The sequence below is a fragment of the Ruegeria sp. AL3 genome, assembly GCF_056536065.1.
Genome location: NZ_JBQFJG010000001.1, coordinates 1,952,490 through 2,063,845, shown reverse-complemented (window position 1 = coordinate 2,063,845; position 111,356 = coordinate 1,952,490). Strand labels below are relative to the sequence as shown.

The following is a 111,356-nucleotide window of genomic DNA, read 5'->3' as shown; positions in this document are numbered from 1 at the left end:
GGGACGAGGTCTTGCCATGTTATTTCCCCTCAACCGTAAAAGACCCCGAGGCCGTGGCCACCGGCAGGTCTTTGTCGTCGTCCATAGCCGTCGCTCGTACAAAAGCCACGTTCCGCGTGATGTGATAGCAGACGGCGTGCGCCGTAACCGTCTGACCCGGTGTCGCCGCGCGCATGTAGTCAATTCGCAGGTCGATCGTGGCTGTCCCGCCGGGGGCCGAGGGGTGGCTCATCACGGCAGCACCGCAGCAAGTGTCCAGAATTGTGGAAATCGCCCCACCGTGAATCACCCCTGTGCGCGGATCACCGATCAGATCCTCATTGTAGGGCAACGTGATCTCTGCCTCGCCCTCGCCGATCTGCGTGAGCTTGAGGTTCAATGCCCGCGCGTGGGGGATCGCCTCGATAAACTGGCGGGCTAAAACTGTCTTGTCGACCATAGGTTTGCGTCCTGTTCTCTGCCCGTCCTTTATGAGCCGCTGTTTCCGCAAAGGGCAAGCCCACCTGTTGCGCTTGGGATCGGGACCGCCTAGGTTGCTGACAAGGAGATCGGGAATGTCCAACAACCGTTTGTCATTCAAAGAGATGTGCGCCGAGTTCGACGTGACCCCGCGCACTCTGCGCTATTACGAATACATCGAGCTTTTGCAACCGGACCGTGAAGGTCGGTCTCGGTTTTACGGCCCGCGCGAATGCGCGCGGATGAAGCTGATCATGCGCGGCCGCAAGTTCGGATTCCCCCTGGAAGAGATCCGCCAATGGCTTTTGATCTACGAAAATCAGGGTAATGAGGCGCAAATGGCCACCTTCGTCGAGATGGCGGATCGCCAGATGAGCGAGCTTCAGCAGCAGCGCCAGCAACTGGACGAAGCCATGGACGAGCTCAAGCGTCTGCGCGACCAGACGGCCAAGTCCTTGGGATAGCCGCCCCCAATCCGAAAATTCGAATTGATCACCCTGAATCTGCGCAAGCAGATGCGCGGTGTTTCCGCAATTGCGACAGCTTTGGCGGGAAATTCCGCTTGACGCTACGGAAAGAAAATTGCGTCAGACCGTGCTTACGTGACCGGATGTTACGTCAACTTTGAAATGACGCAGCGTCTGGATTACGTAAACGTCACTCTCGTGTTGTAAAGCGCGTACCAACTGCGCAACTCATATCTCATGACGCCAGTGACGAGAGTATGACGAATGACCGAAGATGTGATGACCATCCGTGAGATGTGCGAGACCTATGATGTCACGCCACGCACCTTGCGGTTCTATGAGGCCAAGGAACTTCTGTTCCCGATCCGTGAAGGCCAGAAACGTCTGTTCACCAAGCGTGATCGGGCGCGGCTCAAACTGATCCTGCGCGGCAAACGATTTGGGTTCAGCCTGGAAGAAATTCGGCAATTGCTGGATTTGTACCATGTCGGCGACCAGCAGGTCACACAGATGACCCGCACCTATGAAATCGCGTGCGAGCGTCTGGAGGACATGGAAGCGCGCCGCGAAGAGCTGACGCAGGCCATCGACGATCTGAAAGAGCAGTTGCGCTGGGGCGAGAAAGTCATCGCCTCGATGAAACAGGAAAAGAAGGCAGCCGAGTAACCTCGACCTGTCATCCGGACATATGAATTAAGGGAGCTTCACATGCCCGTTTACAACGCGCCAACCAAAGACATGCAGTTCATCCTGCACGACGTACTGCATGTCTCGCAGTCGGACATACCCGGCTATAACGAACTGGAAGCCGAGTTTACCGGCGCGGTTCTGGAAGAAGCTGGCAAAGTTGCCACCAATGTTCTGCATCCGCTGAACGTGGTTGGCGACACCGAAGGGTGCCGGTTGGAAAACGGTATTGTGTACACCCCGACCGGGTTCAAGGAAGCCTTCGAGCAGATGAAGGAAGGCGGCTGGACTGGCCTCGACATGCCGGAAGAGTATGGCGGCCAAAACATGCCCTATGTGCTGGGCACTGCTGTGGGTGAGATGTTCTCGGGCTCTAACCAGGCCTTCACCATGTACCAGGGCCTGACGCACGGCGCGGCCTCGGCGATTCTGGCGCACGGAACGGACGAGCAGAAGAACAAGTACCTGCCCAAAATGGTCAGCTGTGAATGGACCGGTACCATGAACCTGACCGAACCGCATTGCGGCACCGATCTGGGCCTGATGCGCACCAAAGCGGAACCGCAGGGCGACGGCAGCTACAAAATCTCGGGCCAGAAGATCTTTATCTCGGCTGGCGATCACGACATGGCCGACAACATCATCCATCTGGTGTTGGCGAAGATTCCGGGCGGCCCCGAGGGTATCAAAGGCGTATCGCTGTTCATCGTCCCCAAGTTCATCGTCAACGAAGACGGCTCTTTGGGCGAACGCAACGGCGTCTCGGTCGGCAAGATCGAAGAGAAAATGGGCATCCACGGCAACTCGACCTGCGTCATGAACTATGACGAAGCCACCGGCTGGCTGCTGGGCGAAGAGCACAAGGGCATGCGCGCCATGTTCACCATGATGAACGAAGCGCGTCTGGGTGTGGGTATGCAGGGCCTGTCGCAGGCCGAAGCGGCGTACCAGAACGCTCTGGAATATGCCAAGGATCGTTTGCAGGGGCGCGATGTGACCGGTGTCAAAAATCCGGATGGTCCGGCCGATCCTCTGATCGTGCATCCTGATATCCGTCGCAACCTGATGGATCAGAAAAGCTTTACCGAAGGCGCGCGCGCGTTCATCCTTTGGGGCGCGACCATGATCGACAAGGCGCACCGTGCAGGAGACAAGGATGCGGACGGGCTCATCTCGCTGCTGACCCCGGTCATCAAAGGCTTCCTAACCGACGAAGGCTACGACATGACCGTTCAGGCGCAGCAGGTCTATGGGGGCCATGGTTACATCGAAGAATGGGGCATGTCGCAATACACCCGCGATGCCCGGATCGCCATGATCTATGAAGGCGCCAACGGCGTACAGGCGTTGGACCTTGTTGGCCGCAAACTGGCGCAGGATGGCGGTAAGCACGTCATGGCCTTCTTCGACATGGTCAAAACCTTCTGCAAGGAAAACTCAGGCCAGAACGAGGCTTATGACAAAGCCTTCATCGAACCGCTGAAGGCTGCGTCCAAGGATCTGCAGGCGGCTGGTATGTATTTCATGCAGGAAGGCATGAAAAATCCGAACAACGCGCTGTCCGGTTCCTATGACTTCATGCACATGTTCGGTCATGTCTGCCTGGGCCTGATGTGGGCCCGTATGGCCAAGGCCGCACAAGAAGCGCTGGACAGTGGCACGTCGGACAAAGAGTTCTACGAGACCAAGATCGACACCGGCCGCTTCTACATGGCCCGCCGTCTGCCCGCCACGGCGTTGCATCTGTCGCGCATTCAAACTGGCGCAGATACGGTCATGGCGCTGGAGGCTGCAAACTTCTGATCTTTCTCCGGTTCCGGGGCCCCGCCCCGGAGCCGGTTTTCGGAGGAGATACAATGCCAAAACGATTTCGCCTGACCCGCCGATTCCCGGTCGCCATGACCGAGGACGGCTATCGAAAGCTCAGGGCTTTTGCCCGTGAGGCAGGATTAGATGAAGGCGAAGCGCTGTCTTTTCTGTTCGAAAATTTCAACAGCGTCATTGATGAAGACAACCTTACCCATCGATTGCGTCTTTTCAATTCCGAGTTGGAGGCGCGCAAGCGCTAGGCACCAGAACCGCCAAGCTAGGATGAAAGATGCACTAAACGCCACGGGAGGGGCGATTGCATGACCATAAAACTGCACTGCTTCGGAGAAAGCGGCAATTCCTACAAGGCCGCTCTGGCGCTGGAAATGTCTGGCCTCGATTGGGAACCGGTCTTTGTCGATTTCTTCAACGGCGTCACCCGAAGCCCCGAGTTCCGTTCGGAAATCAACGTGATGGGCGAAGCGCCCTTCATGGTCGATGACGATTTCCAAACCTCCCAATCCGGTGCCATTCAGGCCTATGTGACTGAAAAATCAGGCAAGTTCGGAGGCAAAAACCGGGAAGAGAACTATGACATCCTGCGCTGGGTGCTGTGGGACAATCACAAGCTTAGCTCGATGGCGGGCCTGACCCGGTTCCTGATCAACTTTCTGCCCGAACAGCATCGCAACCCGGATGTGATCGCTTTCAACCAGGGCCGCCTGAAGGCCGCTTATCAGGTGCTGAACGCGCATCTGGAAGGCCGTGACTGGATCGTCGGCGACGGCGTGACCAACGCCGATCTCAGCTGCTGCGGCTATCTGTATTACCCCGAACCATTCGGCTTTGACCGTGCCGACTGGCCCAACATCGACGCCTGGCTGACTCGCCTGTCCGAACAGCCCGGCTGGAAACACCCCTATGACCTGATGCCCGGCAACCCGTCGGATCGAGCTTGAGGAGAAGACCCATGACCGAAGCTTATATTTATGACGCCCTGCGCACCCCGCGCGGCAAGGGCCGCAAGGATGGCAGCCTGCACGAGGTAACCTCGGTACGCCTGTCCGCCCTGACCCTGAACGCGATGAAGGAACGCAACAACCTGGAAGGCCACGCCGTCGAGGACGTGATCTGGGGCAACGTCACGCAAGTGATGGAGCAAGGCGGCTGTCTGGCACGTTCGGCGGTTCTGGCCTCGGATCTGGACCAGTCGATCCCCGGCCTGGCGATCAACCGCTTCTGCGCGAGCGGGATGGAAGCCGTGAACCTGGCCGCAAACCAGGTCAAGGGCGGCGCGGGCGACGCTTATATCGCCGGTGGCGTCGAGATGATGGGCCGTGTTCCCATGGGCAGCGACGGGGCGGCGATTGCCGTTGACCCCTCTCTGGCGATGGAGACCTACTTTGTGCCGCAGGGCATCTCGGCCGACATCATTGCCACAGAATACGGGTTCAGCCGCGATGACGCAGACGCTCTGGCGGTTGAATCGCAAAAGCGCGCGGCCGAAGCTTGGGCCGACAACCGGTTCGAAAAGTCGATCATCACAGTGAAAGACCAGAACGGCCTGCCCATTCTGGACCGCGACGAGTACATGCGCCCAGGCACCGACATGCAAAGCCTTGGCGCGCTGAACCCGTCCTTCCAGATGATGGGCGAGCAGATGCCTGGCTTCGACAAGGTGGCGATGCTGAAATACCCACATCTTGAGCGGATCAATCACATCCACCATGCGGGCAACAGCTCGGGCATCGTGGATGGCGCTGCGGCCGTGCTGATCGGCAACAAGGAATTCGGCGAGAAATACGGCCTGAAACCGCGCGCCCGCATCAAGGCCACCGCCAAAATCGGTACCGACCCGACCATCATGCTGACCGGCCCAGTTCCAGTGACCGAGAAAATTCTGGCCGACAACGGCATGAAGATCAGCGATCTGGACCTGTTCGAAGTGAACGAAGCCTTCGCCTCGGTCGTACTGCGGTTCCAACAGGCGTTTGATGTCGACCCGGCGTTGGTGAACGTCAACGGCGGGTCAATCGCGATGGGTCACCCGCTGGGCGCAACCGGTGCGATCATCATCGGCACCTTGCTGGATGAACTGGAGCGTCAGGACAAGGAAACCGGTCTGGCCACGCTTTGCATTGCGTCCGGCATGGGTGCGGCAACGATTATCGAGCGGGTCTGATGCCCAAGCTGGATCTCTCTCAGATCCCGTTCAAGGGGGGCTCGTCCTATCCGGGCAAGCTGGCCGAGGCGACCGCTGGTCGTTTCGTGCAGCGCGTCGGGGATGCGGGCGGGTTGACCCAATACGGGGTCAACATCGTGCGGCTGGAGCCTCAGGGCCTCTCGTCGCTGCGCCACTACCATATGGAGCAGGACGAGTTTGCCATCATGCTCAGCGGCAAATGCGTGCTGATCGATGACGATGGTGAGCATGAGATGCTGCCCGGTGACTGCGCCGCTTGGCCCGCTGGTGAGGCCAATGGCCACCACCTTGTGAACAAGACCGATGCGCCCGCGACCTTTCTGGTGGTGGGCACACGGACCCCGACCGAGACTGGCTATTACAGCGACATAGACATGATGGTGAAGGATGATGAAAACGGATTCTCTTTCACCCGGAAAGACGGCAGCCCGCTGACGGCTGACCAGATTGGAGATGACAATGACTGATTTCACTCTGACCAAAGACGCGGACGGCGTCGCCTTTGTGACCTGGGACGCCCAGGGAAAATCCATGAACGTGCTGACCCGCGAGGCTTTTCAAGAAGTCAGCCAACTGATTGATCAGGCCCTGAGCGACGACGAGATCAAAGGTGTTGTCATTACCTCGGGCAAGGAAGGCTCGTTTGCCGGCGGAATGGACCTGAACACATTGGCCACTATCCGTCAGGAAGCGGGGGACGAACCTGCGCAGGCGTTGTTTGATTTCGTCATGGGCGGGCATCACATCCTGCGCAAACTGGAATTGGCGGGCATGGACCCCAAGACCAAGAAAGGTGGCAAGCCCATCGCCTGCGCGATCAACGGAACCTGCGCCGGGATCGGGACCGAGATCGCACTGGCATGTCATCACCGCGTCATGACAAGCAACCCAAAATCCAAAATCGGGCTGCCCGAAATCCTGCTGGGCATCTTCCCCGGCGGCGGCGGCACCATCCGTTACAGCCGCATGGTGGGCGCCATGGCGGCGGCCCCGGTACTGCTTGAAGGCAAGATGATGGACCCGGCCAAGGCCAAGGGCGCGCAGTTGATCGACGCAGTTGCCGACGATCCGGTCGCTGCGGCCAAGGAATGGGTTCTGAATGCCAAGGACGCCGACCTGGTGAAACCCTGGGACGCGAAGGGCTACAAGATGCCCGGTGGTGCGCCCTACCACCCTGCCGGTTTCATGACCTTCGTGGGCGCGAGCGCCATGGTTCATGGGAAAACGCAAGGCGCCTTCCCTGCGGCCAAAGCCCTTCTGAGCGCAATCTATGAAGGCGCGCTGGTCGACTTTGACACCGCTTTGAAAATTGAAGCCCGCTGGTTCACCAACGTTCTGATGAACCCGTCCTCGTCGGCGATGATCCGGTCACTGTTCCTCAACAAGGAAGCGCTTGAAAAAGGCGCGGTCCGTCCGAAAGGTGTGCCCGATCAGCGTGTTAAGAAGATCGGCGTTCTGGGCGCTGGGATGATGGGGGCCGGTATCGCGCTGGTTTCGGCCCAAGCTGGCATGGAAGTCGTTCTGGTCGACCGCGATCAAGAGGCGGCCGACAAAGGCAAAGCTTACACCGAAACCTATCTGGACAAGGGTATCAAGCGCGGCAAGGTCACGGCCGAAAAGAAAGAGGCCATGCTGGCCCGCATCACGTCGACACCGGATCTGGACCATCTGAAAGGGTGTGACCTGATCGTCGAAGCCGTGTTTGAAGACATGGGCGTAAAGGCCGAGATGACCAAAAAGGTCGAGGCAATCATCCCCGAGGACTGCATCTTTGCCTCGAACACCTCGACCCTGCCGATCACCGATCTGGCCAAGGCAAGCGTGCGTCCCGACCAATTCATCGGCATCCACTTCTTCTCACCGGTCGAGAAGATGTTGCTGGTCGAGATCATAAAGGGCAAGGAAACCGGTGATCGCGCCGTTGCCAAGGCGCTAGACTACGTGCGCCAGATCCGCAAGACGCCGATCGTGGTCAACGATGCGCGCTTCTTCTACGCCAATCGCTGCATCATTCCGTACATCAACGAAGGCGCACGGATGATCACCGAAGGCGTGAGCCCCGTGCTGATCGACAACGCTGCGCGTCAGTTGGGCTTTCCGGTTGGTCCGATCCAACTGACCGATGAAACCTCGATTGATCTGGGGGCCAAGATCGCTCGGGCGACCAAGGCAGCCATGGGCAATGCCTATCCGGAAAGCCCCTCGGACGATCTGATCTTCTGGATGGAAGAACAGGGCCGCCTGGGCCGCAAGGCGAATGCCGGTTTCTTCGACTATGACGAGAAGGGCAAGCGCGTCGAATACTGGAAGGGCCTGCAAGACAAGTATCCGCTTGCCGATGACCAGCCTGACCTGATCGAAGTGCAGGAACGTCTGATGTTTGCTCAGGTTCTGGAAGCTGTCCGCGCGCTGGAAGAGGGTGTTCTGGAAGACATCCGTGAAGGCGACGTGGGCGCCATTCTGGGCTGGGGCTTTGCGCCGTGGTCCGGTGGTCCGCTCAGCTGGCTCGACATAATCGGTACGCCCTACGCAGCCGAAAGATGTGATCAGCTGGCCGAGAAATATGGCGAACGCTTTGCCTGCCCGCCGCTGCTGCGTGAGATGGCAGAAAAGGGTCAAACCTTCTACGGGCGTTTCAACCCCGAAGCAAAGGCTGCCTGAATCAGTGACGCAGGCGCGTGAGATCACGCGCCTGCATCGTTTTTGTCAGTGTTTGGTTAGATCTGCCATTCGGGCCGCAGAAACAGCACCGGCGCGTTTGGACGCCCCGGTCGACCCGGCCGCCTGACCCCAGAGGGCGGACGGATCGGAAATATCGGTTCCTGCGGAATGGGTGCAGGCAGGGCACCCAATGGGTTGGCAAGGGCTGACATATCTCCCCTGCTTGCAATCAGGTTGACCAGCTTTGGGCCGGTCTCTTCATCGGCGACATCGTAACCAGCCCCGCTGACCCTGCCGCGCATGTTAAACAGACCGGAAGGGCAGTAAGCTTGCAGGCCGCCCTCGATAAAGATCACCTGATCTTCGTCGAAAAACAGGGAACGGACCTCGAACGACGATCCCGGTGCCTGCGACATAAGCCGACCCACGCCATTCAGCAGTCTTGCGGATACGACGGAACATCCGCTGACATTGGCATCAAACTGCGACAGGTTCAGAGCGATGCCCTGCTCGGGCATCAGCCAAACGGGGCGCCCGTTATACGCGGCGCGTGCCGGCACGAAAACCGGCAAATACTCGGAACGGCGCTCTTCGGCAGGAATGACCACGACGCTGGTCGAGATGCGGCGCACCTCTTTGAACCCGTGATCCAGAGTTCGGACGAGATCGCCGACTGCAATGCGCTCAACCGGTTTCCATCCGCTGGTTGTCGCAACCTTCGTGTCGCTCAAAAAACCACCACGGCGCGCGTTCACGGCATGGTTCAAACTGGTTGGATCAGTGTCGGACGACTGATCAAGATAAACAGAAATACTCGTAACTTCAGACACGTGCCTAACCCCCTTTGGCACAAACTCACTATGCCAAACAGCTAACATCAAAAGTCGGGGCTGTCTTATTTCAGACATATTTTTGCCCATTTTGGGCCGTCACAGCGCATTTCCGGGGCGATTTGGTAAACACTTGCAAGACATAAACAGGCTTTTGTGCAATTTCCGAAACGGTCAGCATGAATGGATCTTACGAATCCATTTGCACCTGTTCCGTTGAAATGAACCTGCTTGTTGAGGTTGCAGCGTGCAAAAAACGTTGGCAGAGCGCTATTGTACGTGTCAGGCAAAATCTTGCTGGGTGGATGACCGCCTGGCCCGCCAGCCCAGCAAAACCCCTGCCGTCGCGATCAGGACAATCCCGGACACTTGCATCAAATCGAGGGTCTGACCCAGTGCGACGAATGCAAAGAGCGGCCCGAAAATCATCACCGAGTACTCGAACACGGCCACGTAAGAGGTCTCGCCTATCTGATAGGCTTTGATGAGCATGAAGACCGCAATCGTCGACCCGACCGCCTGAATAACAATCCATTGCAGCGCGGGCCCCACTTCCCAGACCCAACCCCGTGTAACAAAGCCGTCCGGCCCGTCCAGCGTGGCAACGGGTGCAAGCGTGAACAAGGCGGCGCCCACGGCCCCCGACAGCCCAAGGGTAATGACCATCGCTGCCAGCATCGCAACCGTGCTTTCACGCGCGCAATATGTCCGCGTCATGATCGAACTCAAGGCATAGAAAAAACCTGCCGCAACTGGAAAAACCGAACGCATGTCAAATTCGACAGGGTTTGGCTGCAAAACCAGAAGAGTGCCCGAAAAACCGACCAACACAGCCAGAATGCGCCACGGCCCGATCTTTTGCCCAAGCGCAATGGACGAAATCAACAGCACGAAAATCGGCGAGGTGAACAACCCTGCCAGAGCTTGCGCAATCGGCATCATCGACAGCGATGCAAAATAGAAAAACATGGCCGTCGTAATCAGAAGACTGCGTAAGATGACCGCCCTCCACCGTTGCGGCCTCAGCCCGCCCAGCCCCAATAGGGACAGCCCGACAATCAGCGGCAGCATCAGCAATGCCCGCATAAAATGGAACTGCCACAGCCCGACCGTCTCGGCCAGCAGGATCACAACATTGTCGATCACGCCGATAATTGCCATTGCTGCTACCATAAGGGCTGAAGCCAGCACCGGAGAGGTGGTCGTATCTGCCTGCATGTTCGCGCCCTTGTTGCGATCAAAGATCGGCGATCTTTTTCCTGACGGGTATCCAGCACAAATCGGAATACCTGCGCAACAGGTTTGCGCACGGCGTTTTCACCATGCTAAGCTGCGGCAAAACAATTTCGAGCAGACCCCAACCAGATGACGGCCCTGAAACAGTACCAGCGGATCGAAGCCACCGGTCTGTGGCGCCCTTCGCCCGATGAACAGCGGCGCGAAGTTGTGGTATCGATTGGCAAGGCGACCCTGACCATCTCCGATTTCAATGACAGGGCTTTGACGCATTGGTCTTTGGCGGCGCTTGAAAGACAGAACCCCGGTGTCTTTCCGGCTGTTTTTTGCCCCGACGGTGATCCGGATGAGACACTGGAACTGGGAGAATCCGAAACCACGATGCTTGAAGCGATCGATCGGCTGCAACATGCCATCGAACGTTCGCGCCCCCATCCCGGCCGTTTGCGCTGGATGAGCGTCGGAGGCGTTGTGGCCGCGGTTCTGGCCGTATTGTTGTTTTGGCTGCCCGGTGCGTTGCAAAACCATGTTGTCTCGGTCGTGCCCGAAATCAAACGACAGGAAATCGGAGACACGATACTGCGTCGGATCGAGCGCGTCTCGGGACAGGCCTGCTCGTCTGTGGATGCGCAGGCGTCACTGGATCGGTTGGCCAGTCGTACGGGCGTACGGCAAATCATTATTCTGCCCGCCGGCGTTCAGGACAGTCTCAGCTTGCCGGGTGGCACCGTTCTGTTGAACCGGGCGCTGGTTGAAGACCACGAAGACCCTGCTGTCGCAGCAGGCTATGTTATTGCAGAACGCGCGCGGGCGGCGCTCAACGACCCGCTGGATGATCTGCTGGACAGAACCGGAGCGGCCTCGGCCTTTCGGCTGTTGACGACCGGGGAACTGACACCTGAGATCATCGACACCTATACCGAACAGGTCCTTTCGCAGCCCCGACCTTCCCTTCCGGACGATGACTTGCTGGCGATGTTCTCGCAAAGCGCCCTGCCCTCTACCCCTTACGCCTATGCTCAGGACATTACCGGTGAATCAGTACTGGGTCTGATCGAGGCCGATCCCATGGCCGGCCGGACACTGGAGCAGGTGTTGCCGGACCGTGATTGGGTCCGGCTACAAAACATATGCGGTGAATAAGCCGGGTTACTTGGTTCCGAACATCCGGTCGCCCGCGTCACCCAGACCCGGCATGATATAGCCTTTCGAGTTCAGCTCGCGGTCCAATGCGGCAGTGACGATGTGCACATCCGGGTGCGCCTCTTTCATACGCGCCACACCTTCCGGCGCGGCCAACAGGCACAGAAACCGGATATCCGTCGCCCCCGCCTCTTTCAGCAGGTCAATCGCCGCGGCCGAGCTGTTGCCGGTGGCCAGCATCGGATCCACCGCGATAACCAAACGGTCTTTCAGGCTCTCGGGTGCCTTGAAGTAATACTGCACGGGCTTCAGCGTTTCTTCGTCGCGATACAGACCGACAAAGCCGACACGCGCAGAGGGAACAAGCTCCAGCACTCCATCCAGCATTCCGTTTCCGGCACGCAGGATCGACACCAGCGCCATTTTCTTGCCCGCCAGTATGGGAGCGTCCATCTCTTCCATCGGCGTTTCGATATTACGCGTGGTCAGGGGAATGTCGCGCGTGACCTCATAGGCCAGCAGCAGCGTTATTTCGCGCAGCAACTGCCGGAACACGGCGGTCGAAGTGCCCTTGTCCCGCATGAGCGTCAGTTTGTGTTGCACCAGAGGGTGATCGACGATGGTCAGATGTTCGCTCATGTTTTCTCCAGTCTCTTCTTGACCCGCGCACGGGTGGCGTCATCGCAAAAGGCCGCATTCAGGGCGGTCTCGTTCAGGGCCGCAAAATCTTCGGCCTCCCAGCCGAAAGCTGCGTTCAGCATTTCATATTCCCGCCGCATGGTCGTGTGAAAAAATGGCGGGTCATCCGTTGAGACGGTGACCTTCACGCCCGCATCACGCAGGGCCGCGATTGGATGTGTCGCAAAATCCGGGAAAAGCCCCAGAACCACATTCGATCCCGGACAGACCTCAAGAGTGATGTCCCGGTCGACCAATTCGCGAACAAGGTCCGGATCCTCGATGGCGCGAACACCGTGCCCGATGCGCTCGACCCCCAGATCGCGGACGGCATCGCGCACGCTTTGAGGGCCTCCAAACTCACCGGCATGTGTCGTCAGCCGCAGGCCGGCCTCGCGCGCGCAGTCAAACGCCCATTTGAAATCGCCCTGAGTGCCAACGGATTCATTGCCACCCATGCCAAAACCGGTGATCCAGTCGCCCGCAGTCTCTGCCGCGCAATAGGCGCTGCGCTTGGCTTGATCGGGGCCGAAATGGCGCACACAGGTAATGACGCCGCGCAGGGTGATGTCAAACTTGCGCTCGGCCTCGTCCGCCGCGTCCTGAATGGCGTTCAGATAGTCCCGCCAGGCGTGCAGGTCGCCGCCGCCACAAAAATCGGGGCTCAGAAAAGTCTCAGAATAGACGACACCGTTTTTGGCGCTTTCTTCAAGAATGGCCAATGTCAGCCGCCGGAAGTCTTCGGGCGTCTTCAGGACTTCGCAAGCAGCTTCATACACATTCAGGAAATGCGCGAAATCGCGGAAATCATAGGATCCGTCCGGCTTGAAGATACCGCTCAGATCCACTCGTTTTTCATGCGCAAGCTGACGTATGAATGCCGGTGGCGCGGCGCCTTCGTGATGCAGGTGCAGTTCTATTTTCGGCAGATCGGCGACGCTCATAGAAAGTTCCTTCCCGGCCCTTGCGCCGGAATGTTCAGGTGATGGGCGATGCTGGCGGCAATATCGGCAAAGTCCACTTGGCCGATCTGCCCCGTGCCCGACCCGGAAATCAGAACCGGCACTTGTTCACGTGTGTGATCTGTCCCGGTCCAGCTGGGATCATTGCCATGATCGGCGGTCAACAACAACAGGTCGTCGGGGCGCAGCCTGGCCAGAATCTTGCCGATCTCGTGATCGAACCATTCCAACGCTCGGGCATAGCCGCTGATATCGCGGCGGTGGCCGTAAAGACTGTCGAATTCAACAAAGTTGGCAAAAGTCAGGCTGCCCTGTTCGGCGTCATCCACCAGCTCTGAAAGGTGCCGCATGAGTTCAGCGTCCGACCCTTTGCGCAGCGTGTCGATACCCTGCATGGAAAAGATGTCGCCGATCTTGCCCACCGCGTGCACCTTCCGCCCGGCATCCTGCACCCAATTGGTCAGAACCTGTGCGGGAGGCAGAATGGCGAAATCCTTGCGGTTGGCAGTCCGTTCGAATCCCGCCTCTGGCGAGCCGACAAAGGGGCGCGCAATGACACGGCCCACTTTCATCTTGTGCAAGCGCGGTGCAAGTGCGCGGCACATACCCAGCAAACGGTCCAGTCCGAAACTCTCTTCATGGGCTGCGATCTGAAACACACTGTCGGCTGAGGTGTAGCAGATCGGCCAGCCGGTTCGCATATGCTCGGCACCCAGTTCGGCGATGATCGCCGTGCCCGAGGCATGGCAATCGCCAAGGATGCCTTCGGTCCCGGCGGCCTGGGCCGCTGCGCGGCTCAGGCCCGCGGGAAAAGCCGGAACAGTATCGGGGAAATAGTGCCAATCCCACGGCACCGGCAGACCTGCCAGTTCCCAGTGGCCCGACGGCGTGTCTTTGCCGGGCGAATGCTCGCGCGCGCAGCCCCACAGCCCATTGGGTTTCGCGTTCAATCCGGGGGTTGCGTCCCCAGACGCCAGCCGCGCAGCCGCACCCAAACCCAGCGCATCGAGGGTCGGTAGGATCAAAGGGCCCGAGCGCCCGTCTTCGGCCCGCCCTAAGGCACAGGCCTGCGCGATATGGGCCAGCGTATTTGCCCCACTATCCGGGACGTCGCCATTGAAAAAACGATCGGCATCAGGCGCACCGCCTATTCCAACGGAGTCCATGACGACGAGAAATGCACGGCTCATACGCTGATCCTTTCGTGGATCAGATCCGGAAACGTCGGAGCCATATCGCTGATCTCAATCGCGCTCAGCACGGTTTCAGCTGCTCGGCGCGCGGCATCTTCCCGAGCAGCATGGATCACTGCAATCGGCGCGCCTTTTGACACGCGATCCCCAAGCCGAAGAACACTGGATATTCCGACGGCGGGGTCGATCTCATCACTTTCGACCTGACGGCCACCGCCCAGCGCAACCACGGCAAGACCCAGAGCTTCTCCGTCAACGGCCGAGATGAAGCCGTCCTGCGGGGCCGGAACCTCTTGGATGACATTCGCCTCAGGCAGGAAGCGGGCCCAGGTATCGACAAACTGAACCGGGCCACCAACCGCTGCCATCATACGCCCGAACCGTTCGGCAGCGCGGCCGTCACGGATGGTTTCAAAGATCTTCTCACGCCCTTCCTCAACCGTTCCGCACATTCCTGCATCGGTCAGCAGGACCCCCCCCAGCTCGGCGGAAATGTCTGCCAAAGGGGACGCATTCGACGTGGTCAGCACCTTCATCACTTCCGCGATTTCCAAGGCATTCCCCAACGCCGGGGCCAATGGTTGGTTCATATCCGTGATCACCGCCGACGTGCGGCAGCCTGCTGCGTTTGCTGTCTCGGTCAATGCGGTGGCCAATTTGCGGGCATCTTCCATCGTTTTCATGAAAGCACCGCTGCCGGTTTTGACATCCAGAACCAGCGCGTCCGGGCTGGCGGCCAGTTTCTTGGACAGGATCGACGCCGTGATCAGATCCAGGCTCTCGACCGTCGCGGTCACATCCCGCACCGCATAAAGGCGCTTGTCTGCCGGCGCGATCTGGCCGGTCGCCCCGACGATGGCCGCGCCGGTATCGCGTAAAATCTGCGCAAGGCGGTCTTGCCCGATCTGAGTGCTGACTCCCGGTATCGCCTCTAGCTTGTCCAGCGTTCCGCCGGTATGCCCAAGACCCCGGCCCGAGATCATTGGGACATACGCCCCACATTCCGCCAGCGCCGGAGCAAGAACCAGACTGACGCTATCCCCGACCCCTCCGGTCGAGTGCTTGTCGATCACTGGCCCGTCCACGTCCCACGTCAGAACGTCACCGCTGTCGCGCATCGCAATCGTCAGATCCGCACGCCCCCGAGGGCCCAATCCGCCCATGCAGACAGCCATGGCGAATGCCCCGGCCTGCGCGTCGCTGACGCTTCCATCCGCAAGCCCCTGCGCAAACCAGGTCAGCTCCTCGCGACCGGGCACCTCCTGCCTGCGCAGTTTTGCTATGATCGAGCGGGCATCCATGCGTTCAGACATCCTCCATATGAGACGCGTCGAATGCGCCCGGCAACAAATCCCCGATGGTTGTCTTAAATTCAGCACCGTCCACGGTTGCCAGAGTAACCTCAACGTCGCGCTTGCCAAACTCGACCAGTTTCTGGCGACACCCACCGCAAGGCGGCACAGGCTGAGGGCTGGAGGCGACCACATAGACCTCGGTCAGTTCCTGCTCACCTGCGGCGACCATCGCGGCAATTGCGCCGGCCTCGGCACAAGTGCCTTCGGGATAGGCCACGTTTTCAACGTTGCACCCGGAAAAGATCTGACCCGTCGAAGTCCGAAGCGCTGCGCCAACCTTGAAATTCGAATAAGGCGCATAGGCGTTTTCGCGGACTGACAAGGCAGCGTCTTTGAGCGACATGGCGATTCCCCGTTTTTTGATCATCTGGTCAGAAATTTGGATCGTTACGTAAAAAGGCCGAGGAATTGAAGCCCCCAGCCAGTGTTTTTCAGTCAGCCCAGTGTTGTCGTGAACGTACCGGGCAAGGTTACTTCCAGCAACTCGATGTTGTCCGAGGGCGAGGACAAGCGCGTGCGCATCCCGGGCGGGATGACAAAGGCATCTCCTTGCTCCAGCCGGTAGGGCTCGCGCCCCTCGCCTTCCAGTGTTACCGCCCCGTCCATCACGAAGGTAAAGTGAATGTCCGTATCGTGACTGGCCCATTCGGTATCGCCCTGCCCTTTGCGGACGACCTGGACGCCAGCGACCCCTTTGGTGTTCTCGGCAATTGTCGTATCGCGGCAGATGTAACCTGGAAGACGGAATGGCACCCATTCAGCATCCTTGGCCTGGTTGTAGACAAAGCGCTGCCCCTGCCATTCACGGTCCGGGCGAAAATGCGGCGTAGGAAGCTGCATGTCATGGTCGATTTCCGTGACATGCTCCGCTGGCACACCTATCTCGATGACCTGAACATTGTCTGACGCCTCGAGCACGCGGTGACGAATTTCCGGCGGCTGGATAAAGCAATCCCCTGCGGTCAGGCGCATTTTCTCTCCCTGATCCTCGTAGACGACATCCACCCAGCCATGAATGCAGAATATCAGCTGGAACCCGACTTTGTGAAAATGCACCATATCGGGCACCGGGCCCCCGTCCGGGATGCGGATATGGCTGGCGATGATCGATCCACCCAGACGATCCGGCACCAGATCGCGATAGTGCATCCCCGCCCGACCGATGATCCATGGCGCCTGATCCTTGAGCCTGCGCACCACGAAGGAATGAACTGTTTCAGGCATCACCAGCGGCGGATTACGCTCTTCGATTTCGATCCGGGTCCCATTCGGCGCGACAAGAACGCGTTGGCCATCTGCAAAGCTTTCCGGGTCATCTGTCAGGATGCGCAATGTTCCCGGAGCTTCGGGCGCGTCTTTTTCAATCCGCAGCCGCAGACCGTGCCCCGAAAACACTGCGACGCGCGGATCGTCCGCGGGATAGATCATGTCCATCTGCATCCCCAACACCTTGGTATAAAAGGGGATGTCGTTTCGAATTTCCTGGGTAGGCAACCGGAATTCAGCTTGGGTCCGGGAAGGCGCGTATGTCTTTGTCATGAGATGTCTCGTCAGAATTCGATTTTGACCATCCGATCAGAACAGAGGCCAAAATGCCAATCGAAAAGAACATCTCGAGCGTTTCTTCCATCACAAAAAGGCGCGTCTTCACAACTGACGACAAAGCTTGGCCGTGCAGACCGGTGAATTCTTCAAGAAGCTGAGCGATGACGGCAAGACAGCCGGCCGCAATGAACACGATCAGAAAAGACGCGCGCTGTTTGACAGCACACCATCCCGTCGGGATCCCATGCCAGATGACACCGCCCAGAACAACGCAGGCCAGAACGACCCTGACCAGAGTGACGTCCAGCACCACATCCAGACCGTCAAGGATCAGGAACGGCAAACTGCTTTCAGGATAAACGCCTGCTTCCAGCTCACGCTCGGCCAACAACAGGAATGTCAGCCCGATATACAGCCGGGTGACACCTGGATATCGCCACAAAGCCGCCACACCTGCTGCAAACAAACACGCGGCGGAAATTGTTTCAAACAACCCGCCTTCCTGATTGAAAACCAGTGCCTGTTCTGGCCAGATGCCAACAGCACCAAGAAGCACAACACCTGACAGCACCGCAAACCAAAGGATTAGCCGCACAACTCCGGTATCCGACACAGAACCGGAAAACAGGCCATCGACCTGATCATTTGCCTTGAAAGTCATTACTGCTTCGTCTTGCCTGAGTGTTTGTTCGTTTCGCAAAGTTGCCTAGATGTAAAAAAAATATGTCAAAATTCAACCCATTTCGGGTGTGCAACTGCGCCACGTCGGCAAAATTACGCAACGTAGCCAAGCTTGGACGAATAGTTTAATGTTAAATCAAATTCTAAGAGGGAACTGAAACTTCAATGTCTGACACCCCCAGCCTGCGACAGGCCGCGCTTGACTATCACGCCCATCCGAAACCCGGAAAACTTGAGATCAAGGCCACGAAACCGATGGCCAACGGTCGCGATCTGGCGCGCGCCTATTCGCCCGGCGTGGCCGAGGCCAGCCTTGAAATCAAAGCCGACGCCGCAAACGCGGAAAAGTACACGGCGCGCGGCAACCTTGTCGCCGTGGTATCCAACGGCACCGCGGTTCTTGGTCTGGGCAATATCGGGGCGCTGGCCTCGAAACCAGTGATGGAGGGCAAAGCCGTCCTGTTCAAAAAATTCGCTGGTATTGACTGTTTTGATATCGAAGTAGACCAGCCTGATCCGGAAAAGCTGGCGGATATCGTCTGCGCACTGGAACCGACATTCGGGGCCATCAACCTGGAAGACATCAAGGCACCGGATTGTTTCATTGTCGAAAAGCTGTGCCGCGAGCGCATGAACATTCCCGTTTTCCACGACGATCAGCACGGAACCGCCATTGTCGTCGGGGCCGCGGCCAAGAACGCTTTGCATGTGGCGGGGAAATCCTTTGCGGACATCAAAGTCGTATCAACCGGCGGCGGGGCTGCTGGGATTGCCTGCCTGAACATGCTGGTGAAACTGGGCGTGAAACAGGAAAACATCTGGCTGTGCGATATTCACGGGCTCGTCTACGAGGGGCGCGCCGAGGATATGAACCCGCACAAGTCGCAGTTTGCTCAGAAAACGGAATTGCGGACTCTGGATGATGTAATCGGCGATGCGGATCTGTTTCTGGGCCTGAGTGGCCCGAATGTCCTGAAGCCTGAAATGGTTCAGAAAATGGCCGATCGTCCGATCATCTTCGCACTGGCCAACCCAACGCCAGAAATTCTGCCTCAGGCCGCGCGTGAGGTTGCACCGGACGCGATCATCGCCACGGGGCGCAGCGATTTTCCCAATCAGGTCAACAACGTATTGTGCTTTCCGTTTATCTTCCGGGGCGCTCTGGATGTGGGCGCGACCGAGATCAATGACGCAATGCAGATCGCCTGCGTTGACGGCATTGCGGAAATGGCCCGCGCGACGACAAGCGCCGAGGCCGCAGCCGCCTACAAGGGCGAGCAACTGACCTTTGGGCCGGATTACCTGATTCCGAAACCTTTTGATCCGCGTTTGGTGGGTGTCGTCTCGTCTTCCGTTGCCAAGGCAGCCATGGAAAGCGGCGTCGCAAAGCGCCCCATCAAGGATCTTGAGGCCTATAAGGAAAAACTCAACCAGTCTGTTTTCAAGTCGGCGCTTTTGATGCGCCCCGTATTCGAGGCCGCGGCCGTCGCATCCCGTCGCATCGTATTTGCCGAAGGCGAAGATGAAAGGGTGCTGCGGGCTGCACAGGCCATTCTTGAGGAAACAACGGAAACACCGATCCTGATCGGACGCCCCGAAGTCATCGAATCCCGATGCGAAAAACTGGGCCTGACCATTCGCCCGGGCACAGACTGCCAGATCGTGAACCCGGAAAACGATCCGCGTTATTACGATTACTGGAACTCGTATCATCAGATCATGCAGCGCCGAGGTGTGACCCCGGATCTGGCCAAGGCGATCATGCGCACAAATACAACCGCCATCGGCGCGATCATGGTGCATCGTGGCGAGGCTGACAGCCTGATCTGCGGCACGTTCGGCGAGTATCGCTGGCATCTGAATTATGTTGAACAGGTGCTTGACGATGGAAACCTGCGTCCGCACGGCGCGTTGTCGCTGATGATTTTGGAAGACGGCCCCCTGTTCATCGCCGATACGCATGTCCGGCAATTGCCGACACCCGAAGAACTGGCGGAATCCACCATTGGCGCCGCGCGGCATGTTCGCCGATTTGGGATCGAACCCAAGATCGCATTCTGTTCGCAATCACAATTCGGCAATCAGGCAGAAGGATCGGGAAAACGCCTGCGCGCAGCATTGGACATCCTGGACCAGAAACCGCGCGACTTTGTCTATGAAGGCGAAATGAACCTGGATGCGGCCCTTGATGCGGATCTTCGGGCACGAATTTTTCCGGGTTCTCGCCTACAGGGCGCGGCAAATGTGCTGATCTTTGCTCATGCGGATGCGGCCAGCGGTGTGCGCAATATCCTGAAAATGAAAGCGGACGGTATCGAAGTTGGCCCTATTCTGATGGGAATGGGCAACAAGGCGCACATCGTCACCCCGTCCATTACCGCACGCGGATTGCTGAACATGGCTGCCATCGCGGGGACCCCGGTGGCGCATTACGGGTGAGCCGACCGCCCGACGCCCAAAACCGCATCCCCTACGGGGGTGCGGTTAACACAATTCTCACCTTTTGACTGCTATATGTCGTTGCATCTCCGTGGAAGCCGTGGGGTACGCGGAAGAAGGACGAATAGGCCTCGCGCCGAGTCGCCTCGGACGTGATCTTTTGCACAGTCGAATTTGCAAGTTTGCAAAATGGCCTCTTTGGCGCAGAAAATCCAATGCTGGAAAAGATGTTTGCAAAAATTTGCAAGCTGTTGCGCGAATTACTGCAAATATTTTGCGATAAACTGACGCGTCGTCATTTGACGCGCTTGCCCGATAGTTTTCTGGGTCCTAACACAAAGACCAAGTCGTTGTGAGGAGGACGAGATGGCGTATCAGGACGTTTATGACAGTTGGAAGAAAGACCCCGAGGCGTTCTGGATGGACGCCGCCAAGGGGATCGATTGGGTCAAAGAACCCAGCAAAGCTCTGTTCGACGACAACGCGCCTTTGTACGAATGGTTCAGCGACGCACGGGTCAATACCTGCTGGAACGCCGTGGACCGCCACGTGGAAAACGGGCGCGGCGAGCAGACCGCCATCATCTATGACAGCCCGATCACCCATACCAAGCGCGAGATTTCCTATGTCGAGCTGCGCAACCGCGTGGCCAATCTTGCCGGCGCGCTGCGGGCGAAAGGTATCGAGAAAGGTGACCGCGTCATCATCTACATGCCGATGATCCCCGAGGCGCTTGAGGCGATGCTGGCCTGCGCACGTCTGGGCGCTGTGCATTCCGTTGTGTTCGGCGGATTTGCCAGCAACGAACTGGCAGTTCGCATCGACGACGCCAAACCCAAAGCCGTCATTGCCGCGTCCTGTGGTATGGAACCTGGCCGGGTCGTGCACTACAAGCCGCTTCTGGACGGTGCCATCGAACTTGCCGAGCACAAGCCGGATTTCTGCGTCATCTTTCAGCGCGAACAGGAAGTTGCGCAGTTGATCGAAGGGCGCGACTACAACTGGCACGGGTTCCAGTACGGTGTCGAACCGGCGGAATGTGTTCCCGTCGACGGCAATGATCCGGCCTACATCCTGTACACATCGGGCACCACGGGGGCACCCAAGGGTGTCGTGCGTCCCACTGCCGGACATCTGGTGGCACTGAACTGGACCATGAAGAACATTTATGACGTTGATCCCGGTGATGTATTCTGGGCGGCATCCGATGTGGGTTGGGTCGTTGGACATTCCTATATCTGCTATGCCCCCCTGATCCACGGCAACACGACGATTGTGTTCGAAGGCAAACCGGTCGGCACCCCTGATGCGGGAACCTTCTGGCGCGTGATCTCGGAACACAAGGTTAAAAGCTTCTTCACCGCCCCTACGGCGATCCGTGCCGTGAAACGAGAAGACCCCAAAGGCGAATTGATCGCCAAGTACGATCTGTCTCATCTACGGGCACTGTATCTTGCGGGGGAACGGGCTGACCCCGACACCATCATCTGGGCGCAGGATGCGCTGAAGGTTCCGGTGATCGACCATTGGTGGCAGACCGAAACCGGATGGTCCATCGCCGGAAATCCGCTGGGTATCGAAGAGCTTCCGATTAAGCTGGGTTCGCCCGCGAAACCGATGCCCGGCTATGATGTGCAAATTCTCGACGAAGGCGGCCACCCAATGAAAGCCGGCGAACTGGGGGCCATCGCGGTCAAACTGCCATTGCCTCCGGGCACCCTGCCGACCTTGTGGAACGCCGAAGAACGGTTCCGGAAGTCATATCTGGAGCATTTCCCCGGGTATTATGAAACCGGCGATGCCGGCATGATCGACGAGGACGGATATCTTTACATCATGGCCCGCACCGATGACGTCATCAACGTCGCGGGTCACCGCCTGTCGACCGGGGGGATGGAGGAAGTGCTTGCCGCTCACCCGGACGTCGCGGAATGCGCGGTGATCGGCGTATCGGATCAGCTTAAAGGTCAGATGCCCGTTGGGTTCCTGTGCCTGAATGCCGGCGCTGATCGGGATCATGGCGACGTGGTTCAGGAGGTCGTCAAGATGGTGCGGGAAAAGATCGGCCCGGTGGCGGCCTTTAAACTGGCCGTCGTCGTCGACAGGTTGCCCAAGACACGTTCGGGTAAAATCCTGCGGGGTACGATGGTGTCGATTGCAGACGGTCAGGATTACAAAATGCCTGCAACGATCGATGATCCAGCCATTCTTGACGAGATCAAAGAGGCCTTGCAGACAATCGGTTACGCCAAGTAACCCGAGGGGCGGCATTAGCCGCCCATTTTTTGTCTTCTCTTGCAACCGGAAGCAGCCCCTCTACTGTCACGTTAAGACAGTGAGGACCCATGACACAAACCGATATCTGGCGTCTCAGCGCCACAGACCTGACCACCCTGACAAGACGCGGCGACCTGAGTGCAACCGAGGCGGTTCGGGCCTCGATCGAGCGAATGGATGAGGTCAACCCCGGTTTGAATGCGGTGGTGGAAGACCTGCGCGAGCAAGCGTTGGAACGTGCCGAAGCGCTGGACAATGCGCGGGCTGGCGGCAAACCCACGGGTCCGCTGCATGGCGTGCCGGTCACGATCAAGGTGAACGTTGACCAAAAAGGCCATGCCACAACCAACGGTGTCGTCGCATTGAAAGATGTGATTGCACCGGATGACGCCCCGGTTGTGAGCAATCTGCTAAAGGCAGGGGCTGTTGTTGTCGGGCGAACCAACACGCCCGAGTTCTCTTTCCGCGCCGACACGGACAATCCGCTGTATGGGCGTACGCACAACCCCTGGGGGCGGCATATCTCGCCCGGCGGCTCTTCCGGTGGGGCTGGCGTCGCGGTCATGGCCGGAATCGGCGCGCTGGCCCACGGCAACGATATCGGCGGCAGCCTGCGCTTTCCCGCGGCGGCCAACGGAGCCGTGACCGTGAAACCCGGGCTGGGGCGTGTCCCGGCGTGGAACCCAAGCCAGAAAGTCGAACGCGGTTTGCTGGCGCAGTCGATGTCAGTTCAGGGTCTGATAACCCGGTCGGCTGCTGACCTGCATCTGTCCATGCCCAGCCTGATCGCCGCCGACGCGCGTGACCCGTTTCACGTGCCGATGCCCTGGCGTGGTCCTGATCCCGACGCGCCCGTCAAGGTAGCCTTCACCAAGAACACATTCGGCTATGCCCTGCACCCCGAGGTGGAAAAAGCGCTCGACACGGCACGGGACGCACTGACCGATGCGGGTTATGTGGTGCAAGAGATTGACCCGCCTGATGTATTTGAATGCGGTCGGATCGGTTACCGTACGCTGATGGGCGAAGTGCTCACGCTCATGCAATCAGATATCGAAACGGTCGGTTCGAAAACCATTCAGAATATCTTTGCGGTCTATTTCCAGGAGTTCCCGCCAATTGTCGAAACCGAGATGGTTCAGATGCTGGCCAAACGAAGCCACTATGCGCGGGAATGGTCCCTGTTTTTACAAGATTACCCTTTGGTGCTGTCGCCTTTCCTGCCACAGCCGTTCTTCAAACCTGACCGGGACACCGAAGGCGCCGACGGAGTGCATGAGGTTCTGGGGTGCGCCGTTTATTCCTATGCGATGAACTTTCTGGGCCTGCCTGCGGCATGTGTCCCGGCCCGGCTGGCTGAATTGCCAAAGGGCCCACAGCCGATCAATGTTCAGATTGCAGCACAGCGCTGGCGCGAAGATCTGGCGGTGGATGCGGCCTCGGCAATCGAGGCACGCGTGGGCCAAATGTGCCTGCCGCTTTGGGAGAAGTCAGAGTTGCAGGGCGGCTGCAAAAAATAGACCCCGGGACATTGTACCCGGGGTCCGACTGCTAAAATAAGCCCGGATTTCTGATGACGAGCGTAGCACCACCCACCCTCGCCAGCGCAAAATCTGCGCAATCATTCGAATACGCCGTTCAGGTGGCCACTCACTCCCACCTTGGCGTGTTCTCCGGGCAATTTCACATTAGCCAATCGTTAAGGGAATTCCTGTGAACTGCTTCACATAGGCGTGAGAAAAAATTCGGAGATGGCCGATTTTACGTGAATTGTTCAGATATTAGACGCTCTTCCAACCCATGGCCGGGGTCGAAAAGGATACGGTGCGCAATGGCTGGTTCCGACCTGATCTCGACCCAGTCTATATCCGGGAAAGAAACGGAATCAGCAGCCACGATGACGGGTCGCTTGTCAGCTTCGACCACATCGAACCTGACTTTCGCCATTTTCGGCAACAAGGCACCGCGCCACCGCCGTGGGCGAAACGCCGCGATGGGTGTCAGGGCCAGAACGTCAGCGCCAATCGGAACAATCGGCCCATGCGCGGAATAGTTATAGGCGGTCGATCCCGCAGGAGTGGCAAGTAATGCCCCGTCACAGACCAATTCGGCCATGCGCACCCGGTCGTCTACGCTGATCTTGAGCCTTGCTGCCTGAGGACCGGCGCGTAGCAATGACACTTCGTTGATCGCCAAGGCTTGGTGCAGTTTTCCTGATTGGTCCATCGCCTGCATGGCCAACGGGTTGATAACCTCTTCTTCGGCATCCTCCAACCGCGCCATCAGATCGTCTTCGTGATACTCATTCATCAGAAAGCCGATCGTGCCGCGATTCATCCCGTAAACCGGAGTATCGAGATGCTGCACATTGTACAAAGTGTGCAACATGAAGCCATCACCCCCAAGAGCAACCACAACATCTGCGTCGCGGGGCGCCACATTACCGTGTTTGGACACCAGAATATCCCGGGCCGTTTGCGCCACTTTGACCTCACTGGCAAGAAAGGCGATTCTTTTTTTCATGTTTTCCGGTTTCCGGTGCTGCACATTTGGTTCCGAAACAAACATACCTTTCCCCGATAGGCCAGTCTTGACGCCGCAGCGGGCCAAATCGTCGCTTTAAGCCTTTTGCGAATGTGGCGTTTCCGATAGGAAATCCGCAAGATTTTTACCCAGCCATGTGGAGCGCCCATGAACGCCAATCTTCGTGATACCGGATTTTTCACCCAGTCCCTTTCTGATCGTGATCCCGAGCTTTTTGGCTCGATCACGTCGGAACTGGGTCGTCAGCGCGACGAGATCGAGCTGATCGCGTCCGAGAATATCGTCTCTGCCGCCGTGATGGAGGCGCAGGGCTCGGTGATGACCAACAAATACGCCGAAGGCTATCCCGGCCGCCGCTATTATGGCGGCTGCCAGTTCGTCGACATCGCCGAAAACCTGGCCATCGACCGCGCCAAGCAGCTGTTCGGCTGTGAATTCGCCAACGTGCAGCCCAATTCCGGCTCTCAGGCCAACCAGGGCGTGTTTCAGGCACTGATCAAGCCCGGCGACACCATTCTGGGCATGAGCCTGGATGCCGGTGGCCACCTGACCCACGGCGCCCGCCCGAACCAGTCGGGCAAGTGGTTCAACGCGGTGCAATACGGCGTGCGCCAGCAGGACAACATGCTGGATTACGATCAGGTCGAGGCGCTGGCGAAAGAGCACCAGCCCAAGCTGATCATCGCCGGCGGTTCGGCCATCCCGCGCCAGATCGACTTTGCCCGCATGCGTCAGATTGCCGACATGGTCGGGGCCTATCTGCACGTGGACATGGCGCATTTTGCCGGTCTGGTTGCGGCGGGCGAACATCCCAGCCCCTTCCCGCATGCGCATGTGGCCACCACCACCACGCACAAGACCCTGCGCGGCCCGCGCGGCGGCATGATCCTGACCAATGATGAAGATATCGCCAAGAAAGTGAACTCGGCCATCTTCCCCGGCATTCAGGGCGGCCCGCTGATGCATGTGATCGCGGCCAAGGCCGTGGCCTTTGGCGAGGCGCTGCGGCCCGAGTTCAAGTCCTACATCCAGCAGGTGATCACCAACGCCCAGGCGCTGTCGGATCAGCTGATCAAGGGCGGTCTGGACACGGTGACCCACGGCACCGACACCCATGTGGTGCTGGTCGACCTGCGCCCCAAAGGCGTCAAGGGCAACGCCACCGAAAAGGCCTTGGGCCGGGCGCATATCACCTGCAACAAGAACGGTGTGCCGTTTGATCCGGAAAAGCCGACCATCACGTCGGGCATCCGTCTGGGTTCGCCCGCCGGCACCACCCGCGGCTTCGGCGAGGTCGAATTCCGCCAGATCGCCGACTGGATCATCGAAGTGGTCGACGGCCTGGCCGCCAATGGCGAAGACGGCAACGGCGCCGTCGAAGCCAAGGTCAAGGCCGAGGTCGCAGACCTCTGCGCCAAATTCCCGATCTATCCGAACCTGTAACTGGTCCACCCTCAAACACGGAACGGCGCCTTGAGGCGCCGTTTTTTTGCGTCAGATTCCTGAAAACGGTCTGGATCTCGCCCAGCGCAAATCCGATGTTTTGGGCAAGGTCCCGGGCCCCACGGTCGCCCAAGCCATTCTGGTCAATACGCGCTTTTTCCGCCCCGATCAGCCTTCCGCGCTGGTCACACCGACTCCGTGCATTCGATGTTACCGCACACAGGGGTTTGCGCCATGTTCAGACCTTGGCGCGTTGTCCGGAATCCAAGCTCAGATCAAGCCGCGCCACCACAGAAAAACCAGCAACAGTGTCGTCAGTGCCAGCATGTTGAAGGCCAGCCCCCCCAGCAGACCAAGGAACCACCCCCATCTGCGATCCGCAAGATTGATGGACCCCAGATGTTCCTGCACCACGTCGGACGCCTTGATCAGCCTGGGGTTATCCAGAACCAGCCTCAGTTTGGGATGAGACGCCATCGCCTCGGCCCGGGCCAGAATCAAGGCCTGCTTATAGACGCGCCGCGGCAGTCGGCGCCTGGCCTTGCGGATCGATGCCTCGAGCGTCTTGTCGCGCACTCCGAGCTTTGCGCGCAGCAACACAACCGTTTCGGCGATCCGGGTCTGAATGTCTGGGTCCTGCGGCATTGGTGGCCTCCTGCGGAGGCAATCTAGCGGCAGCGTCTATGACCTACAATGGGGCTGGTCGTTTCCGGCGGTGGCTTGTATCACGCGGTACATGCTGAACACCATCATACATGGCGAACCGACCGCCCGACCGCCCCTTGTCATTGCCCACGGCCTGTATGGATCGGCCCGAAACTGGGGCGTGATTGCCAGACGGCTATCAGACCAGCGGCAGGTTGTGGCCGTCGATATGCGTAACCATGCCTACAGCGCGTGGGACGCTTGTCATGACTATCCCCATCTGGCGCAGGATATCGCCGAGGTCATCGAACGGATCGGCGGGACGGCGGACGTACTTGGGCATTCAATGGGCGGCAAGGCAGCGATGACACTTGCGCTGCAACACGGCGCGCTGGTGAACAAACTGGTGGTCGCAGATATTGCGCCGGTGAAATACACGCACAGCCAAATTCAGTTCATCGAGGCCATGCGTGCCGTGGACTTCTCGCGCATTGCACGCCGCTCGGATGCCGAGCAACAATTGGCCGAGCAAGGCGTTGAAAAAGCATTGCAGAGCTTCTTCACCCAATCGCTGGACATCAAGGGAAAGCGTTGGTTGTTGAACCTGGACGTGTTGGCGGACCAGATGCCAAATATCATGGGCTTTCCCGAGTTGGACGCCCAGTGGTTAGGCGCCGCGCTGTTCCTGTCGGGGGGCGAGTCAGATTACGTCTTGCCGGAACATCGGGCCAAAATCCGCGCTCTGTTTCCCGGCGCGCGATTTGCCAAGATCCCCGGCGCCGGGCACTGGCTGCACGCCGAAAAACCGCGCGAGTTCGAAGCTGCCGTCAGGACCTTCCTGAACGCCTGATCAAGCGCCTTGATACAGCCGCCTGGCCACCATCCAGGATGCCGGAGCCGCGATTACGGCCCCAGCGGCCGCGGCGCCCACAATTGCGCTGACGGATACCATTCCAGCTGAAAGCACGGCAATAACGGCCGAACCAGACAGAGCAGTTGCAATCAGGGAATACAGCATAGCGGCAAGGCGAAACATGACCGGGTTTTCCTTTTGATGGCTTCCGGCCAAATATTTCACGATTCGAATGTGTTGCGCTTTGATTTGTGTCAGATGCAGACGGTTCCGAAACTAGGATTTGGCGATTTCACCGCCCCCATTCACCCAGTCCGTCAATCCACCAAGATTGTACACCCTCTGGTATCCCATATCCTTCAGGAGTTTTCCGGCCAAAGCCGCGCGCCCGCCTGATGCGCAGTACAACACGATGGGGCGATCCTTGCGCAGTGCAGGGTCATGTGATTGCAATGCATCGTCTGCTCGAAACTCCAGCATGCTCCGGGGTATATGATGCGCCCCAACGGCGCGGCCCGTGTGTTCCAGCTCATTCGCATCGCGTATGTCCAACAGCAGCGCCCCCTGTTCGGTCATCGCCTTTGCCTTGGCCGCATCGATACGCTCGACCACCGCGTTGGCCGCCTCCATCATCTCTTTCACCGTCACCGGCATGTGAGTTCTCCTTTACGTCACCGCGCAGAGGTTAACATGCGAATTTTGGAAGGTGTAGACATGGAAGGAAACGCGCGTGTTACTGCTCGCGAAACGCCCGCGACATGCTGTCTGATACCGGTTTGGCGATATAGGCCGCAAAGGTGCGCTCCTCGGTCTGGATCATGATTTCAGCGGGCATCCCCGGTGTCGGAACAAAGCCGCGCACGCGCTGCAACTCATCCGGGGTCAGTGAGACTCGTGCCAGATAGACTTCCTGCGGAACACCGGTCGAATCCTCAAGCAGCGCATCGGCCGAGATATAGAAGACCTCGCCATACAAAACAGGCGTCGTACGTTGGTTCAATGCGATCAGGCGGACTGTGGCGGTCTGCCCCGTGACGACACTGTCAATCTCGGTACGCGGAATCTGTGCCTCGATGATCAGGGGCGCATCTGCGGGCAGGATCTCGGCTATCGGTTCCCCGGTCTCAATCACACCGCCCGGCGTGTGATAATGCAATCGCACCACCGTTCCGGTTACCGGCGCACGCACCACGGCCCGGTCAAGAACGCTGCGCGCCTGTCGGGATTTTTCACGCACGCTTTCCAGATCGGCTTCGATCACGCCCAGTTCATCCAGTGCGGCCTCACGATAGGCGGACCGCGTGCGCGCGATCTGTTCGTCATATTTCAGCAGCATCTGGTTGATTTCAGCGGCTTCCGCCTGCAACCGGGCCTGCTGACCTTCGGCTTCGGCCTGAACACGACGGATCGTGTTCAACTCCCCTTTGCGGACAAGGCCCTTTTCGAACAGTTGGCTCTTGGCCTCGAACTCCTCCTGCAAGATCTCGGCGCGCCGTGCCATGCTGTCCAGCTGCGCCTCAAATCCGCTTGATCGGATTTTCAGTGCTTCCATGTTGCGCTCCAGCAGGGCCAAGTCATTCAGCAGCGTCTTGCGCGACACATCGAAGCTGAGCTTTTGCCCATCCAGAATGGCCATTACTTCAGGATCGTCGGATGCTTTGACAAGCGCCTGCGAAAACACAAGGCGGTCGCGCTCCCCGTACTCGGCCAGCAACCGCTCGGTCATGGCCTGAAGGCGCAGCTTGCGAATATGCAATTCACGTTCATTGGCCTGGGCCGAGGTCTGGTCCAGGGTCATCAGAACCTGACCTGCCTGAACCGCCTGACCTTCCACAACCTTGATGTCTTCGATGATGCCGCCTTCAAGATGTTGGACAATCTTGTTGCGGCCCGTGGCCACAAAACTGCCTTGCGCGATGACCGCTGCGGCCAGCGGGGCACTGAAGGACCATACCCCGAAACCGCCGAAGCACACGACAAGCAAGACCACCCCGATCACTATCAACCTGTTGATCGAGCGCGGAACCTCGGCATACCAGACTTCTGGTTCATTGGCTGAGTTGTTCACAGGTACGAGGTCATTCATGGTCAGCCCCCCTGCTGGCCTTCAATTCCAGTCTGCTTGCGCGGCCCGTTGATCTGCTGAAGAACCTGATCACGTTGACCAAACAGGGCCACACGCCCGTCCGTCAGCAGCATGATCTTGTCGACAACATTCAACAACGTTGGCTTCTGCGTAATGACGACAACGGTGATCTTGCTTTGACGCGCCTGTTCGATCGCACATGCCAGCGCCTTGTCGCCCGCGACGTCGAGATTTGAATTCGGTTCATCCAGCACAACCATTCTGGGGTTGCCGAAGAACGCCCGCGCCAGTGCGATACGCTGCTTCTGACCACCGGACAAAGGCGAGCCATCAGCGGCCACCACGGTCTCATATCCCTGCGGCAGCGTTGCAATCATGTTGTGAACATCGGCCAGAACGGCGGCATCGTGGATCTGTTCGTCAGTGGCATCCGCCCGCATCCGGCCGATATTGTCCTTGATCGTGCCCGGGAACAGCTGAACATCCTGCGGCAGGTAGCCGATGCTTTCGCCAAACTGGCGCGGGTCCCAGTTTCGGATGTCCATCAGGTCAAGCCTTACGCTGCCCGATGTGGGCAGAATGGATCCCACCAGAGTTTTCCCAAGCGTGGTTTTCCCGGCACCGGAATTACCGATGATGGCCAAAGTTTCACCGGGAACCAGCGAGAACGTGATGCCGTTCAGAACCACGCGTTTGGTTCCGCCCGGTACATAGAGCAGGCGTTCGACATCCAGCCGACCTTCGGGGCGTGGCAGACGCAGTTTTTCGTATTGCAGGGCCGAGGTCGACAACAGCGCCTTGATCCGGCCGTAAGCTCCGCGAGTCAGCAGATAGCTGTTCCACCCTTCAATCGAACCTTCGATTGGCGCAAAGGCACGTCCGGCAATGATCGAGGCCGCAATCACCATACCGCCTGTGATCTCTCCTTGCAGCGCCAGAAACGCGCCCCAACCCAGAATTCCGATCTGCGTCAAAAGGCGAACGGCGCGCGAGATTGAAGCAAAGATCACGTTGCGGTCCTGCGCCCGCACCTGCCAGGTCAGCGATTGGGCAGTGTCCCGCCCCCAGATCCGCACGGCTTCGGGGATCATTGCCAAGGCGTTGATGATCTGGCTGTTGCGAGACATCGAATCCAGATGCAGGTTCGCCATGGACTGTGCCTTGTTGGCCTCGGCAAACGGCTTGGCAGTCATTTTCTGGTTGATCAGCGCAATCGTCATCAGGATCAGCGCAGTAACCACCACGATCATGCCCAGTTGCGGATGCACCAGGAAAATCATCAGGATGAACAGCGGCGCAAACGGCACGTCCAGAAATGAAAGCAGCGTGCCCGAGACCAGAAAACCGCGAAGCTGTTGCAGATCGCCCAATGTCTGATACTCGCGCCCGTTTCCGTGCAGCGACGCATGGGCCGCCGCGCTCAGAACCGGTGCGCCCAGCCGGGCCGCCACTTCGACCCCGGTCCGCATGAGCATGAACCGCCGCACCGCATCAAAAGCAGACTGGAAGATCACCGCCCCTGCCACGATGGCCGTCAGCATGATCAGCGTATCCAGCGACCGGCTGGTCAGAACACGGTCACTGATCTGGAACAGATAGATCGGGATCGCCAGGATCAGGATGTTCGTGGCGCAGGTCAGGACCAGAACAAACGCAAGATTGCGCCGGATCGCCCGCATCGAAACGCGCAGCGTGCGCTGGAAATCTTCGGGCGGGGTGCGTTTGTGGAAGGTTTGGGGTGGCCCGTTCCCATCACCGCCGCCGGAATTCGTTTGCAACAGTGGCTGGTTTGCCTTGGCCTCGATCGTGGTGCCAATGCCGTTCCCACCGGATGAGCGTGCAGAGGGGGTCTTGCGCGCAGTTGAGTCCCCGGCGGATGCCGGATCCGGGCCGTCGGCGTCGGCCACCCCATTGCCGCCACCCGCCGTTTCTTCATCTTGCGCGGGTTGCGGCTGCGCACGCTGATGGGGAGGATCAGCGCGCCGTCGTTCGCGTGAGTGTTTTTGGTCTTCGGATTGCTGTGGCGCTTCGGTTTCAACCGTCGAATCTGGATCTGACTCAGACACGCGCATCTCCTGCGTCAGGTGCAACCGGGCTTTGACCCGTTGTGTCGCTGGATCTGCCCCACCGTCTGCGCGCTGGCGCTTCGGGCCCAAACCGCCCTGCCTGTCCAAGGGACTGGATAAGAGTGGACGGCGCGACGAAAAAACAATCGACATATACAAACCTTCTGGTCACTCGATAAAAACTTGGGGGGTCAGGCCAGCATGGATTGCAGGCCGTCATCTGGTGTCGTTGTGTCAGTGGATTGTGCGTCCAGTGCCAGGGCGGCATCCGGTTGCGGCACAGACATGTCCGCCATGATTGCGGCGATCGCCTCGTTGGTCATATCTGTGATTTCTTGGTTGTCTGGCACGTCAATCAGGCTGGCCTGATGAAGCAGCAGGTCAGAATAAGATCCGTCAGCGGCCATAACCGTCGAATCCACACCCATTTTGGTCAGATTGACAGAGTTCAACAGGGCGTTGCTGCCTGCGACGACATCGGTATCGGCGGCACTTTGACCGGACAGGTCAATTTGATCCTGATCCAGCATCATGGTGACCTGTTCAACAATGTTCACCTGCAACAAGTCTCCGTCGATCTTGAGCACGCGCAACTGTTCCATTCCTGCGAACAAGGGATCGTTGAGCAGCGCGCTCTCCAAGGCATCGATGTCCGTTTGATCAAGCGCCATGGCGTCGGACAGGTTCTGCTGCAGATCCTGATGTGTATCTGCGCCTATCGTTTTGACCGACGCGTCATTCATGATCACGTTTTCATCATCTCCGGCCATTGCGCCGGGCATACCGCCGTTGATGATATCGTCATCCATCAGGGCGTTGGTCTGGTACAACATGTCCACGGAAATCATATTCCCGTCGATCATGATCAGGTCGTAAAAGCTGCCCAGCTGCACGATGTCGGTGACATTGAACATTTCGTTGTCGCCCAGCGCGTACAAGGTCGATGCGGCCGAAATCTCGGTCTGTATGTTGTCTATATCCGTGGCGTCGATAGCTTGCTTGACGAAGTTGGCCACAACCAGATCACCGTGGACCCAATCCACAACGATGAACTCGGGCTGTCCGGTTGTTCCGGTGCCATTGTCCAGCCAGGGGGCCTCTCGGCCTTCGACTTCGATCTTCGAGGACTGAATCACATTGGTGCCGCTGCCCGTTCCCGGCGCCCCCACATCCCAATCTGACACAAGCGCGACCTGGCTGATGGCGGTCAGGCTGATCGCCTGCCCTCCGACGGCGATATAGGGGGCATCAACCCAACCTATAGATGCCGAGACAGCATTGATCGCAAGGTTCCCTCCGGTCACGACCAGGTGTCCGTCGTCAAAGTCTGGATCTTTCGACTGATCCCACTCGGCCGGAAGCATGGCCTCTGTCTCATCCTCTCCGGCTTCATCCGGCTGATGGAACGCAGGCAGGATGTCTGTCCATACCGGAGCTTCGTCAACGTACTTGCCGTTTACGATCACCCCCAACGCATCATCGCCATGAAACTGATGTACCGTGACCCCGTCTATATTCGCGTTTGCCGGGGCCAACATCTGTTCGGCCAGCGCCTCGAGCATTTCGGTCGACTTGTAATCCGCGAGCGAAAGCGAAGGGGCCGCCATGGCATGAAGCGACAGCGCCATGTCCATCATCTCTTCGCCCTGGGCGATCAGCGCTTCGGTATCGCGAAAGTCCCCTTCTCCCACCGTGTCGTTGTCGCGCATGACCACCTTTTGCACGGTGAATGTCAGTGCCGAACCCAATGGCACCGTATCCGGTCGCAGAATAATCAGTTCCGGTGCAGAAGACGGGCCGGATATGCTGTCTGGAACAAATCGCGTGGATTCCGCGCTGTCACCGTTAAGGACGATGACCGACTCATGCACCGGCCCGACAGGAGCTTTTGGCAACGGAAGTTCTGGTTGAGAGGGAAGAAAATTGAATGGCAGGGCTTTGTATTCGCCCGCTGGGATATCCAGATCAGCTTTGATGTTGATCGAGGTAGGCTCTTCAAGCCCGTCTATTTCGGCTTTACGCCTCAGGGCGCTGAATTCCTCGTACTGATCCCTCAGGCGGGCTTGTTCTATCGTAAGCTCAAAAGTTCCAACAAAATGCGCTATCGTTTCCGTAATACCGTCAAGTGCCATGTCGGTTTTCCTTTTTGCCCGCGGCGGCTCGTAATTTCCGCTTTGGGTTCAGTTGGGCCGGGGCCGCGTTTTGCGGCCCCGGCATTTTCGAAGGGTAGCAAGGCCCGAAAATGCGAGCCCCGCCTTTTGACTTAAACGTCCGTGTCGTCGCTGGCGTGGGACATGGTCATCGAACCACCCACCATGGTCGTATCGACCGTGTTGCCCAGGACGTTGGCGCCCATGATGATCGACTGGTTGAACGCAGACGTATCAACGACAGCTGCCGCCGATGCATAGGACTCGCCGGTCACGATGCCATCGCCACCATTGTTCGCGCCCCAGGCACCACCATTGCCGCCGGCACCACCGTCACCTGAATAGGCGCCGCCACCGTTACCACCGGTGATCATGCCACCCATGGTATCGCCTGACGTTGCAGTGCCCATCGAAGCTCCGCTGGTTCCGCCGTTCGCGGCGGATGCGCCACCGGCACCACCGTTGCCCGAGTCGGCCGCACCAGCTGCGTCGCCCGACCCAGTCGATGTGGCGTCATTGTCGGAACTGCCTTCGCCACCGTATCCGGCAATTGCTTCGGCCAAGCTGTCAGCCGCACCGTTTGTGTCGGCGTCTCCGAAGATGTCGGCAGCTCCGCCGTTGCCTGCGGTATTGGCCGCGTCGGCAGACCCGGCTCCGTTGCCGGTAGACGTCGATGTTGGCGTTGTGCTACCGCCCGCGCCGCCGTCGCCGTCGGCAGCCGATGTTCCGGTACCGGCCGCATCCGCTGCGCCATCTGCTGCGTTCGACCCGCCGTTACCGCCGCTGCCGTCGGTGTCCTGCGAGTTGCTGGCCGCGCCGTTCACGTCGCCGGGGCTCTGGTCGATATCCGGCCCGCTTGCCGACTGATCGCCAACACCCTGCGCATCGGAATCCGCATCAGCGGTCCCACCGGAGCCGTCGCCGCCCGAGCCGTCGCCACCTGAACCGTCGCCGGCCGTGCCGTCGCCACCGGTGCCGTCACCGCCGGTACCGTCGCCGCCTTCGCCTGCTTCGGCGTCAATCATGCCCAGCTCTTCCTGCAAAGCCATGATTGCAGCTTCGACCATCGCGCCGAATCCACCTTCGCCGTCGCCGCCGGTACCGTCGCCACCGGTGCCGTCACCGCCAGTGCCGTCACCGCCGGATCCGTCACCACCGGTTCCCGTTCCGCCAGAGCCGTCAGCCGAGCTGTCCGCGCCGCTGTCAGCAGAGCCGTCAGCAGTGTTGTCACCCGCAGTGGCGTCATTCGCATCGGTGTTGCTGTCGCTGGTGTTCGAAGCCGAACCATCTGCCGCAGCATTACCATCGCCACCATCCGCGCCGGACGCATCCGCAGCGTTGTCCGCCGTTCCGGTCCCGGTTCCTGTCGAGTCGGAATCGCTGTCGCCGCCGTTTGCGTTACCGGCTGCGTTCGAACCGGACAGACCCAGGCCCAGACCCAGACCAAACGAATCCGCGCTGCCGCCGGCTCCGCCGGTTCCGCTGCCATCGGCACTTGTGCTGCCATCATTGTCGGACGAAGCCGAACTATCCGCGGCACCGCCATCTCCACCGGCGCTGTCACCGTCGGATCCTGCGCCCGCCATACCAACACCATTGCTGGCATTGCTTGCGTCACCGGTCGATCCGCCCCGGCCGGCGCTGGAATCGGCATCTGCACTGCCGGTATCACCACCGTCAGCCCACGCGTGGCTGCCCAAGGTTGATGAATCGGCCGCTCCACCGTAACTGGTTCCACCGTCGCCAGATTTTCCACCGTTGGCATCCGAGCTGATACCTTCAGCCGCAGTTGCCGTGCCGCCATTGGCATCGCCGTTCTGGGTGAAGTCGGCGTTGTTGGATACGGTCGGTGAATCAAGCGTGTCGTCGTCGCTCAGGCTGGCGACCTGGCTGTTCACGGATGACATTGCCGTTCCGGCGTCGTCCATCGAGATATCCAGATTCATGTCATCGCCTGGATCATAGGTCAGATCGCGGCCAGCAGTGATCACGTCACCCACTGTCGCCGAGTCACCAAGATCCAGATCAACCTGATCATCGTCGCGCGGAATCCACTCACCGCCGCCGAAATCGATGTTGATTGAGTTGCTGTTGGAGTTGTCGTTGGTGTTGTCGCCGGCATTAAGCGTCTGGTCTTGATCCTGACCCTGGTCCTGATCCTGACCCTGGTCCTGATCCTGACCCTGGTCCTGACCTTGGTCTTGGCCCTGATCCTGGCCCTGCTCGTTGGCGTTTTCTACATTTTGGTCCTGCTGCTGTTGCTGCGCAGTCACATCGGCTTCGACAAGAGCCTCATCAACCTGAATTTCAACATCAACCGGAGCTTCCAGGTTTTCGACAACAATTTCGTCAACGGTCGTTACGTTTGTATTGTTTACATTACGTCTCATAACAAATTCCCATTTCTGGAACGCCTGACCGCCATTCATCTACAAAGCGGCAACGGGCGTGATTGAAACTAAAATACCCGCACAGCGTTCAAACACGCTGAATGCGGTCCACCGTCGTTTTCTTTAGGCCACCTCCTTTCCCGGCTAAGCCGAATACGCGACCGTTCACAATCGATGCTGAAATACGCAAGGAACGGGCGCGGCAGGGACAGACGCTTTCACAATTAAAGCCTGACCATGTTCGCAGTGACGCACGCTTGCGACTAGCTAACTGAAAGTTCTGGTGAGATTAACATATTGTTTTTATTGTTTATTTTGAGAATGCAGTGGAACTTTAGCCGAACTGGATCAAAAAGTTCTAAATTAAGAAAACAATAAAAAATAATGCAATTGTTTCCAATGGTTACACAATGCCACACCGAAAAACCTAAACAATAGTTCTATATCTAAGGCACTTGAACTATACCGTCTGGTTGTAGAAAATCACGTTTTCAGCTACAATAAACCTCACGTAATTCTTTGATTAGTTAACTACTTTTTCACCGGCAATTCCATTTCGATAAAGCCATTTCCGGTTAACCCCGTTTTGTGAGGGAATATAATGAGTGAGTCTTTGAACAATGAAACCGGCAATCAGAGTTTTTATTCAGAAGATTTTTCGATTGTCTTCCTCGGGAAAGAACTATTCTATTCAAATCAAACTCTAAGAAGCGTTCAAACTGAATTTGGCGTCCGCGCTTTTCGCTTCGAAACACTCGAGGCAATGCACACACATGTTCCGGACAGCGGCAAGATCGTCGTTGTGGATCAGATGTTGATCGAGGACCTTTTGACGCGCGCCGATGCATACACCAAAAGTGCAGGTTCCGGCTGTCTTGCTTTCGCCTATCGCAAAGAGGAATCCGCCCGACACCTGTTCGAAGGCTGGAACCGCGCGCAGTTTGGAGATGTCGGCTTTTTACCGATGAACGTGGCACCGGACGCGTGGCGCGCCATCCTCAGACTGCTGATGCACGAGGAACTTTATCTTCCCAGCTTTCTGGCTGACTGTGTTTCACCCCCCTGTCAGCGCGCGCCCGAGAGACCACGGCGACGGGAGGCCATTACTTCCAACGGCGCAGATCGGCACGTACAGTATTCCAAGCTGACACGCCGCGAAAAACAGGTTTTGCAACTGGTTTCAGAAGGCAAAAGCAACAAATTGATTGCGGCCAAGCTGGGCATCACGGAACACACGGTCAAGCTGCACATGCATAACGTTGTCGGAAAGATTGGCGTCAGCAACCGGACGGCGGCTGCTCATTTCTATTTCGAGGTTGCGCCTCATGAGGCGCAGCAGACCGCCCTTGACTGATCCGTTCGAAGCCCGGTTCGACCGCCTGATCCTTTTGGTCGGCAGGCTGAACTATATGTGGACAAACACCGAAAGCCTGCTGATCCATCTGATCGCCGGCCTAACCGGAACGTCCAAGGACGTGGCCGTAATCATCTTTCTGACTTTGAACACCACCCGCGCGCGAATAGATCTGGTTGAAAGACTTGCAAAAATGGAAGGGCGCCCTGCCCAGGTCCGAGATCCGATCCTTGAACATACGCAAAGGCTGGCCAAGCTTTCTGGCATCCGCAACAAGTACAACCATTGCATCTATTCCTTCGACCCTGAAAGCGGAAACCCGAAAACGATCCTTATGCGGATCGCTGACCGCAAAACCGACATAAAACTAGGCCGCGAAGATACCGTCGACGACAATGCCCTGCTCCAAATCGAAGCAGTCGTTGATCAGCTGTCAGCCGCGAACAGGGACATTTGGAAACTGATCCGACAATTGGGGTTTCCGGTTTAGGCTCGGTCGCACAGCAGAGTTGAGTGGGCCCCTCGCAGCACCCGCGCGTCCCCCACGGCGCCACCTGCCACGCACGCATAAGTCACCGAGATTTTTTGGTGCGGGCGGTGGGACTCGAACCCACACGGGCATACGCCCTTCAGATTTTAAGTCTGATATGTCTACCATTCCATCACGCCCGCACGGCGCAGCCCCTGGGGCCGTGCAATTTCCTTACAAGCACAGCGGGATGAGAACAATGCGCTTTGACGCAGATGGACCGGGATTTTTCGGTGGAAAGCTGTGTCTGCCATCGCCGTCGTTCTTCGGCTGGGTCCCTTCCCTGTTTCGAGGTCACGTGACAATCGCCTTTCCGACATCATCCCTTCCTCGGCAATCCATCTTCGCGCGGATTGCGCTGTGCGTTCACTTTGCGCATGACCTTGGTGTCGCGTCCATTTGCCACCGCTGAGAACCGTTCTTCGCCCAATCGCAAAGAAGACCTGGCCGGTTTTTCAGCGTCTTGGAATGATCCTTTGTTGGTGCTTCCATCGTTTACAAATAAAAATATTCATTTTAATGATTGCGTATGAGTGAAATTCCTTTGTCCCGACGCAGCTTCCTGTTCAATGCCACGTGTCTTGCAGCACTTGGAGCTCAAGCCAGAATCGTTCAGGCAGAGCTGCGGCTCGGTCCTTCAGCCCGAATTACGACCGTGTCAGACGGATACCTGTCATTGCCACCTGATGTTGTTTTCGGAGCCATGCCCAAAGAGGCGGTCGAGCAATTCCTGACCCGCAATCAAGCGGACGCGACCAAGTACGAGCCAGAGTGCAACGTCACGCTTTATCGGGATGACGAAAACACCGTGCTGTTCGATGCTGGAGCGGGGCCGGACTTCATGCCCACATCGGGCAAACTTATGGAAACTTTTGAAGCAATTGGCTTGTCGCCCGAAAGTGTCACGCATGTGGTTTTCACCCACGCGCACCCGGATCATATCTGGGGTGTTCTGGATGATTTCGACGACCTGCTTTTCCCTAATGCGACGCACCTCATTGGACGCAAAGAATGGGATTACTGGTGGAACCCCTCAACGGTGGACACGATAGGTGACGATCGCACCGCGTTCGCGGCCGGTGCAAAACGGCGATTGGAAGCAATTGAGGATCAGGTCGCGTTCTTCGAGGATGGGCAAGAGATACTTCCGGGCATTGCGGCACGGGCAAGCTTTGGGCACACGCCCGGTCACATGGCTTTTGAGCTTCGAAATGGGAATGAGTCCGTAATGGTCGTCGGCGACGCGCTGGGAAATCCGCACGTGGCCTTTGAACACCCCGATTGGCACAGTGGAACGGATCAGGATCCCCAGGTCGCCGCAGCTGCGCGTTACTCACTTCTGGATCAGGTTTCCGAAGAGGAAATGAGAATAATCGGCTTCCACCTGCCGAACGGTGGAATTGGCCGCGTCGAAAAGACCGGTCCTGCCTACAGATTCATTGGAGAGGCGTCATGATACGATCATTCGTGATTGCGGTTGCTTTCGTCACACCGGCCTGGGCAAGCGAGGATATTGCAGACCAGTATCCGCAAAGCGTTCTGTATTCCAAGCCGGTCGAATTCATCCCTGGCGTCTATTCCGCCATTGGCGCAACCGCTCCGCCGACCTACGAAAACTCTGGTCACAACAACAACCTGAGCTTCATCGTAACAGGTGAGGGCGTGGTCGTTGTCAACGGCGGTGCCGCCTATGTCCTTGCCGAGGCACTTCACAAGGAAATTCAGGCGATTACGGATCAGCCGGTCACGCTTGTCTTCAACGAGAACGGTCAGGGGCACGCGATGCTTGGCAATGCCTACTGGTCGGAAATCGGGGTTCCAATCGTCGCCCATTCGGATGCAGCAGCTGAGTTCGAGGAATATGGCCCTCAGATTCTGGAGGGAATGAAACGATACAATCAGGACAAGGCAGAGGGCACGTTTCTGGCAGGCCCAACCGAGACATTCGATGATGAATACGTGATCGAGATGGGCGACTTCCGGATCGAGGCCAAATACCTCGGACCGGCCCACAGCCCCGGCGATATCTCGATCTGGTTGCCGAACCAAAGCCTTGTCATCGCGGGTGACATGGCATTCCACGAGCGCATGCTGCCGATCTTTCAGGATACCTATACCGCGGATTGGCTGGAAACCTGGGACAACGAGTTCGAGGCTTTGAATGCCACATATGTCATACCCGGGCACGGTCATCCCACGAATATGGATCAGGTGCGCCGTTATACGCGCGATTACCTGGTGTATCTGCGAACCAGGATTCAAGAACATATGGATGCGGGCGGCGATCTGACCGAAGCCTATTATGTCGATCAGTCCCCCTATGCCCATCTGGACGCGTTCGAGGAACTGGCAACCAAGAACGCCGGACGCGTTTTCGAACAGATGGAGTTCGAGTAAGTCAGGAATGCTGCAATACCGGCAGCCGCATCAAAAACCTGTGCGTGCCTATCGCCCCAACCCACATGAAGAAAACTGCAAGCCAGGCTGTCAATGACAGGGCGGACCCGCCTGAAAGTCCCGCGCCCACGGCGCAACCTCCGGCCAGCATCGCCCCGAATCCCATGAGGACAGCTCCGACGAGGTACCGTTCCATCGGAGTGTCCGAGCCAAAACGCTCGATCCTCCACTCGCTGGAAATGATGGCAGATCCTGCTGCCCCAATGGCCACGCCCGGCACAAGACCGATACCGAAAGACAGCACCACATTTCGCTCTGCAACCAACGCCATCAGCGTGTCTGTGGCCGGGCCGGTAAACGTCACCGAAGACACGGGGACGACCTCAAAAGATGCCTGCGCGATGGAAAACGTCATGAACCAGCCAAGCGCCACTGCCCCGCCAACTCCGGCGGCTGTCACGATCTTTGCAGGCGCGACTTTCCTGTGAAGGGCAAACACGATCGACAAGACAAATCCAATTGCGGCGACGGCCGAATAGACCGATGGGGGGAACCCCATTATTTCTGCAAGATCGCGCTCTGCACCTCCTGAGATGGTCCACAGACCGGAAATCGCTTCACGGGCCGGGCTGAGAACGCCTGTGTAGGCGGCCTGAGCCACCAAGGTCAAAATCAACCCTGTCACAAGTGCTCGTAGATTGCCGCACGAGGCCAATACCAGCAGGCGAGATGCGCATCCGCGCGCAAGAACCATGCCGATGCCAAACATCGCCCCACCAATAACCGCACCGCTAAGGCTGCCGGTGGACGCGATGGCGCGTGCCTCGGAAAGGTCCAGCAATTCAAGCGAGACAAGCGCCTGTACAAGCGTCAGTGCCGCGGTAAAGGCGATCAGCCAAACCGCCAAGCGGGGGCCAAACTTACCTTCGGCGACTTCCACCGTCGATGCGCGCAAACAAAAATGGGACTTCTGAGCCGTCACGCCGAACAGGATACCGACCAGCACTCCGGCAAACGCCAGGGTGCCCGGGTCTCCTAGCAAATCGATGAGCCTCTCCATGGACAGAAACTCTCACTTCGTTGCGTGTGTGTCTTTGTCTTTGGTCAATTCGTCAGCGTCATTGCGCAGCCATTGGCCTGCGTGCCAATTGGCATTGCGTCCATAACTCACCCAATGCAGATACCAGCCGGTCCACGTCTTCACAGGTGTGCACCGGCGACGGCGTAATCCGCAGACGTTCCGTTCCTTTGGGGACAGTTGGATAGTTGATGGGCTGGATGTAGATCCCATAATCACGCATCAGCACATCCGAAATGAATCGACACTTGACCGGATCGCCGACCATGACCGGAATGATATGGCTTGGGTTCGGTGTATGGGGAATACCCAGATCGTCCAGCCTGTCCCGGACTTCGCGCACGCGCTTTTTGTGCTGTTGCCGCTCTGCATTGCTTTGCTTCAGGTGCTTCACCGAAGCCGCAGCTCCTGCCGCCACGGCCGGAGGCAAAGCAGTGGTGAAAATAAACCCGCTAGCAAAGGACCTGACAAAGTCGACAAGCTCCTTCGACGCCGCGATGTACCCGCCGACCACGCCGAACGCCTTGCCCAAAGTCCCTTCAATCACGGTCAGGCGGTCCATCAGGCCCTCGCGCTCGGCGATGCCCCCGCCGCGCGGACCGTACAGCCCGACCGCGTGAACCTCATCCAGATAGGTCATCGCGCCATACCGGTCCGCCAGATCACAGACCTCGGCAATCGGTGCAATATCGCCGTCCATGGAATAGACGCTTTCAAACGCGATCAGCTTGGGCGCATTTGCAGGCAGGTCCGCAAGTTGCCTTTCAAGGTCTTCAAGATCGTTGTGCTTCCAGATCCGCTTTTGACAACGGCTGTGACGAATCCCCTCGATCATCGAGGCATGGTTCAATTCGTCGGACAGTACCGTGATTCCGGGGATGCCGGACGCCAAGGTTCCCAAGGCCGCCCAATTGGATACGTAGCCGGACGTGAACAGCAATGCTGCGTCCTTGCCGTGAAGGTCCGCAAGCTCCTGCTCCAGAAGCACATGTTCGTGCGTGGTCCCCGAGATATTCCGCGTCCCACCGGCACCTGCACCGCATCTGTCGATCGCCTCGTGCATGGCCGCAAGAACCTTGGGATGCTGTCCCATTCCAAGATAGTCGTTCGAGCACCAGACAGTGACTTGTTCGGGACCACCCCCTGCGTAACTGCGCGCCGTTGGAAACGCGCCGCATTGACGTTCGAGGTCTGCAAAAACCCGGTAGTTTCCTTCCTGTTTCAGTAGATCAAGTTGATCTCGAAAATACTGCCGGTAGTTCATTTCAATCCCCAACGGCCTCTTCAACGATTCCAGACAACAGGGTCTGGACCTTTTGCATTGGGCCGTCCGGATAGCTTCGGTATCCGACCTTCACCCCGTCATCGTCCTCGGCCACGAAAATCCCGTATGGGCAATAGCCGATATTCATCGGATCAGCTTCCATCACCTCACGCGAAATCTTTGCCGAGCAAAAAATAAAGATGTCCGCCGCCGCGAATATCTGTTTGTCGCTGCCGACATCAGCGCCCGTTCGGTTCAACATTTCTCCAACGTGGCTCACATAGTCGATGACCAGCCCCTGCCCGACAATTGCGGACTCGACCGCAAAGGTGGCATCATCAAAACTTCCGTCAAAGGGGGTCGTGATGATATCCTCGGCAAGCCCTTGACTGGCAGAGACTGCAAAGAACGCGGCCGTGATGATTGAGTGTTTCATGATCTTGATCCTCCTCCTGAGCCGCAGTTTCTCAGATTGAGCTTCGGGGGCTTTGACCCGTGTCAAAACCCCCGAAAACTTCTATCCAAACATGTCCGAGGTGATACCGGCGTACCAACCCAGCGACTCTTCATACGTTGCTTTTCTCAGATCGGCATCTTCGCCGGTCTGGCTGATGAACCCGTCCACCTTGGCGATTTTTTCCGGCGTCGCCTCGTAGGTTGCGCCAACCTTCACGCCATCATCCGTGTCGATCAGCGACCAGCATGTGTTGGAGAACTTGGCCGGGAACACCTTGGATCCGGTCAACGCGCCCCGCACGGCATTCGCGCACACTTTCGCCTGACTATTGGCCGAGAAACCCGATTTCGGCATGTCACCCTGCTGGCTGGCATCGCCCAGGACATAGATGTCCGGATCCGCCTTGGAGGACATATCCGCGGCGTTCACCGGCGCCCAGTTGCCTTCGGTCACTCCAGCCATTTCGGCAATGCGTCCGGCTTTCATCGCCGGGATCACGTTGCAGACGTCGACTGTGGTCTCTTCTCCGTCGATGGTCACCGTCATCGCGTCCGGGTTTACCGAGACATTGCCGCCACCGAAGTCTTCACCAATCCAGTCGACCATGCCTTCGTAATGGTTTGCCCAGCCTTCCTGGAACAATGCCATCTTCGAAAACTTCGGCTTCGGATCCGCCACGATGATTTTCGCAGTGGGATTGTTTGCTTTCAGAACATGCGCAACCATCGAGACCCGTTCATAGGGTCCGGGCGGGCAGCGGTACGGGTTTGGTGGTGCAACCATCGCAAAAGTACCGCCTTCGGGCATCGCCATGATCTGAGCTTTCAGAAGTTCTGTCTGCGAGCCGGCCTTGTACGCATGCGGCATCTTGTTTTGCGCCGAGACGTCCCAGCCTTCAACAGCCCCGTCGACAAAATCGATACCCGGGCTGAGGATCAGCTTGTCATACGGAACCGAGCCACCCCCGGCCAATGATACAGTCTTGGCATCGCGGTCAACACCGATGGCCCAATCGTGGACCACGTTTATCCCATAGTCGGCGGCAAGCGTGCCATAGCTGTGCGCGATATCCGACAGTTCCTGGAACCCTCCAAGATACAGGTTCGAGAAGAAGCAGGTGTAGTAGGTCCGCGACGGCTCGATCAGCGTCACGTCGATCTCACCTTTGCTGTCCTTTGCAATATAGCGGGCAGCCGTAGCGCCGCCTGCACCGCCGCCGACAACAACGACCCGAGGCCTGCCCTGAGCCAGAACCATCGGTGCAGATAATCCGGCTGCCGCCACCCCGGCGGCTCCTAGAAATGTACGTCTATTGAGTGTCATCGCGTTTCCTCCCCTTGGGCACAATCACTCTGGGTTATTGAAATATGCGGCCAAGGCCGCGATCTCGTCATTGCTCAGCCTTCCGGCGATCATTTGCATAACCGGGTGTGGCCGCTTTTTGTCCTTGTATGCGTGCATGGCGACGACAAAATCCTCGTCGGGCCAATACACGATCGACGGGATACCCTCGTCACTTCCCTCGATCTGATGGCACGTCGTGCATTCGCTGCTGAGATATGCGCCGTATTCGGGGTCTCCCTGAATCGCCAGGATCGCTGGATCGACGGAATGGTCCGTGCCTTTCGCGGTTGGGTCCGCTTCGGGAATATCCCGAGGGTTGTCTGAAAACCCCCGCAAATAGGCAATCACATTGGCCCGGTCTTCCGGGTCTTTCAGACCGCGAAAGCTCATCCTTGTGCCCGACGCAAATGCACGTGGATCTTCGATATAGGCTGACAGAGTGTCAGCGTGCCATTCCAAACCCGAATTTCCCGCGCGCACCAGGCTTTTGGAATAATTGAAACCGTCAAGGCCCGCGGCCTTGCGCCCAAAGACACCATTCAGATGCGGGCCGATTTTGTTTTCCGCTCCTTCGCCAACCTGATGGCAGCCCTTGCATTTGGCGAACACTGTTTTCCCGGCCTCGGCATCACCAAGGTCTTCGGTTGCGTAGGTCGATGTGGCGAAAGCCGCCAAGACCGCCGTGCACGCCAGTATGTCCGGCCACCGCATGATCAGCTTCCAAACGATTTGAGGTAGACAATCACGGCCTCAACGTCGTCTGGCTTCGTGAGCCCCGCAAAAGACATTCGCGTGCCCTTCATGTAATCCTTGGGTTTCGTCAGGAAGGCCGCCATTTCCTCATCCGTCCAAACTAGGCCGGCCTCGGATGCGGCTTTCATCGCCTTGGAGTATTTGAACCCCTCGACCGATCCTGCATTGGCCCCGACAATTCCGTTCAACGCCGGCCCGGTGCCGTGCTTTGCACCTTCACCCACCTGATGGCAGGCTTTGCACTTCTTGAAGACTTTCGCTCCGGCGGCAACCAGTTCCGTTGCTTCGTCGGTCTTTTCGGCCTCTTGAACGGCTGGCTCCGCGGCGGCTTTTTCCTCGGGCTTGGGTGCCGCTGCCGGAATGAACGACGGGCCGTCCGCAGTGAATGTCGGCAACCCCTCAACGGTGGCATCATTCATCGCCGAGTTCGACCCACCTTCGGGCGGCGTCTCGACCAGAAAAACGGAACGCATCGTGACAGCAGCCTCTGCCTTGCAGTTTTCCATGCAAGGCTCTTTGCGCCATTCAGCGTACTCGGTCTCGGGTCGCGTATCGACGACAAAACCGTCTTTGTTGTACATCTCGAATTCGGCGAAGTTTTCGTTGCTCAGTTCGAAATCGTCATCCACCAAATCATTTGAATACAGGATGTAGGCAACAATCGCATAGGTCTCATCCGCGGTCAAAGTGCCCGCCTCGCCAAATGGCATGGATCGGGAAATGTAGTCCCAGGCAGTAGACAAATGCGGCCAGTAGGACCCGACGGTCTTGACGGGATCTTCGTTTGCAAGCGTATCGAACCCACCGGCAAGAACGGGCCAGTTGTCCACACCTTCGGCAAACTCTCCGTGACATGACGCACAGCGGTCGGCAAACACTTCTTCGCCGGTCCAAACGTCGCCCGATCCGACAGGCAAGCCCCGCCCGTCCGGCAAAACGTCAACGTCCCAGGCCGCGATCTCTTCCTCCAGCGCAGGCCGTCCAAGCCCATAGGTGCCCTCGCGGCTGGGCGCAGGTGCGGTCAGGTTCGCGCCATTCGCAACCCGTTCCGCTGCGGCGGCCTGAATTTCCTGGACTTTGAGCTCAAGCTGGGCTGCTCGTTCGGCTTCTGACTTCGCTTTTTCCTGTGCGGCTGCTGCGTGGGCCTCAACCTGACCAATCCGGGTTTCCAAAGTTTCGATCTTCAGTTGGCCGAAGTTTCGGTTGGCGAACACCAACGCCCCCGCAAGCAGTAACGCTGTGCCGCCGAATACGGGCAGGAAAACATGGCTAAGAGACTTCGACATTCTCGGCGATCCCCTCTGCGCTTACGTACCACGTCTGGATACAGTTGTTGTGATAGACCGAGTTCTCGCCGCGCTTTTCGCGCAGCTGGTCTTTGGTTGGCTGTACATAGCCGGTCTCATCCATTGCTCGGGCCTGTAGGAGCATGGGCGCCCCGTCCCAATTCGTGTCGAGATAGAAACGTGTCAAAGCCTTGGTGTCGCCCTGCTTGCCAAGGCGTGCCGTCTCCCACGTGATGCCGCCGTCCTTGGATACATCGACACGGGTAATCTGTCCGTGGCCTGACCATGCAAGCCCTGAAATCACCAGCGGCCCGGGCCCATGTTTGATCGGCATTTGCGGGCTGGGCGAGGTTATGACGGATTTCGCATCCATCACCCAAGTCCATTTCTGGGCCGTGCCATCAGCATAAACATCGGTGTACTTTGATGTTTCTTCGCGGCTTTCGACCGCCCTGTCGACGACCTCGATCCTGCGCAGCCATTTGACCCACATGTTGCCTTCCCAGCCTGGCACGACCAGGCGCACAGGATAGCCATGTTCCATCCGCAGGGCCTCGCCATTTGCTTTGAAGGCCACCAACACATCATCCAGCGCTTTTTCCATCGGAATGGAGCGGCCATTGGACGACGCGTCCGCGCCCTCGACATAGACCCATTTGTCGGGCGAGATATCGGCGCCGGCCTCTTGCAACAGCGTGCGCAGCGGAACACCGGTGTATTCCATGTTGTGGATCATACCATGGGTGAATTGCACGCCGTTGAGCTGCGCACCCGCCCACTCCATCCCGGTGTTCGCTGCGCATTCGCAGAAATACACGTGGTTTTCGCGCGGGAAACGTTCGATGTCGTCATACGTAAAGACAAGCGGGCGATCGACCAGACCGTTTATCATCAGCCGATAGTCTTCCTTGCGCAGCTCGATTGCGCCCGAGTGGTGCCGTTCAAAGGCGCAGCCCTGGGGTGTGATTGTACCATCAAGCGCGTGGATCGGCGTGAAGTTGATCGACGAAATCGGAGAGGCGGTCAGCCACTCCACATTGCGGCGCACGACATGGGATTCATAGCTGATCGGCATGCCATAGGGTGTCTCGTCAACGCCTGCACCCGTGTACGATGCCCAATCCTGAAGCTCTGTTATCAGGGGGTCGGGCGTTTCTGCCACTGCCGCACCTGCAACTGACCCCGCGGCGACCGCAGCACTGCCTTTCAGGAAGGCCCGGCGGGACGGTTTGAACGCGTCATCCATATCTCTTAGGTCTCCATCTGTTTCTTAGACGCCGACGACATCGACGCTGGTGTTCTCTTGCACCGTTACGGTTCCAAGGTTGCGAATGTGGTTTTCGACGACATCCCAGATCGGCGGGCCCTCGGTGCCTTCGTTGACGCTGGCCCAGCCGGCCACGACATAGGTTTTCGACGGATCAATCGCTTCACCCGTCTTCAGCAGGGTCATCTCGCTGATCCGCTGCCCTTGCGGCTTGGTCACATCGATGCGGTAACCCAGCCCACCGACACGGACCATATCCCCGCCCTGCTGGTAGTAGGGATCGGGATTGAACAGGTTGTCGCCAACATCCTCAAGGATCACATGGATGAATTCACCCGTCATTTCCGTGCGATAGGCATTCGGATACGACATCGAAGTGACGTTCCAGATGTCCTCGCGCGTGATCTCCTGCCCCGGCAGGATCGACGGCCCCCAACGAACACCGGGGGACATGGCAATGTCTGCCTCCCGCTCCTTAAGCAGGGCATCACAGATCAGGTCATCCCAGGTTCCGTTGAAATTGCCGCGACGATAGAGCAACGAGTCCGTTTTGCCGATCACTTCACTGAGCGTCGCCTCATAGGGCGCGCGCTGCTCATCTATCAGGGCGGTGATCGCAGGATCCGGAGCGATAACATCAGAGAAGATCGGGATCAGCTTGTGCTTCAACCCCATCAACTGCCCATCCCGCACATCCAGATCCACGCGGCTGACGAACTTGCCGTTCGAGCCGGACGCGATGATATGCGTTTTGCCCACCAGAACCGGCTCGGGCAACGCATCATGGGTGTGGCCACTGAGGATCACGTCGACCCCCTCCACCCGGCCTGCCATTTTCTTGTCCACGTCAAAGCCGTTATGGCTGAGGACGACGACGACATCGGCACCGGCATCGCGAACCTCGTCCACCACGGCCTGCATGTTTTCGTCCCGAATGCCGAAAGAGTATTCAGGGAACATCCAACCCGGGTTCGCGATTGGCATGTAAGGGAACGCCTGTCCGATCACGGCAACCTTTGCACCTCCCCGGTCAAAGAACTTGTAGGGCTTGAACAGTTCCGCAGGTTCATCCCATTCGGCATCAAAGATGTTCTGACCCAAGGCGGCAAAGGGCAGCCCTTCGACGATTTCGTTGACTCTGTCGCTGCCCAGCGTGAACTCCCAATGGAAGGTCATTGCATCAGGTTTCAGCGCGTTCATGACATTGACCATGTCCTGACCAGCCGTCTGGTAACAGGTGTAAGACCCGTGCCAGGTATCGCCGCCATCCAAAAGCAGGGCATCGGGCCGGTCCGCACGGATGGCATTGATCACCGTCGAAACCCGGTCCAAACCACCAACCCGACCGTAGGTCTTTGCCAAGGCTGAAAAGTCGTCGTAGGTCAGCGCATAGGCCGACGAGCTGCCATCTTCGATCCCGTAGGCCTTGCGGAACGCGGCCCCCGTGACATGCGGCATCTGCCCCTTTGCCTCACCGATACCCAGGTTTATCTCGGGTTCACGGAAGTATATCGGTTTGAGTTGTGCGTGAATGTCGGTGACATGGATCAGGCTGATATTGCCAAAGGTCTCAAACTCCAGCAGCTGATCCTGCGTCAGACTTTGCTGTGCGGAAAGCCTGGCCCAATTGCCAAACCCGGATGCCCCGTACAGAGCCGATGCCGCCATTGAAACCTGCAAGAAGTCACGTCGAGAAATCATCTTTCGGCTTTCCTGTTTCACATATAAATGTATGAATGTCAAACTAACGGAAAAACCCGCGCTGGACACTTCCTACGCGGGCCTGTTGTTACTGGCGTACGGCCGGAGTTTCGACTGAAAGCCCGTTGCCACGCGAGGCAACATAAAGCTCCAGCGCACGAAATTCGTCTGAACCTTCGGCAAAGGTTTCCGCCCGCGTATCACGAATACAACCGCGGAAACGATTGTGTCGCGAAATCAGCTTGGCCTGTTTCAAACGATACGTCGGGAACCCATTGATCATTCCCTGGCTCAGGTGATCTGCCCGGATCATATTGCCCCAATTGTCTTCATGACAGTTGGCACAGCTCAGCTCTAACTGGCCATAGCGCGTATAGTACATTTCCTTGCCCTGTTCCCAATACGGGGCGGCGTCACCGTCAATGGCAACGTTCATGGGCATCCCGCGTGACTGTAGGCCGATCAAAGCGACCATGCCCTGCATATCGCCGCCGGACCATTTCCAGGCATCGGCCTCCATGTGCTCGGTCCGGCACGCGTTGATCAGATCTTCCATGACCACCAGCTTGCCGGTTTCGGCATCAACCTTCGGCATGGAAGCCTGCAATCCCTTGAAGCTTTCCACCCCGTCGTGGCAAGAGGCACAGCTTTTGCCGGCAGCCCCATCGACTGTCTCAAAAAGGTCGGCAGCCTGGTCGACGAAGATCATCGCCGGATTGTCGAAATCATCAATCTGAAGGGCCTGGGTTTCATCCGTACGGAAATGCCAACCGGAATAGATCGTGTCCAGGTTTTCCAGATGCGCCGGCGCTTCGGTGACCGAGGTCATGTCCAGCTCGTCATTGATCACAAGATTGTCTTCGTCAGGTCCGGCCAATGCTGCCACTGGGAAAACCAGAACTGCCGCGATCGCCGTTAATGCCTTTGTATTCATTACGTTCCTCCCTTGGTGGACCAGCGCCAAACGTCATGTCCGGCGCTGATCTGCCTTATTGGTCGAGCCGTCAGGCGATCTCGATCGATTTCTTCTCGTCGTAGACAGAGCCGTCGTCATCGTACCAGGTGAACACGAACTCACCTGCCTCGGGCACGGTTGCCTCAAACTGGAAATACGGGTTAGTTGAGATTGCCGGCTCCATCGTCACATCGACCACCATTTCGCCGTTAAACTCACAGGTGAAACGGTTGATGATCGATCGAGGTATGACGTTGCCTTCTTTGTCCTTGCGCTGACCGCTTTCCATCTTGTGGCTGATCAATGTCTTGATCGTGACGGTTTCGCCAACTGCGGCTTTCTTCGGAACCTTGACGCGGGGTTTCACACCGGATGCCATTGGTTAGTCTCCTGTTCTTCGAGGCGCGCGTGGCTATCAGCCGCCGCAGCCGCCGATTGTCACTTTCACGGTCGCGGATGCCTTGGCAAAGCTGCCATCTGCCATCTTCGCCACGGCAATGACATCCTGCGTTCCGGCAAGGCGGATACGAGTTGAGGCAGCCTGTTCAGCAGCCAGCGGGCCAAAGTTGAACGTTGCGACGCCCGGTTCGGGGTTGCCTGCTGCAACGATCAGAATCGACGCCGCACCCGGGGCGCTTACTTCGATCGGTACGGTGTTTCCGTTTTCGGCGATTTCAGGTGCCGTCAGTGTAACACCGCCGTCAGCCACATCCGCCCCACCGGTAAACGCGGCAATCGCATCCTTAGCGGCCGCATTTGCACGAAACGGCATCATTGTCAGGAACGCGGCGCCCAGCCCAAGGGCCAGAGTTTCGCGGCGAGAGAGTTCCATTTTCAATCTCCTTTGAATCTTCGACAATCACGCTATCGAAGCGCGACTATTCCTCTTTCAGGGTTGCAAGAAACGCGACCACGTCTTCGATTTCCTGCGCTGTCAGGATCGACGTCAGGGGCTCGGTCGGGGCTTTGCCGGTATAGGCGTCGCCCGGGCGGATATAGCCGTCATCCTTGTAGAATGCCGGCATCACCGTGCCTTCGAACGTCCTTTTCGCGTTTGCAACCAATCCGCGAAGCTCGGCTTCGGACCAACGATCACCGGCACCATCCAGTGCCGGGCCAACCTCGCCATGGAACGGAATATCGGCCAAAGCCGAGACCGCATGGCACGCCACGCAATTGCCTTTTGACTTGTCGCCAACGATCAGCGCGCCATTTGCCGCGTCACCGGCTGCGCCGGTCAACGAGACCTCTACGGCACCATATTCACCATAGGTTACGTTTTTCGGGTCGGTATCCGCGGCAAACGCGGCACCCCCTGTCATTGCGCAGACCAATGTTAAGAGTCTCAGCTTCATGATCCCTCCCATTTGCTAACACGCCGACGGCGCTTTGCGACCCAAAGCATTTGTGTACCGTAGTCGACGAGGGCGGTCTGTCGCAACATTAAATTCATTACAATGAATTTTTTTATTTATATCCCCGGACCTCAGTCTTGTGAAACATTGTTTCGCTCCTGAATGCGCCGTGCGTGGTAGCGCTGAAAATCTTCACCATTTTCAAGTTCGTACCGCTTTTCAAAGACCCAGGTGAACAGATCCAAAGTTGTTCCCTTCGAAAACGCCCCCGGCATGACTGCAACCGCTGCATCAATGGCGGTGGCGTCCTCGGGAACCTCTTCCGACAGAAATACAAGGGTCGGCGTAAACAGAATCCCCCATTTGCGCATCAACGCTCTTTGCTCGCTCTCTTCCCCGTCAAAGTCGGTGGCCGTGGTGCTTCCGTGCAGATCCAGTTGGACGACAAAGAAATTCTCTTCGATGTACGCCGCAAGGTCGGGCTGGGGGAAAACCTCTTCGTGCATTTTCTTGCAATAGATGCAGCCCTGTTGCTCGATAAACAAAACCAGGCGCTTGCCTTCATCTGACGCTTCTTCAAGATCCTCGCGAAGGTCTTTGAACGTGTCGCGCATCCACGGTGTTTTATGCAACCCGTCGTCGCCAAGCTCGGCGGCGGAAACCGCCACGCCCACTATGCATGCCATCAAAACTGACAATGTTCGCTTCATGTTTTCCTCCCGTATTATCCGATGGCCGCAAGCCAGGGCATATGGTCCAGCATCCATTGGGCCACGCGATTGATCGAGTTGGTTGCGATCAGAGCGCCGAACAGAATCAACAGACAGCCCATGGCCTTCTCGATCAGGGGTAAATGCTTTCTGAACCGCGCCATCCACTGCATGAAGGGGCGCACCAAAAAGGCCGCCAGAACAAAGGGGGCAGTCATTCCCGCCCCGTAAACGAACAGAAGCATCGCACCGCGCCAAGCCGTCTCGGTTCCGGCCGCCGTAAACAGAATTGCAGCAAGCACGGGCCCGACACAGGGCGTCCAGCCAAAAGCAAATGCCAGTCCCAGAACATACGCACCAATCAGGCTCAGGTTAGATGTTTCACCGACATCCGCCTGAAACTGGCGATACAGGAATCCGATGCGAATCAGCCCCAGGAAATGCAAGCCCATCGCCATGATGATGGCCGCGGCAATCCATCGAAGGATATCGAAGTATTCGCGGATCATTTGACCGAATATCGAAGCCGTGGCTCCAAGCGCCATAAAAATCGTTATGATCCCTGCTGCAAAAGCGATTGCAGAAAGCGTTGCCCTGCGGCGAACGTTGCCGGAAATGACTGAACTTGCAGAAATCTGCTCCATCCCGACACCCGCCAGGTAACTGAGGTAAAACGGCACAATCGGCAGGATGCACGGGGAAAGAAATGACAACACCCCTGCGACCAAAGCCCCTGCAAAAGTGATGTCGAGCATGGTCAAACCCGTCCTGGCACGCTATCATTCATACATTCAAAGTAATAAAGATATAACGCTGCGGTCAATCGGAGCTTGAGATGCGCCACCTTTTCCTGCTTGTGCTTGCGGTCACGTTGCTTGTTTCGCCTTTGGCTTTACGGGCTGAAATGACGCTTCTGATGGCCGAAGAAGATGGGTGCATGTGGTGTGCCCGATGGGATTCCGAAATCTCGGGGATCTACCCGAAAACACAGGAAGGAAATGCCGCCCCGCTTCGGCGTGTCGACATCCATGAAACCCTGCCGGATGGGATCACCCTAAAACGACCTCTCCACTACACTCCGACCTTTGTTTTGTTGGACAACGGCCAAGAAGTCGGCCGGATCGAAGGCTACCCCGGCGAAGACTTTTTCTGGGGGTTGTTGGGCGTGATGCTACGTGACGCAGGGGTACAGGTTGAGACCTCTGGCTAATCGGTGGCAAATTACATAAACTGTTTTGAATGCGTGAAGCTGAGAAAGCGAGGCGATCCTTTTGGACAAACCATCGAAACTGCCGGTGTTCACAAAGGACATGTGTGCAGAAGATCTGGACCGAATGATGGAGAATGCCCAGACGGCATCAAACTTCCTGAAGGCCATCAGCCACGAGGGGCGTCTGATGATCTTGTGCTATCTGTCATCGGGTGAAAAGTCCGTCACCCAGATGGAAGAGATGCTGTCGGCGAGACAGGCCGCCGTATCCCAACAATTATCCCGACTGCGCTTTGAAGGCTTGGTCAAAACACGGCGCGAGGGTAAGACAATTTATTACAGATTGGCTGATGATCGTTCGACGCAAATACTGGAAGTCGTTTACGATCTTTTCTGCCGGGAGACGTAGAAGCCGGTCAAGACGCCGCCAGCTTTGGGAGGAGACTGGCAATGTTCGAAGCATTGGGAGACGCAAATGCCGTTGCTCTGATCGGTTTGATTGGGGGCATCGCTTTGGGGCTGGCTGCACGCATCGGTCGCTTTTGCACGTTGGGTGCCATCGAAGACTTCCTTTACGCAGGCGATGATCGGCGACTTCGCATGTGGGCGGTTGCGATTGGCGTCGCCATTGTTGGAAGCCATGCCGCCATGGCGTTCGGGTGGCTTGACCCGGTCGGAACACGCTACCTTGCCCAGACCTGGAACCCGATCGGTTCGATCGTGGGCGGCCTCATGTTCGGTTATGGAATGGCCATCAGCGGGAACTGCGGTTATGGGGCGCTGGCAAGGCTGGGAGGTGGCGACCTTCGATCCTTCGTCATCGTTCTGATCATGGGACTTTCGGCGTATGTCGTAATGTCCGGCCCCCTGGCATATCTGCGGGTTTGGCTGTTTCCTGTAGAAATGGATATCAGTGCCCCCCAAAGCGTCAGCTTTCTTGCCGAACGATTGACCTCTGTTCCGGCGTGGCTCGTTGGTTCTGCCGTCGGTGTTATTTTGGTGGTCTTCGCTATGGCGAACCAGCAGTTCCGCCGTAAGCCAGCGCAGGTGTTCTGGGGATCTGTGGTTGGACTGGCGATCGTCTCGGGCTGGCTTGGCACGAACTGGGTAGCGACCCACGGCTTTGACGGTGAGCCGGTGCAAACCCATACCTTCGCTGCACCCTTGGGTGACACGATATTCTACTTGATGACAGCGTCCGGAAACACTTTGTCTTTTGCCGTCGGATCAGTCTCGGGCGTTCTGATCGGCGCGTTTTTGGGGTCTTGGTCAAAGGGTCATTTTCGCTGGGAAGCCTGCGAAGATCCACGCGAATTGAAACGGCAGATGCTGGGCGCGGCGATCATGGGCCCCGGAGCGATCATCGCAGTCGGTTGCAGCGTCGGACAAGGCATATCTGCCTTTTCACTTCTGGCCTACAGCGCGCCGGTGACATTCGCCGCGATCTTTGCGGGCGCGGCGCTTGGATTGAGACAGCTCGTGTCCGGACTGTCCTTCATTACCGAGCGCTGAGTTCTTAACACCACCATGCCTTATGCCAAAAAGGTGTCGGTCGCGCTGATCAGCCCCACTTGATTGGTCAGGCTTTGTAAGTTGGTGCATGACCGGCCTTTGGTTGACCGACAGGATGGTTTGCAGCGCTCTCACCCGCAATGCCGCAATGTCGATCGAGAAACCTCCACAGCCCAATCGCATGTGTCACTCCGCAAAAGGCGGAACAGGAATCTTCAACGATCTTCAATGCTAAAAGAACCCAGCCTTTGAGCCGCAAGCCTTCAGACAATCACGAGGCAGGTCTTGCCTCGGATAAACTATCAAAAAAGGCAACAAGGTCTTCAGCAACCGCAGCTTCGGCTTTCTGACACATTGAAGATCTTCCAGCGAAAACGAGAATTCGTCGTCAGCAAAGACCCTGCAAACCCACAAGGCCACTGAGGCAGCAGACGTCACCGCACAGCCAGTCAGGTCTGCGATATTTGAAATCTCCGCCCTGTCTGGCTGCACATGTTGCAGTCTCGGCAAGTGACACGCATTTCTTCGTAAAGCTTTTGTCAGCCTGAATGAATTAGCGCTTTTGCCAAGAACCGGCCTTAGTTCATGCCCAAGGCTTCTTTGTACATCTCGATGACAGCCTCTTGCTCGGCAATATCATCCTTGTCTCTTTTTCTGAGAGAAATGATGCTGCGAAGAGCCTTCACATCGTAGCCGCGCGATTTACTCTCTGCGTACACTTCCTTTATTTGATCCGCGATGTCTTTCTTTTCCAACTCCAGGCGCTCGATACGCTCAACAAATTGGCGCAGCTCCCCAGAGGTGACCTTGTAACTTGCTTCTGCTTCTTCCGACATGCTCATCCAATTCTTCCCAATTCTGGATCATCACCGCTAAGAGAATACAGTTCATACCACCTGTATTCGCCTCAAGCTGTGGTTGCTACACACAAAACAGTTTTCTGGAGGCAAAAGCAACGACGTGCCCGGGCCTCGGCCATGGCTTCTTTCCGCTGTTCCACCAGGTTGTTTTCACCGCATCCAGACCCTCAAACCGTTCGATGAACTGGCACGGCTCATCGGCAGTCACGCGACAGTTGGCGGCAGTCTGATCTTTGATGATGCCTTCCATACGCGTCCGTCCCAAGGGCTGAAATCTGATGCAGGAAGCCGGATACAATGCCGCCGCCCGGGTCGCAAGCACCCAATCCCACCCAATCCCCAAGCGCACTTGTACGGCGTGATCCGTTCCGGTAAGCGCTGGGGTAGTTCACGAAGAGATGTAGGGCACCATGTTCGAATTCATCACTTGGGGCGGCGCAGCCCTTTCTCTGACCGGCCTCGCCGGCCTGATCTGGTGCATTCTTCGCGTGATGAAAGCGCGCAAGGCGGGTCTGTCAGACGACGAACTGCGCGCGACCGTTCAGGGCGTTTTGCCCTGGAACCTGGCGTCTTTGTTCCTGTCCGTCCTTGGATTGATGCTGGTCATCCTCGGGATATCCTTTGGATGACCACTTGTTTCAAATCGGCAGGTTATCGAACTGCGCTTCCATGGCGTCTTCGCACAGGGCTGCATCCAGACGCCGCAGGCGGGACGGCACCTGCATCCCCTGCTGTCGCATACGGTCGACAACCTTGCTCACACTCGGTTGAAGCGCCAAACGCGTATCAAGGCTCGCATTTCTGAGCTCTTGTTCAAGCCGTTCTGCTTCGGAATAAAGACTTGTTGATGTCATAGTACCCTCCCAAGTGTCGCCAGTATCCCAGATATAGGTAACGGGAATAAGACCCGCTGACATTAACCTGAAATTGTGCAGGATATTGCCCAACACATTCGCGTTTTCGGCAATCCGGCGCGGATGGGCTAAAGTTTAAGCTGATTTAATCGTGAATGCCTTGACGCGCATCAAACACAGGTTCGATGTTGCGTCACATTCCATTTTACATATATGATAATGACAACCAATACGGAGGAAATCATGACACCCGCAGTGAAAGCGTTTTTTGACGATCAAACCTTCACGGTGTCCTATGTTGTTCATGAACCGCAAGGGCGTGCCTGCGCCATCATCGACAGTGTTCTGGATTTCGATCATGCTTCGGGGCGCACAGAGACAAAATCGGCTGACGCAATCATCGACTTCGTGCGCGCGCGCGATCTAAAGGTCGAATGGATTCTGGAAAGCCACGTTCACGCCGATCACCTGTCTGCGGCCCCCTACCTGCAACAGGAACTGGGCGGCAAAATCGGAATTGGCGCTCAGATCGTCACCGTGCAGGACACGTTCGGCAAAGTCTTCAATGAAGGAACCGAGTTCCAGCGCGATGGCAGCCAGTTCGACGCCTTGTTCTCGGAGGGGGACAGTTTTCACATTGGGCAGATGCGCGGCGATGTTCTCCATACCCCGGGCCATACCCCGGCCTGCCTGACCTATGTGATAGGCGACGCCGCCTTTGTGGGCGACACGCTGTTCATGCCGGATTTCGGCACGGCCCGCTGCGATTTTCCCGGAGGCTCCTCAGCCACATTGTTTGAATCGATCCAAAAAATCCTGTCGCTGCCGAACGAAACGCGCATCTTTGTCGGGCACGACTACAAAGCGCCGGGCCGCGATGAATATGCCTGGGAAACGACGGTAGGCGAACAGAAAGCGCTGAACGTCCATATCGGACAAGGACGCAGCATCGAAGAATTCGTGGAAATGCGCGACGCAAGGGACGCCACCCTTGCCATGCCGCGCCTGATCCTGCCCTCTTTGCAGGTCAACATGCGGGCGGGGCAAATGCCGCCTGCTGATGAGCAAGGCGATGTATTCCTGAAGCTGCCGGTGAACAAAATCTGACGCAAGTCAAATCAATCAAAAAAGGATAAACCCACATGAACATCGAGTGGATCTGGGGGCTGTGCGGTGGCCTGCTGATTGGCCTGGGCGGAGCCGCGTACCTGCTTGGAAATGGCAGGATCATGGGTGCAAGCGGCATTTTGGGTGGCCTTGTCGACGGTGAGGCCCGCGACACCAAAGCCGAACGCGTGGCCTTTATCGCCGGGTTGATCGGTGTGCCGCTTCTGCTGCGGCCACTGATCGCCCCCGAGACCCAAACGCATCTCACCAGCAATCTGGGCCTTGTTGTTGTGGCCGGGCTTCTGGTCGGTGTGGGAACGCGTATCGCCAATGGCTGCACGTCGGGTCACGGGGTCTGTGGCATCTCGCGATTTTCTCTGCGCGGCATCGTGGCCACCGTATTCTATATCCTTGCCGGCGGAATGACCCTCGTTCTGCTGCGCCATGTTTGGGGGTTGATCTGATGCGCCTTTTAATTGCTTTGCTCGCAGGATCGCTGTTCGGTGCCGGATTGTTGATTTCGGGCATGACGGACACGACCAAGGTTCAGGGATGGTTGGATGTTTTCGGAAACTGGGACCCGACCCTGGCCTTTGTGATGGGCGGCGCCATCCTGCCGATGCTTGTAGCCTGGAGGCTTACCTCTGGGCGCAAGGCCTTGACCGGAGGCGATTTTCCACCTCCTCCGAGGTCCGAGGTTGATCGCAGGCTCATCATTGGTTCCGTCCTGTTCGGAATGGGCTGGGGCTTGGCCGGGCTTTGCCCGGGACCGGCGATGGCCTCGCTGACCTATGGTGGTTTGGGTGGCCTGGTCTTCCTGATCGCGATGGTTGCAGGCATGTTCATCGCGCCAACGCTGGGGGCGCAACTGGACAGAGCCGCAAACGCGGCCTAAGGATTTGGCATGGAGATTCGACCGATCACGCCCCGCTATGCTGTCTCACCGCAGATCACTATAGAAGACGTCCCGGCAATTGCCGAGGCAGGCTTTGTCAAGGTGATCTGCAACCGGCCCGATGTTGAGGTTCCCGCAGTCATGCAATCCGACGCGATCGGTGAAGCCGTCCGTGCGGCAGGCATGGACTACGAGGTGTTGGAGCTGACCCACCAGACCATGACGCCCGAGATTGCAAAGCAGCAGCGTGACCTGGCAGAAAGCTGCGATGGCCCGGTTCTGGCTTATTGCGCCTCGGGCACTCGGTGTTCGGTGGTCTGGGCCCTTGGTCAATGCGACCGCATGAGCACGGACGACATTCTGGCCGCCACGACAAATGCCGGATATCAACTGGAAAACCTGCGCCCTGCACTAGAGCATTTTCGCAGCCAGGCAGACTAAACCCTATTCTGCGTCGGAATTCGTGTCGGCTGCGTCAAGGCCAGCCAGTTGCGAAATCTCTGCGACCATCCGTTCGGAATCGTTCAGTGACAGATCGTTGTCCGTCAGATCCAAACCCGCGTCCTCAATTTCCGGAGGCATGGCATCCACCGCGCCGGAAACCGGTTCGACCAGGTCATCGTGCGGCTGCATTCTCCCTCGGCTTTCGATGAACTCCTGCGCTTCGTACCCCGACAAGGCGGGCAGGGTCGAATGTTCGTTCAACCGAACGGCGCGTAACCCGCCACATTGACCAAGGCGGCCAATACCCGTTGGCTTTCGGTCGATGGTCAATATCTCAGTTCTGTCCAGGCGCGCCCCGCGCAATGGCAAAACACATCCAGGTTGAATCTCTGACAGATCGGACAGTGGCAGCGACATCCGGCACAAGACGGCCTTCAGTTCCGCCCGAACAACACCCGATGCCTGCTCAAGCCGGGGACCGGCCGGATCCGTGACCTCCTCTGCCTTTTCCGGCGTGGCAAGATGCTCAGGAAGAAAGATCGAGATCTGTCCCTGCTGCGCCCCGCCGGCCAGATCAACCGTCAGATCGAAGACGCGGTATTCATCTTCTGTCATGGCCAACGACAAGCCGCGCGAATCTTTCGTACGTGCCGCGAACTCGTATCCCGTCAGGCAGACCTGCTCGGCCGCAGCGTCTATTGAGCCGGCAGTCAAGGTCAGAGCGGTTTCGATGAACGGCACCACCATGGCGGCGTCCGTATCCGTAAAGGCCCTTGGGGCCGGATCACCGGGCAGTATTTCACCGATGGTCTGGGTTTGCACAATGGCGGACACCACATGCGGGCTCAGGCAAATCCCAGCGCGCCCCTCTGGCCCGTCAAACACCAACATAAGCCAATCCTGAGCGAATGATTCCGCCATGTCATCCTGCCTGCGACTGGCCTGTTTTGCCCCGATGACAGCCAGGGGAAGGTTCAATCGATCACTTGCTGCCCGCGCAAACCCCAAGCGCAGCGCCCGCAAAACCGAACGCGGGCGATCGCCCAGATCTTTTCGTCCAACAGACAGTTTGCGCGCCAAAGCAGCGCTGACGGTTTGTGACATGGCGCCCGATCACCAGTTGCTTCAATAACTGGCTATTGGTTTACCCTGCCGAGCGTTACGAAGTTCTTTATGGCCGTGTCATTGCGCGGCCTGCTGGAAAGCCAAAGGCAAGCTGACCCGGAAGGCCGCACCGCCCTGCCCGGGCAAATATGTGATCTCACCGCCCAACCGTTGCATGATCTCACGGCAAATGGCCAAACCCAGACCTGCGCCCCCTGCCTTGTCGACCCCGACACGGGCAAATTTCTCGAACACCATCGAACGCGCGCCGGGTGGAATGCCGCTGCCGTTGTCGATGAAATCTATGATGACCCTGCCGCCGACGTCGTGGGCTGAAATGACCAATACCGGTTCTTCCGCGTCACAGTATTTCTGCGCGTTCGAGATCAGGTTGATGAACACCTGCCCCAACCGGTCCAGATCCGTATGCAGGGACATTCGCTCGGCCGTAAGAGTCCGGCGAACCGTGATTTTCCGCTCTGCTCCGGCCAGCGCGCTGGACACCGCCCGGTCCAGAACCGAACGCAAACTGTCATCGCTGAGGTTCAGATTGACCTGCCCGTTTTCCAGCACGCTCAGGTCCAGCAGATCGTCGAGAAGCCGGGTCAGGCGCAAGGCCTCATCGTGAATGATTGCGGCATAACGGGTCTGTTCCTCACGGCTCAGGCCCTCTGTATCCCGCATGATCTCGGAAAATGCTCGGATCGAGGTCATCGGCGTGCGCAACTCGTGACTGACCTGGCTCAGGAAGCTGTCTTTTTGTTCGGAAATCTGCGTAAGCTTGGTGTTTGCTTCGCGCAATTGGCGCGCCGTACGGGACAATTCCGACGACTTCTCTTCCAACTTCCCCGAATACTCCAGAAGCTGCGCCGATTCATCCGCCACCGCCAGCAGATCTTCTACGGAAACTGAAGACCCTCCGACGATTTGGGCAATCATCGCATGCGCCGTGGCGGTGCCGACCGACCCGCTCAACTCTCGCTCCAGCCGGTTCAGGAAACCCGGGGTCGGTTCCGGCATATGTGACCGGCCGCCCTGTTTTTCAGCCTCTGCCTGAAAGAACTCCTGCGCTGGCGCGGTGCCCAGAATACGCTGTGTCATGATCATCAGGTCTTCGCTTTGCGCAACCGAGCCGGACCAGCCACCAGGTGAAACCGAGTGGTCAAAAACATTGACGAATTGCGCACCCTGCAAACGCTCCAGAGGGCTGGGAAAGCTCAGAAGGGACGCTATGCAAAAGGCAATGGTGTTCAGGGACAGGGACCACATCACGGTATGGACCATCGGATCGATCCCTTCGATCCCGAACAGGGCATGAGGACGCAACCAGGCAAGGCCGAACAGCCCATTCTGCATGACGGCCTCCGGCATCCACGGCGCGCCCATACCTGGCAACAAAAGCGTATATATCCAAAGTGCGAAACCGACGCTCAACCCGACCAGCGCCCCTGTCCGGGTTGCTCCGCGCCAGAACAATCCCCCGACCAAAGCAGGTAGAATCTGCGAGATTCCGGCAAAGGCAATCAATCCGATCGAGGCCAGCGCCGCACCACCACCGGACAACCGATAGTAAAAGTAACCCAACGCCATGATCACGGCGATGGACACGCGGCGCGCAACCAGAACGATGCTGCGCACATCGCCCGAAACCGAGCCCGTACCCTCATGCGTGTTCAACCAAATGGGCATGACCACATGGTTCGAAACCATCGTCGACAAGGCCATTGCGCTGACGATGACCATCGACGTTGCGGACGAAAACCCGCCGATAAAGGACAGCATGGCCAACCAGTCATTGCCCTGCGACAGCGGTACCGTCAGCACGAACAGATCGGGATTGGCCCCTTCTGGCAACAGGTCCAGACCAACGACGGCAATTGGCACGACAAAAAGACTCATCAAAAGCAGATAGAGCGGAAACGCCCAGGCGGCGGTTCGCAGATGGCTTTCGTCATCATTTTCGACCACCATAACCTGAAACATGCGCGGCAGGCAGATAAAGGCCGCGGCGGACAGGAATATGAAAGTCGTCCAGCGCCCGGCATCGACGTTCCACTCTCCGATTTCCGAGGCATCTATCCTATCCATCATCGGGCCAACGCCACCGGCAATGCCCCACACTACGAAAACGCCCACGGCGATAAGAGCAAACAATTTGACAACGGCCTCCACTGCAATGGCGGTGACCACACCGTGGTGGCGCTCGTTCACGTCCAGATTGCGCGTGCCGAAAAGAATTGCGAACACCGCAAGCCCCGCTGCCATCCAGAATACACTGGACCCTTCGCGGTACAGACCCGATGAATCGGCTTCGGCAAAAATCGAAAAGGACAAGGTGATTGATTGCAACTGGAGCGCGATGTAGGGTGTTCCGCCAAGCACGGCAAGAATGGTCACACACACGGCAAGCGTGTTCGACTTGCCATAGCGCGATGACAACAGGTCCGCGATAGAGGTCACCCGCTGACTGCGCCCGACCCTCACCAGTTTGCGCAGTCCCCACCACCAACTGACCATCACCAGGGTTGGGCCAAGGTAAATCGTTACAAACTCCAACCCGGACCGCGCGGCATTGCCCACCGCACCATAGAACGTCCATGCCGTGCAATAGATCGACAGCGACAAGGTATAGATCAGGGGCGAGCGCAGCCACTTGCCCCGCCCTGCCGCAGCCATTCGGTCAGCGGCGAAAGCCACGGCGAACAAGAAGATGACATAGCCAAGGCAGACCAGGATCAGCGTGTTAATGGTTGCCATCACTCAGCGTCCGCGTCTTGATCCTCGCGCACGCCCAAACGGCGGGCCGCAATTCCAAAAACCAACCCAACCACGATCAGAGCGCCCCAGCAGACAAAGATGTAATACATTGCTGAAGACAAGGGGACAGCCTCGCCCTTGCCGGGCTGATCGGGCCACAATAGCGGAAGCGCCAGCAGAGCCGCCCCCAAGAACGGCAGCAGCCGCGCCGCATCCGCCAGCCTACGTCGGCGATAGCTTTGACGTTCGAGAAAAAGCGAGGGGCGTGCGCCCTGTGGTGCGCCCTTTTTGCCCTCGCCAGACATCATATTCGCGTCGCCTGCGCGTGAAGATCGCGCACAGCCGTCAGAACTTCGGCATTGGAAAACGGTTTGGTCATGAAACGGCTGACACCAGCGTTTTCCGCCATTTCCCTGTCGCGCGATTGACCGCGCGCCGTCAGCATCAAAACCGGCAAACCTGCCAGCTCTTCCATCTCTCGGATGTCCCGCAGGATATCCATGCCACTCTTGCCCGGCAGCATGACGTCCAGAATGACCAGATCGGGCTGTGCCCTCTGAATCACCTGAACCGCATCCGTGCCATCGCCATGCGTGTCCACCTGCCATCCCTCGCGGGTCAGCAGAAACCGGATTGCTTCGGCAATGTTCGGCTCGTCCTCGATTAACAGAACCTTACGGCTCATATTTTCAGTTCCTCCCCAAGACCGTTCCTCCATCCTCAGATCGGTCCCCGCCAGATTAAGCCTTCTGTCGGGAAAGTGTCAAAAGCCTTCGCTCAAAATCGACGGTTCGCGGCGGGCCTCGCAAGCATTGCTGGGACAGACGCGGCAGTTTGGCCCGACTTGCGTGACCGGAGCGGCACCTGCCGCCTCGTTGCCCGAACGGACCAGCATAACCGAGCGATAAACGGGATCCTGATCATACCCCAATACCGCATAAGGCCAAGCATAGGCGAAGCATTCGAATTCAGCCGGGGTCCGCCCCATCTGGACAACCTGCTTGCGCACCGGAACAAGTGGGCGGCTCAAAGCCGTGAACAACGGCCACAGCGGGCAAACCTCACCATGCCGCGCCAAAGCAAAGCCCGGAATCGGCTTGATGAACAATACGCTGCCGGATGCATCGCACAGCACCATGCCAACCGGCTGCGGCAACACGTCATCGGGTATGAACGCCAATCGACGCAGAACGGTGGCGACGTCCACGGAAAAGCGATAAGCCAACGCAATGGGATCCGTGTCGCCTTTTTGCAGGCTCGATCGAAGCGCATCCAGCGGCAAAGCGATTGCATCATCGCGATACATCTTCAGAACTTCACGCGCCACAGTTCGGGCAGCCGACGTGTTGAGACTGCTCAGATCAACGGCATCCACGTCCTCGCCCTGTTCCAATTCCGGAAAACTGTACCTGCGGGATTCGAAGAACGCTTCGACCTCTTCAAGCGGAACACCGCGCGGATCAATTGACGAGTCGCTTTCGTCCAAAAAGGTTACAAGTGCCTTTGAACTCCCGGCCAGCCGCTCTGCATCCTGGTGCAGGTTTTTGTGAAACCGTTCCCGCCACTCTGCTTCGATGTCCTCTGTGTCTGCAAGAATTGCCGCTGTTGAACGAATCGCCGCCGCCGTTGACAGCACTTCGTGCATTGATGCCGCAAGATGCGGGTCATGAGTCAGGCGGTCCGACAAGATCTCGACATTCCGCTCAAGCGAAACAACCCGGCGGTGCATCTGCGCAAGAACCCCGGCCCATCCGGGAAAGCGCCCGGCAAATTCTTCCAGCCCGTCCACTTCGGCCTGCTGCCCGACGGCGTCATCCGCCGCTTCCCGCAAGGCCGACACGAGGGTTGCCTCGATCCCCTGTGTCAGGACAGAGGGTTCGACGGAAAGCGCTGACGCTATATCCACCAGCAATTTGCCACCGATCCGGCGGCGGTTATGTTCGATCAGGTTCAGGTAGGACGCGGATATCCCGGCAAGGCGGGCAAGTTCCGCTTGCCGAAGCCCGGCAATCTGCCGTCTTTCCCGAATACGGCTTCCCGTCAACATATCGCGCATGATCGTATTCTCCTGACAAGGCTTCAGCCACTTTTTTCAGAACATATCATGTGTTTCGCTAGTTTACCGAGATATTTTCAAACCATATTTACAACCTTAACAAAAGCGGCAGCCGCCAATGCGCATCAATGGCCACAATAAGCCGCATCTCCCCTTCAATTCCGCGTGGTTTCCCGGCACGATAAGCGGATGAGTGACCCCGCCTTTGAATATGCACCGATCGGGCTTGTTGAACTGGAAAACCGGATCATCAGACGCTGCAATCTGCAATTCGCCCGCACTTTCGGCGGGGAAGAGGCCGATTACCGCAACATGCCGCTGTTGCATCTCTATCCCTCGGTCGCGGATTGGGAGAGGATCGGGGAACGCAGCCTGCAAGTGATGCGAGACACCGGGTACTACACGGATGAACGCGTCATGCGGCGCCGCAATGGTGATCTGTTCTGGTGCCGCGCCCGTGGCCGCTCTTTGACGCCCGATGACCCTTTCCGCCATGGAATCTGGAGCTTTTCCGACATCTCGGAAGAACGTCCCCTTGTCGAATTGACCGTTCGAGAACGCGAAGTGGCGATCCTGTCCTGCCGTGGCCTGTCCGCCAAGGAAATCGGTGCTGAACTGGGCCTGAGTTACCGCACAATCGAAGCCTATCGCGCCCGTCTGCTTGAGAAATTCGGCGCCCGCAAACTGTCCGAGCTTGTCGCCAAATTGTCAGGGATGCCTCTGTAACCTGTCCGCCCCTTTAAATTATGCGGGATTCCCGCCTGTGATGGTGCGAGTCGGCGCTTTTCATGCACCGCCGCTTAGCCTATAACCCTGCGTAATTTGATCAGAGCCCGCAAGAAACAGACGGGCCAAAGGGGAACCGTCGAGGACACTCATGACAGACACCAAACACGAAGCGGATGTGGCATTCATCAAGGCTCTGGCCGAGTTGCTGCGTGACAATGACCTGACCGAATTGCAGGTCAAGCGCGAATATGGCGAGGAAGACAGCCTGAACGTGCGCGTAAGCCGCATGACACAGGCCGCAGCTGCACCAGTTCAGGTTGCCGTGCCTGCGGCAGCACCAGCTCCTGCCGCTGCGGCTGCGCCTGGCGTGGCCGAAGCCCCTGCCGCTCAGGAAGATCCGGCCAGCCACCCTGGTGCTGTGACCTCTCCCATGGTTGGAACCGTCTACATGCAGCCCGAGCCCGGCTCGCCCGCATTTATCTCGGTCGGCGCTTCCGTTTCCGAAGGCGACACGCTGCTGATCGTCGAAGCGATGAAGACCATGAACCACATCCACGCGCCCAAGTCGGGCACGATCAAGCGTGTTCTGGTCGGCGATGGCGACGCTGTGGAGTTTGGCACACCTCTGGTCATCATCGAGTAAGGCGGGCCCATGTTCGACAAGATCCTGATTGCCAACCGAGGCGAGATCGCCCTGCGCGTCATCCGCGCTGCCCGCGAGATGGGGATTAAGACGGTTGCCGTCCACTCCACCGCGGATAGCGACGCAATGCATGTGCGCATGGCGGACGAATCGGTCTGCATCGGCCCCCCGCCCAGCCCCCAGAGTTACCTGTCCGTGCCCGCGATCATATCGGCCTGTGAAATCACCGGTGCGCAGGCGATCCACCCTGGCTATGGCTTCCTGTCCGAGAATGCCGAGTTCGTGCAGATCGTCGAAGATCACGACATCACGTTCATCGGCCCCACCGCAGAACACATCCGCGTCATGGGCGACAAGATCACTGCCAAGGACACGATGAAGGCGCTGGGAGTACCTTGCGTGCCGGGATCAGACGGCGGCGTGCCTGATCTTGCGACGGCCAAGAAGATCGGTGAGGAATTCGGCTATCCGGTCATCATCAAGGCTACCGCAGGCGGCGGCGGTCGCGGTATGAAAGTTGCGATGAACGCTGACGAAATGGAAAGCGCCTTCATGACTGCGCGGGCCGAGGGCAAGGCCGCCTTTGGCAATGACGAAGTCTATATCGAGAAATACCTGACCACGCCGCGCCACATCGAAATTCAGGTGTTTGGCGACGGGAAAGGCAAGGCTGTTCATCTGGGCGAACGGGATTGTTCGCTTCAGCGGCGCCACCAGAAGGTGTTCGAAGAGGCCCCAGGCCCCTGCATCACACCCGAAGAACGCGCCAGGATCGGCAAGATCTGCGCGGATGCGGTCGCGAAAATCAATTATATCGGCGCCGGCACCATCGAGTTCCTCTACGAAAATGGCGAGTTCTATTTCATCGAAATGAACACCCGCCTTCAGGTGGAACATCCGGTCACCGAAGGTATCTTTGGCGTCGATCTGGTGCGCGAACAAATCCTTGTCGCAGCGGGTGAACCGATGTCGTTCGGTCAGGACGATCTGGAAATCAACGGCCACGCCATCGAGGTTCGGATCAACGCTGAAAAGCTGCCGAAATTTTCACCCTGCCCCGGCAAGATCACGGCCTATCACGCGCCGGGGGGCCTTGGTGTTCGAATGGACTCGGCTCTCTATGACGGGTATTCGATTCCACCCTATTATGACTCTCTGATCGCCAAGCTGATCGTGCAGGGTCGTGACCGGGCCGAAGCGCTGGCCCGACTGGAACGCGCACTGGGGGAATTGATTGTCGACGGTATCGATACCACGGTCCCTCTGTTCCACGCACTGCTGCAGGAACCCGATCTGCACAGCGGCGACTACAACATCCACTGGCTGGAGCGCTGGCTTGCGGAGAACATGGAACAATAGCCACCAAGGACCGGAGGGCGCCTGCCCTCCGGTTGCCTCATACCTGACATGAGCCTGTCCCCCGAACTTTTGTTGCATGGCTATTCCATCGGTATCTTTCCGATGGCCGAGCATCGCGATGACCCCGACCTGTTTTGGGTGGATCCCAAGTTTCGCGGCGTCTTTCCATTGGACAGTTTCCACATTTCTCGAAGCCTGGCGCGCCGTATCCGAAACTGCGGGTTCGATTTCTCGATCGACCAGGACTTTTCCGGCGTCGTCGACGGGTGCGCCGACAGGGCAGATACCTGGATCAACGCCGAACTTCATGACCTGTACCGCCAGCTGCACCAAACAGGGTATGCGCATTCACTGGAAGTCTGGGAAAACAACACGCTGGTGGGCGGCGTCTATGGCGTGACCCTAGGCGCAGCATTCTTCGGCGAAAGCATGTTTTCAAGACGCAAAGACGCCTCGAAGATCGCCCTCGCCTATCTTGTGGACCGCCTGAGGCAAACCGGGTTCCGTCTGTTTGACACGCAGTTTCTGACCGCGCACCTGGCCTCTTTGGGCGCAATCGAAATTCCGCGCGGCGCCTACAAGAAAGAGCTGGAAAAGGCCTTGAACCACAGCGCCGATTTCTCGGTGCCGCTGAATCAATCGGCGGCGGGTGTGATACACCGTATGACCCAAACGTCATAACGCGCGTGATCCAGCGCATTCAATGCAGGGGAGGTTGCGATCATCCAACCGTCAAACAGCTGATCGGCCTTCCCACTCTCCCAGATGGTCAGATAGGCGAATGCGTCACCCGTTGGATTGTCAACGGGAAAACGGCAATCTCCCAAGGCAACATCCAGCCCAAAAATCGCTGCCGTCGCGCCGGTCTGCAATTCAACATCGACAGTCTGGCCGTTCACCTTGTCCAGGCCCCGCAGCATTGCCCCGGGCCCAGATTGAACTTTCTGCTGCGCGGCCGCACCTGTGGCGGCCAGCAACAAGGCAAGAATCGTGGCGCGCATCATTCGCTGCCGTCTCCGGCTACGAACTTGACCAGCAGCGAAATCAGGCTGACCGCGCCCTGCGTATCCTCGATCTCGTCGCCGGGATCAAAGTAGAATGGTGACCCACCTGGCATCACCTCGACGAAATTGCCCCCCAGCAAACCTTCTGAGGAAATGACGATGGCACTGTCGTCCGGCACCAGAATGCCGTTCGCAATCGTGAAAGTCGTGTCAGCGCGGTAGGTATCCGGGTTCAGGGTGACGCCCGTCACGGTCCCGATCTTGACGCCCGCAAGGCGCACATCCGTACCGACACCCACCCCCTCCAGAGATCTGAAAGACGCGCCCAGTTCATATCCAGCGGCACCTTGCGACAAGCCCGTCGATTGGCTGGCATAGACACCAAATGCAACGGCACCGGCCAATACGACGCCGCCGACAAGAACTTCGGTCCAGTTATGGGTCGACATTATCGCCTCGTTTATTCCGGGCTCCAGGCCTCATAGTCCTTACGTTCAACCGGTTCCGCGCGACGCAGAGATCCGGCAGGAGCATAGGCCAGCGCGGTGCCAGTCAGGTTTTCCTGATGTGGTTTTTCCCAGGATTTATGCGGCAGCGGTTTATCTGTCGGAGGCTCGTCCCAAGTGCGATGCAACCAACCATGCCATTCAGGATCAACCCGGCTGGCTTCGGCCTCGCCATTGAAGATAACCCAACGCTTGCTGTCATCAGCATTGCGGTAAAACACGTTGCCTTCATTGTCTTCGCCCACTTTCACGCCCTTGCGTGCAGTGTAGATCTGAGTGTTCAAAGTTGACCCATTCCACCAGGTCACGGCTCGCAAAAGACTGTTCAGGATTCCCATCGGGTGCCTCCGGCATTTCGTCGAAGAAAGGTATGGACCAAAGGCCCGCCAAGGTCCAGTGCCCCTGATACCACCTGCGTCACTCCGGCAAAAAGGCGGTCACTTCGATCTCAATCCTGTATTTCGGATCAATCAAACCGCATTCGATCATCGTCGCAGCCGGTGGATTGGCGCCAAAAGTCTCGGCCAGGATCGGCCAGCACGGCTCAAACTCGTTGCGGTCCGGCAACATGTAGGTGACCCGAACCACATCGTCAAAGCCTGCGCCTGCCTCAGCCAGCGCCTTGCCGATGATGTCCAGCGCAGACCGGCATTGCGCCACCACGTCCTCGCCCCGCCCGACGGTCCCGGCGACATGAACCCAGCCGCCCGCAACCACTGCGCGGCAGTACCCGACCTTGGCTTCGAACTCACCACCCGAAGAAATGCGCTGCACTGCCATAATCCGTCACCTTTGATGTTCGAAAACTTGCTTAAGCTTCCGCCGCCTGACCACGCATGACTTCGCGTGCGAGCGACGGATCCACAGCTTCATCTGGCTAAAAATATCCCGGGGGGATGCCCGAAGGGCAGCGGGGGCAGAGCCCCCTGAACCGGTTCAAGTGAAGTTCCACCGTCGCGGTAAAAGCCCGGCCTCAGCCCGCCGAGGCCGATTCCTTGGCCGCATCGGCATAGATGAACAGCGGCTGCGCGTCGGACATCACCGCCTCTTCGTTCACCACAACCTCGCTGACATTTTTCATGCCCGGCAGTTCGAACATGGTGTCCAGCAGAATATCCTCGAGAATAGACCGCAGGCCGCGCGCGCCGGTTTTGCGCTCGATGGCCTTTTTGGCAATTGCCTTCAAGGCATCATCCGTAAAGGCCAGTTCAACATCTTCCAGTTCGAACAAACGCTGGTATTGCTTGACCAATGCGTTCTTGGGTTTGGTCAGGATGGTCACCAGCGCGTCTTCATCCAGATCCTCAAGCGTCGCCAGAACCGGCAGCCGACCGACGAATTCCGGGATCAGTCCGAATTTCAGCAGATCCTCGGGTTCCAGATCCTTGAATATCTCACCCACACCGCGGTCGTCATTGTCGCGCACATCGGCGCCAAAGCCCATGGCCGAGCCTTTGCCACGTTGCGCGATGATCTTGTCCAGACCCGCAAATGCACCGCCACAGATGAACAGAATGTTCGTCGTGTCCACTTGCAGGAATTCCTGCTGAGGATGCTTGCGGCCACCCTGTGGGGGGACGCTGGCCACCGTCCCTTCCATCAGTTTCAGCAATGCCTGCTGCACGCCCTCACCCGACACGTCACGCGTGATCGAGGGGTTTTCGGATTTGCGAGTAATCTTGTCGACCTCATCGATATAGACGATGCCGCGCTGCGCGCGTTCGACGTTGTACTCACTCGCCTGCAACAGCTTGAGAATGATGTTTTCGACATCCTCACCAACATAGCCGGCTTCGGTCAGGGTCGTCGCGTCAGCCATGGTAAACGGCACGTCCAGAATACGCGCCAGCGTTTGCGCCAGCAGCGTTTTACCGCAACCGGTCGGACCGATCAGCAGGATATTCGACTTTGCCAGTTCGATATCGCTGCCCGCTTTCTGTGCGTGGTTCAAACGCTTGTAATGGTTGTGAACGGCAACCGACAGAACCCGCTTTGCCGTGGCCTGACCGATTACATAATCGTCCAGAACTTCGCAGATATCCTTTGGCGTCGGAACGCCGTCAGATGACTTCAGTCCGCTGGCCTTGGTCTCTTCGCGGATGATGTCCATGCACAGCTCAACACATTCATCACAGATGAAAACCGTGGGGCCTGCGATCAGCTTACGGACCTCATGCTGGCTTTTGCCGCAGAAGCTGCAGTAGAGCGTGTTTTTCCCATCGCCGCCTGAATTCGTCGCCATGATCTACCTTTCGGGCTTCGTCCCTGCGCCCCTTTTCGGGGGCGCTTACACCTGTGTGTGCAGCTTAGGCCAGCACTCTGGCGGCTACAATCTCAAAATGACCCCCGCGCCGGTGACGCGGGGTATCGGCCTCAGGCCTCTTCCGTGTCCATTTTCGCTCGATTTTCAACGATCTCATCGATGTGACCCCATTCCTTGGCCTCTTCCGGGCTCATGAAATTGTCACGATCCAGCGCTTTTTCGACCGCCTTTTTCGTCTGCCCCGTATGACGTACGTAGATGTCATACAGGCGATCCTTCAGCTTTTGGGTTTCGGCCGCGTGAATCATGATGTCACTGGCCTGGCCCTGGTACCCGCCACTGGGCTGGTGCACCATGATGCGGCTGTTGGGCAGTGAAAAGCGCATTCCCTTCTCGCCCCCGGCCAGCAGGACCGAGCCCATCGAGGCCGCCTGACCGATCACCAATGTGGAACATTTCGGCTTGATGTATTGCATAGTGTCGTAAATCGACAAACCGCTGGTTACCACTCCGCCGGGCGAGTTTATGTAGATCGAGATTTCCTTGTTGGGGTTTTCAGCTTCGAGGTGCAGCAATTGCGCCACAACAAGATGGCTCATCCCATCATGAATCGGTCCGTTGATGAATACGATCCGCTCTTTCAGCAGGCGGGAGAAAATATCATAGGCGCGCTCGCCCCGGCTGGTCTGCTCAACGACCATGGGAACAAGTGTATTCATGTAGGTTTCTACGGGATCGAACATTCGTAACCTGCCTGTTTAGCTATGGATCGGGACAATATCCCAACAAGTGTTACCTGAGTCTTAGTGTCGGCTAAGGGGGGCTGCAAGGGGGGCAAGTGAGAACGCTGACCGAATGTGGATCATCATCAATCGTCAAGGCGAACCATCTGTTGTTTCCGGCAACGATCAGCAGATCGCCTTAAAGTGAATCATCTGCCCCCTCGCGTTGCGGGAACGTTCAATCCGAATTCCCCTTTCATACATCACGCTATTTTGATTCATACATATAGAAATGAATGTACGAAACATGTACTGAAGGGTCTTACACTCACGTCTCTTTACGTTACGGAAACAACACCCGGCCAACGGGTTTGCAAGGAACTCAATCGATGGCACTTCCTCAGCTGTCCAATGACATGTCAAAAGAAGATTTTGACCGCATGGTCACCAACGCGACACGCGCTTCCAATTTTCTCAAAGCGATAAGCCACGAAGGCAGATTGATGATCCTCTGCCATCTGGTGTCCGGTGAAAAATCCGTCACCGAACTGGAAGAATTGCTGTCCGCCAGACAAGCCGCTGTATCACAGCAACTTTCCCGTCTGCGACTTGAAGGGTTGGTGATACCTCGCAGGGAAGGTAAAGCCATCTACTATCGTCTGGCGGATGATCGTCCCCGCCGCATGCTCGAAGTCGTTTACGAGCTCTTCTGCGGCGACGGCCCGACCTAGGAACTGGCTCCGGCTGAAAAAAGGTGCTACCGAAAAATAATCGAGCACCAAGGAGACGAACATGATCCGCGTAATTCTGATGGGCCTGAGCCTGTTTGCACTGACTGCCTGCGAAACCGCCAAAGGCGCCGGCAAGGATATCGAAAAAGCCGGAGATGCCATCCAAGGCGCAGCAACCGACGTGCAGGAAAGCCTGTAATACACTTTATTTTGCGCCGCGCGCGGGCCTTCTCTCAATATGTAGTTGAAAGACATGGCATGCCGCGGTAGCTTTCCCTTACAGGTGCATAGACGCGGCATTGCATCATCTGACGCTAAATCGGGGCTCTTTCGCATACGCAGAAGAGCCCCGGTCCCTTTCGGCAGGGGTGAGTGGTAGCCTGTATGAAACCGAAATCCGGCAAAGGAAAAGGCGCCAGGTGCGCAGACGCGGTCTTTGCATGCGTCCTTTCGGACACTCCTGACGCCTTACCGGGTCGATGCGCTCCGAAGAGCACCCGATCCAGTTGCTACAGCCCCCTGAGAGACTGCAGCGGCTGCATTGTCCCCGAAGAGACATCACAGAGTGCATCGGCCCTCTGAGAAGGTAACCATCCGACTTGGGCATGAAGCCCTCGTTCGGCTGATCACCCACCGGTAAGCCATTGCAGTTCAACGCAAATCCTAAGATCCAGTCTCTCTGCCAAGACCCCCGGGCCTTTGCGTCCCACCTTCGGTTTCCGAAGAACCTGTGTGGTTTTCAGACTGTTGCAGCACGCCTTGTATCTGACAAGAAAATAGCACTGCAGCATGAAAATTAGACGGGGATAAATTGTTGGTATCTGCCGGGAAATCTTTGTGGATAATCCGAGAAGTTTCGACTCCACGCATGTTTGTCCCGGGAAATTTTCAGGTCTGGGCCTGAGCCCGGCTTTTGGCCCAATGCTGCGGGCGCAAAGGCCACCGCACGCGCCATTAGTTGAGAATTGCGGGGTTTGTACAACTCTCGGACCACCAATCTTTCGAATCGTACATACGGAGATTCGCCGATGCGTTGCACCATTTCCCATGCGCGCGCCCATTTGGGCGCTTTGGTCACCCGCGCACAGGACCCGCGCGAAGTGATCATACTGACCCGGCACGGCAAACCGCTGGCCGCTCTGGTCTCGGTCGCAGAAGCGAAGCGGATCTGGCATTTGCAGGATGATGACGAGATCGGGTGGAAACACCCGCTGTCGGGCATTCGCGGAATGTGGTCGCGGGGACGCAACATCCCCGGAATGGAACCGGGACCGGACGGCAGCTATGTCACCGCGCGCGAAGCCGCGCTGAAGGTTCGCGAGATCCAGATGACCCGCGCCGAGGAACGCCGCATTCTTGCGCGGGGTGGTCTGGTTCCTATCGCAGGCGGTGAACTGGCCGCCCGGCCCGTCTCCGCGCTGTGGAGACGATTGTTCCGTTTTTGAGAAGCGGTCCGACCCGCACGTGGCAACCTACTAACCTCCGCCGCAGTCAAAATTGCAGCAGCGATACTTACCCCCTACAATCGTCCGGGCCGGACACGCTTCAGTTCACCTGACGTTCCAGAACGGTGCTGTAGGTCGTTCCGTTCCGCAGGCTACGGAAATCGGCAAAGATCTTGCCATCTTCGTACCGCGCATCGATCAACGCATTCGCGCCGATCAGCAGAGGTGAGGTTTCGACGATGCCGATGCTGCCCGTCCCATCGAGGCTGATGGTGCCGGTGGCCTCGTATTCATTCCAGTCGGAATCGCCATCGCGACGCCATTTGCTGTGCCCCCAGAAAACGTTGCCGTCCTGAAGCTGCACATCCAGCATCCATTCGGCCTGATTGAACCGGGGCTGATCGCCTTTGTAGTAATGGCTGGGCTGAACGGTCGTGTAAGACCCCAGCCAGGTGCCGCGCAGATCGGGCGTGGTATCGGCCAGCGCGGCCGTTCCAAGGGCGAGGGTCGTGGCCAAAGCGGCTGCTCCGGCAGTCATGTATCTGGTCATGGGCTCTCTCCTTCTGTCTGGTCAACAGATTGGGACCGCCCGGGCGGGTTGCAACTTACTTAAGGGAAACTTCATGATTGGTTCAGCGGGGGCTTAGAATGGAGTTTCAGGCCCAGGCCAAAGCTGTCCCGACAATGACCAGCGCGATGCCAATCCCCTCGCGATAGGAAAAGTTCTCGCCAAACAGGAAATACGAGGCGATGGCGATCAGCACGACCTCGGCCCCCAGAATGCCGGTATAGATGATGCCCAACCGTTCGTTGCGAAGCGCGGCAAGTTCCAGCGTCGCGGCGGCCAGCAGCGTGGCAACAATCAGAAGGGTCAGGCCAACACCGGGAATTTTCCACCAGAACTTCATCGAGATCATGGCAACGGAATAAAGACCCGCCGACCCGAGGGCGATGAGAGGGATGAGCGATGTGGACATAAGGGCCTCCTGCCGAGGTTGCCGTCGCGTCAACTTTAGCAGGTGGGCGAAGTTGAAGCTGTGAGGTTGATCACAGACTTCGGTCAGAACACGATTGCGATGAGTTCGGACAGCCCAATCAGACCCAGCAACACATTCGACGTCAGGATCAGCCCTTTCAGGTTACGCGCCTTCAATCCTTGGGCAAAGCTGGTCTGCGCAAACTCCTCGGTCATGTCGCCGCGCAGGTTTTCAACATCTTCCAGCGCGGTCTTGCCCGCCAGAACACCATAGGTGGTGATCACAAGCACCAGCACGATCAGCGGCAGAGCAACTCCTTCGGCCCCAAACCCAATGACCGCGGCGATGGCGACATAGGCAAAGATCGAGGTGCGCATGACGTCGTAATAATGGTCAAGACGGCGCATCGAAATCTCGGAACGCAATTGCGGGTCCATAACACTTCCCCCTTTGAAAAATCTGTTTGGAATGCGGGGAGTCTAGCACTTTTGGCTGGATTTCAGAAATCGTGCGATTGCCAAGCCGGAGGGAAGCGCCGGCCCGAGGGGGTAAGCGGCGTCTCGGAATTCGTCCAGTAGACGAATTCAGCCGCGAACGGGCGGAGCCCCGGGGCGCAAACGCGCCTGCCACGGTTTATCAACAAACTGAGGGCAGCGCCGGCCCGAGGGGAGGCGTAAACGCGCCGCCCCATGGGGGCGGGTCGGCGCGGCCCGGCGGTGCCGCCGGGCAGCTGAGTTGATCAACGAAAAATCTAACATGAAACTACGCTTGAGGTTGCTAAGCAACGAAAAGTAAAGGTAGTTCTTTAGCAACTTTGAGGAGAACGCTTTGTCAAAGAAGAAATACCAAGTATTCTTGTCTTCCACCTATTCGGATCTGCAAACGGTACGGGACTCGATTACACGCGCATTGTATGAGATGGATTGCATACCCGTTGGAATGGAGGCTTTTCCAGCTGCTGACGAAGAGCAGTTTGAGTTCATCAAAAAGCTAATAGATCAAACGGATTACTACGTACTCGTGATTGGAGCGCGCTACGGATCGATCGCGCCTGATGGCATGAGTTATACAGAAAAGGAATACCGATACGCATTGGAAATAGGTGTCCCTGTGCTCGCTTTTGTCCACTCAAGCCCCGATACACTTCCAAAAGAAGTTTCTGATATCAGCGACCCGATAAAAGCCGAAGGATTCTATAGGTTTAGAAACGACGTAACGGCTGCAAGGATGGTCAAAATGTGGGAAAATGATCAAACTCTTCCCGCATCTGTAGTATTGGCGTTGAATCGAGCATTCGCCACCGCACCAAGGCAAGGCTGGGTCAGATCTCCATCAGTAGACAACGAAAAAACTTTGGAGAAGTTGGTCGAACTTCAAGAGGAGTTGGCAAGCGCGCGCGAAGAATTAAAACTCTTCAAAGCTGTGGAAAGGCAGCTAGAAGACATCGCCGATCTGGATACCGAAGTTACTTGCTGTGTAGAAGCCTGGAAAAGAGATCAGAACAGCAGCGTAGTGCGGGATGGCGTCAAAGAATTCTGCGTCAAGTTAGAAGATGTCTTTCGAGACGTAGGCCCCAACATGATTGAATCTCTCAACCAAGACCATTTTTCCAACATGGTGGCCCTTTTTGCTTCCAAAGGACAAAGAAAATGGAACTCGGTAGATCACAAATTTTCGCTCACACGAGAAACTTTGAACGCGTTTCGCATTCAACTAGAAGCGCTTGGTCTAATAAAAGTCTTCCGCTCTAAAACCGTAGGCGGTGACATTGCTAATTTTTGGCAGTTGACAGACGCAGGTAGTGCCGAAGTTAGAAGGCTAAACGTTATCAAAGCGAAATAACCGATTTAGAAAAATAGAACCTAATCGCCTGTCAGTTATGCACACTCAAAATGGACAGCCTCAGCTGTCCATCTTCAACGCTGAAATAAACGCCTCCTGCGGGATATCCACCTTCCCGAACTGGCGCATCTTCTTCTTACCTGCCTTCTGCTTGTCCAGCAGTTTGCGTTTCCGCGTGGCGTCGCCGCCGTAGCATTTCGCGGTCACGTCCTTGCGCAGGGCCGAGAGGGTCTCGCGGGCGATGACCTTGCCTCCGATGGCGGCCTGGATCGGGATTTTGAACATGTGGCGCGGGATCAGGTCCTTGAGCTTTTCGCACATCGCCCGGCCCCGCATCTCGGCCCGGTCGCGGTGAACCATGGTCGACAGCGCATCGACCGGTTCATCGTTCACCAGCACCGACATCTTGACCAGATTGTCCTCGGTATAGCCTGTCATCTGGTAATCAAACGACGCATAGCCCTTGGTCACCGATTTCAGGCGGTCGTAGAAGTCGAAAACAACCTCGTTTAGCGGCAGGTCATAGACGACCATGGCGCGGGAACCTGCATAGGTCAGGTCCATCTGGATGCCGCGGCGGTCCTGACACAGTTTCAGCACGTCACCCAGGTATTCATCCGGCACAAGGATGGTCGCCTTGATGCGCGGTTCCTCGATATGATCTACCTTCGAGGGGTCGGGCATGTCGGCGGGGTTGTGCAGCTCGATCATCGCGCCGTCTTTCATGTAGACGTGATAGATCACCGACGGCGCGGTGGTGATGAGCTCGATATCGTATTCGCGTTCGATGCGGTCGCGGATGACCTCAAGATGCAGCAGGCCCAGGAAACCGCAGCGGAAGCCAAAGCCAAGCGCGGCCGAAGTTTCCATTTCAAAGCTGAAGCTGGCATCGTTGAGCGCCAGTTTGTCGATTGCATCGCGCAGGTCTTCGAATTCGGCGCTGTCCACTGGGAACAGACCGCAGAACACCACCGGCTGCGCGGGTTTGAAGCCCGGCAGTGCGACTTCGGTCCCGTTGCGGTCATTGGTGATGGTGTCACCTACGCGGGTGTCGCGGACCTGTTTGATGGATGCGGTCAGGAATCCGATCTCGCCGGGGCCAAGCGAGTCGACCATCTGCATCTCGGGGCGGAAGACGCCGACACGGTCGACATGGTGCAGGGTGTTGTTTGACATGAACTTGACCCGCATCCCCTTTTTCAGCGTGCCGTCCATGATGCGGACCAGAACGATGACGCCCAGATAGGCGTCGTACCACGAATCCACCAGCATCGCCTTGAGAGGCGCGTCCAGATTGCCCTTCGGTGCGGGCAGGTGCTGTACGATTGCTTCCAGAGTTTCGTGGATGCCCTGCCCCGTTTTGGCGGAAACCTGAATGGCGTCGGTCGCGTCGATACCGATCACATCTTCGATCTGTTCGGCCACGCGGTCACAGTCGGACGCGGGCAGGTCGATCTTGTTGAGCACCGGCACGATCTCATGATCGGCGTCGATGGCCTGATAGACATTCGCCAGCGTCTGCGCCTCGACCCCTTGGGTCGAGTCGACCACCAGCAGAGAGCCCTCGACCGCGCGCATCGACCGCGAGACTTCATAGGCGAAGTCCACGTGGCCGGGGGTGTCGATCAGGTTCAGCACGTATTGCTCGCCATTGTCGGCGGTATAGTCGATGCGAACCGTGTTGGCCTTGATGGTGATGCCACGCTCGCGCTCGATATCCATGCTGTCGAGCAGCTGTTCCTTCATGTCGCGATCCTTCACCGTTCCGGTCTCTTGGATGAGCCGGTCAGCAAGGGTGGATTTGCCATGGTCGATATGCGCGACGATGGAGAAATTGCGGATATGAGCGAGGTCTGTCATGGGTTGGGGATATGTAGAGGAATCGTGGATTGGTCAATAGAAACGCGACAGAGTTTCGGTGCCTTGTCCGCTAAACTTCAAGAGGGCAGATTGGACCGCTCGTATTAGCAGGAATGCACATGGTTATTTTAACCCGTCCAGAAGAGTTTGAAGATTGGCTAAATTCGCTTTCAAACACGGCACTGAAAGCATTTGCGACGCGTTCAGCCTTAAAAGTTCTTCCCTATGCTTTTGTTTTATCAGATCAAGAAAGTAGCAGCCGCGAACAGGCGCAAATTCTTCTAGCTTGCTTTAGAGCCAATATTGTTTCTGGACTCGTTGGTACTGGGCTTTACCCAGAAATAGCTTCGATCACCTCTAGTACTCTAGGCACCCTCGACGCCGCCAATGCCGAAAACGGGTACGGTACATTAACCGACCCGACCTTATCCAACGTCGCTACTGCCGTCGCCGCAACCTTCTATGCAACGCGCGCCACGCCTGCCGAAACAATCAAGATCTCAATGCCAACGCATTCACCTACGGTGCCGAAATTACCCAAGCGCTATCTGCCGATGCTATTGCGCTAGCCGCGACACCAGATGAAACTGAGCAGGTGTTTGCCACCGAACTGTGGCATGGTGCAGTACCAGAGCCGTACGCCAGCTTGTCGCAGCGGTTTTCCGAAAACGCCCCCGAGACGCCATGGGAGTTTTGGGCTGAATGGTACGAGGGAATGCTGAAGGGTGAACCGTTGGACTGGGAGTTACAGCGGCGGGTTGCTTTGATTGGCAATAGTATTTGGAACGCAGGCCCGGAAGCTGTTGCTGAAGAAATTGCGGAAATTCAGGCAAGGTGGGAAGTCGAGAAAGCCTTATCGGACATCAAAGGTAGCCTGACAGTTAGAACCTCAGCACGCCACGGCATCGGAGGGAACAACCCTCCTAAGAGCATCGAAGATGAACGGTTGTCCGACGCGATAACCTTGATCTGGGAAACGACCGACGACCTCTCGACGGCTTTGGAAGAGGAACGCCCTGCTCGTGAGTGGATTGAAGCAATTCTGGGCAAACTCAAAGCAGGACTGGTTGGCTTACTCAAGTGGTGCGTTGGCAAGGCAAATTTAGCAGTTGGCACTGCGGTCGTTGTAGGCTCAACCAAAGGCACTACAGCGATCGTTGACGCTTACATAGCTAAACACCCGGAGAAAATTGAAGCGTTGATCGAGGCCATTGAAAGGTGGCTCCCGCTCCTGTCCTGACCGGTGCCGGGCTGAAACCCGGCCTACGGGGGTGGCGGGATTGTATCGTTTCCGGCTCGTGCAATCACTTTTTCGCAACGTATGATTGATCCGCGCGCCCATTTGATTCATACTCCGCCGCAGACCGAGAGGGGCGCAAGACACCTCCGGGCAGGCAAAAACGAGGCTCGAGTATGAAACAGTTCCTCTTAATCGCATTTTGTGCGGCATCGCTGACGGCGGTGGCTCCGGTTGCGGATGCGGCGCAGATCAAGCGGGCGTGTCTGGCGTCGGACCGGTCGGCGGCGACGCGGGATCGGTGCAGTTGCATCCAGCGCGTGGCGGATCAGGCGCTTACCCGCAGCGATCAGAAAACCGTGGCCAAATGGTTCACCGACCCCCATCAGGCGCAGGAGTTGAAGATGTCGCAGACCGCGCGCGACGATGCGCTGTGGGACCGGTATCAGAACTTTGGCCAGATGGCGCAGGCGATCTGCAGCTAAGCCCCTCTGAAACCTTGACCTGATCCACGCTGCGCCCCAGAAAGGCGCAGCGAAAGGTGTATCTTATGGTGATGAAAGGGCTGACCCTGCGGGGCCTTGAGGTGTTCGAGGCTTTGGCGCGGACGGGATCGGTGGCACAGGCCGCCGAGATCACGGGGCTCAGCCAGCCATCCGTTTCCCAACAGTTGCGCAATCTGGAAAAGGCTCTGGGCACCGAACTGGTCGATCACGGGCGCCGACCGATGCGCCTGACGCAGGCCGGGCGCAGTTTTCTGGTGCGGGCCGAGGCGGTTCTGGCCGAGCTGCAAATGGCACAAAGCGAATTGTCGGTCATGGATCTGGGGCATCTGACCACGCTCTCCATCGGATTGATCGACGACTTCGACAATGACCTGACCCCACGGCTGGCCACGCTGCTGGCGGACAGTCTGACCCGATCGAATTTCAAACTGATCACCTTGTCGAGCCTCGATCTGTTCGAGGCCTTGGCCGAACAACGCCTGCATATGGCCGTCACCGCCCATAGCGGAGAAGTGCTGGAAGGGGTGGTCGAGTACCCTCTGGTCCGGGATCCGTTCATTCTGGTTGCGCCTCAGGGGGCGGGCGGAGTGGAGGCTGTGCAGAACAGCCTGCCATATCTGCGCTATGCCCGCGAGCAGCTGATCAGCCGGCAGATCGAGGCGCATATGGCGCGCGACGCGCAGGAGTTCGAGGAACGGTTCGAGATCGGCTCGCACATGGCGCTTATGGCCATGGTTGCACGGGGTCTGGGTTGGGCGATCACGACGCCGCTGGGCTTCATGCGCGCAGCGCGTTTTCATGACGGGCTGGAGGCCCACCCTGCCCCGTTCGGGGATTTCTCGCGCAGCATATCATTGCTGGCGCGAACGGGCTGGTCCGATCAGGTGCCGCAGGAGGTCGCGGGCATGACACGGCGTCTGATGCAGAACCAGATCGTTGACCCGGCTTTGGCCAAACTGCCCTGGCTGAGCGGATCGCTGCGGGTGATCGGCGGTTAACTGTCCAGATGGGCAGCAAGGCCGTCAACCGCTGCCTCGATCAGGTCCAGCGCGCCATCGAAATCCCGTGTGTAATAGGGGTCAGGCACATGATCCGCGCCGGCCTCAGGGGCGAAATCGGTCAGCAGGCGCACCGGGGTGTCACTGCCGGCGGGGCGCAGATTCTCGATATCCGCGATGTTGTTGGCGTCCATGCCCAGGATCAGGTCGAAGCGGTCGAAATCGGCAGCGGTGAACTGACGCGCGCGCAGGTCGCCCAAATCGATTCCCCTGACCTTTGCAGCTGCCTGCATTGGGCCATAGGGCGGTTTTCCCGCATGCCAGCCCATGGTTCCGGCACTATCGGTTACGTGATGTGGCGCGCGGGCGCGAAAAACGCCCTCTGCCGCAGGCGAGCGGCAGATATTGCCCAGGCAGACAAAAAGGATACGGTGTGACATGCACCATGCTGTACCGCGCGGAGGAGAAATGGAAAAGATCGTGATTCTGACCGGGGCCGGAATATCAGCCGAGAGCGGGTTGAGCACCTTTCGCGATGAGGGTGGATTGTGGGCCCAGCACCGCATCGAGGATGTCGCCACGCCGGAAGGATTCGCCCGCGATCCCGCACTGGTTCAAGGGTTTTACAATGCGCGGCGGGTTCAGGCCTCCGAAGTTCAACCCAATGCCGCTCATGAAGCACTGGCCCGGCTCCAACGGGACTGGCCCGGAGACGTCGTGATCGTAACCCAGAACGTGGACAGCCTGCACGAGGCGGGCGGCGCAAAGGATGTCATCCACATGCACGGAACTTTGGCGGGCGCGCTGTGTTCAGCCTGTGGCCATCGCTGGACCGCCCCGCCCGAAATGGCGGTTGGGGAATCCTGCCCCGCCTGTGCGCGGCCCACGGCCCGGCCCGATGTGGTCTGGTTTGGTGAAATGCCCTATTTCATGGACGAGATTTATGACCACCTGAGCAGCGCGTGGCTTTTTGCCGCCATTGGCACCTCGGGTCAGGTTTATCCGGCGGCAGCGTTCGTGCACGAGGCACAAGCGGCGGGCGCTCGGACGATCGAGATCAATCTGGAACCGTCGCCGGGCGCATCCGGGTTTGATGAAAGAGTTGTCGGCAAAGCGACCCAGACAGTTCCGCGATGGGTCGGGCACCTGCTTGCGCCGCATAGTTAAAGTACAGACAACACTCGCTTAATTCGGTTAGAATGCCCCCGAAACGACTGGAGGACAAGACATGACGGATCAGGACCCCCGGACCGGTGAAATTCTGGATGAAGGCAGCATGGCCGGGCGCGACATGCTGGGAGAGCAGCTTTCCAGCCTGTGGTGGACCTTTCTGCTGCGCGGAGTATTGGCCGGGCTTGTCGGTATTGCAGCGCTGTTCTGGCCGTCTGGCAGCATCGCGTTGCTGCTGCGGCTGGTTGGTGTGCTGCTGATCCTCGATGGTGGCCTGACGCTTTTGGGCGTTGGGCGTCGCGGGGTGATGGGCGGCGCTGCAATCGGTGCGCTTCTGATCGGGCTTGTCCTGCTGATCTGGCCGGAAGGGACGGTCAAACTGGCCTTTTTCCTCATGGGCGCCTGGGCGCTGATTATCGGGATCGGTTCGCTGGCGGCATCCGGGCAAATGCACGAGAGAGACCCTCAACGCGGCTCCATGCGCGTCTCGGGTTTTGTCGCGCTTGTGGTCGGGCTTGTTTTGATGATCTGGCCAGCGGTCGCGCTTGTTGCACTTGGATGGGGCATCGCCTTTTCGGCACTGGCCATCGCCGCGGTCATGTTCTGGCTGGCATCCCGATTCCGCCAGGCCGGTGACCGCGTCGGTATGAAAAACGTCAACAAATAGCACCAGCGGCGGCCGCAGGAACAACAGGCCGGGCAATGCCCGGCCTGACGCATGGATGACGGCCGCAGCGCGGCCCGAAGACAGGCGTTGCCCTAGTTCGAATGAGATCCGTGCCCACCCATGTCCTGACGCTCCAGATCGACCGGGATTTCGATCTCAACCTCGCCAGCCTTTTCAAAGATCAGCGTCACCGGAACCATGGCGTCCTGCTCGAACGGTTCGGTCAGCCCCATGAACATCACATGGTCGCCGCCGCGTTTCAGCATGTGGGTTTCGCCTGCCGGAATGGCAAAGCCTTCCTCGACATGCACCATCTTGGCCACGCCATTGTCGTCGACTTTGTGCGTGTGCAGTTCAACCCGAGCAGCGGCATCCGACGTCACGCCGACCAAACGGTCGTCCGCATCGCCCAGATTCTGGATCATCATGAACGCGGCACCTGCCTTGGCGGTCTTTCCCGACGACCGGGCAAAGGCGTCATCAACTTTGATAGTGCCTTCGGCAACAGCGGGCATGGCCAGGGTCACGGCGGCCAGGGTTGCAAACAGAGTAGTTTTGAGGGACATCGTGCCTCTCCTGTATTGTAGGTTTGAAAAAGTAGTGTCTTCAAACACGTACAGGCGGCGCGCGCGCCGGGGTGCCGGGGACCGGCAAGGCGATTTGATTGACCAGATGTCGCAGCGGCGCTAACTGCGCCTGCTCTGGTGCCATAGGCATGGGCGGCTGGGCAATGGCGACCGCGCCCATCAGGGACAGCGCGTAATCCGGGCAGTAATGCGGTGGCGCGGTGGGCTGTCCGTCTTCGTCCATATAGACAACGACCGGACCGGTGCCTGTGCACAACACCATCTGACCCACGGCCCTGTCCATGCCGCGGGACACCGCAAGGCCCTGCCCGGTCAGAACCAAAAGCAGGGACAGAGCATAAGGCAGGAATCGTGTTATGGCAGGTCTCATCCTGACCCGGGTATAGGTCAGTCAGCAAAGTAGCTTCAAGCGCCAAAGGGTCGCGCTTGAAGCTGGTTTCAGTAATCAATTCCCGGTCGTTTCACCTTGCTTGTATTGAAGCTGGTGTGGGAACGATTCACCCTGCGCTGCATCCGCGTACAAGCCGAAATTGCTTTGCGAAAAACCGCGGCCAGAAACAGGAAAAGGTAGAAACTTTTTAACGTCATAGTGAGGCCCCCGCCTGATGAATGACAGTGACGATAGGTCAGATTCGGCTTTCCGTATGTGAAGCAATTCACCAATGGCGAGAAATAATTTCGAATTTGAAAACAAAGCAAGGCAGCAGCGGGCGTCTCAAAACAAAAAAGCCCCGCACCTCAGAGGTGCAGGGCCTGAAATCCCGTAAGCGAAAAGGCTTAGGCCGTGGCTTGCGCCTTGGCGATTTCCTTCTTCACTTTCAGCGCGTTCGCCGACAGTTCTTCATCCTTGGCTTTGGCCAGGAATGCGTCCAGACCACCGCGGTGGTCAACCGAACGCAGGGCGGCTGCCGAGATGCGCAGCTTGACGCCGCGGCCCAGGGTCTCGGACTGCAGGGTAACGTCATTCAGGTTCGGCAGGAAACGACGACGAGTTCTGTTTTTGGCATGGCTGACATTGTTGCCAGTCATCGGGCCTTTTCCGGTCAGTTCGCAACGGCGCGACATGGTTTCTTCCTTTGTTTCTGGAGGCCGGGCACGAAGCCCTCGGCCAAATCACAAGGGGCACAACCCGAAGTCGCGCCCGAAAACTGGTTGGATGCGTGTAGTGGGAATCGCAGGAAGCGTCAAGACGGACCGAACGAATTCTTTCATTTTGCGCCCGCCTTTGAAACCTTGCCCCCTTTCACCCCGTCAGCTCAGTGTGCCAAGCAGTTCTTCGGCCGCGCGGGCCGGGTTCAGACGCCCGGCCGAGACTTCAGCGTTCAGGCGTTCCATCTCGGCCTTGGCCTGCGGCGTGTCGAGCCGAGCCAGAAGGGCATGGCGGACTTCCTGATCGAACCAGTATCGCGCCTGTGCGGCCCGGTTGGCTTCCCAGATACCGTTGTCGCGGCGCCACCGGGTCAGGGATTGCATCTCGTCCCAGGCTTGCTCCAGCCCCTGTTCTTCGACCGCTGAAACGGTCATTGCCTTGGGGAAACCTTCGGGATCCTGCGGGCGCTTGCGCAGCAATCGCAACGCGCCGGCATAGTCTGCGCATGTCCGGGTCGCCGTGGCCTTCAGGTCGCCATCCGCCTTGTTGATCAGGATGATATCGGCCATCTCCATGATGCCACGTTTGACACCCTGCAATTCGTCCCCACCCGCCGGGGCCAACAGCAACAGGAACAGGTCCGACAATTCGGACACCACCGTTTCAGACTGCCCGACGCCCACGGTTTCAATCAGCACCACGTCATAGCCTGCGGCCTCGCACAGGGCGATGGCCTCGCGGGTCCGTCGGGCAACGCCGCCGAGATGGCTCTGGCTGGGGGAGGGGCGAATAAAGGCGTTCTTCTCGCGGCTCAGGCGTTCCATCCGGGTTTTGTCCCCCAGAATCGAGCCCCCCGAACGGGCAGAGCTGGGATCGACTGCCAGAACCGCGACACGCAGCCCCTGCCCCGTCAGCATCATGCCAAAGCTTTCGATGAAGGTGGACTTGCCCACCCCGGGCGTACCCGACAAACCGATCCGGAGCGCCTGACGCCCCGATCCTGCGAGCTGGGCCAACAGCTCGCTGGCCTGTGCACGATGATCGGCGCGATTGCTTTCCACCAGAGTGATCGCGCGGGCCAGCGCCCGGCGCTCGCCCTTCAAAATCCTGTCGCTGAGGCTGTCTGTCTGCATTCTTGTCCCGATCCTAGAGGCAGGAATAGTTGCCGCGCTCGGGGGGCGTTTGTCCAGACCGCAGGTCGCCGGAAATGCGATCAAAGCGAAAGCTGCGTCAATTCGTGCGTTGCTTGGCCGTTCAGGGTTGATTCTGCCGCCCCGGTGTCACCAGAACGTGCGCGGCGCGAGAACTGGACGACACCAGCATGATCGCGGATAAGAACCGGATGACGATACGCCTGCCCATCGACGACGCCATTCCCGAACTGCTGCACAGATTGTGCGCGCAGGGCCGCGCGGTATTGCAGGCCCCACCGGGGGCGGGCAAGACCACGCGGGTTCCCCTGGCAATGCTCGAGGCGGGTTTGTGCGAAGGCAGGATCGTGATGCTGGAGCCCCGGCGGCTGGCGGCCCGGGCCGCTGCCGAGCGGATGGCCGAGACCCTGGGAGAGCGCGCAGGGCAGACCGTGGGATACCGTGTGCGCGGCGAGGCGAAAGTGTCGAAAGACACCCGGATCGAGGTGGTGACCGAAGGCATCCTGACCCGGATGCTGCAATCCAACCCGGATCTGCCGGGAATTGGCGCAGTGATTTTCGATGAATTCCACGAACGGTCTCTGAACGCCGATCTGGGGCTGGCCTTGTGCCTCGAAGTGACCGACGCATTGCGGGACGATCTGATCCTGCTGGCCATGTCAGCCACGCTGGATGCGGATCCGGTCGGCGCGTTGATGGCGGCCCCTCTGGTCACATCGGACGGGCGCAGCTTTCCGGTTGAGACGCGCTGGCTGGATCGGCCATTGGGGCCGCAAGCGCGACGGTTGGATGCGTTGATCGATCTGGTGGTGCAGGCCGAGCGTGAGACCCGGAAGTCCGGCGGCGGAATTCTGGTTTTCCTGCCGGGAGAGGGTGAGATCCGACGCGCTGAAAGCCTTTTGAACGGTCGGTTGCCCGACAGATGCGTGGTGCGCCCGTTATTCGGGGCCATGCCCTTTGCAGCCCAGCGTGCCGCGATTGCCCCGGTGGAACAAGGGCGCAAAGTCGTGCTGGCGACGTCGATTGCCGAAACTTCGCTGACGATCCCCGACATCAAGATCGTGGTGGATATGGGACAGGCCCGGCGGGCTCGGTTCGATCCGGGATCGGGCATGTCCCGGCTGGTGACCGAACGGGTGACCCGGGCCGAGGCCACACAGCGCGCGGGCCGGGCCGGACGGGTGGCCGAAGGGGTGTGTTACCGGCTCTGGTCGAAGGGGGAAGACGGTGCGCTGGCCGCCTACCCGCCTGCCGAGATCGAAGCGGCGGATCTGACTGGGCTGGCGCTGGAGCTGTCCCTGTGGGGCGCTGACGCGGCCGATCTGGCCTTTCTGACTCCACCTCCCGAGGGGACGATGGCCGAGGCGCGGGCTTTGCTGACAATGCTGGGCGCACTCGATACCAATGGGCGGATTACCGATCATGGGCGCGCCCTGGCGGCACTGCCCTTGCATCCCCGGCTGGGGCACATGCTTGTGCGGGCCGGTCCGAACGCCGCCCCGTTGGCGGCCTTGATGGCCGAGCGTGACCCCCTTCGCGGCGCGCCGGTGGATATCACCCTGCGGCAAGAGGCGCTGCGCGACCCCCGGGCCTTTCAGCGCAACAGGGTCTGGCAGGTCAACATGGGCGCAGTGGATCGGATCAATGCCGAGGCCAGACGGCTGCGAAAACAGGCCAAGGGCGACTCGCCCGATCTGAGCCCCGCCGCCATGGCCGCGCTGGCCTATCCTGACCGCATCGGGCAGCGGCGCAAGGGCGACGCGCCGCGCTATGTGCTGTCAGGGGGGAAAGGTGTTGTTCTGGACAGTGCGGATTCACTGGCCAACGCTTCGTTTCTGGTCGTCATCGACACGGATGGCAACCCGAGCGAGGCGAAGGTCCGGATGGCCACCCAGATTTCGGAACGCGACATCCGCGATCTGTTCGCGGATCAGATCGGCTGGGTCGAGACCTGCGCCTGGTCCAAACGCGAGCGGCGCGTCGTGTCGCGGCGGCAAGAGCGGTTCGGTGCGATCACATTGGACGACCGCATCTGGAAGGACGTCCCGGACGACGCTGTGGCCCGCGCGATGCTGGATGGGATACGCGATCTGGGCCTGCGGCTGGAGGGTGCCGCCGCGCGCCTGGCCGCCCGTGTCGAACTGGTGCGCGCCGATGGCGTCGATCTGCCCGATTTTTCGGTCGCAGGCCTGATGGCCGATATGGAAGACTGGTTGCTGCCCATGCTGTCAGGGGTCAAAAGCGCCGAAGACTGGAAGAAATTCGATCTTTTGCCCGCCCTGCGCGCCCGGCTGGACTGGGCGCAGACGCAGGAACTGGACCGGCGCGCTCCGGGGTCATTTGAAACGCCGCTGGGGCGCAAGGTGCCAATTGATTACAGCGCGGCCGTACCGGAAATCTCGGTCCGTTTGCAGGAAGTGTTTGGCGTGACCCGACACCCGGCGATCGGCGGCCAGCCTTTGAAGATCACTCTGCTGTCACCGGCGCAGCGCCCGATCCAGATAACGCGTGACCTGCCCGGTTTCTGGGCGGGCTCTTACGCGGATGTACGCAAGGACATGAGGGCGCAATACCCCAAACACCCCTGGCCCGAAGACCCGACCCAGGCTGATCCCACGCTGAGGGCAAAACGCAGACGTGACTAGTGCCGTCAGCAAAGCCCGAGCCTTGCCCAAAATCCACAAAACAACCCAGAAAACCCTCAAGAATCGGCCAAACCCGGCCAAAACTGGAAGGTTTAATTGAAACTCACCATTTCCGTTGTTAAGTCGTATCAACTTTGAAGTCATAGAGTAGACTGACAAAAAAACTGATGAATGCATGGCTGCAAAATATCTGGGAAGAGGTCGGGCGACCGCTGTTCCTGCGCCCCCGACGGGTGCAGTTTGCGGCGTTATGCACCCGCGTTTATGACGGGCACGATCAGGTTCTGCTGATCACCAGCCGTGACACCAAACGCTGGATCATCCCGAAAGGCTGGCCCATCGATGGTTTGAGTGGCGCGGAAACAGCCCTTCAGGAGGCCTGGGAAGAGGCCGGAGTGCGCGCGGATGCAGTTCACGATGAACCCGTCGGCCAATTCACCTATGACAAGATCCTCAAAAACGGATCAGCGCAACCGGTATTGACCAATGTCTACAGGATTTCGGTGCGCGCGCTGGCGGATGACTTTCCCGAGGCCGATCAGCGCGAGCGCAGCTGGTTTTCGCCGGTTGAAGCGGCCACTCTGGTGCAAGAGCCCGAGCTTCAGGCCTTGTTGCGCAGACTGTAAGGAATTCGCAACGTTTCGATGGCACCCAGCTTGCCTGAGCATCCGGATACCGTTAGTGGCGCACGATCCTACAATATCTGACCAAGTTCATGTCTGACACGAATCCGAAACCACGCTGGCAAACGTTGGACAGCGACCTGCACCGAATTTCGCGGGTCGAAACCGCCAACATCCATGTCGCGCGCCACCTGCTGGCACCGGGGGTCGCACTGGCCTTCATGGCGCTTGCCGGGCTGACGGCGGCGGTCCTGTTCGGTCGGGCGGATGGCAGCCATGTCGTGGTCGCGGCGGCCGCGTTCGGGGCCTATATGGCGATCAATGTCGGTGCCAATGACGTGGCCAACAACATGGGGCCAGCGGTCGGCGCGAATGTGCTGACCATGGGCGGCGCCATCGTGATTGCCGCCATCGCCGAAAGCGCAGGTGCGTTGCTTGCGGGGGGTGACGTGGTCTCGACCATCTCGAAGGGGATTGTCGATCCCGCCTCGGTGCAAAACAGCGAGGTGTTCATCTGGGCCATGATGGCAGCGCTGATATCTTCGGCCATGTGGGTCAACCTGGCGACCTGGATTGGCGCCCCTGTGTCCACAACGCATTCAGTCGTGGGCGGGGTGATGGGTGCGGGCATTGCAGCAGCGGGCCTGAGCGCGGTGAACTGGGGCACGATGAGTGCAATTGCAGCCAGCTGGGTGATTTCGCCGATGCTCGGGGGTGCGGTTGCCGCGGCTTTTCTGGCGCTGATCAAGTCGAAAATCCAGAATCAGGACGACAAGATCGCCGCCGCGCGCAAATGGGTACCTGTCCTTTTGGCGGTGATGGCGGGGGCCTTTGCCACCTATCTGTCCGTCAAAGGCCTGCAACGGATCGTGCATATCGATCCGGAAATGGCCCTGTTGATCGGGTTGGGCGTGGGGCTGCTGACCTGGTCCGTGACCGTCCCGTGGGTCAAGCGCAGATCCGAAGGGATGGAGAACCGAACCCGGTCGCTGAAGACGCTGTTCGGCCTGCCGCTTGTGATCTCGGCCACGTTCCTGAGCTTTGCCCACGGCGCAAATGACGTGGCCAATGCGGTCGGCCCGCTGGCCGCGATTGTCCATGCGGCCGAATTCGGAGAGTTCGCCGCGAAAGTTCCAATCCCGCTTTGGGTGATGATCATCGGAGCGTTCGGGATTTCCTTCGGTCTGTTTCTGTTCGGCCCCAGGCTGATCCGGATGGTGGGCCGCCAGATCACCAAGCTGAACCCGATACGCGCCTTTTGCGTCGCCCTGTCGGCGGCGATCACCGTAATTCTGGCCAGCTGGCTTGGCCTGCCGGTCAGTTCGACCCATATCGCCGTTGGTGCAGTCTTTGGCGTCGGCTTCTACCGAGAGTGGGATTCCGAGCGCCGGCGCAAACAGGGAAAGCGTCACCGCACAGAACATCACCTTGCCCCGGAAGAATACCGCCGTCGCAAGCTGGTACGGCGGTCGCATTTCATGACCATCGTGGCCGCGTGGGTAGTCACTGTGCCCGCCGCCGCAACCATGTCGGCCGTCATTTACTGGGTGTTGACCGCGTTCGCCTGAGGGAGACCGTCAGAGCCTGATCTGTTCCGGCGACAACGGGTGATCGGGTGCATGCTTGATCAGGTCGGACACCTGCGTGCAGATGGGTGTTGGCACTCCGGTTTCGTGACCCATCCGGATGATGTGACCTTGCAGGCTGTCAATTTCCGTTTGCCGCTCGGCCATGAGGTCATAGGCCATGGACGTTCGCGCGCTGGGGTCGATTGTCAGCATCCGGGCCGCGATGCGGGTGAACAGCGGTGTCGGCAGCCGCAGAATATGCGGGGTCATCCATGCCGGAAGCGGTGTGGTCGAGGCCACGGGATGACCCGCCGCCTTGAGGACGGTCAGCGCCTCGGACATCTGATCCGCCATGAGATTGCGCCAGTCGCGGTTCATCAGCTGATCCACCAACGTGAGGCCCGACAAGGCATTAAGCGCATTGTTCAGGTTGATCACCAGCTTGCCCCATTGCAGGGCTTCGATCTGGTCGCTGGACTTTACGGGAAGGTCTGCGCTGCTCAGCTGCGCGGCCAGATCACCGGTGCCGCTTTGGATGACGATCTCTCCGGACGTGGCCCGATGATAGGTGGCAGGGCCGTTTGGCACCACGTTGAACGGAACCATACCCGCACGCACATCGCGCCCCGGCAAGGCCTCACGCAATGTTGCGGCAGCTTCGATACCGTTTTGCCAGGACAGGATCGGGGCATCCTGCCGCGTAAAGCGCTCAATTTGCTCGGCCATGTCTGCGGTTGCGCCCGATTTGACGGTGACGATGACCAGTTCGGCCTGATCCAGACAGGCCGGATCTTCGCTGAGCGTCAGGCCCCCGGTCGGAATCGTGACGTCAAGGCCATCAAAGTCAGTGACCTTCAGCCCGTGCTCTCGGATCGGGTCCAGCACATGGGCGCGACCCAGCAGGGTTACAGCGTGGCCCGCACGGGCCAGCAAAGCACCACAGTAACAGCCAATGCTGCCCGCGCCTGCAAGGACAAGATTCATGATACCCCCTCCGGTACACCCGAAAAGGATCACCGCAAACGTCCTGTGACACAAGCCCGCTTGCCCCCGACGTCACGCGCTAGCGGGCCAGCCGGGGTTTGGTGCGCTCAAGCTCTTTGGAAATAGGGATAAATTCCTGATCGTCGCCCGGAGGCAGTTGAAATGCTCCATTGGCCCAATCGGCGCTTTTCCACTCACGGGTTGCGGTTTCGATCTTTTCCTTCGAAGACGAAACGAAATTCCACCAGATGTAGCGGTCTTCATTCAGGGTCGCTCCGCCCAGCAGCATCAGCCGTGCGCCCAATGCACCGGCCTTGACAGACAGCTTGTCCCCGGGCCGGAACACCATCATGCGGCCCTCGTCAAACCTGTCGCCCGCGATTTCGACCGAACCTTGCGTAACATAGACACCGCGATCTTCGTGGTCGTCAGGCAGAGGGAAAGACGCGCCGGGTTCCAATTGCACGTCGAGATAGAAGGTTTCGGACAGCATCGTGACCGGGCTGGTTTCACCATAAGCCGAACCCAGGATCAACCGGGCGCTGACGCCTGCATCCTGAATATGCGGCAACGCGGCCTGTTTGTGATGTTCGAAATCTGGGGCCATATCCTCATGCGCTTCGGGCAAAGCAATCCAGGTCTGAATGCCGAACAGGCTGTGTTTCCTGCCGCGTGTTTCGTCACTGGTGCGCTCGGAATGGGTGACACCACGCCCTGCAACCATCCAGTTGACCTCGCCGGGATAGATCATCTGATGTGTGCCAAGGCTGTCACGGTGCTCGAATTCGCCCTGGTACAGATAGGTAACCGTGCCCAGTCCGATATGGGGGTGGGGGCGCACGTCGATGCCGCCTTCGGTGATGAATTCAGCCGGCCCCATTTGATCGAAAAATATGAAAGGGCCTACCAACTGTCGTTTTACCGAAGGCAGCGCGCGGCGCACCTCGAACCCTCCCAGGTCACGGGCACGCGGGATGATTAATGTGTCCAGCGCCGGATTCTCCGAAATGCACTCCGGATTGTGTGTCGGGTTCCAACTCATTTCAGCTCTCCCTTCGTTGCGGATGGTCAGGCCACCCGCGTTCACTCAGGTAAGAAATAGCCACGCGAAGCAGCCCATAAAGTGCACAATCGCACAGATTAAGTGCGACGCCGTTCCGATCAACGCGGCCAGAGTTGCGGGAAAAACGGCCCGTCAATCCTATCCCCCTCGCCATAGCCTGCCGCCTCGAACTGCGCGCGCTCATCCTTGGCCCAGTCGCCGCGATACCGGATGACACCATCAGGTGCCGTCATGCGAAGGGTGAAGCGCCGCACCGTTTCCGACGGCGTGGTCGAGGACAACCCGCCATGCAGCGTTCGCATGTCGAAAAAGATACAATCCCCAAGCTCCAGATCCCATTGCAGCAACTCATACGCGCCGGGGTCGGCATTGACATCGGGTGGCGGATGATAGGTCAGCCCGGCGACTTCGGTGGGCTCATAGCTGGGATGTCCATCGACAAACCGCACCCGCATGAACAGCTTGTCCCATAGGTGTGAACCCTTCACGAATGCGATGCCGTTTTCCTTGGTCACGGGTTCCAGCGGCAGCCAAAGGACACACATCGCGCCTTCGAAGTCGAAGTAAGACAGGTCCTGATGGAAGGGCGGGCGCGAGGTCGAGCCGGCCTCGCGCAGGAACCAGTTGTCCATGACAAGGTTGATGGATGGCACCCCCAGCAACCCGGCGGCAAGCGGAGCGCAGGGCGACTTGTGAACGAATTCGTTGAATTGCGGGATTTTGTTCCAGGCCCAGTAGTCTTCGTAATAGCCCGGGGCGTTCGGATCCTTGGTATGACGGGTGAAATTATCCGTCGGCGTGTCAAGGTCGGCGTCGATACCTGCGCGCAGCAATGACAACCAGTCGGATGAGAATTTCGACCGCAGAACAACAGCACCATCGCGTTGGAAGGCGGCAATGTCTTCCTGTGTGACCATATCTGCTGTCGTCATGGAAAAATCATCCCGATGTGGTTCGGTGGCCCCGAGCATCGCACCAGGCACCGCCAGAGGTCAAAGAGATTCGTTTCGACGACCCGGAATCACTCACAGAACCGTGAGGACGCGGGGATCCAACCGCGCACGGCCTCGGATTTTGAACGAAACATGCTATGTTTCAGATGGAAGCCGCAGACTGACAAAAGTGGATCGCGTATTGGAGGTTTCTGGATGACAGATGCGTTGATGTCCCGCCGTTCCCTGTTCACCCAAGGTGTTGCCGTGTTGGCAACCGGGGCCGCGGGGCTTTGGGTGCCTGCCCGCGCAGCCGGGATTGCGCCGACGCCTTCGATGCGGGGCGGATCGAACAACTATCGCCCCGGCGCGCCAATCGTGGACCGGATCGGTGGCGGCGGGTTCTGGATGACCGGCACCGTACGACGGGCGGGCGATGGCGCCCCCCTGCCCGGCCAGCGCATACAGATCTGGGCCCATACCACAGAAGGGCACGAGCGTGACCCGCAAAGCCATGGAGCGACCTTGACGGATGAAAAGGGTGAATTCCGCCTGGAAATGCCGCAGATCGTTCCTGCATTCGGTCAACCGCACGGGCATCTGGCCTATGACAGCGGCGCGTTCGAAACCGTGTTCCTGCGGCCTGTGATGTCCAGTTCCAAAGACAAGACACTGGCTGCGCATTTCGTGTTGCAACCGCTCTGATCCCGGTGATCCGAACCGGTGCCATTTGGGCGACCCTGATCGCCGCCCTTGCCGTTCCCCTGATCGCTGCGGCAGGCAGCCCGTATCTTGCCTGGCGCGATCCAGCCTATATCCTCGCCGGGTTTGCCGGAATTCTGAGCTTGGGCCTGCTGCTGCTGCAACCGCTTCTGGCCGGAAGATACCTTCCGGGCCTGTCCGCAGTGATGAGCCGCCACATTCACCGCTGGATCGGCCTGACCCTTGTGCTGGCGATTGTTGTCCATGTCGCGGGGTTGTGGCTTACCAGCCCGCCGGATGTGGTGGATGCATTGTTGTTCGCATCGCCAACGCCGTTCTCGGCCTGGGGTGTCATTGCCATGTGGACCGCTTTCGGGGTGGCCATGTTAGGGGTCTTCCGCAAACGTCTGCGCCTGCGTTTTCGTTTTTGGCGGCTGAGCCACACCGCACTGGCCGGGGTGACGATTGTCGGCAGCCTTGTTCACGCCATGCTGATCGAAGGCACGATGGAGATCGTAACCAAAACAGCGCTTTGCGCACTGGTCCTCTTGGCGAGCGCAAGCACGCTCGCCAAATTGAAAGTGTGGGATATCCGTCGACGCCCTTAGACGCCCAGGCACCAGCGCATCACCGCCTTTTGTGCATGCAGACGGTTTTCGGCCTCATCAAAAATGACCGAGTTCGGGCCGTCCATGACCTCGGAGGTCGCTTCTTCCTCGCGGTGGGCCGGCAGGCAATGCATGAACAGCGCATCCGGTTTGGCATGCGACATGAGTTCAGCATTGACCTGATATGGACGCAGCATGTTGTGGCGGCGCTCTTTGGCCGACTGGGAATCATGCATCGAAACCCAGGTGTCCGCGACGACGAGGTCCGCGCCTTCCACCGCTTTGTGCGGATCCCTTTCGATCACGATTTTCGAACCTTTCTGGCGGGCAAACCCCATGAACTCCTCTTCCGGGTCAAGCTGAGCGGGGCCGGTGAAGGTCAGATCGAATCCGAATTGACCGGCGGCGTGCAGGAAGGAAGCGCAGACATTGTTGCCGTCGCCGGTCCAGACCACTTTCTTGCCCGCGATAGGGCCACGGTGTTCCTCGAACGTCAAAACATCGGCCATGATCTGGCAGGGATGGGTGCGGTCGGTCAGACCGTTGATGACGGGCACGTCGGAATATTCGGCCATTTCGGTCAGGATGGTTTCATCAAAGGTGCGGATCATGATCATGTCGACATAACGCGACAGCACGCGGGCAGTATCGGCAATGGTTTCGCCGTGACCCAGCTGCATGTCCTTGCCCGACAGCACCATGGTCTGGCCGCCCATCTGGCGCACGCCCACATCAAAGGACACGCGCGTCCGGGTCGAGGGCTTTTCGAAGATCAGCGCGACCATGCGGTCTTTCAGCGGTTGTTCGTCATCAGGGGCGGCCTTGGGACGGCCCAGACGCGCCTGTTTCATCGCGCCCGCCTGATCGATCATGGACCGAAGCGCGGTAGCATCGGTTTTGTGGATGTCGAGAAAATGGTTCATGTCGGTTCGTTTCCTGGCTGTCGGTTGCCGGGGGCGCTGCCCCTGGACCCCCGGAGTATTTGGGAAAAGATGAAAATCAGGCGGTTTGGAGTTGGGTCTCGATCTGCCGGGCCGCCTTGTCGAGGCGGATCATGGCCTGAGCGATATCGTCCTCGGTCAGAGTGAGAGGCGGTAACAGGCGGATCACGTTGTCGGCGGCGGGAACGGTGATGACGAGGTTGTCATAACCTGCGTTGACCACGTCGATATTGGCAGGCTTGCACTTGAGGCCGAGCATCAGGCCTGATCCGCGCACCTCTTCGAACACGTCGGGGTGATCTGCGATCAGGGCTTCGAGCTTTTGGCGCAGCAGGCCCGCCTTGCGGTTGACGCTTTCCAAAAAGGCGGGTGTTGCCACATGATCGATCACCGCGCAGCCCACCGCGCAGCCCAGCGGGTTGCCGCCATAGGTCGAACCATGGGTGCCTGCTGTCATGCCGCTGGCCGCGTCTTCGGTGGCCAGGACTGCGCCCAGAGGGAAGCCGCCGCCGATGCCCTTGGCGACCATCATGATATCAGGGGTGATCCCAGCCCATTCATGGGCAAAGAGCTTGCCTGTCCGGCCAACGCCGCACTGGACTTCATCAAGGATCAGCAGCAGCCCGTTGTCGTCGCAGATCTGGCGCAGCGCCTTGAGTTCGGCGTCCGGCACCGGGCGAATACCGCCCTCGCCTTGGATGGGTTCGATCAGGATCGCGGCGGTCCTGTCGGTGATGGCGTCGGTCACGCCGTCCAGATCGCCGAAGGCCACATGCACGAAACCCGGCAGCAGCGGGCCGAAGCCCTTGGTCATTTTCTCGGACCCGGCAGCGGCGATGCCGGCTGACGACCGGCCGTGGAACGAACCGTCGAAAGTGATGATCTCGACCCGCTCGGGCTGATCCTTGTCATAGAAATACTTGCGGGCCATTTTTACGGCCAGTTCGCAGGATTCCGTGCCGGAGTTCGTGAAGAAAACCGTATCGGCAAAACTGTTTTCCACCAGCTTGTCAGCCAACGCCTGTTGCTGAGGAATGTTGTACAGGTTCGAGACATGCCACAGCGCATGGGCCTGGTCAGTCAGCGCGGCCACCAATGCCGGATGGGCATGGCCCAGCGCGTTCACGGCGATCCCTGCGCCGAGGTCCAGGAAACGTCGGCCATCCGCCTCGGTCAGCCAGGCGCCTTCACCCTTCACGAAGGTCAGGGGCGCACGGTTATAGGTCGGCAGAACGGACGGGATCATGGGATCATCCTTTTCAGGTAGTATGAGCCTCGTGAGTGATACACGAAGGCCCTGTTCGTCAACAATTTTGGTGAGGTCTGTGCCGATTTGTCGGGCACACGAGATCAAACAGGCCGGTTACGCAAAGATGCGTCGGCGTCGGAGCAGTTGGATATGCACATGTTTGATCATGGCCGACCGTATAGCGATGCTTGCACAGGTTGGGAAGCCAGTATTTTGCAGGGATCGAATTTTGCCCTTGCCAAAGCCTGTGCAACGGCGCACCGCTTGGCCATGTTCCAACCCAAGCACCACAATCCACCTCTTGCCGCTGCGCTGATTTTTGTCGCCACCGCCTTTATCGCCGCGACGACGCTGCTGGCAAAGGCGCTCGGGACGGATGCGTTGGGCCCGTCCTTGCACGCCATGCAGATCAGTCACGGGCGGTTTCTGTTTGCCCTGCTGGCGATCGTGCTGGCGGTTGCAGCTTTGCGGCCCCGGTTGGTGCGGCCCCATTGGGGGCTTCACGTCGGGCGGACCAGTTTTGGCTGGGCGGGGGTGACATTGATGTTCGCGTCGGTTGCCTTCATTCCGATGGCGGATGCGACGGCCATATCCTTTCTGAACCCTGTCTTTGGTATGGTGCTGGCCATTCCTCTGCTGCACGAGCGGGTTGGTCCTTGGCGCTGGCTGGCGGCGGCTGTCGCCTTGACGGGCGCGTTGATCCTGCTGCGCCCGACCCCCGCCAGCTTTCAGCCTGCCGCGCTTCTGGCGCTGGCGGCGGCTGCGCTGATCGGGATGGAGCTGATTTTCATCAAAAAATTGTCCGGGCGCGAGCCACCGATGCAGATCCTGCTGATCAATAACGCGATGGGTTTGCTGATCGCCACTTTGGCCGTCAGCTTCGTCTTTCAGATGCCGACCCCGCAGCAGTGGGCGGCATTGGTGGGGATCGGCGTTCTGATGGCCTGTGCGCAGGCCTGTTTCGTCAACGGCATGGCGCGGGCGGATGCATCCTTTGTGGCCCCGATCAGCTATGCCACGCTGATCTTTGCCGCCCTTTACGACTTGGCGGTCTTTGATGTAATCCCCGACTGGATCAGTCTGATCGGGTCTGCGACCATTCTGGCCGGTGGGCTGATCCTGGTCTGGCGAGAAGCGGTGCGGCGCCGCGTCTGAGAGCCTGCCCTGCACGGCGGAAACGGGTGCGCCTGCATCCCGGCCCCGGCCCTTGCAACCGGTCGTGATGGCTGGGCCAGCCTAAGCCTTGAGGCGATATCCGGTGCGCAGCATCAGCCAGGTGATGGTTCCGATCACGAGTGTTGCAAACGTACAAACCGCCATTCCCAGCCACGGAGAGCTGTCGGATACTCCGATCATTCCGTAGCGCAAACCATCTATCAGATAGAACACCGGGTTCAGGTGGGTCAGGCGGTTCAGCACGGGCGGCAGCGCCTCGACCGAGTAGAACGTGCCCGACAGGAAGGCCAGCGGCGTGACGATAAAGTTGTTGATTGCTGCCATCTGGTCGAACTTGTTGGCGAAGATACCGGCAAACAGGCCCAACGCGCCCATGAATGCCCCACCCAGAACAACAAAGGTCAGCGCGATCAGGGGGTGCTGAGGCGCAATGGAGAGCAAGACCAAAAACGCAATCGAGATCACCAGTGCGATCATCACGCCTCGGGCAATACCACCCGCGAGGTAACCCAGCAGAATCTCGAGCGGTGACAGCGGCGGCATCAAAGTATCGACGATATTGCCCTGCACCTTGGCGATCACCATCGAGGACGAGGTATTGGCAAAGGCATTCTGGATCACCGTCATCATCATGATCCCCGGTGCCAGAAACATCACAAACGGCACACCCATGATATCGGGCCGGCTGGGTCCGATGGCGATGGTGAAGATCAACAGGAACAGCCCCGCCGTAACCAGAGGTGCCAGAACCGTCTGCGTCCAGACGGCCAGAAAACGCAGGGTTTCGCGCTGCGCCAGCGTGTACAGGCCCATCCAGTTGACTGCTCCGAAGCGACGCGCGGTCTGATCTGCGGGATTTTGCATGATTTGCCCTCAAGCTGATTCGAAGACAGCTTGTAACTCGGGCAGCAGTGTTTAGAATAGGGGGCTGAGACGAATTCCCAAGGCGGCCCGAATCCGGGGCCGCTTTCCGCTTTTGAAAGGCTAACGATGTCCTGGACAGACGAGCGTGTTGAACTGCTGAAGAAGATGTGGGGCGAAGGCCAGTCGGCCAGCCAGATTGCCAAGGAACTGGGTGGCGTGACCCGCAATGCGGTGATCGGCAAGGTGCACCGCCTGGGCCTGTCGAACCGGACGGCAGGCGCATCCCCGGCCAAGGCGGAACCGAAAGAAAAACCGGCGCCCGCCCCCAAGGCCGAGGCCAAGCCCAAACCTGCACCCAAGACCGAACCGGCGCGTCCGGCCCCGGCCCCGACCGCCGAGGCGAAACCGGTCGTTCCGGCCCGCCGTCAGATCATCCCCGCCGGTCAGCCGCTGCCACCGCAGCCATCGGCCAATGAGATCAGCCCCGAGGCGCTGGCCAAGGTCAACGAGGTTGAAAAGAAAGCCAAGAAGCTGACTTTGATGGAATTGACCGAGAAGACATGCAAATGGCCCGTGGGCGACCCCGCGACCGAGGATTTCTGGTTCTGCGGCCTTCCGGTTGAGGCGGGCAAACCCTATTGCGAGGCGCATGTGGGAGTGGCCTTCCAGCCGATGAGCTCGCGCAGGGATCGTCGGCGGTAATTGCGAACACAAGAACCTAAATCATGTCTATGGAACGTGAAAAGGGCGCAGGCATTTCGCCACGCCTCTACCGGAGACGTTGCATAGTCAAGAACGACGCAAGGCGTAACGGGTTCTTACAAAGAAAACACCCTCGCTGAATGCTGCGAGGGTGTTTTAGTTCGGAGCGTCAGCTTTGCGGAAAAAGTTGCCGTAGGCTCATCGCTTTCTGATCCTCCCCCTCTGAAGTGGTCCGCCGTTATGGTTATGAAAACGGAGGAACCACATGGCGAACAAGCGACCGAGGCCGGAAGAGATTGTCTCGAAGTTGCGGCGGGTCGAGATATTGATGGGGCAAGGCATGTCCCGTCTGGATGCGATCCGGCAGATTGGTGTTGTTGAACAGACCTATTATCGCTGGAAGAAGAAGTACGGCGGAATGGGTACGGATCAATTGAAGGAACTCAAGCGCCTTCAAAAAGAGAATGAGCGTCTTCGAAAGGTCGTCTCGGATCTTACCCTGGACAAACTGATCCTGACGGAGGCGGCCAAGGGAAACTACTGAGCCCCGCCCGTCGCCGTGCCTGCATCAACCATGTGCGCCACAAACTGCGTGTCTCAGAACGCCGGGCGTGTCGCGTCCTGAAACAGCACCGATCCACACAGCGAAAGCTGCCGAAAGGTCGAGCTGACGAGAAGCGCCTGGTGGCGGACATGATAGAATTGACCCGCCAGTATGGCCGCTACGGTTATCGCCGGATCGCGGCTTTGCTGAGAGATGCGGGCTGGCAGGTGAATGACAAGCGTGTCGAAAGGCTTTGGCGTCGGGCGGGGCTGAAAGTGCCAATGAAACAACCAAAGAAGGGGCGGCTCTGGTTAAATGATGGATCGTGTGTTCGGCTGCGGCCGGAGCATCGAAACCATGTCTGGAGCTATGACTTCGTGCATTGTCGAACGGATGACGGAAAGGCATTCCGCACGCTCAACGTCATCGATGAGTACAGCCGGGAGTGCTTGGCGATCCGTGTGGACCGCAAGCTGAACTCCAGCGATGTCATCGACGTGCTGAGTGACCTGTTCATCATGCGCGGTGTGCCAAGCTACATTCGCTCCGACAATGGCCCTGAGTTCATTGCCGTGGCGGTGCAAGACTGGATCAATGCAGTTGGAGCAAAGACCGCATACATCGAGCCAGGCAGCCCATGGGAGAACGGTTACTGTGAAAGTTTCAATGCGCGGTTCAGAGATGAGTTCCTGAATGGAGAAGTCTTCTACTGTCTAAGAGAAGCGCAGATTTTGATCGAAGAATGGAGGAAACACTACAACACAAAACGCCCGCACAGTGCTCTGGGATATAAACCGCCGGCCCCGGAAACCATCGTTCAAATGGACCAAAGGCCGGTCATGCACTAACAATCAACTTGGACCACACAAGTGGGGCTGATCACCTGAGCTTGTTTGTTTGCTGAACTGGCCGCTACTCAGGTCTTTGCCCGCGGAAATCACTACGGATGGTGCCGAGGCGTAGGGAACCCACACCAGTCGAGCCAAGGATGCGGGCAGGCCGGTGGGCAAGGGGCAGGCAATCAAATTACCGGCCCAACGCAGCCGGTGGCAAATCAGTTGCCACCTCGAGGAACGCCGCAAACGCCCACGTCCGTCACAGTGCCGGTCCTTGCACCGGGCGCGGTCCCGAACGCAATTCCCGGTCAGGTTCCTATCGCGGCACCAGTAGCGGTACCCGGTCAGGTGCCAACGCCGATCGTAGCGCCGACACTAGCTCCGCCATTAGTGCCAAACCCGACACCAAACCGGGTTCCGACAGCCGTTCCCAATCAGGTTCCGCCGTTGGCTACCGGACCGACTGCTGTGCCGCCGCAAGTTCCGACTGCAACTCCCAATCAAGTTCCGATAGCTGTCCCAGGCCAGGTTCCGCCTCAACCTAACGGTCAAACTGCTGTGCCACCGCTCGTCCCAACCGCGACTCCCAATCAGGTTCCCACAGCGGTTCCTGGTCAGGTTCCACAGTTGACTCCAAAACCTACGGCAACTCATATGGCCGTCCCAGGACATCCGAAACCACAAGGCGTAGTGACAGTTATGCGCCCAAAGCCAAGGCCGACAACCGGTACTGTCCAGCCAACTGGCACAACACAAGTTACCCACCATTTGACCCACCAAAGCAATTCAAAAAAACTCGATCATGTCGCAGCAACACCTGGACGGCATGACCCGCACGACTTACCCAGGTTCCGCAACGCAGCGGCAAAGGAAAACTGGGAATGCGTTGCCAGCGGATTTGGACAGCGCCGTTACGATGCAGGGCATGGTGTGTTGCTGAACAACGGAGCGTTGCGGCACCTCGGAAACGTGGACGCTATGGCGCGGGATGTACCAGCACGGCATCCAAAACACTCTGGGTGCATTATTTCGGTTAAACGAAAACAGCGCTGAAGCTTGTCTGGCAGCTATCGCTCGGACAATGATGTTAATCGACCAATAGTTCGTCCAAAATCGTCTGATTTGTTGGAGCTTGTACTGCCCTTATTCCCCTAGCACTAACGTTGGCTGACGTAGCACAACACTGCTCAGTACCTAAGTTTTTTCAAATAGGCCAACAATCTATAGTGCCGCACTTCCAAGATGGGCCTCCGGCTATCTGGGCCGGTCTGGTTAGGCGAGCAAAAGCATGAACGGCATCTTTGCAAAGTCAGATTTCTGCGCATTACTGTCATGGGGGCATCGATCAGCATCGGTCAAAGTGGGCTCGAACCGAACCACTGCCGCGGTGCGACCGTAGGTCTGGTCTGAGTTGGCGAACGGCAAGTGCCGCCCGCCAACCTGGTTCAAATGTCGACTTGCTCGGCGATGCTCAACGCATCTTCAAGTTCGACACCAAGATATCTGACAGTGCTGTCAACCTTTGTGTGCCCGAGCAGGAGTTGAACTGCCCTGAGATTTCCGGTTTTGCGGTAGATTTCCGCTGCTTTGGTCCGGCGCAGCGAATGGGTGCCGTATCCGCTGGGTTCCAGCCCAATCGCGGCCACCCAATCATTCACAAGCCGGCCATATTGGCGTGTTGAGATATGCGGGCGGTCATGAAACCTGCTGGGAAACATGAAATGGCAGCCGAGCATCTCCGGTGACTTGATCCATGCGGCAATGGTATCCCGCGTGTTTTCAGAAAGTTCAAACTGAACAGGCCGCTTGGTTTTGCTCCGGATCACGGACACGCGTTCGCGAACGCGATCATCCTTTACCAGGTCGGCGACGGCCAGTTTCACCAAATCGCATCCGCGAAGCTTGCTATCAATGGCCGCACTGAACAGCGCAAGATCGCGCAGGTTGCCCGCCAGCTCGAGCCGCGCGCGGATCGCCCAGACCTGTTTCGGCCAAAGCGGCCGTTTCTGGCCGATGATCCGGCCCTTGTGCCAGGCTCTTCGTTTCGGGGTGACAGCGGGAAGTTGGACTCTTGGCATTGTGCGCCCTCCAATCCTCCCGCCAAACCCTGACTATGCACAGCGCTGGCGCCTCAGTTTGCTGGTGGTTTGAATGGCCGTTATAAGCTTGCTGTTTCATTGGCGAACGCCGCAGACGCATTGGGCAGTAGAGAGCCCAAAGCAGAATTACTTAATCTATACACTTTGCATTCGCAGCCAGCGAATTATTCTGCCTGCCAGTTGTGCGATCGGGTCTCCTCATTTAGCGTGTTTGCGATCGCCGTCCGAATTTACGCACCTGCGTGAAAAGCTTCGGGCAGTTCAATTTATCATTCGATCGAGGCGCCAAGTGAGCAAATTGCGAAACTTCAATTTGATGGCTTTGGTCGCTGCACTCCTTTTTCCTGCTCCGGGAGGTGCTCCTCTGCTCGCGCAGGAGGCACCAGCGGAGACATACACTCTGGAGGCTGATGTGATCTACGGCGCGGGCCTCGTGACGAAGGACGGGACGCAAGTATCGCGGGATCTGTGGATGGACGTCTACTATCCCGCCGAAAATGCTACCGAGCCACGGCCAGCTGTGATCCTTACTTTCGGCGGGGCTTTCCATCGCGGCAGTCCACGTCTGACATTTCAATCCGGAGGTGCGCAGGACACCTCGATGGGCAACTATTGCCGCCGATTTGCTGCGAGAGGTTATACCTGCTTTGCGATTGATTATCGGCTTACAACGGAACGCCCGGTGCTGTCCGGCGAGGGCTACCAAGAAGACTGGATAGATCCTGAAAGTCTGTTACCGCTTTTACCTCAAGCCAATTACATTCGGGGGACGATGAACCTGCCGCCGATAGATTTCGCGATTCCGGATCAAAAAAAGACAATGGTTGATGGCGTAGTCGCCGCCGCTGAAGACCTGCGCACAGCCGTTTTACACATTCGCAAGGCAGCCGGGACATACCAGATCGATCCAAACCGTATCGTTCTGGGAGGTTTTTCAGCAGGCGCGGTGACGTCCTGGAACGTCGCTTATGGCATGGGCGTCCCCGTTGCAGGTGTCTTTTTACTTTCCGGAACCGATGCGGGCTTTGACGTGAAAAAGACCGTGACATCGACCTCAGTAACACCACCGACTTTGATGTTTATGGGGCAATATGATCTTCCTGGCGCGCTATCCTCTGTGCCTGAACTCATCCAGCATTATGAAAAAGTCGGCGTTGACTATGAGTTCGCATGGGTTCCCGGGTTTGGCCATTTTTACCCTGCTGGTGCTGCCAGTCTGGGCGGCGATGCGGTGAGTGTGTCGATAGAAGGTCGGATTGCAGCCTTCCTTGACCGCTCCTTTGCCGATGATCGCTGAAGTGCGGCTTGCACATTCGCCTTCGGCAGTTTCTGCTAGTGACTGTATTTACAGCGCATACCAAAGAGAACTTTGCAACGCTCTTCAGGCAGTAGAGCACTTTGCGACGGTTATTTGCTTCAATCTTCATAACTATTTCGACGCTTTGACAAATCAGAGGCAAAGTACCGACGACCACTTCATTCAGAAGTGCCGACAGCGTTGCGAACCAGCACACTTTACTTTCGATTGGAGGATTCAATGATCCGTAAAAGCGTCTGGCTGTCTGTAGCCGCTTTGCTGCTTTTTTCAGCCGCCAAATCTGGCAACGCTGATCAGGTGTTTGGATACGAAACTGAGCTCGACGTTGTTTACGGGACAGGAAAAATCGCGCCTGATGGTATTCAGACAGAGCGGGAACTGCGGATGGACGTCTATTCACCCTCTGCTGCCAACGCGGACTACACCAAGGCTGCGTCAGTTTCAGACGGCCCGCATCCGGCGGTAATATACGTGCATGGTGGCGCGCATCACCGCGGTGGAAGACGTATAGAACCCTTTCGGCTAGAGGCCGCTGTGCACTCGCGCCCGGAAGATTATGCGCGGTTGCTTGCGCCGCTTGGCTACGTTGTTTTTGTTATCGAGTATCGGCTTGCCACCGAATACCCTGAGCCTGCTTTAGCGCCGGGGGAAGGGAACCTGATTGCCGATGTTGACGCCTACATCACGCCGCAGGTGTTTGAGGCGACAGTTCGGGCTCGGAATGCAATGGGATTGCCACGGCTAGAGAACAGACCCGAAGACAGGCTTTATCTGTGGAAAGCCGGGCTGGCTGGTGCGGAAGATGCCAACCTCGCCCTCGAATTTGTCATTGAGAACGCGGAGCGCTTCAATATCGATCCTGAGCGCATTGCAATGGGCGGGCATTCGGCCGGTGGCGGAATTACACTCAACGTCGGAATTGGTATGGACGCCCCACTTGCCGCGATTTTTCCGCTGTCCGGGCCGAACATTCTCTTCGAGCATGAAGCGGTGATGGACCACCCTGATTTGCCACCCACACTACTGGCGTACTCTCAATTCGACGAACACACGCAGTTAAGTGACCTGCCGGGAGTTGTGTCGCTTTTGAGGGAAGCCGGTGTGGAATACTCACTGTCATGGGTTCCGGGATTTGCCCATTTTTATCCGCACAATGCTGTATCGCTGGGTGACGATGGCACTCGAATGTCTTTGGGAGACCGGATCATATCATTCCTTGATGTGCACTTGGGTTCAAAGTAAGGGTCCCCCGGCATCTACAAAAACCGAAAGCATTCACGAGTTCAGACGAACTTCAGCAATTTCGGATTTCCGCAAACGAGTGAATGACGAGAACGGCAGCAAAGTCCCGCTCCTGGTGAATTCGGCGTCTGTTCCTCGCTGCGGTCAACATGAATGACTGGTCCTTCCGCTGCGCGGCGGCACCGAAATTCACGCGCATGCAGCATTTCTGGTGCTGCGTGCGCACGTACCAAGAAATTCGAATTTACAAGTTGGGCTCGAACCTGACAGTGAAGTACCGGTGATCTTGGAGTCACCGGCACATTGTAGCCTTTCACTGCGCGGGATGTGTCGGCAGGTTCGGCATCGCGACCCATCCGGGCAGTTCGTCCGGCGAAACTGAAACATGCAGGCGTTCTGACGGGTCCTGCCCGACCTTGCGATGCTTTCGCAGCAGGAAAATCTTACCCCAGCCGCGCCATGTGCCAACCGACGGAGCATGGGGATCAATGGGAAACCGATCGCGCCAGCCGTCGGGCAAAGGCAGACCGTGCAATTCCGCCTTGTCCAGCATCCAGATCAGGGAAATGTTGCTCAGCGGCCGCGCCTCTTCGTAGCCGTTCAATTGGCCACCTATGTCGCCATGGGTTCCGCGGAACCAGACCTGCTCCACATGGCCCTTGAACTCGGGCGTGCAGGTCCACAGAACTGGTTCGAACACTTCGCGCGTCTCATCCAGCGCCAAAGCGTGATACCCGTGGCGGGTGACCGGGCCCAGCTGATGGTTGTGAAAGGCGTGCTTCTCTTCGGCCCTACGCCACAGCAGCGGCAAACGCAAACCCAGCGCCTTGACCGTGTCCCAGACGCCGACCATCTCGATCTCGACCCCTTCGTGGCAGAAACGTCGGCGGAATTCGCTGGCGGCGATGCCCTCTGGATTGCATTCATAGTGGCGATACGCTTGCAGTATGTTTCGTTCAGTGGCGTGTTCCGCCTTGAGCAGGCCGATCATGTCGATCACACCGGCCAGACTGCGCACGCCATAGGCACCGCGCGAATAACCGATGAAAAAGATCTTGTCGCCCGGCTTGTAGCGGGACGCCAAATACCCATAGGCGCGACGGATCTGGCGGTTGATGCCCCTGCCCATCATCACGTCCAGCGAGGACTTCCAGCTTTCCCACTGCACGCCTGCCTCGTAGAACACCGAAACCTTGCTGCCCATCTCGCAGCACAGGCGAAATGTCTGACCGGCGTGGGTTTCAAACCCCGGTTCCAGAGTGGACATGGTGCCATCAAGGATGATGACATGGCTGATCGGTTCGCGGTGCCGCGTCTCGGCGGAATGCTCGGACCGCAAAGGGCGCCCGAGCCATCCCAGAACCTTTCTACTCAGCCGCGACAGATTCATGCGTCAGCAATTCCCATACTTTGTGAGGTGTGAAAGGCATGTCCGCCTGCCGCACCCCATGATCCCAGAGCGCATCCTGAACCGCGTTTGCCACAGCGGCCAGCGCGCCCACGGTGCCAGCCTCGCCACACCCTTTCATCCCCATCGGGTTCGAGGTTGACGGAACCGGCGCCGAGGTAAACTTAATCATGGGTATGTCGGTTGCACGGGGCAAGGCGTAATCCAGAAACGAAGCCGTGAGCAGTTGCCCATGTGCATCGTGCACGACATGTTCGGTCAGCGCCTGGCCGATACCCTGCACCACCCCGCCATGCACCTGCCCTTCTGCCAGCATCGGATTGATAAGATTACCAAAATCGTCAACCACGGTGTACCGGTCCACCCAGGTTTCGCCGGTGCAAGAATCGATCACGACTTCGGCAACATGCGCGCCGTTCGGATAGCTGCGCGCATCCAGGTTTGCGCGGGCCTCATGTTGCAGCAGATCCGTTCGACCATCGGCACGCGCCATCTCGGCAGCTTCGGTCAGGGTCGGCGTCAGGTTGGAGCCCGGCGCTCGGAATGTCTCGTGGTCAAAATGCACATCACTGTCCTCGACCCCCATCTTATCGGCTAGATAAGGCGTGAATGCGGCGATCATCTTGTCAATCGTGGCCAGGGTGGCCGTGCTTTGCACCGTGACCGAGCGGGACCCGCCAGTGCCGCCGCCATGGGCAAGCCGGTCGGTATCGCCCTGAATGACGGTGATCTTGTCCATGGGGATACCCGTCTGATCTGACAGGAACTGGGCGTAGACCGTCTCATGCCCCTGCCCGTTCGATTGTGTGCCGACGTAAAGATTCACCGTTCCATCCTCGCAAAACGCGACCTTCGCGTTTTCGGAAGGGTCCCCCAAAATGCTTTCGATATAGTAACAGAGACCCTGCCCCCGGATCAGACCGCGTTCGGCATCCGCAGCTTTGCGGGCCTCGAACCCTGTGGTCTGGTCGGCCGCGCGGGTGAGAACCATGTCGAAATCGCCGACATCATAAGTTTCGCCGGTGGAAGTGGTGTAGGGGAAGTCGCCAGCGCGGATGAAATTCTTGCGCCGCAGTTCCCACGGGTCAACGCCCAGTTCGCGCGCGGCGCGGTCCATCGCGCGTTCAAGCACGTAAATCGCCTCGGGGCGGCCCGCACCGCGATACGCATCCACCTGCGTCGTGTTCGTATAAAAGCCTTCGACCCGCAAATAGGTGGCCTGGACGTCATAGACACCCATCAGCACTTTGCTGAACAGGCTGGTCTGGATCGCCTGACCGAAGTGGCTGTTATAGGCGCCAAGGTTCACCTTGCTGTGGACGCGATAGGCGGTGATCTTGTGATCGGCGTCAAAGGCCAGCTCGGCCAGCGAGGTCAGGTCGCGGCCCTGGTGATCGGAAAGCATCGCCTCGGACCGGTCGGACATCCAGTGCACCGGCTGACCCAGCTTCATCGCCGCCACGGAAACGCAGAAATATTCGGGGTATGGCATCACTTTCATACCGAAACCACCACCCACATCCGGGGTCGTGACGCGTATGTTGTCCGCATCCAGTTTCAGTTTTTGCGCCAGTTGGGCCTTCATCGCCCAAACGCCCTGACCTCCGTAAGAAAAATGCAGGCGCCCCTTGGACCAGTTCGCCTGACATCCGCGCGGCTCCAGCGAACTAATGATGACCCTGTTGTCGGCGACGTTCAGCGACACCGTATGCGCGGCCGCCTGAAAGGCAGCCTGGGTCGCGGTTTCGTCGCCCAGCCCCCAATCGAAAGCACGGTTCTCGGGCGCTTCCGCGTGCAGGATCTCACCGCCTGCCTTCACGTCCAGCCTGGCAGGGCGCTCTTCCGTGTCCATCCAAATCAACTCGACCGCGTCCTGCGCTTGTGCCAGCGTATCCGCGATAACAACCGCCACCGGCTCGCCCACGAAACGCACGCGATCCCTGGCCAGCATGTGCCGATCGGGCGCAGCGGCCTTCGATCCATCGCGGTTTTGTAAAACGGCAGCGTTTAGCACCGTGTCGATGCCCGAAGCTGCCAGATCGTCCAGCGTCATGACCAGCCGAACGCCGTCGGCAGCCCGTGCGGCCTCGACATCCAGAGACGTGATGTCACCATGCGCCACCGGGCTGCGGAAGAATGCGGCAAACAAAGCGTTCCCGGGCACCGCATCATCCATGTAACGCCCCTGCCCGGTCAGGAACCGTTGATCCTCGGTCCGTTTCACCGGCTGGCTTCTGCCGAACTTTTCCATGGGTGGCCCTCCTGCGCGGTCTCAGGGGCGAGCCTAGCCCGCGACCAGGCGATGTCCAGCGGA

The 111,356-nt window shown here is 58.3% G+C and carries 115 protein-coding genes and 1 tRNA gene (1 of these 116 only partly in view); 50 read left to right on the top strand and 66 right to left on the bottom strand.

Features of this window, described 5'->3' with window-relative positions; all coding sequences use genetic code 11:
- On the bottom strand, positions 1-18 hold the 5' portion of the coding sequence (locus tag ACR3E6_RS10495; protein WP_480487033.1) for a PaaI family thioesterase. It extends 501 nt beyond the left edge of the window; the window shows 18 of its 519 coding nt (coding positions 1-18); its start codon is at positions 16-18; the stop codon falls past the left edge of the window.
- 1 nt (position 19) lies between these two features.
- A complete protein-coding gene (locus ACR3E6_RS10490; RefSeq protein ID WP_170347230.1) occupies positions 20-439 on the bottom strand; it encodes a PaaI family thioesterase in 420 nt (139 codons plus the stop codon).
- Between the two features lie 115 nt (positions 440-554).
- Between ACR3E6_RS10490 and ACR3E6_RS10485 the strand changes: the two genes are divergently transcribed.
- The 8 genes from ACR3E6_RS10485 (at position 555) to ACR3E6_RS10450 (ending at position 8,286) form a co-directional block, all read left to right on the top strand.
- Positions 555-923 carry a MerR family transcriptional regulator gene (locus tag ACR3E6_RS10485; protein WP_480487030.1) on the top strand — a complete coding sequence of 123 codons (369 nt, stop codon included), beginning with the start codon at positions 555-557 and terminating at the stop codon, positions 921-923.
- Between the two features lie 267 nt (positions 924-1,190).
- Positions 1,191-1,592 carry a MerR family transcriptional regulator gene (locus ACR3E6_RS10480; RefSeq protein WP_152457424.1) on the top strand — a complete coding sequence of 134 codons (402 nt, stop codon included), beginning with the start codon at positions 1,191-1,193 and terminating at the stop codon, positions 1,590-1,592.
- 42 nt (positions 1,593-1,634) lie between these two features.
- A complete protein-coding gene (locus ACR3E6_RS10475) occupies positions 1,635-3,416 on the top strand; it encodes an acyl-CoA dehydrogenase C-terminal domain-containing protein (RefSeq protein ID WP_209833646.1) in 1,782 nt (593 codons plus the stop codon).
- Between the two features lie 53 nt (positions 3,417-3,469).
- On the top strand, positions 3,470-3,682 hold the full coding sequence (locus ACR3E6_RS10470) for a hypothetical protein (protein WP_152457422.1): 213 nt from the start codon (positions 3,470-3,472) through the stop codon (positions 3,680-3,682).
- A 60-nt stretch (positions 3,683-3,742) separates the two neighbouring features.
- Positions 3,743-4,381, top strand: coding sequence for a glutathione S-transferase family protein (locus tag ACR3E6_RS10465; protein WP_171723608.1), 639 nt, complete (start codon positions 3,743-3,745; stop codon positions 4,379-4,381).
- Positions 4,382-4,392: 11 nt separating this feature from the next.
- Positions 4,393-5,604 (top strand): acetyl-CoA C-acetyltransferase, encoded by a 1,212-nt coding sequence (locus ACR3E6_RS10460; RefSeq protein WP_171633703.1) that lies wholly within the window; start codon positions 4,393-4,395, stop codon positions 5,602-5,604.
- Positions 5,604-6,092: a cupin domain-containing protein gene (locus tag ACR3E6_RS10455; RefSeq protein ID WP_152457419.1), complete on the top strand. Its 489-nt coding sequence runs from the start codon at positions 5,604-5,606 to the stop codon at positions 6,090-6,092. Before ACR3E6_RS10460 ends, ACR3E6_RS10455 begins: the two co-directional genes overlap by 1 nt.
- Positions 6,085-8,286, top strand: a complete 2,202-nt coding sequence (locus ACR3E6_RS10450) for a 3-hydroxyacyl-CoA dehydrogenase NAD-binding domain-containing protein (RefSeq protein WP_480487028.1) — start codon at positions 6,085-6,087, stop codon at positions 8,284-8,286. The genes ACR3E6_RS10455 and ACR3E6_RS10450 overlap by 8 nt, the downstream gene beginning before the upstream one ends.
- Before the next feature lie 56 nt (positions 8,287-8,342).
- On the opposite strand, the gene ACR3E6_RS10445 is transcribed toward ACR3E6_RS10450, so the two are convergent.
- A complete protein-coding gene (locus ACR3E6_RS10445) occupies positions 8,343-9,116 on the bottom strand; it encodes a Hint domain-containing protein (RefSeq protein WP_348539514.1) in 774 nt (257 codons plus the stop codon).
- A 282-nt stretch (positions 9,117-9,398) separates the two neighbouring features.
- A complete protein-coding gene (locus tag ACR3E6_RS10440) occupies positions 9,399-10,334 on the bottom strand; it encodes a DMT family transporter (RefSeq protein WP_171723610.1) in 936 nt (311 codons plus the stop codon).
- A gap of 147 nt (positions 10,335-10,481) precedes the next feature.
- On the opposite strand from ACR3E6_RS10440, the gene ACR3E6_RS10435 reads away from it, so the two are divergent.
- Entirely contained in the window at positions 10,482-11,495 is a 1,014-nt protein-coding gene (locus tag ACR3E6_RS10435) for a hypothetical protein (protein ID WP_171723611.1), read from the top strand.
- A 6-nt stretch (positions 11,496-11,501) separates the two neighbouring features.
- Here the strand turns inward: ACR3E6_RS10435 and upp are convergent, their stop codons facing one another.
- From upp to ACR3E6_RS10400, 7 genes are all read right to left on the bottom strand, one after another.
- Positions 11,502-12,134, bottom strand: coding sequence for a uracil phosphoribosyltransferase (gene upp, locus ACR3E6_RS10430; RefSeq protein WP_171633718.1), 633 nt, complete (start codon positions 12,132-12,134; stop codon positions 11,502-11,504).
- A complete protein-coding gene (locus ACR3E6_RS10425; RefSeq protein WP_480487025.1) occupies positions 12,131-13,117 on the bottom strand; it encodes an adenosine deaminase in 987 nt (328 codons plus the stop codon). The genes upp and ACR3E6_RS10425 overlap by 4 nt, the downstream gene beginning before the upstream one ends.
- Positions 13,114-14,325: a phosphopentomutase gene (locus tag ACR3E6_RS10420; protein WP_480487023.1), complete on the bottom strand. Its 1,212-nt coding sequence runs from the start codon at positions 14,323-14,325 to the stop codon at positions 13,114-13,116. The genes ACR3E6_RS10425 and ACR3E6_RS10420 overlap by 4 nt, the downstream gene beginning before the upstream one ends.
- A complete protein-coding gene (locus ACR3E6_RS10415; RefSeq protein WP_210092785.1) occupies positions 14,322-15,629 on the bottom strand; it encodes a thymidine phosphorylase in 1,308 nt (435 codons plus the stop codon). The genes ACR3E6_RS10420 and ACR3E6_RS10415 overlap by 4 nt, the downstream gene beginning before the upstream one ends.
- Before the next feature lie 4 nt (positions 15,630-15,633).
- On the bottom strand, positions 15,634-16,050 hold the full coding sequence (locus ACR3E6_RS10410) for a cytidine deaminase (RefSeq protein WP_480487021.1): 417 nt from the start codon (positions 16,048-16,050) through the stop codon (positions 15,634-15,636).
- 68 nt (positions 16,051-16,118) lie between these two features.
- Positions 16,119-17,222, bottom strand: coding sequence for a cupin domain-containing protein (locus tag ACR3E6_RS10405; protein ID WP_209547102.1), 1,104 nt, complete (start codon positions 17,220-17,222; stop codon positions 16,119-16,121).
- On the bottom strand, positions 17,185-17,889 hold the full coding sequence (locus ACR3E6_RS10400) for a hypothetical protein (protein WP_480487019.1): 705 nt from the start codon (positions 17,887-17,889) through the stop codon (positions 17,185-17,187). The genes ACR3E6_RS10405 and ACR3E6_RS10400 overlap by 38 nt, the downstream gene beginning before the upstream one ends.
- A 185-nt stretch (positions 17,890-18,074) precedes the next feature.
- On the opposite strand from ACR3E6_RS10400, the gene ACR3E6_RS10395 reads away from it, so the two are divergent.
- The 3 genes from ACR3E6_RS10395 to ACR3E6_RS10385 all read left to right on the top strand — a co-directional run bounded on the left by ACR3E6_RS10395 (position 18,075) and on the right by ACR3E6_RS10385 (position 24,145).
- Positions 18,075-20,348: an NADP-dependent malic enzyme gene (locus ACR3E6_RS10395; RefSeq protein WP_171633733.1), complete on the top strand. Its 2,274-nt coding sequence runs from the start codon at positions 18,075-18,077 to the stop codon at positions 20,346-20,348.
- A 366-nt stretch (positions 20,349-20,714) separates the two neighbouring features.
- Complete coding sequence (gene prpE, locus ACR3E6_RS10390; protein ID WP_480487017.1) at positions 20,715-22,604, top strand: propionate-CoA ligase PrpE; 1,890 nt, start codon at positions 20,715-20,717, stop codon at positions 22,602-22,604.
- A gap of 89 nt (positions 22,605-22,693) precedes the next feature.
- A complete protein-coding gene (locus ACR3E6_RS10385) occupies positions 22,694-24,145 on the top strand; it encodes an amidase family protein (RefSeq protein ID WP_480487015.1) in 1,452 nt (483 codons plus the stop codon).
- 241 nt (positions 24,146-24,386) lie between these two features.
- On the opposite strand, the gene ACR3E6_RS10380 is transcribed toward ACR3E6_RS10385, so the two are convergent.
- On the bottom strand, positions 24,387-25,148 hold the full coding sequence (locus tag ACR3E6_RS10380; RefSeq protein WP_245217987.1) for an NAD kinase: 762 nt from the start codon (positions 25,146-25,148) through the stop codon (positions 24,387-24,389).
- A gap of 168 nt (positions 25,149-25,316) precedes the next feature.
- Between ACR3E6_RS10380 and glyA the strand changes: the two genes are divergently transcribed.
- Positions 25,317-26,612 (top strand): serine hydroxymethyltransferase, encoded by a 1,296-nt coding sequence (gene glyA / locus ACR3E6_RS10375; protein WP_209547090.1) that lies wholly within the window; start codon positions 25,317-25,319, stop codon positions 26,610-26,612.
- A 270-nt stretch (positions 26,613-26,882) separates the two neighbouring features.
- On the opposite strand, the gene ACR3E6_RS10370 is transcribed toward glyA, so the two are convergent.
- Positions 26,883-27,257: a hypothetical protein gene (locus ACR3E6_RS10370; RefSeq protein ID WP_209547087.1), complete on the bottom strand. Its 375-nt coding sequence runs from the start codon at positions 27,255-27,257 to the stop codon at positions 26,883-26,885.
- A gap of 91 nt (positions 27,258-27,348) precedes the next feature.
- Between ACR3E6_RS10370 and ACR3E6_RS10365 the strand changes: the two genes are divergently transcribed.
- Positions 27,349-28,107 (top strand): alpha/beta fold hydrolase, encoded by a 759-nt coding sequence (locus ACR3E6_RS10365; RefSeq protein WP_171724360.1) that lies wholly within the window; start codon positions 27,349-27,351, stop codon positions 28,105-28,107.
- On the opposite strand, the gene ACR3E6_RS10360 is transcribed toward ACR3E6_RS10365, so the two are convergent.
- The 6 genes from ACR3E6_RS10360 to ACR3E6_RS10335 form a co-directional block, all read right to left on the bottom strand.
- Positions 28,108-28,293, bottom strand: coding sequence for a hypothetical protein (locus tag ACR3E6_RS10360; RefSeq protein WP_152457401.1), 186 nt, complete (start codon positions 28,291-28,293; stop codon positions 28,108-28,110).
- A 93-nt stretch (positions 28,294-28,386) separates the two neighbouring features.
- Entirely contained in the window at positions 28,387-28,764 is a 378-nt protein-coding gene (locus ACR3E6_RS10355) for a rhodanese-like domain-containing protein (protein WP_209835025.1), read from the bottom strand.
- Between the two features lie 79 nt (positions 28,765-28,843).
- Positions 28,844-30,196 (bottom strand): HlyD family type I secretion periplasmic adaptor subunit, encoded by a 1,353-nt coding sequence (locus ACR3E6_RS10350; RefSeq protein WP_171724362.1) that lies wholly within the window; start codon positions 30,194-30,196, stop codon positions 28,844-28,846.
- 2 nt (positions 30,197-30,198) lie between these two features.
- On the bottom strand, positions 30,199-32,262 hold the full coding sequence (locus tag ACR3E6_RS10345) for a type I secretion system permease/ATPase (RefSeq protein WP_480487012.1): 2,064 nt from the start codon (positions 32,260-32,262) through the stop codon (positions 30,199-30,201).
- Between the two features lie 191 nt (positions 32,263-32,453).
- Entirely contained in the window at positions 32,454-34,394 is a 1,941-nt protein-coding gene (locus tag ACR3E6_RS10340; RefSeq protein WP_480487010.1) for a type I secretion protein, read from the bottom strand.
- A 131-nt stretch (positions 34,395-34,525) separates the two neighbouring features.
- Positions 34,526-36,802, bottom strand: a complete 2,277-nt coding sequence (locus ACR3E6_RS10335) for a hypothetical protein (protein ID WP_480487008.1) — start codon at positions 36,800-36,802, stop codon at positions 34,526-34,528.
- 763 nt (positions 36,803-37,565) lie between these two features.
- On the opposite strand from ACR3E6_RS10335, the gene ACR3E6_RS10330 reads away from it, so the two are divergent.
- Together ACR3E6_RS10330 and ACR3E6_RS10325 are read left to right on the top strand one after the other, a co-directional pair.
- A complete protein-coding gene (locus tag ACR3E6_RS10330; protein WP_480487006.1) occupies positions 37,566-38,156 on the top strand; it encodes a response regulator transcription factor in 591 nt (196 codons plus the stop codon).
- Positions 38,149-38,646, top strand: a complete 498-nt coding sequence (locus ACR3E6_RS10325; RefSeq protein WP_245218139.1) for a hypothetical protein — start codon at positions 38,149-38,151, stop codon at positions 38,644-38,646. The genes ACR3E6_RS10330 and ACR3E6_RS10325 overlap by 8 nt, the downstream gene beginning before the upstream one ends.
- Before the next feature lie 96 nt (positions 38,647-38,742).
- Here the strand turns inward: ACR3E6_RS10325 and ACR3E6_RS10320 are convergent.
- Positions 38,743-38,828 (bottom strand) — tRNA-Leu (locus ACR3E6_RS10320).
- A gap of 386 nt (positions 38,829-39,214) precedes the next feature.
- On the opposite strand from ACR3E6_RS10320, the gene ACR3E6_RS10315 reads away from it, so the two are divergent.
- Positions 39,215-40,141, top strand: coding sequence for an MBL fold metallo-hydrolase (locus ACR3E6_RS10315; protein ID WP_480487004.1), 927 nt, complete (start codon positions 39,215-39,217; stop codon positions 40,139-40,141).
- On the top strand, positions 40,138-41,082 hold the full coding sequence (locus ACR3E6_RS10310) for an MBL fold metallo-hydrolase (RefSeq protein WP_480487002.1): 945 nt from the start codon (positions 40,138-40,140) through the stop codon (positions 41,080-41,082). Before ACR3E6_RS10315 ends, ACR3E6_RS10310 begins: the two co-directional genes overlap by 4 nt.
- Before the next feature lies 1 nt (position 41,083).
- Here ACR3E6_RS10310 and ACR3E6_RS10305 read toward each other — a convergent pair whose 3' ends face one another.
- The 14 genes from ACR3E6_RS10305 to ACR3E6_RS10240 all read right to left on the bottom strand — a co-directional run bounded on the left by ACR3E6_RS10305 (position 41,084) and on the right by ACR3E6_RS10240 (position 54,007).
- Complete coding sequence (locus tag ACR3E6_RS10305) at positions 41,084-42,142, bottom strand: YeeE/YedE family protein (protein ID WP_171724368.1); 1,059 nt, start codon at positions 42,140-42,142, stop codon at positions 41,084-41,086.
- 58 nt (positions 42,143-42,200) lie between these two features.
- A complete protein-coding gene (gene hemA / locus ACR3E6_RS10300) occupies positions 42,201-43,424 on the bottom strand; it encodes a 5-aminolevulinate synthase (protein ID WP_480487000.1) in 1,224 nt (407 codons plus the stop codon).
- Between the two features lies 1 nt (position 43,425).
- Entirely contained in the window at positions 43,426-43,860 is a 435-nt protein-coding gene (locus ACR3E6_RS10295; protein WP_171638133.1) for a DUF302 domain-containing protein, read from the bottom strand.
- A gap of 81 nt (positions 43,861-43,941) precedes the next feature.
- Positions 43,942-45,204, bottom strand: coding sequence for an NAD(P)/FAD-dependent oxidoreductase (locus ACR3E6_RS10290; RefSeq protein ID WP_171638135.1), 1,263 nt, complete (start codon positions 45,202-45,204; stop codon positions 43,942-43,944).
- A gap of 24 nt (positions 45,205-45,228) precedes the next feature.
- Positions 45,229-45,936, bottom strand: coding sequence for a c-type cytochrome (locus ACR3E6_RS10285; RefSeq protein ID WP_171724371.1), 708 nt, complete (start codon positions 45,934-45,936; stop codon positions 45,229-45,231).
- Between the two features lie 2 nt (positions 45,937-45,938).
- Entirely contained in the window at positions 45,939-47,264 is a 1,326-nt protein-coding gene (locus ACR3E6_RS10280) for a c-type cytochrome (RefSeq protein WP_480486998.1), read from the bottom strand.
- Positions 47,248-48,510: a sulfite dehydrogenase gene (gene soxC, locus ACR3E6_RS10275; protein WP_152457374.1), complete on the bottom strand. Its 1,263-nt coding sequence runs from the start codon at positions 48,508-48,510 to the stop codon at positions 47,248-47,250. Before soxC ends, ACR3E6_RS10280 begins: the two co-directional genes overlap by 17 nt.
- Before the next feature lie 24 nt (positions 48,511-48,534).
- Complete coding sequence (gene soxB, locus ACR3E6_RS10270) at positions 48,535-50,232, bottom strand: thiosulfohydrolase SoxB (protein WP_171638143.1); 1,698 nt, start codon at positions 50,230-50,232, stop codon at positions 48,535-48,537.
- A gap of 88 nt (positions 50,233-50,320) precedes the next feature.
- Positions 50,321-51,166: a sulfur oxidation c-type cytochrome SoxA gene (gene soxA / locus ACR3E6_RS10265; RefSeq protein ID WP_171638145.1), complete on the bottom strand. Its 846-nt coding sequence runs from the start codon at positions 51,164-51,166 to the stop codon at positions 50,321-50,323.
- 70 nt (positions 51,167-51,236) lie between these two features.
- Positions 51,237-51,566 carry a thiosulfate oxidation carrier complex protein SoxZ gene (gene soxZ, locus ACR3E6_RS10260; RefSeq protein WP_171724376.1) on the bottom strand — a complete coding sequence of 110 codons (330 nt, stop codon included), beginning with the start codon at positions 51,564-51,566 and terminating at the stop codon, positions 51,237-51,239.
- 36 nt (positions 51,567-51,602) lie between these two features.
- The gene (gene soxY, locus ACR3E6_RS10255) at positions 51,603-52,019 is read right to left on the bottom strand and encodes a thiosulfate oxidation carrier protein SoxY (RefSeq protein ID WP_209547049.1); all 417 of its coding nucleotides are present in this window, start codon (positions 52,017-52,019) and stop codon (positions 51,603-51,605) included.
- A gap of 46 nt (positions 52,020-52,065) precedes the next feature.
- Positions 52,066-52,542, bottom strand: coding sequence for a sulfur oxidation c-type cytochrome SoxX (gene soxX / locus ACR3E6_RS10250; protein ID WP_209547046.1), 477 nt, complete (start codon positions 52,540-52,542; stop codon positions 52,066-52,068).
- Positions 52,543-52,673: 131 nt separating this feature from the next.
- Entirely contained in the window at positions 52,674-53,252 is a 579-nt protein-coding gene (locus ACR3E6_RS10245) for a thioredoxin family protein (protein WP_480486996.1), read from the bottom strand.
- Between the two features lie 14 nt (positions 53,253-53,266).
- Positions 53,267-54,007 carry a cytochrome c biogenesis CcdA family protein gene (locus ACR3E6_RS10240; protein WP_171724378.1) on the bottom strand — a complete coding sequence of 247 codons (741 nt, stop codon included), beginning with the start codon at positions 54,005-54,007 and terminating at the stop codon, positions 53,267-53,269.
- Positions 54,008-54,087: 80 nt separating this feature from the next.
- On the opposite strand from ACR3E6_RS10240, the gene ACR3E6_RS10235 reads away from it, so the two are divergent.
- From ACR3E6_RS10235 to ACR3E6_RS10225, 3 genes are all read left to right on the top strand, one after another.
- Entirely contained in the window at positions 54,088-54,462 is a 375-nt protein-coding gene (locus ACR3E6_RS10235; protein ID WP_171724379.1) for a thioredoxin domain-containing protein, read from the top strand.
- A gap of 100 nt (positions 54,463-54,562) precedes the next feature.
- Positions 54,563-54,871, top strand: a complete 309-nt coding sequence (locus ACR3E6_RS10230; RefSeq protein WP_152459831.1) for an ArsR/SmtB family transcription factor — start codon at positions 54,563-54,565, stop codon at positions 54,869-54,871.
- 41 nt (positions 54,872-54,912) lie between these two features.
- Positions 54,913-55,974, top strand: a complete 1,062-nt coding sequence (locus ACR3E6_RS10225) for a YeeE/YedE family protein (RefSeq protein ID WP_480486994.1) — start codon at positions 54,913-54,915, stop codon at positions 55,972-55,974.
- A gap of 578 nt (positions 55,975-56,552) precedes the next feature.
- Here the strand turns inward: ACR3E6_RS10225 and ACR3E6_RS10220 are convergent.
- Positions 56,553-56,816: a DUF2312 domain-containing protein gene (locus ACR3E6_RS10220; RefSeq protein ID WP_152457363.1), complete on the bottom strand. Its 264-nt coding sequence runs from the start codon at positions 56,814-56,816 to the stop codon at positions 56,553-56,555.
- A 79-nt stretch (positions 56,817-56,895) separates the two neighbouring features.
- Entirely contained in the window at positions 56,896-57,084 is a 189-nt protein-coding gene (locus ACR3E6_RS10215; protein ID WP_171638158.1) for a hypothetical protein, read from the bottom strand.
- 160 nt (positions 57,085-57,244) lie between these two features.
- Between ACR3E6_RS10215 and ACR3E6_RS10210 the strand changes: the two genes are divergently transcribed.
- Positions 57,245-57,463 (top strand): hypothetical protein, encoded by a 219-nt coding sequence (locus ACR3E6_RS10210; RefSeq protein WP_171117671.1) that lies wholly within the window; start codon positions 57,245-57,247, stop codon positions 57,461-57,463.
- 9 nt (positions 57,464-57,472) lie between these two features.
- Here ACR3E6_RS10210 and ACR3E6_RS10205 read toward each other — a convergent pair whose 3' ends face one another.
- Complete coding sequence (locus tag ACR3E6_RS10205; RefSeq protein ID WP_171638160.1) at positions 57,473-57,688, bottom strand: hypothetical protein; 216 nt, start codon at positions 57,686-57,688, stop codon at positions 57,473-57,475.
- Between the two features lie 243 nt (positions 57,689-57,931).
- On the opposite strand from ACR3E6_RS10205, the gene ACR3E6_RS10200 reads away from it, so the two are divergent.
- Genes ACR3E6_RS10200 through ACR3E6_RS10185 form a run of 4 tightly spaced genes read left to right on the top strand, consistent with a single transcriptional unit; the run spans position 57,932 to position 60,131 of the window.
- A complete protein-coding gene (locus tag ACR3E6_RS10200) occupies positions 57,932-58,795 on the top strand; it encodes an MBL fold metallo-hydrolase (protein WP_480486992.1) in 864 nt (287 codons plus the stop codon).
- 35 nt (positions 58,796-58,830) lie between these two features.
- Complete coding sequence (locus tag ACR3E6_RS10195; RefSeq protein ID WP_480486990.1) at positions 58,831-59,259, top strand: YeeE/YedE family protein; 429 nt, start codon at positions 58,831-58,833, stop codon at positions 59,257-59,259.
- Entirely contained in the window at positions 59,259-59,690 is a 432-nt protein-coding gene (locus ACR3E6_RS10190; protein WP_152457358.1) for a DUF6691 family protein, read from the top strand. Before ACR3E6_RS10195 ends, ACR3E6_RS10190 begins: the two co-directional genes overlap by 1 nt.
- Before the next feature lie 9 nt (positions 59,691-59,699).
- Positions 59,700-60,131, top strand: a complete 432-nt coding sequence (locus ACR3E6_RS10185) for a protein tyrosine phosphatase family protein (RefSeq protein WP_171724383.1) — start codon at positions 59,700-59,702, stop codon at positions 60,129-60,131.
- A 3-nt stretch (positions 60,132-60,134) separates the two neighbouring features.
- Here the strand turns inward: ACR3E6_RS10185 and ACR3E6_RS10180 are convergent, their stop codons facing one another.
- From ACR3E6_RS10180 to ACR3E6_RS10160, 5 genes are all read right to left on the bottom strand, one after another.
- Complete coding sequence (locus tag ACR3E6_RS10180) at positions 60,135-61,238, bottom strand: FliM/FliN family flagellar motor C-terminal domain-containing protein (protein ID WP_480486988.1); 1,104 nt, start codon at positions 61,236-61,238, stop codon at positions 60,135-60,137.
- Positions 61,239-61,316: 78 nt separating this feature from the next.
- The gene (locus ACR3E6_RS10175; protein ID WP_171638170.1) at positions 61,317-63,995 is read right to left on the bottom strand and encodes a sensor histidine kinase; all 2,679 of its coding nucleotides are present in this window, start codon (positions 63,993-63,995) and stop codon (positions 61,317-61,319) included.
- Positions 63,995-64,303 carry a hypothetical protein gene (locus ACR3E6_RS10170; protein WP_245218138.1) on the bottom strand — a complete coding sequence of 103 codons (309 nt, stop codon included), beginning with the start codon at positions 64,301-64,303 and terminating at the stop codon, positions 63,995-63,997. The genes ACR3E6_RS10175 and ACR3E6_RS10170 overlap by 1 nt, the downstream gene beginning before the upstream one ends.
- Positions 64,300-64,680, bottom strand: a complete 381-nt coding sequence (locus tag ACR3E6_RS10165; protein WP_152457354.1) for a response regulator transcription factor — start codon at positions 64,678-64,680, stop codon at positions 64,300-64,302. Before ACR3E6_RS10165 ends, ACR3E6_RS10170 begins: the two co-directional genes overlap by 4 nt.
- A gap of 78 nt (positions 64,681-64,758) precedes the next feature.
- On the bottom strand, positions 64,759-66,051 hold the full coding sequence (locus ACR3E6_RS10160) for a helix-turn-helix domain-containing protein (protein WP_480486986.1): 1,293 nt from the start codon (positions 66,049-66,051) through the stop codon (positions 64,759-64,761).
- Positions 66,052-66,240: 189 nt separating this feature from the next.
- On the opposite strand from ACR3E6_RS10160, the gene ACR3E6_RS10155 reads away from it, so the two are divergent.
- The 4 genes from ACR3E6_RS10155 (at position 66,241) to aat (ending at position 69,463) form a co-directional block, all read left to right on the top strand.
- On the top strand, positions 66,241-66,777 hold the full coding sequence (locus ACR3E6_RS10155; RefSeq protein ID WP_152457352.1) for a LuxR C-terminal-related transcriptional regulator: 537 nt from the start codon (positions 66,241-66,243) through the stop codon (positions 66,775-66,777).
- A 151-nt stretch (positions 66,778-66,928) separates the two neighbouring features.
- Positions 66,929-67,423 (top strand): acetyl-CoA carboxylase biotin carboxyl carrier protein, encoded by a 495-nt coding sequence (gene accB / locus ACR3E6_RS10150; RefSeq protein ID WP_480486984.1) that lies wholly within the window; start codon positions 66,929-66,931, stop codon positions 67,421-67,423.
- Positions 67,424-67,432: 9 nt separating this feature from the next.
- Positions 67,433-68,782: an acetyl-CoA carboxylase biotin carboxylase subunit gene (gene accC, locus ACR3E6_RS10145; protein ID WP_171638176.1), complete on the top strand. Its 1,350-nt coding sequence runs from the start codon at positions 67,433-67,435 to the stop codon at positions 68,780-68,782.
- Positions 68,783-68,830: 48 nt separating this feature from the next.
- Positions 68,831-69,463 carry a leucyl/phenylalanyl-tRNA--protein transferase gene (gene aat, locus ACR3E6_RS10140; protein WP_245218137.1) on the top strand — a complete coding sequence of 211 codons (633 nt, stop codon included), beginning with the start codon at positions 68,831-68,833 and terminating at the stop codon, positions 69,461-69,463.
- Here the strand turns inward: aat and ACR3E6_RS10135 are convergent.
- The 6 genes from ACR3E6_RS10135 to ACR3E6_RS10110 form a co-directional block, all read right to left on the bottom strand.
- Positions 69,418-69,786 carry a DUF2155 domain-containing protein gene (locus ACR3E6_RS10135; RefSeq protein WP_209547016.1) on the bottom strand — a complete coding sequence of 123 codons (369 nt, stop codon included), beginning with the start codon at positions 69,784-69,786 and terminating at the stop codon, positions 69,418-69,420. The genes aat and ACR3E6_RS10135 overlap by 46 nt on opposite strands.
- Positions 69,783-70,235, bottom strand: a complete 453-nt coding sequence (mlaD, locus tag ACR3E6_RS10130; protein WP_209547013.1) for an outer membrane lipid asymmetry maintenance protein MlaD — start codon at positions 70,233-70,235, stop codon at positions 69,783-69,785. Before mlaD ends, ACR3E6_RS10135 begins: the two co-directional genes overlap by 4 nt.
- Before the next feature lie 11 nt (positions 70,236-70,246).
- Positions 70,247-70,630: an NADH:ubiquinone oxidoreductase subunit NDUFA12 gene (locus ACR3E6_RS10125; RefSeq protein WP_152457346.1), complete on the bottom strand. Its 384-nt coding sequence runs from the start codon at positions 70,628-70,630 to the stop codon at positions 70,247-70,249.
- Between the two features lie 79 nt (positions 70,631-70,709).
- A complete protein-coding gene (locus ACR3E6_RS10120; RefSeq protein WP_171724386.1) occupies positions 70,710-71,072 on the bottom strand; it encodes a RidA family protein in 363 nt (120 codons plus the stop codon).
- Between the two features lie 193 nt (positions 71,073-71,265).
- Positions 71,266-72,534 carry an ATP-dependent Clp protease ATP-binding subunit ClpX gene (gene clpX / locus ACR3E6_RS10115; protein WP_152457344.1) on the bottom strand — a complete coding sequence of 423 codons (1,269 nt, stop codon included), beginning with the start codon at positions 72,532-72,534 and terminating at the stop codon, positions 71,266-71,268.
- Between the two features lie 131 nt (positions 72,535-72,665).
- Positions 72,666-73,298, bottom strand: a complete 633-nt coding sequence (locus tag ACR3E6_RS10110; RefSeq protein ID WP_480486981.1) for an ATP-dependent Clp protease proteolytic subunit — start codon at positions 73,296-73,298, stop codon at positions 72,666-72,668.
- 368 nt (positions 73,299-73,666) lie between these two features.
- On the opposite strand from ACR3E6_RS10110, the gene ACR3E6_RS10105 reads away from it, so the two are divergent.
- The 3 genes from ACR3E6_RS10105 to ACR3E6_RS10095 all read left to right on the top strand — a co-directional run bounded on the left by ACR3E6_RS10105 (position 73,667) and on the right by ACR3E6_RS10095 (position 75,453).
- The gene (locus ACR3E6_RS10105) at positions 73,667-74,008 is read left to right on the top strand and encodes an ArsR/SmtB family transcription factor (protein ID WP_480486979.1); all 342 of its coding nucleotides are present in this window, start codon (positions 73,667-73,669) and stop codon (positions 74,006-74,008) included.
- 61 nt (positions 74,009-74,069) lie between these two features.
- The gene (locus tag ACR3E6_RS10100; protein WP_152457342.1) at positions 74,070-74,207 is read left to right on the top strand and encodes an entericidin A/B family lipoprotein; all 138 of its coding nucleotides are present in this window, start codon (positions 74,070-74,072) and stop codon (positions 74,205-74,207) included.
- A gap of 829 nt (positions 74,208-75,036) precedes the next feature.
- Positions 75,037-75,453, top strand: coding sequence for a type II toxin-antitoxin system Phd/YefM family antitoxin (locus tag ACR3E6_RS10095; RefSeq protein ID WP_171724388.1), 417 nt, complete (start codon positions 75,037-75,039; stop codon positions 75,451-75,453).
- Between the two features lie 100 nt (positions 75,454-75,553).
- Here ACR3E6_RS10095 and ACR3E6_RS10090 read toward each other — a convergent pair whose 3' ends face one another.
- From ACR3E6_RS10090 to ACR3E6_RS10080, 3 genes are all read right to left on the bottom strand, one after another.
- A complete protein-coding gene (locus ACR3E6_RS10090) occupies positions 75,554-76,003 on the bottom strand; it encodes a hypothetical protein (RefSeq protein ID WP_171724389.1) in 450 nt (149 codons plus the stop codon).
- Between the two features lie 106 nt (positions 76,004-76,109).
- Positions 76,110-76,430: a hypothetical protein gene (locus ACR3E6_RS10085; protein WP_170345061.1), complete on the bottom strand. Its 321-nt coding sequence runs from the start codon at positions 76,428-76,430 to the stop codon at positions 76,110-76,112.
- Between the two features lie 83 nt (positions 76,431-76,513).
- Positions 76,514-76,867 (bottom strand): hypothetical protein, encoded by a 354-nt coding sequence (locus tag ACR3E6_RS10080; RefSeq protein WP_171641127.1) that lies wholly within the window; start codon positions 76,865-76,867, stop codon positions 76,514-76,516.
- A gap of 391 nt (positions 76,868-77,258) precedes the next feature.
- Between ACR3E6_RS10080 and ACR3E6_RS10075 the strand changes: the two genes are divergently transcribed.
- Positions 77,259-78,272: a DUF4062 domain-containing protein gene (locus ACR3E6_RS10075; RefSeq protein WP_480486976.1), complete on the top strand. Its 1,014-nt coding sequence runs from the start codon at positions 77,259-77,261 to the stop codon at positions 78,270-78,272.
- 60 nt (positions 78,273-78,332) lie between these two features.
- On the opposite strand, the gene lepA is transcribed toward ACR3E6_RS10075, so the two are convergent.
- Positions 78,333-80,132: a translation elongation factor 4 gene (lepA, locus tag ACR3E6_RS10070; RefSeq protein WP_171638190.1), complete on the bottom strand. Its 1,800-nt coding sequence runs from the start codon at positions 80,130-80,132 to the stop codon at positions 78,333-78,335.
- A 119-nt stretch (positions 80,133-80,251) separates the two neighbouring features.
- Between lepA and ACR3E6_RS10065 the strand changes: the two genes are divergently transcribed.
- From ACR3E6_RS10065 to ACR3E6_RS10050, 4 genes are all read left to right on the top strand, one after another.
- Positions 80,252-80,701, top strand: coding sequence for a hypothetical protein (locus tag ACR3E6_RS10065; protein WP_480486974.1), 450 nt, complete (start codon positions 80,252-80,254; stop codon positions 80,699-80,701).
- 26 nt (positions 80,702-80,727) lie between these two features.
- Positions 80,728-81,372 (top strand): hypothetical protein, encoded by a 645-nt coding sequence (locus ACR3E6_RS10060; protein WP_480486972.1) that lies wholly within the window; start codon positions 80,728-80,730, stop codon positions 81,370-81,372.
- A gap of 173 nt (positions 81,373-81,545) precedes the next feature.
- The gene (locus ACR3E6_RS10055) at positions 81,546-81,854 is read left to right on the top strand and encodes a hypothetical protein (RefSeq protein WP_171229650.1); all 309 of its coding nucleotides are present in this window, start codon (positions 81,546-81,548) and stop codon (positions 81,852-81,854) included.
- A 65-nt stretch (positions 81,855-81,919) separates the two neighbouring features.
- Positions 81,920-82,873, top strand: a complete 954-nt coding sequence (locus ACR3E6_RS10050; protein WP_480486969.1) for a LysR family transcriptional regulator — start codon at positions 81,920-81,922, stop codon at positions 82,871-82,873.
- On the opposite strand, the gene ACR3E6_RS10045 is transcribed toward ACR3E6_RS10050, so the two are convergent.
- The gene (locus ACR3E6_RS10045) at positions 82,870-83,313 is read right to left on the bottom strand and encodes a low molecular weight protein-tyrosine-phosphatase (protein WP_171638194.1); all 444 of its coding nucleotides are present in this window, start codon (positions 83,311-83,313) and stop codon (positions 82,870-82,872) included. The two genes, ACR3E6_RS10050 and ACR3E6_RS10045, sit on opposite strands and share 4 nt — an antisense overlap.
- Positions 83,314-83,341: 28 nt before the next feature.
- On the opposite strand from ACR3E6_RS10045, the gene ACR3E6_RS10040 reads away from it, so the two are divergent.
- Positions 83,342-84,040 carry an NAD-dependent deacylase gene (locus tag ACR3E6_RS10040; RefSeq protein WP_480488122.1) on the top strand — a complete coding sequence of 233 codons (699 nt, stop codon included), beginning with the start codon at positions 83,342-83,344 and terminating at the stop codon, positions 84,038-84,040.
- 61 nt (positions 84,041-84,101) lie between these two features.
- On the top strand, positions 84,102-84,710 hold the full coding sequence (locus tag ACR3E6_RS10035; RefSeq protein WP_171638196.1) for an HdeD family acid-resistance protein: 609 nt from the start codon (positions 84,102-84,104) through the stop codon (positions 84,708-84,710).
- Between the two features lie 92 nt (positions 84,711-84,802).
- Here the strand turns inward: ACR3E6_RS10035 and ACR3E6_RS10030 are convergent, their stop codons facing one another.
- The 4 genes from ACR3E6_RS10030 to meaB form a co-directional block, all read right to left on the bottom strand.
- Entirely contained in the window at positions 84,803-85,276 is a 474-nt protein-coding gene (locus tag ACR3E6_RS10030; protein WP_209546981.1) for a copper chaperone PCu(A)C, read from the bottom strand.
- A gap of 40 nt (positions 85,277-85,316) precedes the next feature.
- A complete protein-coding gene (locus ACR3E6_RS10025; RefSeq protein WP_171638200.1) occupies positions 85,317-85,667 on the bottom strand; it encodes a hypothetical protein in 351 nt (116 codons plus the stop codon).
- A 407-nt stretch (positions 85,668-86,074) separates the two neighbouring features.
- Positions 86,075-86,362, bottom strand: a complete 288-nt coding sequence (rpmB, locus tag ACR3E6_RS10020) for a 50S ribosomal protein L28 (RefSeq protein ID WP_050603240.1) — start codon at positions 86,360-86,362, stop codon at positions 86,075-86,077.
- A gap of 186 nt (positions 86,363-86,548) precedes the next feature.
- Complete coding sequence (meaB, locus tag ACR3E6_RS10015) at positions 86,549-87,520, bottom strand: methylmalonyl Co-A mutase-associated GTPase MeaB (protein ID WP_171232539.1); 972 nt, start codon at positions 87,518-87,520, stop codon at positions 86,549-86,551.
- A gap of 188 nt (positions 87,521-87,708) precedes the next feature.
- On the opposite strand from meaB, the gene hrpB reads away from it, so the two are divergent.
- The 3 genes from hrpB to ACR3E6_RS10000 all read left to right on the top strand — a co-directional run bounded on the left by hrpB (position 87,709) and on the right by ACR3E6_RS10000 (position 92,374).
- Complete coding sequence (gene hrpB / locus ACR3E6_RS10010) at positions 87,709-90,183, top strand: ATP-dependent helicase HrpB (RefSeq protein ID WP_480486966.1); 2,475 nt, start codon at positions 87,709-87,711, stop codon at positions 90,181-90,183.
- A gap of 167 nt (positions 90,184-90,350) precedes the next feature.
- Entirely contained in the window at positions 90,351-90,809 is a 459-nt protein-coding gene (locus tag ACR3E6_RS10005; RefSeq protein ID WP_171724395.1) for an NUDIX hydrolase, read from the top strand.
- Between the two features lie 89 nt (positions 90,810-90,898).
- Positions 90,899-92,374 carry an inorganic phosphate transporter gene (locus tag ACR3E6_RS10000; RefSeq protein ID WP_480486964.1) on the top strand — a complete coding sequence of 492 codons (1,476 nt, stop codon included), beginning with the start codon at positions 90,899-90,901 and terminating at the stop codon, positions 92,372-92,374.
- 9 nt (positions 92,375-92,383) lie between these two features.
- Here the strand turns inward: ACR3E6_RS10000 and ACR3E6_RS09995 are convergent, their stop codons facing one another.
- From ACR3E6_RS09995 to ACR3E6_RS09985, 3 genes are all read right to left on the bottom strand, one after another.
- Positions 92,384-93,358 carry a 2-dehydropantoate 2-reductase gene (locus tag ACR3E6_RS09995; protein WP_480486962.1) on the bottom strand — a complete coding sequence of 325 codons (975 nt, stop codon included), beginning with the start codon at positions 93,356-93,358 and terminating at the stop codon, positions 92,384-92,386.
- 79 nt (positions 93,359-93,437) lie between these two features.
- Complete coding sequence (locus tag ACR3E6_RS09990; protein ID WP_171638206.1) at positions 93,438-94,400, bottom strand: pirin family protein; 963 nt, start codon at positions 94,398-94,400, stop codon at positions 93,438-93,440.
- Positions 94,401-94,519: 119 nt separating this feature from the next.
- Positions 94,520-95,353, bottom strand: a complete 834-nt coding sequence (locus ACR3E6_RS09985) for a phytanoyl-CoA dioxygenase family protein (protein WP_171638208.1) — start codon at positions 95,351-95,353, stop codon at positions 94,520-94,522.
- Between the two features lie 216 nt (positions 95,354-95,569).
- On the opposite strand from ACR3E6_RS09985, the gene ACR3E6_RS09980 reads away from it, so the two are divergent.
- Positions 95,570-96,058: a twin-arginine translocation pathway signal gene (locus ACR3E6_RS09980; RefSeq protein ID WP_480486960.1), complete on the top strand. Its 489-nt coding sequence runs from the start codon at positions 95,570-95,572 to the stop codon at positions 96,056-96,058.
- Between the two features lie 8 nt (positions 96,059-96,066).
- The gene (locus ACR3E6_RS09975) at positions 96,067-96,663 is read left to right on the top strand and encodes a ferric reductase-like transmembrane domain-containing protein (protein ID WP_480488120.1); all 597 of its coding nucleotides are present in this window, start codon (positions 96,067-96,069) and stop codon (positions 96,661-96,663) included.
- On the opposite strand, the gene argF is transcribed toward ACR3E6_RS09975, so the two are convergent.
- A complete protein-coding gene (gene argF / locus ACR3E6_RS09970; protein WP_171724400.1) occupies positions 96,660-97,586 on the bottom strand; it encodes an ornithine carbamoyltransferase in 927 nt (308 codons plus the stop codon). The genes ACR3E6_RS09975 and argF overlap by 4 nt on opposite strands.
- A 76-nt stretch (positions 97,587-97,662) precedes the next feature.
- Positions 97,663-98,850 carry an aspartate aminotransferase family protein gene (locus tag ACR3E6_RS09965; protein ID WP_209546957.1) on the bottom strand — a complete coding sequence of 396 codons (1,188 nt, stop codon included), beginning with the start codon at positions 98,848-98,850 and terminating at the stop codon, positions 97,663-97,665.
- A 273-nt stretch (positions 98,851-99,123) separates the two neighbouring features.
- Here ACR3E6_RS09965 and ACR3E6_RS09960 point away from each other — a divergent pair, with 273 nt between their 5' ends.
- Positions 99,124-100,008, top strand: a complete 885-nt coding sequence (locus ACR3E6_RS09960; RefSeq protein ID WP_210092782.1) for a DMT family transporter — start codon at positions 99,124-99,126, stop codon at positions 100,006-100,008.
- Positions 100,009-100,089: 81 nt separating this feature from the next.
- On the opposite strand, the gene ACR3E6_RS09955 is transcribed toward ACR3E6_RS09960, so the two are convergent.
- Positions 100,090-100,893, bottom strand: a complete 804-nt coding sequence (locus ACR3E6_RS09955) for an ABC transporter permease (RefSeq protein WP_480486958.1) — start codon at positions 100,891-100,893, stop codon at positions 100,090-100,092.
- A gap of 126 nt (positions 100,894-101,019) precedes the next feature.
- Here ACR3E6_RS09955 and ACR3E6_RS09950 point away from each other — a divergent pair, with 126 nt between their 5' ends.
- Together ACR3E6_RS09950 and ACR3E6_RS09945 are read left to right on the top strand one after the other, a co-directional pair.
- Positions 101,020-101,595 (top strand): GcrA family cell cycle regulator, encoded by a 576-nt coding sequence (locus ACR3E6_RS09950; RefSeq protein ID WP_152457300.1) that lies wholly within the window; start codon positions 101,020-101,022, stop codon positions 101,593-101,595.
- Positions 101,596-101,860: 265 nt separating this feature from the next.
- Positions 101,861-102,987 (top strand): IS3 family transposase gene (locus ACR3E6_RS09945; protein WP_480486956.1). Its coding sequence is split into 2 segments (ribosomal slippage): positions 101,861-102,125 and positions 102,125-102,987, totalling 1,128 coding nucleotides; the frame shifts between segments, so codons are not numbered across the junction.
- Between the two features lie 1,433 nt (positions 102,988-104,420).
- On the opposite strand, the gene ACR3E6_RS09940 is transcribed toward ACR3E6_RS09945, so the two are convergent.
- Positions 104,421-105,053 (bottom strand): tyrosine-type recombinase/integrase, encoded by a 633-nt coding sequence (locus ACR3E6_RS09940; RefSeq protein ID WP_480486954.1) that lies wholly within the window; start codon positions 105,051-105,053, stop codon positions 104,421-104,423.
- Between the two features lie 337 nt (positions 105,054-105,390).
- Between ACR3E6_RS09940 and ACR3E6_RS09935 the strand changes: the two genes are divergently transcribed.
- The gene (locus ACR3E6_RS09935) at positions 105,391-106,371 is read left to right on the top strand and encodes an alpha/beta hydrolase (protein ID WP_480486952.1); all 981 of its coding nucleotides are present in this window, start codon (positions 105,391-105,393) and stop codon (positions 106,369-106,371) included.
- Between the two features lie 240 nt (positions 106,372-106,611).
- The gene (locus ACR3E6_RS09930) at positions 106,612-107,634 is read left to right on the top strand and encodes an alpha/beta hydrolase (RefSeq protein WP_480486950.1); all 1,023 of its coding nucleotides are present in this window, start codon (positions 106,612-106,614) and stop codon (positions 107,632-107,634) included.
- A gap of 313 nt (positions 107,635-107,947) precedes the next feature.
- On the opposite strand, the gene ACR3E6_RS09925 is transcribed toward ACR3E6_RS09930, so the two are convergent.
- On the bottom strand, positions 107,948-109,024 hold the full coding sequence (locus ACR3E6_RS09925; protein WP_171724407.1) for a DUF2235 domain-containing protein: 1,077 nt from the start codon (positions 109,022-109,024) through the stop codon (positions 107,948-107,950).
- Entirely contained in the window at positions 109,002-111,293 is a 2,292-nt protein-coding gene (locus tag ACR3E6_RS09920; protein ID WP_480486948.1) for a xanthine dehydrogenase family protein molybdopterin-binding subunit, read from the bottom strand. Before ACR3E6_RS09920 ends, ACR3E6_RS09925 begins: the two co-directional genes overlap by 23 nt.
- Positions 111,294-111,356: the final 63 nt, after the last annotated feature.

Coding starts and splice junctions, on each gene's coding strand:
- rpmB (WP_050603240.1), bottom strand. CDS start 86,362: ATGTCGCGCCGTTGCGAACTGACCGGAAAAGGCCCGATGACTGGCAAC.
- accB (WP_480486984.1), top strand. CDS start 66,929: ATGACAGACACCAAACACGAAGCGGATGTGGCATTCATCAAGGCTCTG.
- ACR3E6_RS10230 (WP_152459831.1), top strand. CDS start 54,563: ATGTGTGCAGAAGATCTGGACCGAATGATGGAGAATGCCCAGACGGCA.
- soxC (WP_152457374.1), bottom strand. CDS start 48,510: ATGGATGACGCGTTCAAACCGTCCCGCCGGGCCTTCCTGAAAGGCAGT.
- ACR3E6_RS10360 (WP_152457401.1), bottom strand. CDS start 28,293: ATGTTTCGCCTTGCCGCTATGCTGTATTCCCTGATTGCAACTGCTCTG.
- soxX (WP_209547046.1), bottom strand. CDS start 52,542: ATGAAGCTGAGACTCTTAACATTGGTCTGCGCAATGACAGGGGGTGCC.
- ACR3E6_RS10120 (WP_171724386.1), bottom strand. CDS start 71,072: ATGGCAGTGCAGCGCATTTCTTCGGGTGGTGAGTTCGAAGCCAAGGTC.
- ACR3E6_RS09990 (WP_171638206.1), bottom strand. CDS start 94,400: ATGAGTTGGAACCCGACACACAATCCGGAGTGCATTTCGGAGAATCCG.
- prpE (WP_480487017.1), top strand. CDS start 20,715: ATGGCGTATCAGGACGTTTATGACAGTTGGAAGAAAGACCCCGAGGCG.
- lepA (WP_171638190.1), bottom strand. CDS start 80,132: ATGACAGACCTCGCTCATATCCGCAATTTCTCCATCGTCGCGCATATC.
- ACR3E6_RS10105 (WP_480486979.1), top strand. CDS start 73,667: ATGGCACTTCCTCAGCTGTCCAATGACATGTCAAAAGAAGATTTTGAC.
- ACR3E6_RS10035 (WP_171638196.1), top strand. CDS start 84,102: ATGACGGATCAGGACCCCCGGACCGGTGAAATTCTGGATGAAGGCAGC.
- soxA (WP_171638145.1), bottom strand. CDS start 51,166: ATGAATACAAAGGCATTAACGGCGATCGCGGCAGTTCTGGTTTTCCCA.
- ACR3E6_RS10310 (WP_480487002.1), top strand. CDS start 40,138: ATGATACGATCATTCGTGATTGCGGTTGCTTTCGTCACACCGGCCTGG.
- ACR3E6_RS10435 (WP_171723611.1), top strand. CDS start 10,482: ATGACGGCCCTGAAACAGTACCAGCGGATCGAAGCCACCGGTCTGTGG.
- hrpB (WP_480486966.1), top strand. CDS start 87,709: ATGATCGCGGATAAGAACCGGATGACGATACGCCTGCCCATCGACGAC.
- ACR3E6_RS10065 (WP_480486974.1), top strand. CDS start 80,252: ATGGTTATTTTAACCCGTCCAGAAGAGTTTGAAGATTGGCTAAATTCG.
- soxZ (WP_171724376.1), bottom strand. CDS start 51,566: ATGGCATCCGGTGTGAAACCCCGCGTCAAGGTTCCGAAGAAAGCCGCA.
- ACR3E6_RS10240 (WP_171724378.1), bottom strand. CDS start 54,007: ATGCTCGACATCACTTTTGCAGGGGCTTTGGTCGCAGGGGTGTTGTCA.
- ACR3E6_RS10490 (WP_170347230.1), bottom strand. CDS start 439: ATGGTCGACAAGACAGTTTTAGCCCGCCAGTTTATCGAGGCGATCCCC.
- meaB (WP_171232539.1), bottom strand. CDS start 87,520: ATGCAGACAGACAGCCTCAGCGACAGGATTTTGAAGGGCGAGCGCCGG.
- ACR3E6_RS10420 (WP_480487023.1), bottom strand. CDS start 14,325: ATGAGCCGTGCATTTCTCGTCGTCATGGACTCCGTTGGAATAGGCGGT.
- ACR3E6_RS10090 (WP_171724389.1), bottom strand. CDS start 76,003: ATGACCAGATACATGACTGCCGGAGCAGCCGCTTTGGCCACGACCCTC.
- ACR3E6_RS10335 (WP_480487008.1), bottom strand. CDS start 36,802: ATGAGACGTAATGTAAACAATACAAACGTAACGACCGTTGACGAAATT.
- ACR3E6_RS10295 (WP_171638133.1), bottom strand. CDS start 43,860: ATGAAACACTCAATCATCACGGCCGCGTTCTTTGCAGTCTCTGCCAGT.
- ACR3E6_RS09920 (WP_480486948.1), bottom strand. CDS start 111,293: ATGGAAAAGTTCGGCAGAAGCCAGCCGGTGAAACGGACCGAGGATCAA.
- ACR3E6_RS10235 (WP_171724379.1), top strand. CDS start 54,088: ATGCGCCACCTTTTCCTGCTTGTGCTTGCGGTCACGTTGCTTGTTTCG.
- soxB (WP_171638143.1), bottom strand. CDS start 50,232: ATGATTTCTCGACGTGACTTCTTGCAGGTTTCAATGGCGGCATCGGCT.
- mlaD (WP_209547013.1), bottom strand. CDS start 70,235: ATGTCGACCCATAACTGGACCGAAGTTCTTGTCGGCGGCGTCGTATTG.
- ACR3E6_RS10190 (WP_152457358.1), top strand. CDS start 59,259: ATGCGCCTTTTAATTGCTTTGCTCGCAGGATCGCTGTTCGGTGCCGGA.
- ACR3E6_RS10050 (WP_480486969.1), top strand. CDS start 81,920: ATGGTGATGAAAGGGCTGACCCTGCGGGGCCTTGAGGTGTTCGAGGCT.
- ACR3E6_RS10290 (WP_171638135.1), bottom strand. CDS start 45,204: ATGACACTCAATAGACGTACATTTCTAGGAGCCGCCGGGGTGGCGGCA.
- ACR3E6_RS10455 (WP_152457419.1), top strand. CDS start 5,604: ATGCCCAAGCTGGATCTCTCTCAGATCCCGTTCAAGGGGGGCTCGTCC.
- ACR3E6_RS10315 (WP_480487004.1), top strand. CDS start 39,215: ATGAGTGAAATTCCTTTGTCCCGACGCAGCTTCCTGTTCAATGCCACG.
- ACR3E6_RS10110 (WP_480486981.1), bottom strand. CDS start 73,298: ATGTTCGATCCCGTAGAAACCTACATGAATACACTTGTTCCCATGGTC.
- ACR3E6_RS10465 (WP_171723608.1), top strand. CDS start 3,743: ATGACCATAAAACTGCACTGCTTCGGAGAAAGCGGCAATTCCTACAAG.
- ACR3E6_RS10225 (WP_480486994.1), top strand. CDS start 54,913: ATGTTCGAAGCATTGGGAGACGCAAATGCCGTTGCTCTGATCGGTTTG.
- ACR3E6_RS10025 (WP_171638200.1), bottom strand. CDS start 85,667: ATGAGACCTGCCATAACACGATTCCTGCCTTATGCTCTGTCCCTGCTT.
- aat (WP_245218137.1), top strand. CDS start 68,831: ATGAGCCTGTCCCCCGAACTTTTGTTGCATGGCTATTCCATCGGTATC.
- clpX (WP_152457344.1), bottom strand. CDS start 72,534: ATGGCGACGAATTCAGGCGGCGATGGGAAAAACACGCTCTACTGCAGC.
- ACR3E6_RS09940 (WP_480486954.1), bottom strand. CDS start 105,053: ATGCCAAGAGTCCAACTTCCCGCTGTCACCCCGAAACGAAGAGCCTGG.
- ACR3E6_RS10475 (WP_209833646.1), top strand. CDS start 1,635: ATGCCCGTTTACAACGCGCCAACCAAAGACATGCAGTTCATCCTGCAC.
- ACR3E6_RS10215 (WP_171638158.1), bottom strand. CDS start 57,084: ATGGAAGGCATCATCAAAGATCAGACTGCCGCCAACTGTCGCGTGACT.
- ACR3E6_RS10330 (WP_480487006.1), top strand. CDS start 37,566: ATGCACACACATGTTCCGGACAGCGGCAAGATCGTCGTTGTGGATCAG.
- ACR3E6_RS10165 (WP_152457354.1), bottom strand. CDS start 64,680: ATGAGCCGTAAGGTTCTGTTAATCGAGGACGAGCCGAACATTGCCGAA.
- ACR3E6_RS10380 (WP_245217987.1), bottom strand. CDS start 25,148: ATGAAAAAAAGAATCGCCTTTCTTGCCAGTGAGGTCAAAGTGGCGCAA.
- ACR3E6_RS10085 (WP_170345061.1), bottom strand. CDS start 76,430: ATGTCCACATCGCTCATCCCTCTCATCGCCCTCGGGTCGGCGGGTCTT.
- ACR3E6_RS10280 (WP_480486998.1), bottom strand. CDS start 47,264: ATGTCGAAGTCTCTTAGCCATGTTTTCCTGCCCGTATTCGGCGGCACA.
- ACR3E6_RS09950 (WP_152457300.1), top strand. CDS start 101,020: ATGTCCTGGACAGACGAGCGTGTTGAACTGCTGAAGAAGATGTGGGGC.
- ACR3E6_RS10410 (WP_480487021.1), bottom strand. CDS start 16,050: ATGATCAAAAAACGGGGAATCGCCATGTCGCTCAAAGACGCTGCCTTG.
- ACR3E6_RS10100 (WP_152457342.1), top strand. CDS start 74,070: ATGATCCGCGTAATTCTGATGGGCCTGAGCCTGTTTGCACTGACTGCC.
- ACR3E6_RS10135 (WP_209547016.1), bottom strand. CDS start 69,786: ATGATGCGCGCCACGATTCTTGCCTTGTTGCTGGCCGCCACAGGTGCG.
- ACR3E6_RS10220 (WP_152457363.1), bottom strand. CDS start 56,816: ATGAGCATGTCGGAAGAAGCAGAAGCAAGTTACAAGGTCACCTCTGGG.
- ACR3E6_RS09955 (WP_480486958.1), bottom strand. CDS start 100,893: ATGCAAAATCCCGCAGATCAGACCGCGCGTCGCTTCGGAGCAGTCAAC.
- ACR3E6_RS09960 (WP_210092782.1), top strand. CDS start 99,124: ATGTTCCAACCCAAGCACCACAATCCACCTCTTGCCGCTGCGCTGATT.
- ACR3E6_RS09980 (WP_480486960.1), top strand. CDS start 95,570: ATGACAGATGCGTTGATGTCCCGCCGTTCCCTGTTCACCCAAGGTGTT.
- ACR3E6_RS10340 (WP_480487010.1), bottom strand. CDS start 34,394: ATGGCACTTGACGGTATTACGGAAACGATAGCGCATTTTGTTGGAACT.
- ACR3E6_RS10370 (WP_209547087.1), bottom strand. CDS start 27,257: ATGCCGCAGGACCCAGACATTCAGACCCGGATCGCCGAAACGGTTGTG.
- ACR3E6_RS10245 (WP_480486996.1), bottom strand. CDS start 53,252: ATGAAGCGAACATTGTCAGTTTTGATGGCATGCATAGTGGGCGTGGCG.
- hemA (WP_480487000.1), bottom strand. CDS start 43,424: ATGAACTACCGGCAGTATTTTCGAGATCAACTTGATCTACTGAAACAG.
- ACR3E6_RS10185 (WP_171724383.1), top strand. CDS start 59,700: ATGGAGATTCGACCGATCACGCCCCGCTATGCTGTCTCACCGCAGATC.
- ACR3E6_RS10125 (WP_152457346.1), bottom strand. CDS start 70,630: ATGGGAATCCTGAACAGTCTTTTGCGAGCCGTGACCTGGTGGAATGGG.
- ACR3E6_RS10205 (WP_171638160.1), bottom strand. CDS start 57,688: ATGACATCAACAAGTCTTTATTCCGAAGCAGAACGGCTTGAACAAGAG.
- ACR3E6_RS10195 (WP_480486990.1), top strand. CDS start 58,831: ATGAACATCGAGTGGATCTGGGGGCTGTGCGGTGGCCTGCTGATTGGC.
- ACR3E6_RS09985 (WP_171638208.1), bottom strand. CDS start 95,353: ATGACGACAGCAGATATGGTCACACAGGAAGACATTGCCGCCTTCCAA.
- ACR3E6_RS10095 (WP_171724388.1), top strand. CDS start 75,037: ATGCGTTGCACCATTTCCCATGCGCGCGCCCATTTGGGCGCTTTGGTC.
- accC (WP_171638176.1), top strand. CDS start 67,433: ATGTTCGACAAGATCCTGATTGCCAACCGAGGCGAGATCGCCCTGCGC.
- ACR3E6_RS10170 (WP_245218138.1), bottom strand. CDS start 64,303: ATGATGTCTGGCGAGGGCAAAAAGGGCGCACCACAGGGCGCACGCCCC.
- ACR3E6_RS10355 (WP_209835025.1), bottom strand. CDS start 28,764: ATGCCGGTGACGGTGAAAGAGATGATGGAGGCGGCCAACGCGGTGGTC.
- ACR3E6_RS10180 (WP_480486988.1), bottom strand. CDS start 61,238: ATGTCACAAACCGTCAGCGCTGCTTTGGCGCGCAAACTGTCTGTTGGA.
- ACR3E6_RS10460 (WP_171633703.1), top strand. CDS start 4,393: ATGACCGAAGCTTATATTTATGACGCCCTGCGCACCCCGCGCGGCAAG.
- ACR3E6_RS09995 (WP_480486962.1), bottom strand. CDS start 93,358: ATGAATCTTGTCCTTGCAGGCGCGGGCAGCATTGGCTGTTACTGTGGT.
- soxY (WP_209547049.1), bottom strand. CDS start 52,019: ATGGAACTCTCTCGCCGCGAAACTCTGGCCCTTGGGCTGGGCGCCGCG.
- ACR3E6_RS10210 (WP_171117671.1), top strand. CDS start 57,245: ATGTTCGAATTCATCACTTGGGGCGGCGCAGCCCTTTCTCTGACCGGC.
- ACR3E6_RS10030 (WP_209546981.1), bottom strand. CDS start 85,276: ATGTCCCTCAAAACTACTCTGTTTGCAACCCTGGCCGCCGTGACCCTG.
- glyA (WP_209547090.1), top strand. CDS start 25,317: ATGAACGCCAATCTTCGTGATACCGGATTTTTCACCCAGTCCCTTTCT.
- ACR3E6_RS10200 (WP_480486992.1), top strand. CDS start 57,932: ATGACACCCGCAGTGAAAGCGTTTTTTGACGATCAAACCTTCACGGTG.
- ACR3E6_RS09965 (WP_209546957.1), bottom strand. CDS start 98,850: ATGATCCCGTCCGTTCTGCCGACCTATAACCGTGCGCCCCTGACCTTC.
- ACR3E6_RS10175 (WP_171638170.1), bottom strand. CDS start 63,995: ATGGCAACCATTAACACGCTGATCCTGGTCTGCCTTGGCTATGTCATC.
- ACR3E6_RS10440 (WP_171723610.1), bottom strand. CDS start 10,334: ATGCAGGCAGATACGACCACCTCTCCGGTGCTGGCTTCAGCCCTTATG.
- ACR3E6_RS10045 (WP_171638194.1), bottom strand. CDS start 83,313: ATGTCACACCGTATCCTTTTTGTCTGCCTGGGCAATATCTGCCGCTCG.
- ACR3E6_RS10040 (WP_480488122.1), top strand. CDS start 83,342: ATGGAAAAGATCGTGATTCTGACCGGGGCCGGAATATCAGCCGAGAGC.
- ACR3E6_RS09925 (WP_171724407.1), bottom strand. CDS start 109,024: ATGAATCTGTCGCGGCTGAGTAGAAAGGTTCTGGGATGGCTCGGGCGC.
- ACR3E6_RS10415 (WP_210092785.1), bottom strand. CDS start 15,629: ATGGATGCCCGCTCGATCATAGCAAAACTGCGCAGGCAGGAGGTGCCC.
- ACR3E6_RS10365 (WP_171724360.1), top strand. CDS start 27,349: ATGCTGAACACCATCATACATGGCGAACCGACCGCCCGACCGCCCCTT.
- ACR3E6_RS10055 (WP_171229650.1), top strand. CDS start 81,546: ATGAAACAGTTCCTCTTAATCGCATTTTGTGCGGCATCGCTGACGGCG.
- ACR3E6_RS10485 (WP_480487030.1), top strand. CDS start 555: ATGTCCAACAACCGTTTGTCATTCAAAGAGATGTGCGCCGAGTTCGAC.
- ACR3E6_RS10155 (WP_152457352.1), top strand. CDS start 66,241: ATGAGTGACCCCGCCTTTGAATATGCACCGATCGGGCTTGTTGAACTG.
- ACR3E6_RS10395 (WP_171633733.1), top strand. CDS start 18,075: ATGTCTGACACCCCCAGCCTGCGACAGGCCGCGCTTGACTATCACGCC.
- argF (WP_171724400.1), bottom strand. CDS start 97,586: ATGAACCATTTTCTCGACATCCACAAAACCGATGCTACCGCGCTTCGG.
- ACR3E6_RS10080 (WP_171641127.1), bottom strand. CDS start 76,867: ATGGACCCGCAATTGCGTTCCGAGATTTCGATGCGCCGTCTTGACCAT.
- ACR3E6_RS10005 (WP_171724395.1), top strand. CDS start 90,351: ATGAATGCATGGCTGCAAAATATCTGGGAAGAGGTCGGGCGACCGCTG.
- ACR3E6_RS10470 (WP_152457422.1), top strand. CDS start 3,470: ATGCCAAAACGATTTCGCCTGACCCGCCGATTCCCGGTCGCCATGACC.
- upp (WP_171633718.1), bottom strand. CDS start 12,134: ATGAGCGAACATCTGACCATCGTCGATCACCCTCTGGTGCAACACAAA.
- ACR3E6_RS10350 (WP_171724362.1), bottom strand. CDS start 30,196: ATGAATGACCTCGTACCTGTGAACAACTCAGCCAATGAACCAGAAGTC.
- ACR3E6_RS10450 (WP_480487028.1), top strand. CDS start 6,085: ATGACTGATTTCACTCTGACCAAAGACGCGGACGGCGTCGCCTTTGTG.
- ACR3E6_RS10400 (WP_480487019.1), bottom strand. CDS start 17,889: ATGACTTTCAAGGCAAATGATCAGGTCGATGGCCTGTTTTCCGGTTCT.
- ACR3E6_RS10405 (WP_209547102.1), bottom strand. CDS start 17,222: ATGACAAAGACATACGCGCCTTCCCGGACCCAAGCTGAATTCCGGTTG.
- ACR3E6_RS10425 (WP_480487025.1), bottom strand. CDS start 13,117: ATGAGCGTCGCCGATCTGCCGAAAATAGAACTGCACCTGCATCACGAA.
- ACR3E6_RS10285 (WP_171724371.1), bottom strand. CDS start 45,936: ATGCGGTGGCCGGACATACTGGCGTGCACGGCGGTCTTGGCGGCTTTC.
- ACR3E6_RS09935 (WP_480486952.1), top strand. CDS start 105,391: ATGGCTTTGGTCGCTGCACTCCTTTTTCCTGCTCCGGGAGGTGCTCCT.
- ACR3E6_RS10160 (WP_480486986.1), bottom strand. CDS start 66,051: ATGCGCGATATGTTGACGGGAAGCCGTATTCGGGAAAGACGGCAGATT.
- ACR3E6_RS10480 (WP_152457424.1), top strand. CDS start 1,191: ATGACCGAAGATGTGATGACCATCCGTGAGATGTGCGAGACCTATGAT.
- ACR3E6_RS10385 (WP_480487015.1), top strand. CDS start 22,694: ATGACACAAACCGATATCTGGCGTCTCAGCGCCACAGACCTGACCACC.
- ACR3E6_RS09930 (WP_480486950.1), top strand. CDS start 106,612: ATGATCCGTAAAAGCGTCTGGCTGTCTGTAGCCGCTTTGCTGCTTTTT.
- ACR3E6_RS10305 (WP_171724368.1), bottom strand. CDS start 42,142: ATGGAGAGGCTCATCGATTTGCTAGGAGACCCGGGCACCCTGGCGTTT.
- ACR3E6_RS10000 (WP_480486964.1), top strand. CDS start 90,899: ATGTCTGACACGAATCCGAAACCACGCTGGCAAACGTTGGACAGCGAC.